Annotated in this window: 123 protein-coding genes, 12 tRNA genes, 3 rRNA genes and 2 other annotated features (1 of these 140 running past the window's edge); of the genes, 10 read left to right on the top strand and 128 right to left on the bottom strand. The window is 39.4% G+C overall.

Annotated features, from left to right (window positions below):
• From U9R83_RS01200 to U9R83_RS01185, 4 genes are all read right to left on the bottom strand, one after another.
• Positions 1–47 (bottom strand) — tRNA-Glu (locus U9R83_RS01200); it reaches 28 nt to the left of the window's first position.
• A gap of 9 nt (positions 48–56) precedes the next feature.
• Positions 57–147: transfer RNA gene (locus U9R83_RS01195), tRNA-Ser, on the bottom strand.
• A 3-nt stretch (positions 148–150) separates the two neighbouring features.
• Positions 151–225 (bottom strand) — tRNA-Asn (locus U9R83_RS01190).
• Positions 226–359: 134 nt separating this feature from the next.
• Complete coding sequence (locus U9R83_RS01185) at positions 360–809, bottom strand: SprT family protein (RefSeq protein WP_115652917.1); 450 nt, start codon at positions 807–809, stop codon at positions 360–362.
• Between the two features lie 109 nt (positions 810–918).
• On the opposite strand from U9R83_RS01185, the gene cmpA reads away from it, so the two are divergent.
• Positions 919–1,035 carry a cortex morphogenetic protein CmpA gene (gene cmpA / locus U9R83_RS01180; protein ID WP_013055014.1) on the top strand — a complete coding sequence of 39 codons (117 nt, stop codon included), beginning with the start codon at positions 919–921 and terminating at the stop codon, positions 1,033–1,035.
• Positions 1,036–1,092: 57 nt separating this feature from the next.
• Here cmpA and U9R83_RS01175 read toward each other — a convergent pair whose 3' ends face one another.
• The 14 genes from U9R83_RS01175 to acpS all read right to left on the bottom strand — a co-directional run bounded on the left by U9R83_RS01175 (position 1,093) and on the right by acpS (position 11,996).
• On the bottom strand, positions 1,093–3,267 hold the full coding sequence (locus U9R83_RS01175; protein WP_014461965.1) for a Tex family protein: 2,175 nt from the start codon (positions 3,265–3,267) through the stop codon (positions 1,093–1,095).
• Between the two features lie 84 nt (positions 3,268–3,351).
• Complete coding sequence (locus tag U9R83_RS01170) at positions 3,352–3,957, bottom strand: PP2C family serine/threonine-protein phosphatase (protein ID WP_328575449.1); 606 nt, start codon at positions 3,955–3,957, stop codon at positions 3,352–3,354.
• Positions 3,957–4,751 carry an RNA polymerase sigma factor SigB gene (gene sigB, locus U9R83_RS01165; protein ID WP_013055011.1) on the bottom strand — a complete coding sequence of 265 codons (795 nt, stop codon included), beginning with the start codon at positions 4,749–4,751 and terminating at the stop codon, positions 3,957–3,959. The genes U9R83_RS01170 and sigB overlap by 1 nt, the downstream gene beginning before the upstream one ends.
• Positions 4,717–5,202, bottom strand: coding sequence for an anti-sigma B factor RsbW (gene rsbW, locus U9R83_RS01160; protein ID WP_014461967.1), 486 nt, complete (start codon positions 5,200–5,202; stop codon positions 4,717–4,719). The genes sigB and rsbW overlap by 35 nt, the downstream gene beginning before the upstream one ends.
• Entirely contained in the window at positions 5,199–5,531 is a 333-nt protein-coding gene (locus U9R83_RS01155) for an anti-sigma factor antagonist (RefSeq protein ID WP_014461968.1), read from the bottom strand. The genes rsbW and U9R83_RS01155 overlap by 4 nt, the downstream gene beginning before the upstream one ends.
• Positions 5,532–5,590: 59 nt before the next feature.
• Complete coding sequence (locus U9R83_RS01150; protein ID WP_013055008.1) at positions 5,591–6,601, bottom strand: PP2C family protein-serine/threonine phosphatase; 1,011 nt, start codon at positions 6,599–6,601, stop codon at positions 5,591–5,593.
• 13 nt (positions 6,602–6,614) lie between these two features.
• Positions 6,615–7,016 (bottom strand): anti-sigma regulatory factor, encoded by a 402-nt coding sequence (locus U9R83_RS01145; protein ID WP_013055007.1) that lies wholly within the window; start codon positions 7,014–7,016, stop codon positions 6,615–6,617.
• A 3-nt stretch (positions 7,017–7,019) separates the two neighbouring features.
• A complete protein-coding gene (locus tag U9R83_RS01140) occupies positions 7,020–7,376 on the bottom strand; it encodes an STAS domain-containing protein (RefSeq protein WP_013055006.1) in 357 nt (118 codons plus the stop codon).
• Between the two features lie 2 nt (positions 7,377–7,378).
• A complete protein-coding gene (locus tag U9R83_RS01135) occupies positions 7,379–8,215 on the bottom strand; it encodes an RsbT co-antagonist protein RsbRA (protein WP_014461969.1) in 837 nt (278 codons plus the stop codon).
• Positions 8,216–8,372: 157 nt separating this feature from the next.
• A complete protein-coding gene (gene ndoA, locus U9R83_RS01130) occupies positions 8,373–8,723 on the bottom strand; it encodes a type II toxin-antitoxin system endoribonuclease NdoA (protein WP_013055004.1) in 351 nt (116 codons plus the stop codon).
• A 4-nt stretch (positions 8,724–8,727) separates the two neighbouring features.
• A complete protein-coding gene (locus U9R83_RS01125; RefSeq protein ID WP_013055003.1) occupies positions 8,728–9,009 on the bottom strand; it encodes a CopG family ribbon-helix-helix protein in 282 nt (93 codons plus the stop codon).
• Between the two features lie 200 nt (positions 9,010–9,209).
• Complete coding sequence (gene alr, locus U9R83_RS01120) at positions 9,210–10,370, bottom strand: alanine racemase (RefSeq protein WP_372460956.1); 1,161 nt, start codon at positions 10,368–10,370, stop codon at positions 9,210–9,212.
• Positions 10,371–10,513: 143 nt separating this feature from the next.
• The gene (locus tag U9R83_RS01115) at positions 10,514–11,572 is read right to left on the bottom strand and encodes a LolA family protein (RefSeq protein WP_116739693.1); all 1,059 of its coding nucleotides are present in this window, start codon (positions 11,570–11,572) and stop codon (positions 10,514–10,516) included.
• Positions 11,573–11,630: 58 nt separating this feature from the next.
• Entirely contained in the window at positions 11,631–11,996 is a 366-nt protein-coding gene (gene acpS, locus U9R83_RS01110; protein WP_115655114.1) for a holo-ACP synthase, read from the bottom strand.
• A 64-nt stretch (positions 11,997–12,060) separates the two neighbouring features.
• On the opposite strand from acpS, the gene U9R83_RS01105 reads away from it, so the two are divergent.
• Entirely contained in the window at positions 12,061–12,663 is a 603-nt protein-coding gene (locus tag U9R83_RS01105; protein ID WP_014461974.1) for a rhomboid family intramembrane serine protease, read from the top strand.
• Positions 12,664–12,671: 8 nt separating this feature from the next.
• On the opposite strand, the gene uvsE is transcribed toward U9R83_RS01105, so the two are convergent.
• From uvsE to U9R83_RS01085, 4 genes are all read right to left on the bottom strand, one after another.
• Positions 12,672–13,643 (bottom strand): UV DNA damage repair endonuclease UvsE, encoded by a 972-nt coding sequence (gene uvsE / locus U9R83_RS01100; RefSeq protein WP_115652913.1) that lies wholly within the window; start codon positions 13,641–13,643, stop codon positions 12,672–12,674.
• A 95-nt stretch (positions 13,644–13,738) separates the two neighbouring features.
• A complete protein-coding gene (locus tag U9R83_RS01095; protein WP_042992387.1) occupies positions 13,739–15,250 on the bottom strand; it encodes a DEAD/DEAH box helicase in 1,512 nt (503 codons plus the stop codon).
• A gap of 196 nt (positions 15,251–15,446) precedes the next feature.
• Positions 15,447–16,829 carry a UDP-N-acetylmuramoyl-tripeptide--D-alanyl-D-alanine ligase gene (locus tag U9R83_RS01090; protein WP_243550134.1) on the bottom strand — a complete coding sequence of 461 codons (1,383 nt, stop codon included), beginning with the start codon at positions 16,827–16,829 and terminating at the stop codon, positions 15,447–15,449.
• Between the two features lie 96 nt (positions 16,830–16,925).
• Complete coding sequence (locus tag U9R83_RS01085) at positions 16,926–18,008, bottom strand: D-alanine--D-alanine ligase (RefSeq protein ID WP_013054995.1); 1,083 nt, start codon at positions 18,006–18,008, stop codon at positions 16,926–16,928.
• A gap of 293 nt (positions 18,009–18,301) precedes the next feature.
• Here U9R83_RS01085 and U9R83_RS01080 point away from each other — a divergent pair, with 293 nt between their 5' ends.
• Genes U9R83_RS01080 through U9R83_RS01070 form a run of 3 tightly spaced genes read left to right on the top strand, consistent with a single transcriptional unit; the run spans position 18,302 to position 20,629 of the window.
• On the top strand, positions 18,302–18,814 hold the full coding sequence (locus tag U9R83_RS01080; RefSeq protein ID WP_208732796.1) for an FMN-binding protein: 513 nt from the start codon (positions 18,302–18,304) through the stop codon (positions 18,812–18,814).
• A gap of 11 nt (positions 18,815–18,825) precedes the next feature.
• Entirely contained in the window at positions 18,826–19,758 is a 933-nt protein-coding gene (locus U9R83_RS01075; protein ID WP_014461980.1) for an FAD:protein FMN transferase, read from the top strand.
• Positions 19,742–20,629, top strand: coding sequence for an RnfABCDGE type electron transport complex subunit D (locus U9R83_RS01070; protein WP_014461981.1), 888 nt, complete (start codon positions 19,742–19,744; stop codon positions 20,627–20,629). The genes U9R83_RS01075 and U9R83_RS01070 overlap by 17 nt, the downstream gene beginning before the upstream one ends.
• Before the next feature lie 16 nt (positions 20,630–20,645).
• Here U9R83_RS01070 and U9R83_RS01065 read toward each other — a convergent pair whose 3' ends face one another.
• The 10 genes from U9R83_RS01065 to mscL form a co-directional block, all read right to left on the bottom strand.
• Positions 20,646–21,881, bottom strand: a complete 1,236-nt coding sequence (locus U9R83_RS01065; RefSeq protein WP_208732797.1) for a sensor histidine kinase — start codon at positions 21,879–21,881, stop codon at positions 20,646–20,648.
• The gene (locus U9R83_RS01060) at positions 21,874–22,551 is read right to left on the bottom strand and encodes a response regulator transcription factor (protein WP_013054991.1); all 678 of its coding nucleotides are present in this window, start codon (positions 22,549–22,551) and stop codon (positions 21,874–21,876) included. The genes U9R83_RS01065 and U9R83_RS01060 overlap by 8 nt, the downstream gene beginning before the upstream one ends.
• A 145-nt stretch (positions 22,552–22,696) precedes the next feature.
• Complete coding sequence (locus U9R83_RS01055; protein WP_042992388.1) at positions 22,697–23,809, bottom strand: acyltransferase; 1,113 nt, start codon at positions 23,807–23,809, stop codon at positions 22,697–22,699.
• Between the two features lie 218 nt (positions 23,810–24,027).
• Positions 24,028–25,101, bottom strand: a complete 1,074-nt coding sequence (locus U9R83_RS01050) for an ABC transporter substrate-binding protein (protein ID WP_042992389.1) — start codon at positions 25,099–25,101, stop codon at positions 24,028–24,030.
• Positions 25,098–25,904, bottom strand: a complete 807-nt coding sequence (locus U9R83_RS01045) for an ABC transporter permease (protein WP_014461984.1) — start codon at positions 25,902–25,904, stop codon at positions 25,098–25,100. The genes U9R83_RS01050 and U9R83_RS01045 overlap by 4 nt, the downstream gene beginning before the upstream one ends.
• 1 nt (position 25,905) lies before the next feature.
• The gene (locus tag U9R83_RS01040; RefSeq protein ID WP_013054987.1) at positions 25,906–26,706 is read right to left on the bottom strand and encodes an ABC transporter permease; all 801 of its coding nucleotides are present in this window, start codon (positions 26,704–26,706) and stop codon (positions 25,906–25,908) included.
• A complete protein-coding gene (locus U9R83_RS01035; RefSeq protein ID WP_014461986.1) occupies positions 26,696–27,805 on the bottom strand; it encodes an ABC transporter ATP-binding protein in 1,110 nt (369 codons plus the stop codon). Before U9R83_RS01035 ends, U9R83_RS01040 begins: the two co-directional genes overlap by 11 nt.
• A gap of 20 nt (positions 27,806–27,825) precedes the next feature.
• A complete protein-coding gene (locus U9R83_RS01030; RefSeq protein WP_013054985.1) occupies positions 27,826–28,368 on the bottom strand; it encodes a helix-turn-helix domain-containing protein in 543 nt (180 codons plus the stop codon).
• A 195-nt stretch (positions 28,369–28,563) separates the two neighbouring features.
• Positions 28,564–30,633: an LTA synthase family protein gene (locus tag U9R83_RS01025; RefSeq protein WP_208732798.1), complete on the bottom strand. Its 2,070-nt coding sequence runs from the start codon at positions 30,631–30,633 to the stop codon at positions 28,564–28,566.
• 195 nt (positions 30,634–30,828) lie between these two features.
• Positions 30,829–31,224, bottom strand: coding sequence for a large conductance mechanosensitive channel protein MscL (gene mscL, locus U9R83_RS01020; protein ID WP_013081402.1), 396 nt, complete (start codon positions 31,222–31,224; stop codon positions 30,829–30,831).
• Positions 31,225–31,505: 281 nt separating this feature from the next.
• Between mscL and U9R83_RS01015 the strand changes: the two genes are divergently transcribed.
• Positions 31,506–32,042, top strand: a complete 537-nt coding sequence (locus tag U9R83_RS01015; RefSeq protein WP_182421757.1) for a L,D-transpeptidase — start codon at positions 31,506–31,508, stop codon at positions 32,040–32,042.
• 37 nt (positions 32,043–32,079) lie between these two features.
• Here the strand turns inward: U9R83_RS01015 and U9R83_RS01010 are convergent, their stop codons facing one another.
• From U9R83_RS01010 to sigW, 12 genes are all read right to left on the bottom strand, one after another.
• Positions 32,080–32,565 (bottom strand): VOC family protein, encoded by a 486-nt coding sequence (locus U9R83_RS01010; RefSeq protein WP_208732799.1) that lies wholly within the window; start codon positions 32,563–32,565, stop codon positions 32,080–32,082.
• An 89-nt stretch (positions 32,566–32,654) separates the two neighbouring features.
• Entirely contained in the window at positions 32,655–33,797 is a 1,143-nt protein-coding gene (locus U9R83_RS01005; protein WP_208732800.1) for a mannitol-1-phosphate 5-dehydrogenase, read from the bottom strand.
• 5 nt (positions 33,798–33,802) lie between these two features.
• The gene (locus U9R83_RS01000; protein WP_226556531.1) at positions 33,803–35,893 is read right to left on the bottom strand and encodes a BglG family transcription antiterminator; all 2,091 of its coding nucleotides are present in this window, start codon (positions 35,891–35,893) and stop codon (positions 33,803–33,805) included.
• Positions 35,894–35,953: 60 nt separating this feature from the next.
• On the bottom strand, positions 35,954–37,846 hold the full coding sequence (locus U9R83_RS00995; protein WP_014461992.1) for a PTS mannitol transporter subunit IICBA: 1,893 nt from the start codon (positions 37,844–37,846) through the stop codon (positions 35,954–35,956).
• Between the two features lie 160 nt (positions 37,847–38,006).
• The gene (locus U9R83_RS00990) at positions 38,007–39,344 is read right to left on the bottom strand and encodes an SH3 domain-containing protein (protein WP_208732802.1); all 1,338 of its coding nucleotides are present in this window, start codon (positions 39,342–39,344) and stop codon (positions 38,007–38,009) included.
• A gap of 143 nt (positions 39,345–39,487) precedes the next feature.
• On the bottom strand, positions 39,488–40,204 hold the full coding sequence (locus tag U9R83_RS00985; protein WP_013054976.1) for a YebC/PmpR family DNA-binding transcriptional regulator: 717 nt from the start codon (positions 40,202–40,204) through the stop codon (positions 39,488–39,490).
• 861 nt (positions 40,205–41,065) lie between these two features.
• Entirely contained in the window at positions 41,066–42,868 is a 1,803-nt protein-coding gene (glmS, locus tag U9R83_RS00980; RefSeq protein WP_014461996.1) for a glutamine--fructose-6-phosphate transaminase (isomerizing), read from the bottom strand.
• Between the two features lie 430 nt (positions 42,869–43,298).
• Positions 43,299–44,645 carry a phosphoglucosamine mutase gene (gene glmM, locus U9R83_RS00975; RefSeq protein ID WP_042992391.1) on the bottom strand — a complete coding sequence of 449 codons (1,347 nt, stop codon included), beginning with the start codon at positions 44,643–44,645 and terminating at the stop codon, positions 43,299–43,301.
• 28 nt (positions 44,646–44,673) lie between these two features.
• Complete coding sequence (locus tag U9R83_RS00970; RefSeq protein WP_328575053.1) at positions 44,674–46,224, bottom strand: CdaR family protein; 1,551 nt, start codon at positions 46,222–46,224, stop codon at positions 44,674–44,676.
• Positions 46,217–47,038 carry a diadenylate cyclase CdaA gene (gene cdaA, locus U9R83_RS00965; protein ID WP_013054971.1) on the bottom strand — a complete coding sequence of 274 codons (822 nt, stop codon included), beginning with the start codon at positions 47,036–47,038 and terminating at the stop codon, positions 46,217–46,219. The genes U9R83_RS00970 and cdaA overlap by 8 nt, the downstream gene beginning before the upstream one ends.
• Positions 47,039–47,230: 192 nt before the next feature.
• A complete protein-coding gene (locus U9R83_RS00960; protein ID WP_013081391.1) occupies positions 47,231–47,836 on the bottom strand; it encodes an anti-sigma factor family protein in 606 nt (201 codons plus the stop codon).
• A gap of 14 nt (positions 47,837–47,850) precedes the next feature.
• On the bottom strand, positions 47,851–48,414 hold the full coding sequence (sigW, locus tag U9R83_RS00955; protein ID WP_013054969.1) for an RNA polymerase sigma factor SigW: 564 nt from the start codon (positions 48,412–48,414) through the stop codon (positions 47,851–47,853).
• 164 nt (positions 48,415–48,578) lie between these two features.
• Between sigW and U9R83_RS00950 the strand changes: the two genes are divergently transcribed.
• Positions 48,579–48,740: an aspartyl-phosphate phosphatase Spo0E family protein gene (locus U9R83_RS00950; RefSeq protein ID WP_013054968.1), complete on the top strand. Its 162-nt coding sequence runs from the start codon at positions 48,579–48,581 to the stop codon at positions 48,738–48,740.
• Positions 48,741–48,823: 83 nt separating this feature from the next.
• Here U9R83_RS00950 and rocF read toward each other — a convergent pair whose 3' ends face one another.
• From rocF to U9R83_RS00885, 13 genes are all read right to left on the bottom strand, one after another.
• Positions 48,824–49,723 carry an arginase gene (rocF, locus tag U9R83_RS00945; protein WP_014461999.1) on the bottom strand — a complete coding sequence of 300 codons (900 nt, stop codon included), beginning with the start codon at positions 49,721–49,723 and terminating at the stop codon, positions 48,824–48,826.
• Between the two features lie 163 nt (positions 49,724–49,886).
• Positions 49,887–49,962 (bottom strand) — tRNA-Ala (locus U9R83_RS00940).
• A 22-nt stretch (positions 49,963–49,984) separates the two neighbouring features.
• Positions 49,985–50,059 (bottom strand) — tRNA-Gly (locus U9R83_RS00935).
• 9 nt (positions 50,060–50,068) lie between these two features.
• A tRNA-Lys gene (locus tag U9R83_RS00930) sits at positions 50,069–50,141 on the bottom strand.
• Positions 50,142–50,145: 4 nt separating this feature from the next.
• Positions 50,146–50,220 (bottom strand) — tRNA-Gln (locus U9R83_RS00925).
• Between the two features lie 7 nt (positions 50,221–50,227).
• Positions 50,228–50,311, bottom strand: a tRNA-Tyr gene (locus U9R83_RS00920).
• An 8-nt stretch (positions 50,312–50,319) separates the two neighbouring features.
• Positions 50,320–50,395 (bottom strand) — tRNA-Thr (locus U9R83_RS00915).
• 4 nt (positions 50,396–50,399) lie between these two features.
• Positions 50,400–50,475 (bottom strand) — tRNA-Val (locus U9R83_RS00910).
• A 23-nt stretch (positions 50,476–50,498) separates the two neighbouring features.
• A tRNA-Glu gene (locus U9R83_RS00905) sits at positions 50,499–50,573 on the bottom strand.
• 3 nt (positions 50,574–50,576) lie between these two features.
• A tRNA-Asn gene (locus tag U9R83_RS00900) sits at positions 50,577–50,651 on the bottom strand.
• Between the two features lie 9 nt (positions 50,652–50,660).
• A 5S ribosomal RNA gene (rrf, locus tag U9R83_RS00895) occupies positions 50,661–50,776 on the bottom strand.
• Positions 50,777–50,884: 108 nt separating this feature from the next.
• Positions 50,885–53,820: ribosomal RNA gene (locus U9R83_RS00890) — 23S ribosomal RNA — on the bottom strand.
• A gap of 225 nt (positions 53,821–54,045) precedes the next feature.
• Positions 54,046–55,597 (bottom strand): 16S ribosomal RNA (locus U9R83_RS00885).
• The 16S, 23S and 5S rRNA genes sit together here with 9 tRNA genes alongside, the layout of an rRNA operon.
• Positions 55,598–56,187: 590 nt before the next feature.
• Here U9R83_RS00885 and pdaB point away from each other — a divergent pair.
• A complete protein-coding gene (pdaB, locus tag U9R83_RS00880) occupies positions 56,188–56,952 on the top strand; it encodes a polysaccharide deacetylase family sporulation protein PdaB (protein ID WP_014462001.1) in 765 nt (254 codons plus the stop codon).
• A 44-nt stretch (positions 56,953–56,996) separates the two neighbouring features.
• Here the strand turns inward: pdaB and U9R83_RS00875 are convergent, their stop codons facing one another.
• Complete coding sequence (locus tag U9R83_RS00875) at positions 56,997–57,617, bottom strand: KinB-signaling pathway activation protein (RefSeq protein ID WP_328575052.1); 621 nt, start codon at positions 57,615–57,617, stop codon at positions 56,997–56,999.
• Between the two features lie 145 nt (positions 57,618–57,762).
• Here U9R83_RS00875 and gerD point away from each other — a divergent pair, with 145 nt between their 5' ends.
• Both gerD and U9R83_RS00865 read left to right on the top strand, forming a co-directional pair.
• The gene (gene gerD / locus U9R83_RS00870) at positions 57,763–58,392 is read left to right on the top strand and encodes a spore germination lipoprotein GerD (RefSeq protein ID WP_013054964.1); all 630 of its coding nucleotides are present in this window, start codon (positions 57,763–57,765) and stop codon (positions 58,390–58,392) included.
• Positions 58,393–58,579: 187 nt separating this feature from the next.
• Positions 58,580–59,488: a LysR family transcriptional regulator gene (locus tag U9R83_RS00865; RefSeq protein WP_328575051.1), complete on the top strand. Its 909-nt coding sequence runs from the start codon at positions 58,580–58,582 to the stop codon at positions 59,486–59,488.
• A 38-nt stretch (positions 59,489–59,526) separates the two neighbouring features.
• On the opposite strand, the gene U9R83_RS00860 is transcribed toward U9R83_RS00865, so the two are convergent.
• The 70 genes from U9R83_RS00860 to U9R83_RS00515 form a co-directional block, all read right to left on the bottom strand.
• Positions 59,527–60,600: an Mrp/NBP35 family ATP-binding protein gene (locus U9R83_RS00860; RefSeq protein WP_115652899.1), complete on the bottom strand. Its 1,074-nt coding sequence runs from the start codon at positions 60,598–60,600 to the stop codon at positions 59,527–59,529.
• An 89-nt stretch (positions 60,601–60,689) separates the two neighbouring features.
• The gene (gene cwlD, locus U9R83_RS00855) at positions 60,690–61,397 is read right to left on the bottom strand and encodes an N-acetylmuramoyl-L-alanine amidase CwlD (RefSeq protein ID WP_115652898.1); all 708 of its coding nucleotides are present in this window, start codon (positions 61,395–61,397) and stop codon (positions 60,690–60,692) included.
• A gap of 70 nt (positions 61,398–61,467) precedes the next feature.
• Positions 61,468–61,890, bottom strand: a complete 423-nt coding sequence (locus U9R83_RS00850) for a DUF2521 family protein (RefSeq protein ID WP_328575050.1) — start codon at positions 61,888–61,890, stop codon at positions 61,468–61,470.
• A gap of 111 nt (positions 61,891–62,001) precedes the next feature.
• Complete coding sequence (gene rpsI, locus U9R83_RS00845) at positions 62,002–62,394, bottom strand: 30S ribosomal protein S9 (RefSeq protein WP_013054959.1); 393 nt, start codon at positions 62,392–62,394, stop codon at positions 62,002–62,004.
• A gap of 22 nt (positions 62,395–62,416) precedes the next feature.
• On the bottom strand, positions 62,417–62,854 hold the full coding sequence (rplM, locus tag U9R83_RS00840) for a 50S ribosomal protein L13 (RefSeq protein WP_013054958.1): 438 nt from the start codon (positions 62,852–62,854) through the stop codon (positions 62,417–62,419).
• A gap of 156 nt (positions 62,855–63,010) precedes the next feature.
• Positions 63,011–63,751 carry a tRNA pseudouridine(38-40) synthase TruA gene (gene truA, locus U9R83_RS00835; RefSeq protein WP_013054957.1) on the bottom strand — a complete coding sequence of 247 codons (741 nt, stop codon included), beginning with the start codon at positions 63,749–63,751 and terminating at the stop codon, positions 63,011–63,013.
• Between the two features lie 18 nt (positions 63,752–63,769).
• The gene (locus tag U9R83_RS00830) at positions 63,770–64,567 is read right to left on the bottom strand and encodes an energy-coupling factor transporter transmembrane component T family protein (RefSeq protein WP_115652897.1); all 798 of its coding nucleotides are present in this window, start codon (positions 64,565–64,567) and stop codon (positions 63,770–63,772) included.
• Positions 64,564–65,433 carry an energy-coupling factor ABC transporter ATP-binding protein gene (locus U9R83_RS00825; protein ID WP_116741849.1) on the bottom strand — a complete coding sequence of 290 codons (870 nt, stop codon included), beginning with the start codon at positions 65,431–65,433 and terminating at the stop codon, positions 64,564–64,566. The genes U9R83_RS00830 and U9R83_RS00825 overlap by 4 nt, the downstream gene beginning before the upstream one ends.
• Positions 65,409–66,248, bottom strand: coding sequence for an energy-coupling factor ABC transporter ATP-binding protein (locus U9R83_RS00820; RefSeq protein WP_328575049.1), 840 nt, complete (start codon positions 66,246–66,248; stop codon positions 65,409–65,411). The genes U9R83_RS00825 and U9R83_RS00820 overlap by 25 nt, the downstream gene beginning before the upstream one ends.
• Before the next feature lie 138 nt (positions 66,249–66,386).
• A complete protein-coding gene (gene rplQ / locus U9R83_RS00815) occupies positions 66,387–66,749 on the bottom strand; it encodes a 50S ribosomal protein L17 (protein ID WP_013054953.1) in 363 nt (120 codons plus the stop codon).
• Between the two features lie 44 nt (positions 66,750–66,793).
• Positions 66,794–67,738, bottom strand: a complete 945-nt coding sequence (locus U9R83_RS00810; RefSeq protein ID WP_013054952.1) for a DNA-directed RNA polymerase subunit alpha — start codon at positions 67,736–67,738, stop codon at positions 66,794–66,796.
• Between the two features lie 180 nt (positions 67,739–67,918).
• Positions 67,919–68,308: a 30S ribosomal protein S11 gene (gene rpsK, locus U9R83_RS00805; RefSeq protein WP_013054951.1), complete on the bottom strand. Its 390-nt coding sequence runs from the start codon at positions 68,306–68,308 to the stop codon at positions 67,919–67,921.
• Positions 68,309–68,331: 23 nt separating this feature from the next.
• A complete protein-coding gene (rpsM, locus tag U9R83_RS00800) occupies positions 68,332–68,697 on the bottom strand; it encodes a 30S ribosomal protein S13 (protein ID WP_013054950.1) in 366 nt (121 codons plus the stop codon).
• Positions 68,698–68,721: 24 nt separating this feature from the next.
• Positions 68,722–68,835, bottom strand: a complete 114-nt coding sequence (gene rpmJ / locus U9R83_RS00795) for a 50S ribosomal protein L36 (protein WP_003156543.1) — start codon at positions 68,833–68,835, stop codon at positions 68,722–68,724.
• A gap of 37 nt (positions 68,836–68,872) precedes the next feature.
• On the bottom strand, positions 68,873–69,091 hold the full coding sequence (gene infA, locus U9R83_RS00790; RefSeq protein ID WP_010285101.1) for a translation initiation factor IF-1: 219 nt from the start codon (positions 69,089–69,091) through the stop codon (positions 68,873–68,875).
• 235 nt (positions 69,092–69,326) lie between these two features.
• Positions 69,327–70,073 carry a type I methionyl aminopeptidase gene (map, locus tag U9R83_RS00785; RefSeq protein ID WP_014462024.1) on the bottom strand — a complete coding sequence of 249 codons (747 nt, stop codon included), beginning with the start codon at positions 70,071–70,073 and terminating at the stop codon, positions 69,327–69,329.
• A complete protein-coding gene (locus U9R83_RS00780) occupies positions 70,070–70,723 on the bottom strand; it encodes an adenylate kinase (RefSeq protein ID WP_013054948.1) in 654 nt (217 codons plus the stop codon). The genes map and U9R83_RS00780 overlap by 4 nt, the downstream gene beginning before the upstream one ends.
• A gap of 66 nt (positions 70,724–70,789) precedes the next feature.
• Positions 70,790–72,082, bottom strand: a complete 1,293-nt coding sequence (secY, locus tag U9R83_RS00775; RefSeq protein WP_013054947.1) for a preprotein translocase subunit SecY — start codon at positions 72,080–72,082, stop codon at positions 70,790–70,792.
• Complete coding sequence (gene rplO, locus U9R83_RS00770; RefSeq protein ID WP_013054946.1) at positions 72,082–72,522, bottom strand: 50S ribosomal protein L15; 441 nt, start codon at positions 72,520–72,522, stop codon at positions 72,082–72,084. Before rplO ends, secY begins: the two co-directional genes overlap by 1 nt.
• 33 nt (positions 72,523–72,555) lie before the next feature.
• Positions 72,556–72,738, bottom strand: coding sequence for a 50S ribosomal protein L30 (gene rpmD, locus U9R83_RS00765; protein WP_013054945.1), 183 nt, complete (start codon positions 72,736–72,738; stop codon positions 72,556–72,558).
• Between the two features lie 14 nt (positions 72,739–72,752).
• Positions 72,753–73,253, bottom strand: coding sequence for a 30S ribosomal protein S5 (gene rpsE / locus U9R83_RS00760; RefSeq protein ID WP_013054944.1), 501 nt, complete (start codon positions 73,251–73,253; stop codon positions 72,753–72,755).
• A 20-nt stretch (positions 73,254–73,273) separates the two neighbouring features.
• Entirely contained in the window at positions 73,274–73,636 is a 363-nt protein-coding gene (gene rplR, locus U9R83_RS00755; protein WP_013054943.1) for a 50S ribosomal protein L18, read from the bottom strand.
• A gap of 32 nt (positions 73,637–73,668) precedes the next feature.
• The gene (gene rplF, locus U9R83_RS00750; RefSeq protein WP_013054942.1) at positions 73,669–74,208 is read right to left on the bottom strand and encodes a 50S ribosomal protein L6; all 540 of its coding nucleotides are present in this window, start codon (positions 74,206–74,208) and stop codon (positions 73,669–73,671) included.
• Positions 74,209–74,238: 30 nt separating this feature from the next.
• Positions 74,239–74,637 (bottom strand): 30S ribosomal protein S8, encoded by a 399-nt coding sequence (gene rpsH, locus U9R83_RS00745; RefSeq protein WP_013054941.1) that lies wholly within the window; start codon positions 74,635–74,637, stop codon positions 74,239–74,241.
• Positions 74,638–74,667: 30 nt separating this feature from the next.
• The gene (locus U9R83_RS00740; RefSeq protein WP_013054940.1) at positions 74,668–74,853 is read right to left on the bottom strand and encodes a type Z 30S ribosomal protein S14; all 186 of its coding nucleotides are present in this window, start codon (positions 74,851–74,853) and stop codon (positions 74,668–74,670) included.
• 33 nt (positions 74,854–74,886) lie between these two features.
• Positions 74,887–75,426 (bottom strand): 50S ribosomal protein L5, encoded by a 540-nt coding sequence (rplE, locus tag U9R83_RS00735; protein ID WP_013054939.1) that lies wholly within the window; start codon positions 75,424–75,426, stop codon positions 74,887–74,889.
• A gap of 31 nt (positions 75,427–75,457) precedes the next feature.
• Positions 75,458–75,769, bottom strand: a complete 312-nt coding sequence (gene rplX / locus U9R83_RS00730; RefSeq protein ID WP_013054938.1) for a 50S ribosomal protein L24 — start codon at positions 75,767–75,769, stop codon at positions 75,458–75,460.
• A gap of 49 nt (positions 75,770–75,818) precedes the next feature.
• Positions 75,819–76,187 (bottom strand): 50S ribosomal protein L14, encoded by a 369-nt coding sequence (gene rplN, locus U9R83_RS00725; RefSeq protein WP_013054937.1) that lies wholly within the window; start codon positions 76,185–76,187, stop codon positions 75,819–75,821.
• A 51-nt stretch (positions 76,188–76,238) separates the two neighbouring features.
• Positions 76,239–76,502, bottom strand: coding sequence for a 30S ribosomal protein S17 (gene rpsQ, locus U9R83_RS00720; protein WP_013054936.1), 264 nt, complete (start codon positions 76,500–76,502; stop codon positions 76,239–76,241).
• 25 nt (positions 76,503–76,527) lie between these two features.
• The gene (gene rpmC, locus U9R83_RS00715; RefSeq protein ID WP_013054935.1) at positions 76,528–76,728 is read right to left on the bottom strand and encodes a 50S ribosomal protein L29; all 201 of its coding nucleotides are present in this window, start codon (positions 76,726–76,728) and stop codon (positions 76,528–76,530) included.
• Complete coding sequence (gene rplP / locus U9R83_RS00710) at positions 76,718–77,152, bottom strand: 50S ribosomal protein L16 (protein ID WP_013054934.1); 435 nt, start codon at positions 77,150–77,152, stop codon at positions 76,718–76,720. Before rplP ends, rpmC begins: the two co-directional genes overlap by 11 nt.
• A 2-nt stretch (positions 77,153–77,154) precedes the next feature.
• Complete coding sequence (rpsC, locus tag U9R83_RS00705) at positions 77,155–77,811, bottom strand: 30S ribosomal protein S3 (protein WP_013054933.1); 657 nt, start codon at positions 77,809–77,811, stop codon at positions 77,155–77,157.
• A 3-nt stretch (positions 77,812–77,814) separates the two neighbouring features.
• Positions 77,815–78,156, bottom strand: coding sequence for a 50S ribosomal protein L22 (gene rplV, locus U9R83_RS00700; protein ID WP_013054932.1), 342 nt, complete (start codon positions 78,154–78,156; stop codon positions 77,815–77,817).
• A 19-nt stretch (positions 78,157–78,175) separates the two neighbouring features.
• Positions 78,176–78,454: a 30S ribosomal protein S19 gene (rpsS, locus tag U9R83_RS00695; RefSeq protein WP_013054931.1), complete on the bottom strand. Its 279-nt coding sequence runs from the start codon at positions 78,452–78,454 to the stop codon at positions 78,176–78,178.
• 57 nt (positions 78,455–78,511) lie between these two features.
• Positions 78,512–79,342, bottom strand: a complete 831-nt coding sequence (rplB, locus tag U9R83_RS00690; RefSeq protein ID WP_013081374.1) for a 50S ribosomal protein L2 — start codon at positions 79,340–79,342, stop codon at positions 78,512–78,514.
• Between the two features lie 27 nt (positions 79,343–79,369).
• Positions 79,370–79,657, bottom strand: a complete 288-nt coding sequence (rplW, locus tag U9R83_RS00685; RefSeq protein WP_013054929.1) for a 50S ribosomal protein L23 — start codon at positions 79,655–79,657, stop codon at positions 79,370–79,372.
• Complete coding sequence (gene rplD, locus U9R83_RS00680; RefSeq protein WP_013081372.1) at positions 79,657–80,280, bottom strand: 50S ribosomal protein L4; 624 nt, start codon at positions 80,278–80,280, stop codon at positions 79,657–79,659. Before rplD ends, rplW begins: the two co-directional genes overlap by 1 nt.
• Positions 80,281–80,308: 28 nt before the next feature.
• Positions 80,309–80,938: a 50S ribosomal protein L3 gene (gene rplC / locus U9R83_RS00675; RefSeq protein ID WP_013054927.1), complete on the bottom strand. Its 630-nt coding sequence runs from the start codon at positions 80,936–80,938 to the stop codon at positions 80,309–80,311.
• Positions 80,939–80,979: 41 nt separating this feature from the next.
• Positions 80,980–81,288 carry a 30S ribosomal protein S10 gene (gene rpsJ, locus U9R83_RS00670; protein ID WP_013054926.1) on the bottom strand — a complete coding sequence of 103 codons (309 nt, stop codon included), beginning with the start codon at positions 81,286–81,288 and terminating at the stop codon, positions 80,980–80,982.
• A gap of 315 nt (positions 81,289–81,603) precedes the next feature.
• On the bottom strand, positions 81,604–82,794 hold the full coding sequence (gene tuf, locus U9R83_RS00665; protein ID WP_013054925.1) for an elongation factor Tu: 1,191 nt from the start codon (positions 82,792–82,794) through the stop codon (positions 81,604–81,606).
• A gap of 116 nt (positions 82,795–82,910) precedes the next feature.
• The gene (gene fusA / locus U9R83_RS00660; protein WP_028412663.1) at positions 82,911–84,989 is read right to left on the bottom strand and encodes an elongation factor G; all 2,079 of its coding nucleotides are present in this window, start codon (positions 84,987–84,989) and stop codon (positions 82,911–82,913) included.
• Positions 84,990–85,046: 57 nt separating this feature from the next.
• Positions 85,047–85,517 (bottom strand): 30S ribosomal protein S7, encoded by a 471-nt coding sequence (rpsG, locus tag U9R83_RS00655; protein WP_013054923.1) that lies wholly within the window; start codon positions 85,515–85,517, stop codon positions 85,047–85,049.
• A 50-nt stretch (positions 85,518–85,567) separates the two neighbouring features.
• Positions 85,568–85,990 carry a 30S ribosomal protein S12 gene (gene rpsL, locus U9R83_RS00650; protein WP_013054922.1) on the bottom strand — a complete coding sequence of 141 codons (423 nt, stop codon included), beginning with the start codon at positions 85,988–85,990 and terminating at the stop codon, positions 85,568–85,570.
• A 99-nt stretch (positions 85,991–86,089) separates the two neighbouring features.
• The gene (locus tag U9R83_RS00645; RefSeq protein ID WP_013054921.1) at positions 86,090–86,338 is read right to left on the bottom strand and encodes a 50S ribosomal protein L7ae-like protein; all 249 of its coding nucleotides are present in this window, start codon (positions 86,336–86,338) and stop codon (positions 86,090–86,092) included.
• Between the two features lie 131 nt (positions 86,339–86,469).
• Positions 86,470–90,063: a DNA-directed RNA polymerase subunit beta' gene (gene rpoC / locus U9R83_RS00640; protein ID WP_013054920.1), complete on the bottom strand. Its 3,594-nt coding sequence runs from the start codon at positions 90,061–90,063 to the stop codon at positions 86,470–86,472.
• A gap of 62 nt (positions 90,064–90,125) precedes the next feature.
• Complete coding sequence (rpoB, locus tag U9R83_RS00635) at positions 90,126–93,689, bottom strand: DNA-directed RNA polymerase subunit beta (protein WP_028412662.1); 3,564 nt, start codon at positions 93,687–93,689, stop codon at positions 90,126–90,128.
• A 245-nt stretch (positions 93,690–93,934) separates the two neighbouring features.
• Positions 93,935–94,537 (bottom strand): class I SAM-dependent methyltransferase, encoded by a 603-nt coding sequence (locus U9R83_RS00630; RefSeq protein ID WP_013081367.1) that lies wholly within the window; start codon positions 94,535–94,537, stop codon positions 93,935–93,937.
• A 112-nt stretch (positions 94,538–94,649) separates the two neighbouring features.
• Positions 94,650–95,012 (bottom strand): 50S ribosomal protein L7/L12, encoded by a 363-nt coding sequence (gene rplL, locus U9R83_RS00625; protein WP_013054917.1) that lies wholly within the window; start codon positions 95,010–95,012, stop codon positions 94,650–94,652.
• Between the two features lie 44 nt (positions 95,013–95,056).
• Positions 95,057–95,557, bottom strand: a complete 501-nt coding sequence (gene rplJ / locus U9R83_RS00620) for a 50S ribosomal protein L10 (RefSeq protein ID WP_013054916.1) — start codon at positions 95,555–95,557, stop codon at positions 95,057–95,059.
• Between the two features lie 40 nt (positions 95,558–95,597).
• Positions 95,598–95,741, bottom strand: a sequence feature (ribosomal protein L10 leader region).
• A gap of 65 nt (positions 95,742–95,806) precedes the next feature.
• Positions 95,807–96,502 (bottom strand): 50S ribosomal protein L1, encoded by a 696-nt coding sequence (rplA, locus tag U9R83_RS00615; RefSeq protein ID WP_013054915.1) that lies wholly within the window; start codon positions 96,500–96,502, stop codon positions 95,807–95,809.
• Positions 96,503–96,612: 110 nt separating this feature from the next.
• Positions 96,613–97,038, bottom strand: coding sequence for a 50S ribosomal protein L11 (rplK, locus tag U9R83_RS00610; RefSeq protein ID WP_013054914.1), 426 nt, complete (start codon positions 97,036–97,038; stop codon positions 96,613–96,615).
• Positions 97,039–97,203: 165 nt separating this feature from the next.
• A complete protein-coding gene (gene nusG, locus U9R83_RS00605; protein WP_014462032.1) occupies positions 97,204–97,737 on the bottom strand; it encodes a transcription termination/antitermination protein NusG in 534 nt (177 codons plus the stop codon).
• A gap of 195 nt (positions 97,738–97,932) precedes the next feature.
• On the bottom strand, positions 97,933–98,112 hold the full coding sequence (gene secE, locus U9R83_RS00600) for a preprotein translocase subunit SecE (RefSeq protein WP_013054912.1): 180 nt from the start codon (positions 98,110–98,112) through the stop codon (positions 97,933–97,935).
• Positions 98,113–98,165: 53 nt separating this feature from the next.
• Positions 98,166–98,315, bottom strand: coding sequence for a 50S ribosomal protein L33 (gene rpmG, locus U9R83_RS00595; RefSeq protein ID WP_013081365.1), 150 nt, complete (start codon positions 98,313–98,315; stop codon positions 98,166–98,168).
• An 81-nt stretch (positions 98,316–98,396) separates the two neighbouring features.
• Positions 98,397–99,047 carry an RNA polymerase sporulation sigma factor SigH gene (gene sigH, locus U9R83_RS00590; protein WP_013054910.1) on the bottom strand — a complete coding sequence of 217 codons (651 nt, stop codon included), beginning with the start codon at positions 99,045–99,047 and terminating at the stop codon, positions 98,397–98,399.
• Positions 99,048–99,115: 68 nt separating this feature from the next.
• The gene (locus U9R83_RS00585) at positions 99,116–99,625 is read right to left on the bottom strand and encodes an NYN domain-containing protein (RefSeq protein WP_014462033.1); all 510 of its coding nucleotides are present in this window, start codon (positions 99,623–99,625) and stop codon (positions 99,116–99,118) included.
• Positions 99,626–99,627: 2 nt separating this feature from the next.
• Entirely contained in the window at positions 99,628–100,371 is a 744-nt protein-coding gene (gene rlmB / locus U9R83_RS00580) for a 23S rRNA (guanosine(2251)-2'-O)-methyltransferase RlmB (protein WP_014462034.1), read from the bottom strand.
• Entirely contained in the window at positions 100,361–100,786 is a 426-nt protein-coding gene (locus tag U9R83_RS00575; protein WP_014462035.1) for a Mini-ribonuclease 3, read from the bottom strand. Before U9R83_RS00575 ends, rlmB begins: the two co-directional genes overlap by 11 nt.
• Positions 100,787–100,793: 7 nt before the next feature.
• Positions 100,794–102,191 carry a cysteine--tRNA ligase gene (gene cysS, locus U9R83_RS00570; RefSeq protein ID WP_014462036.1) on the bottom strand — a complete coding sequence of 466 codons (1,398 nt, stop codon included), beginning with the start codon at positions 102,189–102,191 and terminating at the stop codon, positions 100,794–100,796.
• Positions 102,181–102,837, bottom strand: coding sequence for a serine O-acetyltransferase (gene cysE, locus U9R83_RS00565; RefSeq protein WP_013054905.1), 657 nt, complete (start codon positions 102,835–102,837; stop codon positions 102,181–102,183). The genes cysS and cysE overlap by 11 nt, the downstream gene beginning before the upstream one ends.
• Positions 102,838–102,909: 72 nt before the next feature.
• Positions 102,910–103,133 (bottom strand) — a binding site (T-box leader).
• A gap of 39 nt (positions 103,134–103,172) precedes the next feature.
• Positions 103,173–104,630 (bottom strand): glutamate--tRNA ligase, encoded by a 1,458-nt coding sequence (gene gltX, locus U9R83_RS00560; protein ID WP_042992398.1) that lies wholly within the window; start codon positions 104,628–104,630, stop codon positions 103,173–103,175.
• A gap of 105 nt (positions 104,631–104,735) precedes the next feature.
• Positions 104,736–105,215 carry a 2-C-methyl-D-erythritol 2,4-cyclodiphosphate synthase gene (gene ispF, locus U9R83_RS00555; protein WP_013054903.1) on the bottom strand — a complete coding sequence of 160 codons (480 nt, stop codon included), beginning with the start codon at positions 105,213–105,215 and terminating at the stop codon, positions 104,736–104,738.
• Positions 105,212–105,913, bottom strand: coding sequence for a 2-C-methyl-D-erythritol 4-phosphate cytidylyltransferase (ispD, locus tag U9R83_RS00550; RefSeq protein ID WP_014462039.1), 702 nt, complete (start codon positions 105,911–105,913; stop codon positions 105,212–105,214). The genes ispF and ispD overlap by 4 nt, the downstream gene beginning before the upstream one ends.
• Positions 105,914–105,938: 25 nt before the next feature.
• On the bottom strand, positions 105,939–107,036 hold the full coding sequence (locus U9R83_RS00545; protein WP_014462040.1) for a PIN/TRAM domain-containing protein: 1,098 nt from the start codon (positions 107,034–107,036) through the stop codon (positions 105,939–105,941).
• Between the two features lie 147 nt (positions 107,037–107,183).
• Complete coding sequence (disA, locus tag U9R83_RS00540; protein WP_013054900.1) at positions 107,184–108,263, bottom strand: DNA integrity scanning diadenylate cyclase DisA; 1,080 nt, start codon at positions 108,261–108,263, stop codon at positions 107,184–107,186.
• 3 nt (positions 108,264–108,266) lie between these two features.
• Positions 108,267–109,643 (bottom strand): DNA repair protein RadA, encoded by a 1,377-nt coding sequence (radA, locus tag U9R83_RS00535; RefSeq protein ID WP_013054899.1) that lies wholly within the window; start codon positions 109,641–109,643, stop codon positions 108,267–108,269.
• Between the two features lie 123 nt (positions 109,644–109,766).
• Positions 109,767–112,208 (bottom strand): ATP-dependent protease ATP-binding subunit ClpC, encoded by a 2,442-nt coding sequence (gene clpC, locus U9R83_RS00530; protein ID WP_014462041.1) that lies wholly within the window; start codon positions 112,206–112,208, stop codon positions 109,767–109,769.
• Between the two features lie 20 nt (positions 112,209–112,228).
• Positions 112,229–113,302 (bottom strand): protein arginine kinase, encoded by a 1,074-nt coding sequence (locus U9R83_RS00525; protein WP_013054897.1) that lies wholly within the window; start codon positions 113,300–113,302, stop codon positions 112,229–112,231.
• A 3-nt stretch (positions 113,303–113,305) separates the two neighbouring features.
• Complete coding sequence (locus tag U9R83_RS00520) at positions 113,306–113,848, bottom strand: UvrB/UvrC motif-containing protein (RefSeq protein ID WP_014462042.1); 543 nt, start codon at positions 113,846–113,848, stop codon at positions 113,306–113,308.
• A 41-nt stretch (positions 113,849–113,889) separates the two neighbouring features.
• A complete protein-coding gene (locus U9R83_RS00515; protein WP_013054895.1) occupies positions 113,890–114,351 on the bottom strand; it encodes a CtsR family transcriptional regulator in 462 nt (153 codons plus the stop codon).
• Between the last annotated feature and the right edge of the window lie 28 nt (positions 114,352–114,379).

Genomic DNA, 114,379 nt, shown 5'->3' with positions numbered 1-114,379 from the left:
GTTACCGCCGTGAAAGGGCGGTGTCTTAACCGCTTGACCAACGGGCCATTATAAAATGGCGGAGAAGGAGGGATTTGAACCCTCGCGCCGCTTACACGACCTACACCCTTAGCAGGGGCGCCTCTTCAGCCACTTGAGTACTTCTCCATATGGCTCCACAGGTAGGACTCGAACCTACGACCGATCGGTTAACAGCCGATAGCTCTACCACTGAGCTACTGTGGAATAATATTTATCAGACTTCTTACATTGTAATCGACATTATATGTAATGTCAATAAGTTTTTGTAATTTCTTTGCCGTTTATTTGAGACGGCTTTATTAATTTATCATAATCAATCTATTTTAGTCAAGCATCTTCTACATTTTTTTTAATTTACCTTTACACTTTCCACAAACATATTTAACCGTGTTCACTTTTCTTTTTCGAACATATTTTTGATCACACTGCATACATACATATATGTGCTCTTTTTTCTTTCCATCACTTTCTTTTTTCAATGCCTGACAAAATCGAGGGGCGCCTACTTCTTTCATTAGCCTTTTAAAGTCTTGATCTCCATGCTTATACCCTTTCCCCTCAATATGCAAATGATAATGACAGAGCTCATGTTTAATGATTGCTACTATTTCTTGCCTGCCATATTGTTCAAAGTATTTGTAGTTTACTTCTATATTAGATGTACTTAATAAATACCTTCCACCTGTCGTACGTAAACGAGAATTAAAAGTGGCTTCATGACGAAATGGTTTGTGAAACAGCTTCAATGAAATTTCTTCTACAAGTATTTGTAAATCTTTATCATTCATCTTATATACTCCTCTACTGTATGAAATCACCTGACTAGCTCTTTGGGCATACACTTCATTACATACTCACTATTCACCTTATCATAAATGAAAAGGAGTGATTGCCCTTATGCCAATGTGGCTACAAAAACAAATGAGGCGCGCTTATTCTGAGAAAGACCGCGCACAAATAAAATTGCTCAATCAATGTTGGTTTTTTTATCAAAAAAATAATTCCGCTTCTTAAATCACTTCTTTTTACAAATAAAATTGCCTTTTCAGAAAATCTGAAAAGGCAATTTTATTATTGATGGGGCGGAATCATCGTCAGTGCAACTCTTCCTTTTTTCATGTCTACGTCTTCTACCCACACATTCACCAAATCTCCTACTGAAACGACATCGAGGGGGTGCTTAACGTACCGATTCGTTAATTTAGAAATATGGACTAGACCGTCTTGCTTAACTCCTATATCGATGAACGCTCCGAAGTCTACGACGTTTCGCACTGTACCTTCAAGCTGAATACCTTTTGCTAGATCCTCTAGCTTCAAAATATCCTGACGTAGCAAAGGTTTTGGCAGTTCATCACGAGGATCTCTTTCCGGTCTTACGAGCGCTTCTATAATGTCTTTTAAAGTAAGCTCTCCTATACTTAGTTCTTCTGATATTTCGGGTAAAGAAATATGTTTTAATGCTTCTTTTACTTTCTCCGTTCCAAGCTCAGTCTCTTTCACTTCCGCTTTCTTTAAAAGCTTTTTAACGTCTCCATATGTTTCAGGATGGATACCCGTTCTGTCTAAAGGTTCTTCACCTTCTATAATACGTAAAAACCCAATACACTGCTCATAGGTTTTAGCACCTAGACGCGGAATTTTCTTCAACTGTTTTCGGTTAGAGAATTTTCCGTTTTCATCCCGATATTTTACAATGTTTTGAGCAACTGTCTTATTTAGACCAGCAACGTATTGTAGAAGCGAAGCAGAAGCCGTGTTTGCATTTACTCCTACTTGGTTTACTACTGTCTCTACAATAAAAGTCAGTGAATCATTTAATTGCTTTTGAGACACATCATGCTGATACTGCCCTACCCCTACCGACTTAGGATCAATTTTCACAAGTTCAGCCAGCGGATCTTGCAGCCTTCTGGCAATCGATACAGCGCTTCGCTCTTCTACTTGAAAATCAGGAAATTCCTCTCTAGCAACATCAGAAGCCGAATATACGCTTGCTCCCGCTTCATTCACAATCAAATAATAAACTGGGTTTTCAATTTCTTTAAGAACATCCGCTACAAATTGCTCCGTTTCGCGAGATGCCGTTCCGTTTCCAATTGCTACTACTTCAATAGGGTATTCAGCGAACATTTTCTTTAATTTATTTTGCGCTTCCGCTGCTTTTCTCACAGGAGGATGTGGATAAATAACATCAATTTTTAATACCTTGCCCGTTTCATCTACTACAGCTAATTTGCAGCCTGTTCGAAAAGCTGGATCTACCCCTAATACTACTTTCCCTTTCAATGGAGGTTGGAGAAGAAGTTTTCGTAAGTTTTCAGAAAAGATGTGAATGGCTCTTTCTTCCGCTTTTTCTGATAGCTCTTTACGGATTTCGCGTTCAATAGATGGTTCTATTAAGCGTTTATAAGCATCTTCTATAGCTGAGATGATATAACTTTCGGCTGAAGAATCCCTTTTTTTGATTACTTGTTTATGTAAATACGAAAGAATACGATCTGTAGGCGCATCAATATTCACTTTTAAAATACCGTCTTTTTCTCCTCTATTCATAGCTAAGATACGATGAGGAACGATTCGCTTTACCGCTTCTGTATATTCATAGTACATTTCATAGATGTTTTTTTCATCTTTTTCCGGATCTTTGACTGAAGTAACAATTATGCCATCTTTTACAGTGGTCGTACGAATCCATTGACGATAAGACGCTTCGTCAGAAATTTGTTCCGCTACAATGTCTAGAGCTCCCTGAATAGCTTCGTCAGAAGATTGAACTCCCACTTCTTCATTTATGTATGCTTGCGCTTCATTCTTCACGTCAGAACGTGGAAAGCTTAGTAGCCACTGTGCTAATGGTTCAAGACCTTTTTCTTTTGCTACAGTTGCTTTTGTACGTCGTTTTTGCTTAAAGGGGCGGTATAAATCTTCTACTTGCTGCAATTTCTTCGCTTGATGAATTTGAGCAGCCAGTTCCTCAGTTAATTTCCCTTGTTCTTCAATTAATCGAAGAACTTCCTCTTTACGCTCCTCTAAATTCATTAAGTAGTTCCAGGAATCTAAAATATTCCGGATTTGGACTTCATCCAAAGCACCAGTTTGTTCTTTTCTATATCGAGCAATAAAGGGAACTGTATTACCGTCTTCTACTAAAGCAATTACGTTTTGTACTTGCTTTTGTGAAATCTCCACCTCTTTACTTACACGTTGAACAATTTGATTATCTAATTTCGTTGCAACAGACACAGCTTATCCTCCTACCTAAATGAAACTTTGTCTCTATTGTAACAAAACTCACATGCAATAACACATGTGAGCTAAAAAGAAAGGCTATGCAGTTGGAAGATGGCCAGCGATATACGTAATATCGTCATTATGAGATCGAATTGCTGCCTGTAGCCGTGTCGACAATTGATCTACACTCATCGAGTTAGCAAAAACAGATTTAATCTCTTTTAATTCTAAGCCATCTGTATGAATCAAAAATTTAGAACCGGAGTCATATGGGAAGGTTTGTGTGCGGAACTTTTGAATTTTCCCTGATAAAAAACCTTGAATTGGCAGAGGGTACGTTAATTTCCCCTCCGGAGAATACAGATAAAAGCGGATATTACCTACATTTGTATAATGAAATTCGTTATGTTTTTTATCAATTTTCAAAATAGCTACTGCTGCGCCTCTTGTATGTCGAGTAGCTTTGTTGCACTTAGAAATGATCTCATCCACATCTAGATGATGATGATCTTTCGCTACATCCGTAACAGCTACAGAAGCGGCTCTGGCTTGTTCACCGCTTCCTAATCCATCTGCCACTGCACATAGAAAATAGTCATCCGTTTCTTTGACATAGTAACTGTCTCCACAACAAACGTTCCCTTGCTTCGGCTCTTGGTATATATGAGTTTGAATCGACTTTGTATTAGGGTCTACTGTCATCACGACATATACTCCGAATCGTTAGAATCTGAGCGAGCTGCAGTTCTTAGCTTATCAAGCGCTCTTCTTTGCAGTCGAGATACATGCATTTGAGAAATTCCTAACTTCTCACCGGCATCTTTTTGACTCAGATTTTCAATAAATGTATAGCGAATCACTTCTTTTTCTCTATCGCTTAAGACATGCAGAATCTTTTCTAACACTAAGCGCTGATCAGTTTTCTCATAACCCGACTCTTGTTCACCTACTAAATCAAGGATTGTAACAGTGCTTCCATCAGAGTCTGCTTCAATGGAATGATCAACAGACAACGCTTGATAACTTTGCCCCATCTCCATCGTTTCTAAAATTTCTTCCTCTGTCACTCCGATATGATCAGCAATTTCTTTAACTTGAGGAGATCGCTGTAAACGGGTTGTTAGCTCTTCGACAGCTGCTTTAATTTTAGGACCTAATTCTTTGATGCGGCGCGGCACGTGAACACTCCACGTTTTATCGCGCAAAAATCGCTTAATCTCTCCAATGATTGTAGGAACAGCAAACGATTCAAAGCTTCTTCCAAATGAAGCATCATACCTTCTAATAGCTCCTAACAGTCCTAGCATCCCTACCTGCACAATATCTTCATGTAAGCTTCTGCCTTTTGAATAACGACGTGCAATAGATTCAACAAGGTTCTTGTAATGTACTACTAGATCACTTTGTGCTTCTTCATCCTGCGTTTTTTGAAAGCGCTCAATTCGTTCCTGAACCTGTTCTTTAGTTAATTTCATAGGTTGAGACTGTGTTTTCATCACTCTCCACCTGCTCTCTTTGCACATACTTAGTCATCATTAGCGTTACACCTTTTGAATTGACCATTTTCACTTCGTCCATTAGTGTTTCAATTAAATATAAACCAAGTCCACCTTCAGGAAGAAATTCAACTTCTTTTGATGTTTCATAAGGTCCTATATGTTCCTTAAGCTCTTCAAAATTGAAGCTTTCACCTTTATCGACCACCATGATTTCTAAACGGTCATCAAATAAACCAAAACCTACTTTAACTTCACCATTTTCGTCGCTTTTATAAGCATGCTGCACGGCATTTGTACATGCCTCACTGACAGCAATTTTCATATCTTCAATTTCATCATAAGAAAAACCCATCCGGTTTGCTACACCAGATAGCGTCAGTCGAATAATCGCTACATAGTCCGGCTTAGCAGGAATCTTCATCTCAACAAAGTCATAAGGCTGTTTCATTTTACGCCACCTTCTACTTGTGAATTCACGTTTAAAATGTCTGTAAGGCCCGTAATATCAAATAAGCGCTTGATGCGCTCTGATACACCAACAAATTTCAAAGAGCCGTTATTTTTCTTATTGGCTTTTAACAATGCAATAAATACACCTAGTCCTGTACTATCCATGTATGATACATCGGTTAAATCGACTATAATTTCCGGTTCAGTATGTTCAGTAATTTCCATGAACTTTTCTTTTAGCTTAGGTGCTGTATATGCGTCAATCTCTCCAGCCAGCTTAATACGATATGCGTGACCGTCCTTTTGTATATCTATTTTTAAATTCATCGTATTAGTAGACCCCCTCTAATTTTGTGCTATCTTTTCTGTACCCTTATTTAGAATACTTAAACTAAACTCTTCAAAATAATCAATGTAAAATCATCCCTCAATTGAAAATGCTGTAGTTTTTCCAGCTCTTTATATACAGATTCTACAATTTCTTGAGGAGACAAATGCATATATTTTCGAATTAATTTTATGATGTCCAATCTTTCAATAAATCCTTCTTCAGTTCTGCATTCTGTTACGCCATCTGTTAACAGAACAATCATATCGCCTTTTGAAAGCTGCTGCTCGTACTGAAGATATTTCACATGGCGATCGACTCCTAGCACGAGTCCTTTTGCTTCCAAATCTTCAAATGAATCAGCTTTAGCGTCATAATAAAAGCCTGGCTCATGCCCTGCAGATGCATAATCAAATAAGTTTGTCTCGGGATTATAGCTTCCATAGAACATCGTAATAAACATACTTGGATCTACGTTTCGCTCTACAATATTATTCAAGTTCTCTAATACGTAACTTGGGTTTTTTCTTGAGTCCGGTAAGCTGTCCATTGCATACTTGATCATAGACATACACATTGCAGCTGGAATTCCTTTTCCGATCACATCGGCAATGGCAATACTTAACCCACCGTGTTCTTCTTCTACAAAGTGAAAATAATCTCCGTTCATCTGTTTAGCCGGTACGCTAATCGCGCCAATTTCTAAAGTTGAACTAGCCGGAACCTTTGTCCCTAACAGCGTCTGCTGGACGTTAGCGGCAACTTCAATTTCAGAACGAAGTTCCCGCTGCTTATTTTTTAATGTTTGATGCTCACGAAGAGCAAGACCGTAGCTAATCATTACCTCAAGTAAAAAGTCCAGAGAATGCAGCACTTTTTCTGGAATATCAGAATAAATTTCTTCAATCACTTCTTTATGAATGCTCACAATATCTTCTGGTGATATTTCATTCTCTAAAGATTTTCTACTTAGTTTTTGTCCTTGATACAAAATTTGTTCATTTTGTGTTTGGATATAGTTCCCCAAAATATCTTTGTATAAATCTCTCATCTCTTTATCAAAAGACATTATCTATTTCCTCCTACCGGAGCCACTTAACTGCTTTAATCTCAGTACCTTCTCCGACATTTGTTTCGATGTCAAACTCATCCATCAATCGTTTCACCCCAGGAAGCCCAGCTCCTAGTCCACCCGATGTTGAGTATCCATCTTCCATTACTTTGCGAACGTCGGGGATACCTGGCCCTTCATCTGTTGCTACGACAAGAAGACCGTTTTTTCCTCCACGATTTAATTTCTCAATATAGATTTGACCCTTACCCGCATATAGGTAAATATTACGAGCTAATTCAGAAATGGCGGTTGTAATACGAGCTTGGTCAACTGTTCCAAACCCTAGCTCTTTCGACACATTTCTACCTAATTGGCGTGCCGCTACGATGTCCCATTCTGTTACGATTTTTACGCTGGATTGGAATTCCATATACTAATCCCCCAATTCCGATTGGAGTTTCTCAAGACCTTTTTCTAAATCGAGTGCAGTAAGAACATCATTTAGGCCAATCCCTAACTCAACAAGTGTAATAGCTACTGCAGGCTGGATACCTGTTAATACTACTCTAGCCCCCATCAAATTAGACATGCTAACCACGTCACCTAACACTTTTGCGATGAATGAATCGATCATATCAATTGAAGTTAAGTCGATTACCACTCCTTTTGCTCCAGTTTGATGAATTTTACTTAGCAAATCTTCTTGGAATTGAATAGCCGTTTGATCATCCAGCTCCCATTGAATGGATACCAATAAATAGTCGTACAATTTCAAAATGGGTATTCTCACGTTTATTCCTCCGATTCTATATCAACTATTTTCCGCTCAGTCATTTCTAACGCAAACTCTACACCTTTTTTTAATGAGTTTTTCGTAATAATTTCGTTTAAGTTAATACCTAAGTTCACAATAGTCTGAGCAATTTCCGGACGAATTCCTACTAACAAACACTTGGCTCCAACCAAACGTACGGCTTCAGCAGCTTGAATGATATGATGCGCAACCATCGTATCCACTACTGGTACTCCGGTAATATCTATTAATACGACCTCTGATCGGTGCTTTACGACACCTTGCAGTAAGTTTTCCATAATTTTCTTTGCACGATCAGTGTCAATTGTTCCTACAAGCGGCATTACTGTAATTTTATCAAATACCGGTATTAATGGAGCAGACAATTCTTGAAGTGCAACTTTTTGCAACATAACTGTATTTTCCCACGAGTTGGAGTATTGTTCTACTATTTTGTTATAAATAGGACTTAACCACTTGTCAAACCGATAGAATAATTCAGAATGAGTTTGATCAGCCTTCGCATGTTCACTGTTTACATACCCTTCAACCACTACGTGACCCAAGTTACGTACACCCTGTGTCAAATAAGCAAGAGGCCATCCTAAACTCACAACTCGTCCTACTACTTCCTCTAGTTCCTCTGCAAAATTTTCCTGATCACGGAATGCTTTTGCCAAAAGTAAATTTACAAAATCAGAGCTTACATTTACGTACACTTGCTCAGATACAATGTTTTTAATCCGCTCTGTTTCCACATCATTCATTAACACTAGCCATCGATCAAAAATTTCTGATTTATGATTTTGTATATAATTGAATAAATCTTGATTCATGAGGTCCTCCTTGTGAGTCAATACACTCATTTATATCTATATATATATTATCATTTTTAAAACGTTTCTTATTACAATATACGTTTACTGATTATTCCTAGTCAAATTAAAAAAGTTGCTCATAAAGGAGCAACTTAGCATAAATGGAAGTATAATTCTAAAAGTCGATAAGTCCTACACTGATTTGCAAGGCTTCATCCACTCTGTCCATCATTTCATCATCTAAATGGGTAATCTTGTCTGTTAGCCTCTGTTTATCAATAGTACGAATTTGTTCTAGTAAAATAACTGAATCTCGCTCAAATCCATAGCGCTTTGCATCAATTTCAACATGCGTAGGTAACTTTGCCTTTTGAATTTGAGCAGTGATCGCAGCTACAATAACAGTTGGGCTAAAACGATTGCCTATATCATTTTGAATGACAAGTACAGGGCGAACGCCTCCTTGTTCTGAGCCAACAACAGGAGATAGGTCAGCAAAATAAACGTCGCCACGTTTGACTACCAAGTCATTACCCCCCGCTTACTAAACGATCCACAGTATGATCAGCTTCATACTCTGCTAGAAAAGCCTCGGAAGCAATATTTAAGTTTATCTTTGCCATCTCCATATATCCACGTCTCATTGATTCGCGAATATGGCGTTTTTTTCGCTCACGAAGGTACAATTTTGTTGCTTGGTGAATAAAATCACTTCGGTTGCCATTTTCTTGTTTAACCATAAGATCGAGCTCCGATACTAAATTTTTCGGTAATCTTACTAGGATTTCTGTAGTTGCGCTCGCTTCAGACACAAACATACACCTCCAACATCAATACACACACCAATAGTCTCATCTTTCCTTATCATAACATTGATTAGCTTTAATGGAAAGTTAATTCTGTCAATTTCTACACTATTATCGTCAATTGATACCCTCTTTTATGCATGGAAGTTATTATTTTATTGTCTTTTGTTCACAGGCTTTTTATGTTGACTCAGGAAGATGTATATTCAGCGCAAGATATAATTATTAACATCAATATGCTGCGAATCTCTTGTATAAACCCTCGGAACCCTTGCTGCAACCATGCAAGGGATTTCATAATTAATTGTTTCAAGATGCTTCGCTACTTCATCAATTGTAATTTCAGCACCTTTTTGTTTTCCAATAAATGTGACTTTCGTGCCCATTTTATACATTTTAGGCAATTTAATCATCAATTGATCCATGCATATTCTACCAACAATTGGCACTTTAACTCCATCTACTAACACTTCAAAATTACTTAATTTACGAATCCAGCCGTCTGCATATCCTACTGGAATAGTAGCAATCCATTCATCTTCTTTAGCTTCATAAGTAGCTCCGTAACTGATATGACTCCCTTTTTTGACTTTTTTAACATGCACAATACGGCTGTGCAGCGAAAAAGCTTGTTTTAACGGAATTGGCAAAACTTCTTTTAATTCCTCAGAAGGGCTCAAGCCATACATAGAGATACCTAAGCGTACGCCATTAAAGATATCGTTCGGACGACGAAGCAAGGCTGCGCTATTTGCACAGTGAATCATCGGAGGTGTAAAATTATGTTCTTTCACAATTCCAACCATTTCTTCAAAGAATGTGTATTGTTCTTCAAAATAAGACGAATTTAGCTCGTCTGCTGTTGCAAAGTGTGTAAACACTCCATCCAGCACAAATCCCGAATGAGAAGCGATGATCTTCATCGTTTTGTGTAATTCTTCTTTTGTTCTAATTCCTAAGCGACCCATTCCTGTATCTATTTTTAAGTGCATATGCAGCTGACTGTTTTCACCTAGAATGGACGCTGCTTCTTCAATCCAAGCTTTGCTATAAGCAGTGACCGTTACATCCCACTCCAATGCGGTTTGAATGTGTAGGGTAGGCACGGCTCCTAATACTAAAATGGATTCCTTTATTCCTTTTTTTCGAAGAGCAATAGCTTCATCCAGAAAAGCTACAGCTAGCATATCAGCGCCAGCTTGAAGCGCAATCTCTGCTACTTCTTTATCTCCATGCCCGTACGCATTCGCTTTTACTACGGCCATTAACATTTTATGCCCCGGTATCAGTTCTCTTACATGATTCACATTTTGAAAAATGGCTTCTACATCAATTTCTGCCCATGTTTCTCTATAAAATGCATCCATTACTACGACACTTCCTTTTTTCAGAACCATTCTAAACGTACTTTCCTCTGTTAGTATAATACATCTATAGCCAAACTTCATCTCGATCTTTATTCAAATCAAGCAAGAACAAGCCTACATATATGCAGGCTTGTAAGCTTCTCTTATTTTCCCATCTGACTTTGCACAGATCTAGCAACTGTACTCAATTCATCTGGTGTTAGCTGATCAGAAGCCAGCATAAAGTCTACTCCATTATATGTCCAAGATAGACTTTTATTCGTTAAAGCTCCCACAGTAAAACCTAAATCAAACGGCTCTCCGGCAGTAACTGTAGATGTTGCTGTTTTAGCTACTTGAGCTTTTTCTTGTACAAGCGTAAACGGCTTTTCTCCCTTGTACATTAAAACGACTCTCTCGCCATTTTCCGTCTCAATTTTCTTTTCCTTGGACAGCTTTGTACCTTTTGGAACATCCTTAGGATAAAGAACGCTAAATGATTTTTGCTGAGCTAATGTCGGAATGTCAATCTTTGCACTTGTCATGTTTCTTTTTGTATCAAAAGCCCCTTTATCAAACTTAGAATCGAATTTCACCTTAGAGAAATCAACTTTTATTAACACTTTATTATCCGTATCCATAATTTTAACCGACACAGGCGCTAAGTCACTTTTGTTCAGCGTAATTTCTTGTTTAGGAAGCATTGTGCTATTTTGATAGTTGGTTTTTGTTTCAAAAATATAATGCTTATCCGTTGATTTAAAACTTGCCTTTTCATCCTTCACAATATCTTGGACAAGGGATTCATACAAATAAGCTTGACTGCTATTTTGCGGCCAGTCACTTTGAAAACGAAAGCTTTTATTTAAGGCCGGCGTTAAAACAAAAACCCCTTCATCATTACGCAAAATCATTTGGCTTTGATCTTTCTTTGTATTTTTCAAATTCACTCGATAATACATAGGCTTACTATGCCAAATCTCTACATCGTATACTTGAGCATCTTTCCCTGTATTCAATGTCATCTTAGCATCTGATTTATACCCCGCCATTTCTTGTACCTTGGCATCCAATGCATCTGTTACATCCTGCTGACTTTTTTCACCGCATGCTGATAAGGCTAAGAGAAAAAAGGCGCAAACAAATAAGCCAATCCATTTTTTATGCATTTCCCCAACTCCTTTATTTCGTATATTCACAGCTAAACGGAGAAGCAAGAACATATCTTGTCTCCCCTATCCACACTATGAATATATGAACAAGAAATAGTGAATATGCAGACTAGCTTGACAAGCGTTCAATAATTACTTGAGCAATCGCATAGTGCGCACTGTGCGAAATAGATACGTGTACAGACGCTTCCAGTGGTTGTTTTGTAACAATGTGGGGTTTTCCTCTTTCATCATTCACAACTTCGATATCTTGGAAGCTGAAATCTTTTCCTATTCCTGTTCCAAGAGCTTTCGAATATGCTTCCTTCACAGCAAATCTCCCTGCTAAAAATTCGACCTTACGTCGGCTTGATAGCTTTTCATAGCGTTCTTTTTCATTTTTTGTTAAAATCCGAGTAATAAAAGCGCTTTGCCGTTGCACCATTTTTTCAATCCGCTCTAACTCTGTAATATCAATTCCAGTTCCTATAATCATTTTCATTTAATCCTCTCTTACAGAATAGTATATAAAAATGCCTTTATAAAAAGGAGTGACAAATATGTTCGTACGCACAGAAAATGCAGCTGAATTTAAACGTTTTTACCCTGTTACCTTCACGCTTATCTGCATCCACATTGCGCTATGGTTACTTGCCGCTCTTCCCTCACACCTTGCAGAATCTTTTATACATCAGCTTATTGGTGTGAATAGCTTAATTTCTCAAGGAGACTACTGGCGACTTTTCACACCTATCTTTTTGCATCTAAGCTTTTCACACCTTCTTTTTAACTCATTTTCCTTGTTCTTGTTAGGACCAGGTGCTGAGCGTATTCTTTCTTCTTATAAGTTTCTTCTATTCTACCTTACGTGTGGATTGCTTGGAAATATTGTTACATTTCTAATCCAATCTTCTTTTTACAGCCATGTGGGTGCATCCGGTGCTATTTTCGGGCTGCTTGGGTTTTACCTCTATCTTGTCATAAAACAAAAGCATATGCTTTCTAAAAGCAACCAGCAAATCATTGTCGTCTTTTTAATTATTGGATTACTTTCAGGTCTGCTAACACCAGGAACCAACAACACAGCTCATTTCGCTGGAGGTATTGCTGGATTTCTTCTCGCTTTTCTTGCGTTCAAACAGAAAAACAAGCCACAGATATGAGGCCTGCTTTAGGATTTAATATAAAAAGTGGATGAGTTAATAAATTCCACATCTTCATAAGACTTTAAATCTCTTACTAACTGAAAGAGCGCTTCATCTTTTTTCTTAGCTTCAATCATGCAATCAATTTGCGGTATCGTTCCATTTATTTCTTTTAAAAAGCTGTAAAACCCATTAACATCGATATAATCTGCATGGGCTCTAAATTCTTTATCACTTTTAGGACTAGATATATGCATTTTAAGAGGAAGCGTTTCATGTTCCCATGTTCTAATGATACGGTCCCAATGCTCTTGCCATGAAGTTTCATCGTTGTTTGCCTGATGATGATGAAGATCAAAAATGATTGGGACATTTAGTTTTTCACATAAATATAAGACGTCCTTTATATGAAAGGTTGTATCGTCGTTTTCTAACATAATCATTTGCTGAATGGATTGAGGTACAAGCCCCCAATTATGAATAAACTGCTCCAGTGCTTTTTCTTTATCATTATAAGCTCCTCCAACATGTAAAACACAGCGATTTTGAAGCGGAACATCCATTCCTTTCAGCAACTTTTGATGCATGCGAAGAGTTTGGATAGAATGCTTAAAAACCTCTTTATCCGTTGAGTTTAAAACAACAAAATGATCCGGATGAAAATCTACTCGCATTGGATGTTCCTTCAAAAATACAGAAATACGCTGAAGAGCATCCTTTAAAGGAGCTATGTAGTTCCACTCTTTTAGCGCGTCATGGTTAGCTAATGGAATTAGCTTAGAACTGAATCGAAAAAACTCAATTTCACTCCATGCATTATGTTTTAATAACCGTAAGCAGTTTTCTAAGTTGGATATTGCAATACGTTCGAGCTTGCGAATGGCCGCTTCATGATCTTTCACACGCTGAAATTGTGCAAAAGTCATTGTTTGAGAAGGAGAACTATTTTCCAAATGAACGCTCATCGCCACATAACCTAACCGAACAATGGTCGACATCAGTGAACACCCCATTTTATTTTACTCATAGTGTGCACCAATAAAATAGCAATTAACACATAAAAAAAACGAGCCTGTTAAGGCTCGTTTTTGTTTTACGCTTTGCTGCGAGAATCTTTACGATTACTGCTGCTATTGCGATTTCTATTATCACTGCCGTTGCTTCCACCGCGACGCTTGTCACCAAAACGCTTTGAGTTTCCACGACGATTTTGCTGTGAGTAGTTTTTAGAATTAGAACGTGAGCGACCTCCGCCATTTCCACGTTTGTTTTTATCACCTTTTGCAATTACCGGTGGTTCCGCAGTTAATTGAATTGGTGATTCGTTTGGCTCTTTTGTAAATAATTTAATTGCAGCTGCCACTAATGAAACTGAATCGTGCTCTTCAAGTAACTCTTCTGCCAACTGTTTGTAGTAAGATAAGTTGCCTTGTGTCACAGATTCTGTTAATTTGTCAGCCGCAATACGCTGTTGACCTTCCATTGCTTCATCAAGCGTTGGAGGAGTCATACGCTCCATTTTACGTTTTGTTGTACGCTCAATGTTGTGTAACTGTCCAGTTTCTCTTGGCGTTACAAATGTCATAGCAGCACCCATTTTACCAGCACGTCCTGTACGTCCGATACGGTGTACATAGCTCTCTGGATCTTGAGGGATATCAAAGTTGTATACATGAGTAACACCAGAGATATCAAGTCCGCGTGCAGCTACGTCAGTCGCAACTAATACATCAATAGAACCTTCTTTAAATTGACGTAGTACAGATAGACGTTTCGATTGCGTCAAGTCACCATGGATACCTTGAGCAGAATAACCACGCATATTTAATGCTTCTGATAACTCATCAACACGGCGTTTTGTACGACCAAAGATGATAGCTAATTCAGGTGATTGCATATCTAAAAGACGAGTAAGGATATCAAATTTACGCTTTTCTTGTACCTCTAAATAGTACTGCGTAATGTTTGGCATCGTTACTTCTTTTGCTTTTACTTTTACCACTTTTGGTTCGTTCATGAATTTTTCAGCAATGCGACGAATTGGAGTAGGCATTGTTGCTGAGAATAAAAGTGTTTGGTGGTTCTCAGGTACGTTTGATAAGATTTTTTCAATGTCTTCGATGAATCCCATGTTTAACATTTCATCTGCTTCATCTAATATAACTGTATGAACGTCTTGTAGACGAAGTGTACGACGATTAATATGATCTAACATACGTCCTGGTGTTCCTACGATAATATGAGGGTGCTTTTTCAATGCACGAATTTGACGACTGATATCTTGACCACCATAAATTGATAGTACGCGTACACGCTTTGTTTGACCAATTTTGTAAAGTTCTTCAGATACCTGTACAGCAAGTTCACGAGTAGGAGCAATAATTAATCCTTGAATTGCATCTACGTTTACATCAACTTTTTCGATAAGAGGAATACCAAATGCCGCTGTTTTCCCTGTTCCTGTTTGTGCTTGTCCGATCAAATCGTGACCTTCTAGTGCTAATGGGATAGTTTCTGATTGAATTGGTGTTGCTTCTTCAAAACCCATTTTACTCACAGCTTTATTAAGCTGTTGACTTAATCCTAAATCTTGAAATAATGCCAAGTTTTTCAAACTCCTTTTATATTTAGACTATCTATATTTTACAAAAAAAAGCATTCTCCGAGGAAACGGAAAATGCTCTAAACGACTACTTCAATAAATTCAACGTTTAGAGTATAAGCGCCTCAAGACACTCAGACTACATCATAACACTATGGCTTTCCGTTTGCAATAGAGCTTACTTATACTCTTTTTAATATCAAGGTAATTTATGCATCATTTTTGAGATAACTTCCTCAAGCTTCATCCCTCGAGATGCTTTCACTAAAACCACATCTTCTCTTGTTGTAATCGCTGTTAATTTTTTAACAAGCTCATCTTTCTCCTCAAAGTGCATTGCCTTATCTTCTGCAAAATTATTTTTTGCTCCTTGCTCAATTTCAACAGATAAGGGGCCGTATGTTAGAACATAATCAATTTTTTCTGCTTGAATAAACTCTCCCACTTCTTTATGGAACTCTTTTTCCTGATCGCCTAACTCCAGCATATCCCCGAGAACAAGAATTTTTTGCTTATAGCCTTCTAAATCATGCATCAACGTGATAGCAGCTTTAACGGACGTTGGGCTTGCGTTATATGCGTCATTAATGAAGGTCAGGCCATCTGTTCGTTTCACGAGCTCCATACGCATATTGGTTAGCTTTAATTCTTTTAATCCCTTAGCGATTGTTTTATTGTCTAGTCCAAAATAATGACCTACCGCAATCGCAGAAAGCGCATTGTGAACATTATGTTTACCTAATACCGGGATAAAGAATGAATATGTTGTTTCACGTGAAACAGTGAATGTTGTTCCTAACTCTTCAGCTGAAATAGCACTTGGATACAAATCGTTTTGTTCTGAGCTGCCAAATGTCACCGTTTCAAATACTGGATTAACTACGCGCGACGTTAAAAGCGGCTCATCACCATTATAGACAAGCTGACCTGTTGGTGCTAAGCCGCTTGTAATTTCTAATTTTGCCTCCGCGATTCCATCACGGCTTCCTAAGTCTTGAAGGTGCGATTCTCCGATATTTGTAATAATGGCCACATCAGGCTCCGCTAAATTAGAAAGAAACTCAATCTCACCTCGGCTGCTCATGCCCATTTCTAAAACTGCAATATCATGAGTTTCATCTAAACGCAAAATAGTAAGCGGCATGCCGATATGATTATTAAAGTTTCCATCTGTTTTCAGAACACGGTAAGTTGTATCAAGCACAGCTTTCACCATGTCTTTTGCCGTTGTTTTTCCGTTACTTCCTGTAATGCCCACTACTTTAATATCTAACTCGTGACGATAGGATTTCGCTAATTGCTGAAGAGCTTCTAGCGTATCATCGACTAAAATAACGCTAATGTCTGTCGGTGGGTTTTCTTCATCCTTGTTCCACAGAGTAGCGACCGCTCCGTTTTCAATTGCTTTATCGACAAATGCATGCCCGTTAAAACGTTCCCCTTTAATTGGGATATATAAATTGCCTTGCTGAATGGTTCTCGTATCAATTGAGACTCCCTCAATTACAGCTGCTTCGTTCCCGCTATGAAATACACTTCCTGGAATCATTGCAGCTAGCTGTTTAAGCGTACGTTTAATCATTGTTGGTTTGCTCCTCTCGATATAAAGTAAATTATGGATAACATTAATTGAAACGAAACACAGAAACACTATTCATAATGAATAGTGTTGTGTGAGTTACATTGTGTGTTTAATTTGCTGCTTTTCAGTATGACGTTCAATTGCTAGTGATACAAGTTTTTCAATTAAATCTGGATATTCAACCCCTGCGTGTTTCCACAATAACGGGAACATACTGAAAGGTGTAAAACCAGGCATCGTATTCACTTCATTAATAATGAATTTACCTTCTGATGTTAAGAAGAAATCTGCACGCACAAGACCAGATCCATCAATTGCTTTAAATGCTTTGATTGCTAGTGCTGACATTTCTTGATGCTGTTCTTCTGTAATTTCAGCTGGAATAATAAGACCTGTATCGCCGTCTTCATATTTGGCTTTGTAATCGTAAAACGCTTTTTTAGGTAAGATTTCTCCAACTACTGAACAAGCTGCTTCATCATTCCCTAACACACCAATTTCAACTTCACGACCAACTGCTGCTGCTTCTACAATGATTTTTCGATCGAATAAGAAGGCTTCAACAAATGCCGCTTCTAACTCTTCGCGGTTATCACATTTGCTAATCCCAACGCTTGAACCCAAGTTTGCTGGTTTAACAAAGCAAGGGTATCCAAGTGTTTCTACTTTTTCATAAGCAGCCGTTCGATCTGCTTCCCACTCGCGGCGGATAAATGATACGTACTCTACTTGAGGCAGACCTGCCTGTGCAAACAGCTGCTTCATTACAACTTTATCCATACCAGCCGCTGAAGCTAATACACCATTTCCAACATAAGGAATATTCAATAATTCTAATAATCCTTGTACCGTACCATCTTCTCCATTTGGACCATGAAGAAGTGGGAAAATAACATCTAGCTGATCATCTGTTTTTGAATCTGTTAATGCAAACATTTCCGTATTCAATGAAACTGGTGAAATAGCAGTTCCGTTATCTTGAATTTCTAATTGAGCAACTGTTTCAAGCGGACCAGTCAGCTGTGTGCCGCGAATCCACTTTCCTGTTTCTGTAATGTAAATTGGATGCACTTCATATTTATCGTGATTAATTGCTTTTGAAACTGCTAGAGCTGTTTGTAAAGATACTTTATGTTCAGCGGATTTTCCTCCGTATAAAAGGCCAAGCTTAATTTTCACTGATGTTCCTCCTAACACATATTCATCTTTTCTATTTTATCATGCACGTTTAGATAGTAAACAGAAATATTAACTATTATTACGTATGTCAAAATAGCTAGGCTTGTGAAAGAAATTCCAGCTTCTCCTTTCATTATTTAAAATGACCTTTTCACTTAGATCATTTATTTTTAAAAAAACTTTTTTGATTTTAAATCTTTTTTAAAAGTTTATTTGTAAAGTTTATCTATGCTAAAGATCACCATCAATAATCGAACTTATAGTTCTGGTATAAATCAGGAGGTTCAACAATCATGAGTAAAATGGGAAAAACGATGATTGCTGCCTGCAGCGTAGCCATTGGAAGTATTTATGCAACCGGTTATATAAACACTCTATCTGACGCGCAAGCTGTTCAAGTCACGCCGGCTCGTCATCAGAAAAACACGACCGATCAGACAGACAATCAAACGATTGTTAATGACAACTGGGGAGAAGATATAGCTTCTTCTAATAAGAACCCTTCATCAGCGAGTACCGAAAGTTCTGCTCCTAAAACAAAATACAAAGATGGAACGTATGCTGGACAAGGAAGCAACCGTATCGGAACTGTTTACGTATCGGTGACCATTAAAAACGATCGAATTGATATAGTTGAAATTACAGAAGCGGATACTCACTATTCTGAGAGTTACATTGAGAATCTTCCGTCTCAAGTGGTACAAAGACAAAGCTCAGATGTCGACGTCGTGAGCGGAGCAACGCTTAGTACAGAAGATTTTCAAAATGCCGTGGACGACGCACTTCAGCAAGCAATGAATGCATAAAGGAGAAACGAATGATGTCCATAAAAACGTATAGCCGCTCTGTCTTATGTATGGGAACAACCGTGTCCATTCAAGTAATTGCTCCGCAATCAGAGGAAGCAAATGTCCTTCACCACATCTCAAAGGCATTTACTATTTTTAAAACCGTTGAAACGATATGCAGTCGATTTGATACCAAAAGCGAAGTTATGAAACTAATGAGACATGTCAAAGAACCGGTTTCTGTTAGTCCTCTATTATTTGAAGCCCTTCATTTCGCTGTCTTAGTAGCAAATGAAACGAATGGCATCTTTGACCCAACGGTAGGAAAACAATTAGAAAACCGCGGTTTTAACGAACACTACTTATATGGAAAGCCCGTACAAGTGAACGAAGCAGTCAATTCTGGAAGTTATAAAGACATCGTATTGGATACACATAAAAAAACGGTTCTCTTACAAAAACCGATGATTATAGATCTTGGAGCGGTCGCCAAAGGATTGGCAATTGATTTAGCTGCCCGCTCCATTCCTTATCAGCATTTTATGATTAATGCGGGAGGAGACATCCTAGTTAAAGGCCTCAATCAACACGGAGAATTGTGGAAAGTCGGGATTCAGCACCCTGCGATTCAAACGCAGTCATTACTCACTTTGCGTGTAACAGATACGGCTGTCTGCACATCAGGAAATTATGCTAGAAAAAATAAGACGCATCCATCAACGCATCATTTGGTTAATCCCTTATCTCCATCCACTCGAAGCAGTCTACTGAGTTGTACAGCTATTGCTCCTTCTGCCATGCTGGCCGATGCGTTATCTACGTCAGCTTTTATTTTAGGAGCAGAAAAAGGAGTAAATTTATTGAATGATGCCGACATACGCGGCGTGCTCTTCGATTCTAGTTTCACTCCTTTTTTCACATCAGATATGGAGGAATTAATGAATTATGACCACACGTTCTGAACGAAGAAGCGGTGTTAAATATATTAGTACACCAAAAGGTTATATTATTGTAGATGAAAACAAACCAAAGGAAGTAAGTCGATGGGCGCAGCTAGTTAAAACACCTAAAAGATATGTAATCGCTATGCTGCTGCTTTTAACTTTATTAGGTGAATTCAACTCTTCTGCCTTTCAAGGGTTAGGACACCTACTGCTTGCCGTATCTTCGGCGGCCGCCTTAGATTTAGGATTTTCTTTTGCTTATAAAAAGAAAATTCAGCTTCCTGACGGCGGAATTATTACTGGATTAATTATTGCCTTAGTGCTCAGCACCTCTACACCTGCTTGGGTCACATTTTGCACTGTAGCTGTTGCGATTTTATCGAAGCACTTAGTAAAAGTTAAAAAGAAGCCGATTTTTAACCCTGCCGCTTTTGGTCTTCTCTTTTCACTTATTGTCTTTTCAAGCGGCCAAAGCTGGTGGGGAAGCTTATCTTTACTACCTGTATGGCTCATTGTGTTTGTGTTTGTGACGGGGTACCTTGTGACAAGCAAAGTAAATAAATTCCCTCAAGTATTTGCATTTTCAGGCGTGTATTTTGCTATTTTTACGATTATGTCATTAATAGGAATAGGAGATGTAGCGGATGCTTTACGAGCTCCTTTTGTCAATTCCGCTTTATTTTTAGCCTTCTTCATGGTGACGGATCCGCCAACTTCTCCTGCAAAGTATAAAGACCAAATAAAATTTGGACTGCTTGCGGGGGCGATTAGCGCTGTAGATTACTTAGTTTTTGGCGGCCTTGCCTATTTATTAATCGGCCTGTTACTTGCTAATGCATGGAAAGCGTGGAAGACTGCCAACAAAAAAGTGATGAAAAAAGCTGCCTGATGATAGGCAGCTTTTTTCATAGCGGAATTTTCACATGAAATTCCGTACCCACGTTTTTTTGGCTAAAAACCTTAATTTCTCCGTCATGAGCTTGTACAATCCATTTGGCAATCGCGAGACCTAAACCTGACCCTCCTTCAGCACGTGCTCGGCTCTTATCACTTCGATAAAAGCGATCAAACACATATGGAAGGTCTTTCGCTTCAATTCCAACGCCTGTGTCTCTAACGATTAACGTCATAGAGTGATGATGTTTCTTTAGACTGATGTGAATGCTTTCTCCAGAGGGCGTGTATTTAAAAGCGTTATCTAATAAAATCATACATAGCTGATGAAGTCTTTCTTGATCTCCTCCGCACATTAACGATTCAATCTCCCTTGTGAAATGAAGCTCCTTTAGTTCAAATATGGGCTCAAATTGATTAGCTACTTTATCAACCAGCTCGCCCATATTAAAGACCGTTTTGTTTAGCAGCTGTGCACTTGAATCAGATCTAGCCAGTGTTAGTAAGTTACCCACCAGCTTCGTCATCCGCTTCACTTCGTTTAAGCTTTGATAAATATTTTCGCTTTCTTGCTCAATCGTATGATTTGGTCGTCTAAACAATAGCTCGAGATGCGTTTGCATCACGGAAAGAGGCGTTCTTAACTCATGGGAAGCATCTGCAATAAATTCGACCTGTTTGTTCCACGACTTTTGTATAGGTACAAGCGCTCGATTAGCTAAAAACAAGCCGGCTACAAGCGAAAGAAGCAGTCCAATAAACGCTGAAATGATAAGAAGAAAAGCAAGATGCTCTAAGGTTTGAATTTCTGGATCTACGTTTAAGACAAGTTGAATCGTTGAAACGTCTTGGTCTTTTATATACCCTTCGTTTTTCACATTCATCACTCGATAAGCATGACCGTTTACCTCTTGCGACGTTTGGATTTTCCCTTCTGAGAGCGCGGGCTTAAAGTCGTCAATATCGTTTGTATATAACCCTTTTTTAGGTGTGATTTTAATTAACTTTTTATCACTGCTCCAAAGTAAAAACGCAACGCGCCTTTCTGTTTCTCTTTCATTATTTTCTTGAATTTCATGTAGGTTTCTTTTTTTTACTTGCTCCCTCATCTCACTTAACCGATTGTCTGGATTTAAAAAAATAACATGCTGCATATAAAAATATAAAACTAAACTAAAAATGCTCAAAATAACCATCAGCACCATTGTGTTAAATAACACAAGCCTGATTCTTGTCTTTTTAAACATGCTCTTCCCCTTTTAACATAAAGCCTACGCCTCTGACTGTACGTACATAACCGTCACAATTAAAAGGCTGAAGCTTCTTTCTTAAATGGTGAACATAGACGTCTACTACACCCACTCCTACATCAGATGTAAATCCCCATACCCGATTAAAAATTTGATCTCGAATCAGGATTTGTTCTTTATTTCGAATAAAGTATTCCAAAAGCTGAAATTCTTTAATCGTTAACGTTAGGGCACTCCCATTTATCATAACTTCATGATTGGCTTCTCGTATAGAAATGGGACCATATGAAATCATGCCTTCTTCTGCCTGCAAGTCTCTGAGCATCACCCTTAACCTCGCAAAAAGTTCAGCCATGGCAAAAGGCTTAACCAAATAATCATCAGCTCCATAATCGAGTCCTTTCACTCGATCTTCTACACTATCTTTTGCAGTGAGAAAAATAACTTTCGTCAGCACCTTTTGTTTTCTTAGCTTTTTTAGTATGTCAAGCCCTGTCATACCCGGTAGCATAATATCTAAAATCAAGGCATCATAAATATTCTGCTCTGCTAAAAACAAACCTTCATCTCCTTCAGACGCACAATCAACTTCATATCCTTCTTCTTTTAAGCCTTCTACGATACCGTGTAATAATGAAGCATCGTCTTCTACCACAAGTACACGCATATCAAATTCCCCCTTTTGTCATTACCTAAGTAAGCATTATCTTAGCATGTCACTTTTAAAAATATTTTAAAACTAGCGTGTTATCATCTCTTATACTTTATAAAAAAAGTTATGCCTGCAAGCAGACATAACTTTTAACTAAACGCTATTTATGATCCGGACGTCGGTAAATGAACACTGCTTCTTTTGGCAGTTTACCAAACAGAAAGCTAGCAAACGGTAAAAGACGATGACATCCCCAAATGATGAGGTAACAGCCCGCTAATGTTAAAACATAGCGTGCCACGATTTCAAAGTGAAACATGTAATTTCCTTGTATTGGTACTGCTTTTGCCACAAAGTTTAAAACCATTGGGTGAATCAAGTAAAATCCAAACGAGTACATGGCAATATTTTTAACGGTCGTCACGGACTTCACAGAAAGCTTTTCAGCTAATATCTCTGCAATTCGGAAGAAGAAATAACTTCCAGCGACCAAATAAAGCGTATTAACAGCCTCATACGTAAAGCCAGAAATTCGGATTGTCTTCATTGTGTACAAGTGATAATTTAACAGTGAAATAGCTATTCCCGATCCGAGCGTCACCAGAAATAATACAACATTCGATCGACTGTACTTTTTATCCACTTGCTCGCGATAATAAATGCCAATCCAACCGCCGAGTAAAAACGTAGCCATTGTATTTAAAAATAAATTAAATGAAGTGATATGATACGTATTGTTAAGCATTAAATAACCAAGCTGAATGATAATGCCAAACAGCCACATGTATTTTTTAAAAATGGTTATTTTTTGTGCTAGCCATACAAAAACCGGCAGCACGAGATAGACTTGTACAATTAAAAAGATAAAATGAAGCTGATAGTAGGACTCTCCGCGTAAAATACGTTTCACAATATCAGATGCATTTAATTCTGTTGCTCCTACATAGTACGAATAAAATTCATAAATAAGTGCCCAAATAATATAGGGAACCAAAATATATGTCACTCTTCGAGCATAATACGTTTTCCATAAAGTCTTTGTTAAAGGCTTATTAATATAACTATAAAAGAAAACCAAACCTGTGATCACAATAAAGATTCCTGCTTCAATTCGAACAATTCGGTTAAGAAAATGATATTTCTGATAAGCTTCGCTTGCAAATGGCAGTACCGTTGCATACGCTGCTGTTACATGTACGAGCACAACCATCATCATAGCGAATAATCGTAAAAAATAAATGGATTGAATATGCTGCTTTTGTTTTTGCTTCACTTTTTCTCTCCTATATAATGTGAAATATAAATTCTAGATGAATAATAGAACATTCAATTTTCTCTTATCTTTCCCGTTTTACAAATAAAAAAGCTAATAACATAAAATAAATGTTATTAGCTTTACTCGTTTGTATTTTATCTTTCCTCTTGTTATCATGCAACTGAATTTACAAAAACAATAAAGAACTTACGTATAAAGACCTAATTAAGTTCCTTTTATTTACGGTGCATTTTAAATTCTAAAAATAACTCATTGTAATAAGCAAGCATTCGTTTGCCTAAGTTATTATATACTTCAAGCTTTTTTGTTAGTTCTTCCTCTGGGTAAAAACGTTCATCTTCAGCTACTTCTTTCGGCAAATAATCTAACGCTTTTTTATTAGGCGTAGAATACCCTACATATTCCGCATTCTGAGCAGCGTGTTTAGGATCTAGCATAAAATTCATGAATTTATGTGCGCCTTCTACGTTTTTAGCCGTTTTTGGAATAACCATGTTATCAAACCATAAATTCGAACCTTCTTCTGGAACAACGTAATTCAGCTTATCGTTTTCACTCATAATTTCAGAAGCATCGCCTGACCAAACAACGCCAATTGCCGCTTCTTCATTTGCTAGGAGCATCTTAATCTCGTCTCCTACAATGGCTTTGACATTTGGTGTTAATGTATCAAGCTTTCTTTTTGCTTCTTGAAGATGGGCTTTATTCGTATCATTTAATGAATAATTTAAGCTATTTAGCCCCATTCCCATCACTTCTCTAGCGCCATCTGCAAGTAAAATTTGATTTTTCAGCTTAGGATCCCATAAATCATTCCAACTTTTTATCTTCTTACCATGAATCATATCGGAATTATAAACAATACCCACAGTTCCCCAAAAATAAGGAATAGAGTACTTATTGCCAGGATCAAAAGATAAGTCTAAAAAACGCGGATTAATGTATTTTAAATTAGGCAGCTTCGAATGATCAATTGGCAATAGTAAATTTTCTTCACGCATCTTGCTAATCGCGTACTCAGAAGGCACAGCAATATCAAATGTCGTACCGCCTTGTTCAATTTTGGTCATCATTGCTTCATTCGAATCAAAGGTCTGATAAATGACTTTAATTCCGGTTTCTTTTTCAAACTGATTCACTAAATCAGGATCAATATAATCTCCCCAATTATAGACGGTCAGCGTATCTCCTCCAGAGTATCCTTCGGCATTGTTCAAATGGTGAACCACGTACATAAGAACGAAAGAAAGGATGACGATGAAGATAAACGGCTTTGCTAATTGCTTCATTTTCCAGTCGCCACCCCTTTCACTTTATTGCTATATCGCTGACTGATAAAGTAATAACCGATTACAATCAGCACGGTAAACATGAAAATAAGAGTAGAAAGAGCATTGATTTTCAGCGAGACCCCTCTTCTTGCTAACGAGTAAATTTCTACTGAAAGCGTGGAAAAACCATTCCCGGTCACAAAGAACGTAACCGCAAAGTCATCCAAAGAGTAAGTTAAAGCCATAAAAAAGCCTGCAAAGATACCCGGACGAATAAATGGCAATACCACTTTCGAAAGTACTTCAAAGCGGCTTGCGCCCAAATCACGGGCTGCATCAAGCAGTGTCGGACTCATTTCCTGCAGCTTAGGCAGAACCATGATGACCACAATCGGTACACTGAATGCAATATGCGCTAATAATACCGATATAAATCCGAGCTTTACACCAATAATGGTAAATAGGATTAAAAACGATGCGCCAATAATAACATCTGGACTCACAATTAACACATTATTAAATGTTAACAGCGTATTTTGAACACGTCTGCGCTTCACGTATACGATAGCAAGTGCCCCTACCACGCCAATAATCGTTGAAATAACCGAAGACAATAGAGCAATAATTAAGGTATTCAAGACAATGATAAGCAAACGTGTGTCTTGAAACACTTCTTTGTACCAATCTAACGTAAACCCTTCAAATTCACGCATGTTTCCCCCGCTGTTAAAAGAGTAATACATTAAATAAAAAATGGGCGCGTATAAAATGAAAAATACAAAAAATAAATAAAGGTGGCTGAACTTCCACTTTCTCTTCATTTTACACACCTCTCTTTCCAGTGCCTGTTATGAGCATCATAACGGCCATCGCAATAATTAAAAAGACGGCTATTGTGGCGCCCATGCCCCAATCCTGCGTCACTAAAAAATGTTGTTCAATCGCTGTTCCAAGTGTAATGACGCGGTTTCCAGCAATTAAACGCGTAATCATAAAGAGTGATAGTGCGGGAATAAAAACAGCCTGACAACCTGATTTAACCCCTTCTAGCGTTAGCGGAAATACCACTCGCTTAAATGTCACCCATGAAGATGCCCCCAAGTCTCGCGAAGCGTAGATAAGCGAGGGATTAAGTTCTTCTAAAGAGTTAAAGATCGGCAAAATCATAAAGGGGATAAAAATATATACCGATACAAATACAAAACTAAAGTCAGTAAATAAAATTTGATGAGTACCAAGTCCCAGAAATTCAGTAAACTTATTAACCGTACCGTACGTGCCGAATATACCTAAAAAAGCATAGGCTTTTAATAATAGGTTAATCCACGTCGGTAAAATAATCAGTAGAAGCCAAAGCTGCTTATGCTTAAGCTTCGTTAGTAAATAAGCTGTGGGATAAGAAAAAACCAAGGAAAATAACGTAATTAAAAAGGCATACCAAAATGAGCTCAGCGTCATCTGTAAATAAACAGGGGTAAAAAATTTCTTATAGTTTTCAAGCGTCAGCTCATTATCAATGCTGAAAAAAGAATAATAGACAACTAATACAATGGGAGCAACTACAAAAAGCAAAATCCATAACACGTACGGGACTAAATAAATATTTCTTGATTTAGTTTGCATGGTAATCCTCTTCATAACCTTCGAGTCGCTTATCAAATTCTTCTTCCGTTTCATTAAATCGCATAACATGAATAGCTTCAGGTTCAAAATATAAACCAATTTCTTCGCCAACCGTTGCCTTTTTCGTAGAGTGAACGAGCCACTCATTCCCTGCATGGTCATAGCCTAAAATTTCATAATGGACTCCTCTAAACAGCTGTGAATCTACACGAACCTGCAGCTTTCCTTGATCTGAGCTTGTAATGGCTAAATCTTCAGGACGAATCACAATTTCAACTTGCTCATTGCGGTTTAATCCTTGATCGACACATTCAAATTGCTGGCCGCCAAACTCCACTAAAAAGTCAGCAATCATTTTACCTGGTACAATATTTGATTCACCAATAAAATCGGCAACAAAACGATTAATTGGCTCATCATAAATATCTGTAGGTTCCCCGCTCTGCTGGATTCTTCCTTTATTCAAAACAAAGATTTCATCGGACATCGCAAGCGCTTCTTCTTGATCGTGCGTAACAAAAATGAACGTAATACCTAGACGACGCTGTAATTCTCTTAACTCGTATTGCATTTCCGTACGCAATTTTAGATCAAGAGCTGAAAGCGGCTCGTCCAGCAAAATGACTTCGGGCTGATTTACAATTGCTCGTGCAATGGCTACGCGCTGTCTTTGGCCGCCCGACATTTCCTTTATTTCTCTGTTTTCATATCCTTCTAAGTTAACAAAACGAAGGGCTTCTTTAACTTTTATTGCAATATCAGCATTTTTTATCTTCTTGATTCGAAGACCAAATGCTACATTTTCAAATACATTCAAATGGGGGAAAAGTGCGTAGTCTTGAAAAACCGTATTAACCTGACGTTTGTTAGCCGGGACATCATTAATTCTTTTCCCATTAAAATAAATCGTTCCGCTTGAGGCTTCCGTAAAGCCTGCAATTAATCGTAAAATCGTTGTCTTTCCACATCCCGATGGACCTAAGAGGGTATAAAACTTCCCTTTTTCAATTTCAAAGCTTACATGATCCAATACAACTGAATCATTATCATATTGCTTGGTCACATTTTCAAATTGAATAATTGTATTCGTAGATGTCATTTCACTTCACCTCTTTTGTTCTATAAATAAGACTCTGTCGCCACGATAATTAACTCTGTTATTCCGTCATGAGCATTTAAAATCTGATGTTCTTCAGAAGCTTGAAAATAAATGGTTTCTCCTTGTTTGGCTTCATATATTCTGCCTCCAAGCTTCACCTTCACACACCCGCGCAAAATGTAGCCAAACGTTTCTGAAAGGGAAGGCTCAAATCTCTTAAATGCACCTTTTTCATGAAGAATAAGACGAATTGGCTCCATTTCTTTTTCATTTGATTCATGTACAAGCCACTGAATATGGTAACCTTTTTCATCTTCGCAATAACTCGTGTAGTCTTCCTCTCTGTATACAACCTTTTGAACATGCGTATCAATTTCGAAGAATTCTTTCGGCTCGCACCCTAGCACTTCCAAAATACTAAAAAACGTTTCTAAAGACGGCGAACTTAAATCGCGCTCTAGCTGCGAAATATAGCCTTTGCTTAAATCAGTACGTTCTCCTAACTCTTCTTGTGTTAAACCTTTTTTTAATCGTAAATTTTTAATTTTCTTTCCTATTTCCATACTCTCGATCCTCAACTGTATTTAAAATTAGCAAACAGCATGAATGATTGTTCATGCTGTTCCAAACTCAGGTTTTGTTTTACTTAACTTAAAGTTTACTTTTAACCTTAAAATATTATACATGAATTATTTTTTAGTACAACCTTAAACACTTAAAAAATAAAAACTCCTTTTATTTAAAAGGAGTTTTTATTTTTATTTATACAACTTATGCGTTTCATACTGTTTCCCGGATAATGTATCAAACTCAACTTCATGGTAATCTTGAAGGTCTTTTGCAGCCTTTTTAGAGAGCGCTGCCGGATCATCCACTAGCTTTCCTTTTGAATCTATATACATATTTGAACGAAAAGCCGGCACTTCTGTTTTCATTTGATTCAACTGATCGTAGAACAGATTACTTTTGTAACCAAGAGATTGAACAAGCGTCGGAGCAATATAAATAGGACTCATCGTACCGAGATTTTTATCTATTTTCGTATCGTAATTAGATAAAAATAAGAGTGGCGTCTCATAAAATTTTTGAGATGTTTGCTGCGTTTTCTCGTTTCCAAAGCCCGTTTCTTTGTAAGCTTGAAGATTTTGTCCAAGTGCTGGCAAATGATCTCCCCAAAATACTACAATTGTCGGCTCGTCCAGCTTTTGAATTTCATCGTTCAATCGTTTTAAAGCAGCATCTGAACGTTTAATTCCTTCAGCATAAATTTCAATTTCCTTTTGCATTTCCGGTGACAACCCTTTACCGGTTACTTTAATTGTTTCCTGACCATTATACTTATCGGGTGAGTAAGGAAGATGATTTGCAATCGTTACAGCATGCACAAATGCAGGCTTTTTCGACTGACGAAGCGTATCGAGCACTTCATCAACTACCGCTTCATCGGAAACAAATTCTTTGTTATCTTTTTGGGTATGCTTCATTTCATCGATAAACTTCACTTGATCAAACCCCAAATTTGGATACACATTTTGTCTCATATAGAGCATGCCGCTATTTGGATGCATAGCTGTTGTAACATAGCCTTGTTTTTCTAAATAAGAAACAAAAGACGGATACTCTTTTTTACTCAATACATGCTGATAAGGAAGGCCTCCAGGGTTAAAGAAAGACAAAGAGTAGCTCGTTAGCGCTTCAAACTCCACATTAGCTGTCTCTCCGCCAAACGAAGGGCTTAAAGACCATCCAGAAGGATATTTCTTTTGAAGTTCTCTTGTATTTTTCATTGGATCTTCAGAGAACGTCACGTTAAGCTTTGTTGGATCCCAAAACGTTTCGTTCATCACAAACACGACGTTTGGTTTGACTTCAGCCTTGCTTTCTTGTGTTTTCTCTTCCTGTGACTGAATGCGCTTTGCCACTTTGGCCATTACTTCCTGTGAGTAGTCATCCGGCTCTTGTAGCACATCTGTTTTAACATTTGAAATCATCCCAATAACAGGTCCATTATAGTAATAATTATTTTGCTGATTCCAAGGCATCAGCGCAGCATATTGATCATAATATTTTTGAGCAAACGAGTGTTCAAAGAATAAAAATGATTTCATTAAAAAGATAAGTGGCAAAATCATAATAATTCGAAGAAACCATCGAATTTTGATTTTCGGCAAGAAAAACCAAAGAGCGATCAGTACAACGATTGATCCAATAACTCCTATTACAATAGGAATTGAAATCGAATCTTTAATCATCGGAATAACTTCTTTTAACTGACTCGCTTGAATAAAATCGTTCGGAAACAACGGTTCATTTCGAAAGATTTTTTTGTAATAGTTTACGAGAGCCAAAATAAAATACAGAACGAAGGTAATTCCAGACCCTAAATAAACTTCCCCCACTAGCATAATGATCGCTAGTGTTAACAGCGAAAGTAAAAATACCGTAAAAAGATAGCGTTCGGGGTATGCTTGCATCCACTCTATTGTTTTGCCTGGATTATGTATATCAATATGATATATAACAAAAACCATAGCAGAAACGGCTGCTACCGCAATTGAAAACACAATTGCCGTAAAAATGGCGTACCACTGTGAACCTTGTATTCTCTCTATCTGATTAAATCGAAGTAGCAAATAGAAAGTGAGCGCCCATAAGACAAGTGAGCATCCCCCTATTAATACGACGAACCCAGCTGTATGGATTTGGGCCCAGTCAAACAATATCTTTGTGTCATTTGATATATTAAGCATCACAACACTGTATAAAAAAACGCTAAGCAGCCCATACGCCACCAGCATTGGCAAAGAACGATACAAATGTTTAAACATAACCTTAAGCCTCCTATTTACAATATCTTAACACTTTTAATATGATTTTAACATTCCTATCTCTCTCGCTTTCACGCCTAATTTTCCCATGATCATACCACTAACATTTCCCGAGAAATTTCACACGAAAAAAGCCCGCTTTTCTTATGAAAAGACGGGCCTCTTAGCCGTTTTATACGTATGTAAAAATTGCTGCTATGAACGCTCTTTCACTGCTTCTGCTTTTAGCAAATCACGAATTTCTGTTAAAATTTCTTCTTCTTTTGACAGAACAGCCACTTCTTCCTCTACTTTCTCTTCTTCTTTTCTCTTAAAACGATTAAAGAAACGAATAAATAAGAAAATCGAGAATGCGACAATTAAAAAATCAACAATTGTTTGAATAAAAGACCCATATAATACCGTAGCTTTCCCAACTGTAAAGGATAAATCTTTAAAGTCTATCCCTGCTAACAACAAACCAATCAGCGGCATAATAATATCATTTACAAGAGACGTGACAATTTTCCCAAATGCCGCTCCAATAATAACACCGACTGCTAAATCTAATACGTTCCCTCGCAAAGCAAACTCTTTAAATTCTTTAAGCATCTGTTTGTTCCACCTCCTGCCCTTCATTTCAAACTTTCATGATAATACATCCTAAATTAAACAGACAAGGTGCATTTTCATTTTTCTCTTTTTCATGAGATATGTACCAGACCTTTAGTTGTATTTCTGCCCAGATTTTTACTTTATATTCGCGCATAAATAAAAACGGACTTTCAGTTTTCATTCAGATAAGGTTCATGTTCAGTCCATTTTTCTTTTATACACTAATAGCATGTAATTCATCAAATATATAAAAGAACAATAGAGGAGATGGCTAGAACGTGAGAAAAATTCTACTGCGAGCAGCTGCTTTGTGTCTCGCAGCTATTATCAGTATTTCATATACAGCAAGCACGGCGGACGCAAGTGAAAACACAGCAAGTGAAGATTTAATTATTATTAATAAAAAAACAAATCAGCTTGCGTATTTTCATAACGGAGAGTTAGAAAAGACGTATTCAGTAGCTACGGGAAAAACATGGAGCGATACGCCAGTAGGTTTTTTTAAGATCGTTAACAAAATTAAAAATCGTCCTTACTATACAGGGCATATTGCAGGAGGCGCGCCTAATAACCCTCTTGGCTCTCGCTGGCTAGGGCTTAATGCAAACGGAACAACCGGCGACACATACGGTATTCATGGGAACAACTCAGAAGCTAGCATTGGCAAATATGTGAGCCACGGCTGCGTACGGATGCACAATGCGGATGTGGAAGAACTATTCGATAAAGTAGCAGTAGGAACATCCGTAACTATTACGTATTCATCAAAAACCTTCGAAGAGTTGGCAAAGGTATATGGCTACGGGCAGCTGTGAAAAAATAAAAGCTTATCCAAAAAATGTGGATAAGCTTTTATTCTTCTCTATTCCCATACATGAGCTCCGTACTATGTGAATATAGCTCAATAATATTCCCAAACGGATCTTCGCAATAAATTAAATAATAAGGTTTTCCAGGTCTTGCATTCCATACTTGGCTGCGCTTTTTACCGCCTGATTGTTCAATTTTATCCGCTAATTTTTCCACGTCATCGGCTATTAAACACATGTGAAAATAACTTTGATACTGCTCATCGCTTTCTTTTAATACAAGAGGCATTTGCGGCTTATTAAATTCAAACAGTTCAATGCCTACCTGGTTATCAGCTGTCATGTGAGCATTTTTCATTTTTTTAATATGAGACCCCAGTAAATCTTGAGTCATATTTTCAGCTTGTTCTTTCTCTGCATTAAACGTATAAGGACCGGCAATCAGCTTAAAACCTAAAACTTTCCTATACCACTGTACGGCTTCTTCTACATCAGGTACAGCTAATCCAACGTGAGTAATAGCTACCATTTTATCATCCTCCTATACACAAACATTCCCTTTCTACAAAAAGAAAAACAGTCCATTTAAAATGGACTGTTTACACGCACTAAATTCATTTACGATTTTAAAGCATTATATTGAGCAATGATTTCTTTTGTTAAATCATTACTTGCCTCTAAACCACTAACCTCTTTTAATACATACTCAATACCATACTCATGAATATTCGCTTGAAGCTTCATAGCCTCTTTATCTTCTTGCGGGTCAAATAGAAGCGCAGCAGCGATGGCCTTCGCTAAGTGGGTATACGAAAGGCCCGCTTTTTTTGCTTCTAGCGCTGGACGAATCAAACGATCCTGAGGTCCAAGCTTGCGAATTGGCGCTCTTCCTACCCGTTTAACTGAATCATTTAAATGAGGATTCTTAAAGCGCTCAATAATTTTTACGATGTAGGCTTCGTGTTCCTCTCTATTTAAAGCATATCTCTTAATTAGATAGTCTCCTGTTTCTCGTAGCGTTTGCTGTACTTGTTCGTAAATATCTGAATCTCTTAACGTTTGATCAATCGTTTCTTTTCCTTTTAAATAACCAAAATATGCGATCACCGCGTGTCCCGTATTCACTGTAAATAACTTTCTTTCAATAAAAGGAGCAAGGTCAGGCACAATCGTCATTCCTTCTACAAAAGGAATATCTTCAGGTGCCTCTACTACCCATTCATAATAGGATTCTACTAAAACATCAAGCGAACCTTGGTTGTGTTGAATAGGTACGATACGATCTACAGCTGAATTGAAGAAAAAGACCTTATTTACCATATGAGCTTTTGTCTCTTCATCCAGCGCATCAAAAATATAGCCTTTTAATAAATCTGTGGCAGAGATTTGATTTTCACATGCAATAATATATACATTTTCGTCGCTTGTTTTCACACGCTCAGCCAAGCCTTTAGCAATTAAAGGAGCAATTCGCGGCAGAACGTTCGGTCCGATGGCCGTCGTAATGTACGTTGCTTCTTTAATCGCTTTAATGACTGCTTGTTCTTGTGTCAGATTATTTAAACCAGATACGTTTTGAACAGCTAATGTCTCTGGGTGCTCTGCGGCTGTTATTACGTTATACCCTTCATCTGTGTTTAACTGATTAATAATCTTTTCAGCAATATCTACGAATGTAACGTAATAGTTGCTTTGAGAAAATAATGCCCCAATAAATCCTCGCCCAATATTGCCTGCTCCAAAATGAACTGCTTGTTTCACAAAAATCATTCCTTTATCAAATTATTTCGAAGGTACTCATGAAACGTATCCTCTAGCCTTTTGCGAATTATCTCTTCGTTCGAAGAAGAAAAAACCATCATTGCTTCATGATCTTCAATTAAACTTGTACTAATTAAACTTAAGATTTCTTGCTGTGCTTCACTTAACTCCTCAGGTGCAAGCATTAATAGAAGGTTACGCGCCTGCATGTTTGTTCCGTCCATACCTTTAACTGTGCAAGGCTGTTCTAAATGTGAAACTTGAAAGATCAGCTCTTTCACGTGATGTTCACGGCAATGGAACAGTGCCATACTCGTTTGCGGAATACCTAAACCGCCTTTGTTTTCTCGTTCCTTAAGCTGATCAATAACGCAGCTGGCATTGGTTATTAAACGTTCTTTTTCAGCGGCTTTTACTACGTGCGAAATCACTTGATCATGACTCACTGCATCCGAAAATCGATACATTCTAAGGTTTTGAAGAATTGACTCGATACTTCCATGCACATCTTTAATTTGCTTCATCGTTTCCTCAAAAGACGGTTTTTCTGTAGAAACGGTCTTATTTTTATATTGAAACGAGCGATAGTCCTTATCTTTGGTTAACTTTTGAATGTTTTTCTGTAAAAAATTCTGGACGGATTGAATATCCTCTTCGGTTAAGAGTGGATTAACTAAAATGTAATCTACATTTAAAAAAGGAAGTCTTACTGTTGAAATCACTACGTCATACCCTTCAAGCGCGGCTTCTTTGATTTCTTTTACCGATTTAATGACAACTGAATTAATCTCCGGAATCTCTTTACGAATACGGCTAGCTAACATTTTTGAGGTGCCGATTCCAGTTGGACAGACAATCAGCGCCTGAATTTCCATGACTTCTTCTTTTAGCACTAGCGTTGAACCAAAATGTAAAACAAGATATGCCACTTCATCATCTGGAAAAACTAAATCCGGCAGCTCTTGATCGATACTGTTTCTTACAGCCATAAATAAAACCGGGTACTTTTTCTTAATCTCTTCTGTTAACGGATTAAAAAGCTCCATTTTCTGCTTAAGACGAAAAATTGCCGGTTCCATATGAGCAAGCAGCCCTTGGTAAAGGGAAAAATCACCGGTTAAGTCGGTGTTAAGCTGAACAGAAACATGAGCAATCATATTCTTAATAATCTGCCCAACCACTACGCTGTCGTAATATACGTCTCTAGTAGTTTGGAACTTTGCTGCACGCAGCCGTACTGCTAAGAAATGAATATCTTTTTCCGTGAAAGAAAGGGAAAATACCCGTTCAATTTCGCGGCAAATATCCTTCATTAAGAACAGTTCACTCGCCAGCTCTTCCGTTTGGCCGCCGTCGCCTTCTAGATACATTTGCTTTTTCGTTCGCTGTATCATAATGCAAATATGAACAATGAGCCCTATATAATCGCTGTCAGCCAGCTTAGAATGATGCTGATTAATCGCTTGATGTACAATTCGGTCTACTTCTGCCAAATAATCCGGATAAAAATAATGCAAAATCTTTTCATTCGTATGCTGCTGATTTTCTACTAGAAACAAGCACTCAATTAACTCTTCATTAAAGTGAACAAGAAAATAATTAGCTAATGCCTTTCTTTTATTGGCTTCAGTAGCTTGAACCTCTACTCCCACCCCTCTTTTTCGGTGAAGAAAAACGTCAAATGTGGTTAACCACTCCGTGAGTTCATCTAAATAAGCAGTTAGTGTAGTAATACTTACTTCTAAGTCTTTAGCCAGCGTTTGTAATTTAAATGAATCTCCTTCTTCTAGAAGAAGAATTAAAAGAATTAATTTTCTTTCCTGTGGAGACTGATCCGTCGTTTTAATCTTCATCAGCTCTTGGATAAGACGAAAAATTTGTTCATTTTTACCTTCAATCATTAGTCCTTCATCTTGTGTACGAATCAGCTTCAAATCAAATTTCTCAAGTATTGATTCAACTGCCTTTAAATCTCGGTGAACGGTTCTTACACTTACATTCAAAAAAGTAGCAAGTGTAAGTGCTGTATGCTTTCCTGCCGTTTTAATAATTAACTCAATGATTGATTTTTCTCTTGAAGTAATAAACAAGAACATCAACTCTTTTCTTATTTATAAACAAAGGACAAAAAGGCATCTTCATGCCTTTCTATCCCGTTAGTTACTTTGAATAATAGCCATTAATTCTTTAGCCGATTTGGCATGAACCATCTTTTCAATATTGTCCATATCAGAACATGTAATCGCGATACCAGATAAAATTTCTAAATGGGTGCCGTCTTTTCCGGCAATTCCAAAAATTAAACGAACTTTCTCACCATCAAAATAAACGCCTTCTGGAACTTGAATCACTGTAAAACCTGATCTTAAAACGTTCTTTTTCGCTTCTTCCGTACCGTGCGGAATCGCTACGTCATTTCCCATATAAGTAGAAGTCATATTGTCGCGCTCAATCATCGCTTCAACATAGTTTTCTTCTACATATCCGCCTTTTACTAACACACTTCCTGCAAATCGAATTGCTTCTTCCTTAGAAGAAAAGTGCTGATTCAAGAAAACGTTTTCTTCTTTTAATAAACCATCATTACTATCTGTATTATTTTCTACAGATACGTTCTTTTCTTCTTCCGCCTTAGAAGTAGTATGATCATTTTTTAGTTGATCAATTAATTTGTCATATTCCGGGCTAGATAGAAAATTATCAACCGAGATATGATACGCATCTGGAACTTTGTTTTGAGCTCTTGGCGTTAGCTCTTCCTGTGTAATAACGATTTGAGCATCACTTGGAATATTACTGATAGCTGTATTTGTTACCGAAATATTTAAATCTGCTTGTTTAACTTTCTTGCGAAGAAGAGAGGCGCCCATTGCACTCGATCCCATACCTGCGTCACAGGCAAAAACAATTTTTTGAACGCTTGCTGGTACGTCGCCTTGCTGTTTTGTAAAGCTTCCTGCTACAGAGCTCTTCTTGCCCTTCATCTCTTGCATTTTGCGAGCTGCTTCGTCCAAATCTTCTGTTTGCTTGCCCGTTTTTAAAATTAACGAACCTACAATAAACGATACGACGGCTGCAACAAGAACACCTGAGATATTTGCAACATAGCTGCCTGCATTACCTGGTGTAGCAGCTAAAATAGCCAAAATACTTCCTGGTGAAGCAACCGCTTGTAAGCCTCCACCTAAAAGAACAAATGTAAATACGCCGCTCATTCCTCCTAAAATAGCCGCAATGATTAGAAGAGGACGCATTAAAACGTAAGGGAAGTAAATTTCGTGAATTCCGCCAATAAAATGAATGATGGCCGCTCCCGGCGCTGACTGTTTTGCTGTTCCTTTTCCAAAGAAGCAATACGCCAACAGAATTCCTAATCCCGGACCAGGATTTGTTTCTAATAACAATAGAATGGACTGTCCGTTTGTTCGAATTTGTTCTGCTCCGATCGGAGATAAGATACCGTGATTAATAGCATTGTTTAAGAATAAAATTTTAGCTGGTTCAATTAGAATACTTGTAAGTGGAAGAAGGCCATGTGCAACCATCCAATCTACACCCACTACAAGTGCACCTGTAAATCCATCAACAGCCGGGCTAACTCCTAAAAAGGCTAGAATCGCTAGAATTCCTCCAAGAATACCTGCTGAGAAATTATTAATTAACATCTCGAATCCTGTTTTGACTTTACCTTCAATAAACTGATCAAACTTCTTGATGATATAACCGCCAAGCGGTCCCATAATCATAGCGCCTAGAAACATCGGAATATCAGATCCAACGATGACGCCCATGGTCGCTATAGCACCTACAACGCCTCCGCGCTGATCGTGTACAAGCTTTCCTCCTGTGTAGCCGATTAGCAGCGGAAGCAAATACTTGACCATTGGATCCACTAGTTTGGCAAGGCTTTCATTTGGAAAAAAGCCTGTTGGAATAAATAAAGCAGTAATAAGTCCCCATGCAATAAATGCTCCGATATTTGGCATAACCATTGAACTTAGAAAGTTCCCAAACTTTTGTACAGCTACTTTTATATTAGATTGAGCCATTTGCTCTCTTCCTTTCTCTACGTGATGATACTTTAATCGTAAGAGATTAAACGCTTTCATTCAATGAATAGGAAAACTAACTTTGTCGTACCACAGACGGACAAAGCTTTTAATTACATAAAAAAGCAGCTGAATTACACGAATTCAGCTGCTTTCTAACTTAATATTTATCTAATTCACTTACAGGAGATTGAATAATCACCGGATTTTTCTCTGGATTTAACCATTTTAAAATAGAGACAACTTGTTCTTTAGAAGTGGCCGTACATCCTGCTGTATAATTTGTTCCTACATGAAAGAAGATTGCACTTCCCTTTCCTGGGGTTCTAGATTCATTATAATTAATGACAAACCCATAATCATAAGCCGGGATATCCATGTTCTCAGCGCTCGTCCAGCGGCCATTCGCCGGCTTTTGCTGCCACGTATTATATAGAGAGCTTTTTGAATCGTCTACCCACACATCATTTGCTGTAATCTTTCGATATGGAAGCTTAGTTCCAGGATTTGCATAGCGTCCAAATGCTGTGCCAATTGTATATTTCCCTGTCGGAGATTCCATATCTCCTTCTTTTTTAGATAAAGCGAATCCTTTTTGTCCAAGTACACCGTTCGCAGTTAAAACTTGCTTCCATTTTCCATCGACCTTTTCAAACGTTTGAATTTTAGCAGACTTCGTATCGTAGTTATCTGCTGTAACCAAGATGACTTGCTGAGCGTTACCTAACGTTTTAAAAGAATCGACTACGAGCTTTGGAGACGCTGTAGCTGAAGCCTGTACATAGTCACTGCTTACATATCCTGTACGGCCGTTGTAGTTAATTTTATACCAGCTTCCGCTTTTGCCCACCACAGACAGCTTCTGGCCTTTTGTCACACTTCCTATGGATGCATAGCTAGTGCCCGCTCCGCTTCTTACATTCAACGTGCTTGCCGTTACTGTGTACGTTGTGCTTTCTGCCGGCGGCGTTGCTCCTGTTCCCGATACCTGTACGTAGTCACTACTTACGTAGCCTGTACGGCCGTTGTAGTTAATTTTGTACCAGCTTCCGCTTTTGCTCACCACGGACAGCTTCTGGCCTTTTGTCACACTTCCTATGGATGCATAGTTGGTGCCTGCTCCGCTTCTTACATTTAGCGTGCTTGCCGTTACTATGTACGTTGTGCTTTCTGCTGGTGGCGTTGTTGTTCCTGATGCTTGTACATAATCGCTGCTTACGTAGCCCGTGCGGCCGTTGTAGTTAATTTTGTACCAGCTTCCGCTTTTGCTCACCACAGATAGCATTTGACCTTTCACTACGCTGCCAATAATCCCGTAAGTCGTTCCCGCTCCACTTCTCACATTTAGCTTGCTTGCCGTTACTTTATATGTAACTGTCGCTGCATATGCCTTTTCTTGATTTCCCACGATTGAGCCAAAGCCAGGCGTTACAGCCGTTGCAAGTGTAGCTGTTAACGCCATCCCCACCATTAATTTTTTCAACTGCTTTCCCTCCATTTATCTATTATAAAATTCTACTATTTTCTATTCTTAATTCATTATCTTACCATATTCCAAACGAAGGGAAAGGGTCAATAGATGCTTTTCACACGGCCTATAAAAAAAGACAGACCTCTTTGATAGGTCTGCCTCTTTTACTATTATCCTAAATCAACGTTGTGATATACTTGCTGCACATCTTCTAGGTCCTCTAATGCATCAATCATTTTTTCAAACTGAGCTTGTGCATCTTCAGGAAGAGTTACATCATTTTGAGCAAGCATCGTTTGCTCAGCTACTGTAAATTCCGTAATCCCAGCATCGTTGAACGCTTTTTGTACCGCATGGAATTGATCCGGATCAGCATAAACAATTACAGAATCTTCTTCTTCTAAAATGTCACGCACATCTACATCTGCTTCCATTAACAGTTCTAGCGTCTCTTCTTCATCCTTACCTTCTACACCAATAACAGCTGTTGGATCAAACATGTACGCTACTGATCCGCTTACTCCCATATTACCGCCGTTTTTACCAAAAGCAGCCCGCACGTCTGAAGCTGTTCTGTTTACGTTATTCGTAAGAGCATCTACGATAACCATTGAGCCATTTGGTCCAAAACCTTCGTAACGAAGATTATCGTAATTTTCTTCTGATCCGCCTTTTGCTTTTTCAATCGCACGGTCAATAATTGCTTTTGGCACATTGTATGTTTTCGCGCGTTCTAATACAACTTTTAACGCTTGGTTTGATTCTGGATCTGGCTCGCCTTGTTTCGCAGCCACATAAATCTCACGGCCAAACTTGGCATATATACGACTTGTATTAGCATCTTTTGACGCTTTCTTTTCTTTAATATTGTTCCACTTACGGCCCATATTGTTTCACTCTCTTTCAAAATTGAATCTAATAAAATAAATAGGCAATGATATATCCGTCTTTATTATACATCAATTCCCTCTTATCTTTCGAGTTTAATACTTAAAAAAGAAAAGCAATCTTTTGGTATATTTCATTAACTAAATAAATGAGAAAACCATTTGATAACCGGCTGAATGATTTTTGTATATACATTTTTAAGCGGTTTGTATATACATCTCATCCAAATCCACCGTAAAGGATAGTAGATCATATGAATTACAATCCACTTAACTCCTTTCCAGAAACAGAGGAATATACGCTGACAAAATGAAACCACAGGAATAACAATTTCATTGAAAAATGGCAGCACAACATATTTCCAGAAAAGATAACAAGGGTAACAAACTAGATACAACACAGGGTATAAAACGTACTTCCATATAAATCTAGTTATAGGCAAAAAACATCGTTTCCAAACGAAGAGAATAAAAGGATAGATGAGGACACTCCATAGCCAAGAAATAGGATAAACGAACAAGAAACGTATAATGTATCTCCAAATGAAATCAATGACAGGTTGAATAATTCTTGTTCCTATCCATATGAGGGGCTTAGCGATAAAATATACCCATAGCTTACACAAAATTTGAAATACAAAATAAAAGGGAAAATACAAGACAAAAAAGATGCCTCGCAACACGTACTTTATACTTTGAGCTACTCCACTAATACTTTTCACTTCCTTTTTTATAAGTGAGTTTCGTTCATTTACCTACTCTATTATATAAAATAAAGTGAGCAAGCAAATATATTTTTTAGCTCAATGAGAATTGTATACAAAAACACCCTTCTATAATAGAAGGGTGTCTAGAACCTTATTATTCTACAGTAACTGATTTTGCTAAGTTACGTGGTTTATCTACATCGCAATCGCGGTGCAATGCAGCGTAGTAAGAGATTAATTGTAAAGGAATAACCGCTGCTAGTGGTGAAAGTGTTTCATGAACTTTCGGAATCACGTAGCGATCTTCTTCTGTTTCTAATCCTTTCATTGAAATGATACAAGGATTAGCTCCACGTGCTACTACTTCTTTTACGTTACCACGGATGCTTAAGTTTACATGCTCTTGTGTTGCTAATGCAATAATTGGCGTATTGTTTTCAATTAAAGCAATTGTTCCGTGCTTAAGCTCTCCTCCAGCAAATCCTTCTGCTTGGATGTAAGAGATTTCTTTTAGTTTTAACGCACCTTCTAAACCTACATAATAATCAACAGAACGTCCAATAAAGAATGCGTTGCGAGTTGTTGCTAAGAATTGAAGAGCAATGCTTTCCATTTCTTCTTTGTCGTCACAAAGTACTTCCATTGTGTTTGCTACGATTGCTAACTCTTGAACTAAATCAAATTCTAATTCAATGCCGCGTGTTTTTGCTGTTACAGCCGCTAGAATTGATAGCACTGCTAATTGAGCTGTATAAGCTTTTGTTGATGCTACAGCAATTTCCGGACCTGCATGAAGTAATAACGTATAATCAGATTCACGAGATAATGTTGATCCCGGAACGTTTGTGATTGTTAACGCTTTGTAACCTAGTTCTTTAATTTGAACTAATACTGCACGGCTGTCAGCTGTTTCTCCACTTTGAGAGATAAAGATAAACAATGGCTTTTCAGATAAAAGCGGCATGTTATAAGAGAATTCACTTGCTACGTGCACTTCTACTGGAACCTTCGCCCACGTTTCAATGAATTGTTTACCTACTAGGCCTGCATGATAGCTTGTTCCACATGCTACGATATAGATGCGGTCTGCTTCATCCATTGCTCCTAAAATGTCTGCATCAATGTGCAGTTCATTGTTCTCATTTTGATACTCTTGAATGATTTTACGAACAACTAAAGGCTGCTCATCAATTTCTTTTAACATATAGTGAGGGTACGTACCTTTTTCAATATCACTTGCATCAAGCTCTGCTGTATAAGGTGCTCTTTCTACCACTTCACCATCAAGCGTTTTAATTGTTACGCCTTCTTTTGTAACAATTACTGTTTCTTTATCCATTAATTCTACGTACTGATCTGTTACTTGAAGCATTGCCATAGCATCGCTCGCTACAACGTTAAATCCTTCGCCAACACCTACAAGAAGCGGGCTTTTGTTTTTAGCTACGTAGATTGTATTTTTATCTTCGTTATCAACAAGAGCTAGTGCATAAGAACCGTGAAGCAAGCTTACTGTCTTACGGAACGCTTCTTCTACATCTAAGCCTTCTGCTGCGATTTTTTCAATTAACTGAACGATTACTTCTGTATCCGTTTCGCTTTTAAACGTTACATCTTGTAAATATTCACGTTTCAAAATAGCGTAGTTTTCAATTACACCGTTATGCACAAGTGTGAAGCGTCCAGATGTACTTTGATGCGGGTGAGCATTTTCTTGGCTTGGTACACCATGAGTTGCCCAACGCGTATGACCGATACCTGCTGGTGCTACAACACTGTTATCTACTGCCTGACGCAATTCTGCAATACGGCCTTTTTCTTTGAATACGTGTACGCCTTCATTGTTAACCACTGCAATACCTGCTGAGTCATAACCACGATATTCTAACTTTTCAAGACCACGTAATAAAATTTCTTTCGAATCTTCTGTTCCAATATATCCTACAATTCCGCACATAGATAAAATCCTCCTTCATGTATGAAAAGAGAGTCTCTTTTCATCATCAATGATTATCATCTCAATGCTTTTGTCCAATAAGTCACCTCATTGTTTTTCACATCAAGTTTTCGGCCGTGATAATCAACAACCGGGAGGCATCCGCCGATACTTCGATAAACCTCCTCCTCGTCAACTAAGTCGTTTCCGTCCCTTTACTTAGTTCAGGCGCTTTGTATTCACTTTTAAAATAGATTGTTCACTCCTTTACATAAATTAAGAGACGAACAGATTTAATATTACAATAAGAAGTGAGAAAACGTCAATTATCTTCTTTACTATCTGTAAAAACAGCCTTTAGCATCAGATAATTTCCAAGAATTTTTCTCAACAATATAAAAATATGCATAAGCAGCTTGAAACGTCACCGCTTATGCATATAATTAATGAATTACTCTAAGCCCATTTCTGCTTTTACTACTTCTACGATACGCGTTACATAAGTTTCACATTCTTCTTGTGTTTGTGCTTCAACCATAACACGTACTAACGGCTCTGTTCCTGAAGGGCGTACAAGTACTCGGCCATTACCGTTCATTTCTTTTTCCACTTCTTCAATAACCACTTTTACCTTCTCGTTATCTGTAACATGATGCTTATCCGTTACTTTTACATTTACAAGAAGCTGAGGATATTTCTTCATTTCAGCTGCTAATTCTGATAAAGGCTTTTTCGTTGCTTGCATAATGTTTACAAGCTGAATAGCTGAAAGCATACCGTCACCTGTTGTGTTGTAATCTAAGAAAATAATATGACCTGACTGTTCTCCACCTAGGTTATATTGATTAGCTTTCATTTCTTCCACTACATAACGGTCGCCTACACCAGTTTGTGCACTTTCAATTCCGCTAGCTTCTAGTGCTTTATAGAAGCCTAAGTTACTCATAACGGTAGAAACAAGCGTGTTTTTCTTTAAACGTCCTTGTTCATACAAGTATTTTGCACAAATGAACATGATTTGATCACCGTCTACAATCTCGCCTTTTTCATCGATTGCGATTAAACGATCTCCGTCTCCATCAAATGCTAACCCAACATCCGCTCCTTTTTCTTTTAAGAAGGCACTTAATGCTTCCGGATGTGTAGATCCTACACCATCATTGATGTTTAATCCGTTTGGAGATGCCCCCATTGTAGAGATATCTGCATCTAGATCTGCAAATAAATGTGCTGCTAAAGATGACGTTGCTCCGTGCGCACAGTCTAATGCCACATGAATACCTGAGAAGTCTTCATCAACCGTTTGTTTTAAGTATTGAAGATATTTTTGTCCACCTTCGAAGTAGTCATTTACCTGGCCTAAGTCTCCCCCAACAGGTCTTGGTAATTGATCTGTTTCACTATCCATTAACGCTTCAATTTCATTCTCTTGGGCATCTGAAAGTTTAAATCCATCTGGACCAAAGAATTTAATTCCGTTATCTTGAACTGGGTTATGCGAAGCAGAGATCATGACTCCTGCTTGTGCGCCAAGTGCTTTTGTTAAATACGCTACCCCTGGAGTTGAAATAACGCCTAGTCGCATAACTTCTGCTCCAATTGAAAGCAATCCTGCAACAAGCGCTCCTTCTAACATATGACCAGAAACACGTGTATCGCGTCCGATTAATACTTTCGGTCGCTCTGAATCTTTTGTTAGAACGTAACCACCTAAGCGTCCAATTTTAAAAGCAAGCTCAGGAGTTAATTCACTATTGGCAACTCCTCGTACTCCGTCTGTTCCAAAATACTTACCCATTAATTTTCTCTCCTTCATGTCAAAACATTTAGTTTCCTGATGTATTATCTGTCTGTCCATCTACGGGTGTAGAATTTTCATCACTTTGATTACTACTATCGTCACCAGTTTCTGTATTATCTGTTGGTGTATCTGTATTGCCTTCAGGTGTGTCAGTCTCTTCGCTTGGTTTATCAGTTGAATCACCTGAATTTCCCGTCCCAGGATTTGCTCCTGATCCAGTTCCCGTGTCTGGCTTTGTTTCTTTATCGCTCGTGCTTCCACTTGTTTCTTTATCCGTTTGCTCATCATTTGTCCCTGATTGTTTTTTCGCTGTTACACGAACTTTTGCCTGTTTAGTCGATAGTGTTGATGTAACAGAGTCGGGACTATTTATTATAATAGGAATCGTATGCTCCCCAACAGATAAATTCCCTACATTCGCTGACAAGCTAATGCCGCTTTTCGTCAACTTATCTAAATCAGATTTTGGTCCTTTTACATCCGCATCTACTGAAGTAGGAGAAAGCAGTTCATACGTGTACTTTGAGGATTGACCAGTTAAAGAAACCGGCAAATTCTTAAATGACTTAGTCTCAGCTGTACTTTCGTCCGTTTCTTCTGCGTCTTTCTCATCACCTTGTTTGTCTACTTCCACGTGAACGGTAATTTGTTTAGGACTTACACTATCTATTCCGTCTGGAACAGGGACATTCACCTTAATATCTTTAGATTTCGTAATACCAGTAACATCGACTGGAATATTATCAATTTTATCGATTTTTTCTAAAGAATCAGATGGACCAATAATTTTCACTGTATCTGTTTTAGGCTCTAGCTTCGTAATGTTGACACCGTCGCCTGGCGTGCCTTCTTGAATCACATCGATCGGCACTTTTTTACTAATATTTTTCACCGGGATTGTTACATTGACCGTTTCTGGTTGAACTGTTACATTCAATTTATTTAAATTCTTGTCTAGTGCGACAACAGTTGCTTGTTTTGTAACTGTTTTTGAAGCATTATCTAAATCAATAATAGCTTTCACATAAGCAACTTGATCCAATTGACTTGATGCGCCCGTTACCGTGACGGCTCTTGGACTAACGGTTGCTTCCCCTGCTTCATATCCATTCTTGACTTTGTTTTTATCATAGCTTGCCTCTACTGAAAACTGTTTTGAATCGCGTTCTTCAATTGTTACGTTTACAATATCAGGCTTAACCACTACGTTTAAATTATCAGAGATATTTCGATACTGAACCTTGACTCTATGCTGCCCTAAGCTTAAATTATCAAGGTCAATATAAGCTTGATAATCTTTTTGTAGCTTTGTTTGAGCCAAAATATTTTTAGGACCTTCCAGTGTCATAATAACCGTATCCGGAACACCTCTTACAATTCTGTTCTTCTCATTGTAGGATACTTGAACCGGAACATCTGTTAATGTTTCTACTCCAGTGTTGGCAGAACTGCTTCGGTTCAGAAACTTATTTGATGAACTCGCACCATCATCTAAATTAACAGATAAATATAACATGAAGGCTAACAGCAACGCGATAATTTTCATAACCCACGATCGATTCATCAATTTATCCATTCTTCTTCAACCTCCATTGCCAACGAGTGGAAGAAGTTGCTTTAGAAGTTGTGACTAATTCTTTTTCTAGCATTTCTCTCAATGTATCAATTGTCAATTCACGATACAATTCACCATTTTTGGTAACAGAAATGCCTCCAGTTTCTTCAGATACAATGACAGTCACACTATCTGTTACTTCACTTATTCCTACAGCAGCACGATGGCGAGTACCTAATTCTTTTGAAATAAAAGGACTTTCAGATAAAGGTAAGTAACATGCTGCAGCGGCTACTTGATCCCGCTGTAAAATAACTGCTCCATCATGAAGTGGTGTATTCGGTATAAATAAGTTGATTAATAATTCAGAAGAAATATTAGAGTTGAGCGGTATACCTGTTTCAATATAATCACCCATACCCGTCTCTCTTTCGATTGAGATCAATGCACCTATGCGTCTTTTAGCCATATAATGCGTTGCTTTTATAATCGCCTCAATCGTAACGGTACGTTCATCTTCTTCAGGCAAATTACTGCGTGAAAACAAACGTCCTCTCCCAAGCTGTTCAAGCGCTCGGCGCAGCTCTGGCTGGAAGATAATAATGATAGCTAAAAACCCATACGTTAACGCTTGGTCCATTAACCATTGTAGCGTATTTAGTCCAAGGAAGTTACTTATAAAGCGGACAACTAAAATCACCGTGATTCCTTTTAAAAGCTGTACTGCTTTTGTACCTCTTATGACCATAATTAATTTATATATGACGAACCATACCAGGAGAACATCAACAATTTTTCCTAAATATGAGAGGATTGGCAGGTCTCCAATAGGCATCTTCTCACTTCCTCTATATATGTAATAAAGATAACATAACCGTTTTATTATACCATAAAACAAAATTACACTGTAAATTACATCTTATTTTTAAATCCTTGTTCCTATATAATGTAGCCTTCTTTTTATATAAATAAAACCGTCCACTGTTCCTCTCTAACAAGATAAGCGGACGGTTTTATGTTTCAACTATTAAAAGTCAACAGCTTGTTTGGCATGAGTTTTGACATTATACCATACCCAGTCAAAAATCTTGTCTAACTCTTCAATATTGCCTGTCACTTCTCCTGCAGAAGCTAGGTACTTATCACCATGTATAACAGTAACGTTTCCATCTACTTTTCCTTCAATTTTAATATCGCCATTTCTCACAGTAATATCACCTTTAACGGTCTCACCTTTCGGTACAACGACTGTTTTATCGTGAATGACTAGGTTCGGCTGCTTTGAAACAGAAAAGTCTTCATCCGTTTCCCAAGCTGAAAACACCGTGCCGGACATTAACAGCACAAATACAGCAGCTGCACTAAGAATCGGGTGGTTTGTAAACCATCTATTCATTCGAATTCGATTCTTCTCACGTGGTAACCCAGCCATAACACCTGCTGTAAAGTTCATAGGTAATTCTATATGAGAAGTGCTTTGCACAAATGCAATGGTTCTTTTTAACTGATGCATATGCTGCTGACAACCTTTGCATTGATGCAAATGCTCTTTTAATAATAGTTCATTTTCTTTTGTAATATCTCCATCTAAATGTTCATGAATGAGATTTACATACATTTTTGGACATTTCATTCTTAGTTCACTCCTTACAAGTGGCGAAGTCGATTTCTTAAAGCTTCACGTCCTCTGTGAATTCTAGTCTTTACCGTACCAAGCGGCAGGTCTAAAATATCGCTGATTTCTTTTAACGACAGCTCATCTATATATTTTAGGACAATGACAGTTCGATATTTCTCAGGTAGCTTTAATATTTCCGACTGAATGAATTCTTGCAATTCTACTTGCTCTAGTTCTTCCTCTGGTAAGGCCTGATCGGCAGCTATTTGAGAGTACATATTTAACCCGTCGGTCCCGGCTACTTCTGCATCTAAATAATAGTCTGGCTTTTTTTTACGAATTCGATCAATACAAAGATTTGTAGCAATTCGATATAACCAGGTGGAAAACTTTTTACTTGTGTCATAGCTATGAATATTTACATAGGCTCGAATAAACGCTTCTTGTGCAGCGTCTTGCGCCTCTTCCCGGTTTCCTAACATTCGATAACATAGATGAAAAAGTTTATCCTTGTGATATTCTACTATGTCAGCAAACGCATCCTGGTCACCTTTTTTTACTTTTTTTATTTTCCTTTTTAATAATAAATCCATGTAACGGTTACCTCCGCCCATTGCGGGATAGTATATATACGTGTACTTTATCATAAAGTTTCACTTATGCTTAATTATTTTAACAAAAATTTGTCAAATACGTTTAAAAAGATCGTACGTAGGTTATGTAATTAGTATAGATGAAAAGAAGAGGAGTGGAAAGCTTGACTCATACAAAAGAGAACCTTTTGAATCAAATTGAAGAATGTAGAAATAACATGGTCACTCTTGCAGCAGAAAACCCTTTATCATCACTAACAGTGGTGAGAGTAAGTTCAGAGCTAGATGGTTTATTAAATGAATATGAAAAGTTTTTCTCTATATAAAGAAGCTCTCGAATCTGAACTAAGAGCTTCTTTTTTTTTATCTTCATATATATTTCATGTACCTTTTGGTAGGTATTAATGTTTTATACTAATTTTTCTCCTAAAAGTGAGCCCATTAATGCAACAGCTACGGTAGCTGTTTTATTCCGTTCATCTAAAATAGGATTCACTTCCACAAACTCAGCAGAAGTGATTAGCTGAGATTCTGCCAACATCTCCATAGCTAAATGACTTTCTCTATAGCTTATTCCACCGATAACTGGTGTTCCTACTCCAGGTGCATCATGTGGATCCAGTCCATCTAAATCGAGTGATAGATGAACGCCATCTGTTTTATCCTGCAAATATAAAATTGTTTCTTCCATTATTTTTGTCATGCCCATTCGATCTATCTCATGCATCGTATACACTTTAATGCCTTTTTCCTTTATTAGCTCTTTTTCTCCTTCATCTAAAGAACGTGCTCCGATAATCACAATATTTTCAGGCTTAACTTTAGGTGTATAACCACCAATTCGAGTCAATGCTTCGTCTCCTACACCTATACTTGCCGCCAATGGCATACCGTGAATATTTCCTGAAGGAGACGTATCTGCTGTATTCAAATCTCCGTGTGCATCATACCAAATCACGCCCAAGTTTTTATAATGACGACTTACTCCTGCTAGTGTTCCGATAGCGATACTGTGATCTCCCCCTAGCACTAAAGGAAACCTTTTATTTGTAATAACATCACTTACGGTCTGAGCAAGCCTCTCGCTAGCATCTGCTACAGCTTTTAAATTCTTTAAGTTTGTATTTTCATCACTATGTACTCGTTCAGCTAAGGCAATTTCAATATTCCCTTTATCTTCTACACTATAGCCAATATTCTCGATGCGTTCAATGACACCTGCATATCGTATCGCACTTGGCCCCATATCGACCCCACGGCGAGTTTGACCTAAATCCATCGGTACTCCAATAATTGAAAGCTTATTCATAATATGTCCCCCCATCACAAATGTTGCTACTCTCTTATTGTAACGGCTAAATGAGCGATGGCTCAACTCGACACTTTTTTGAATATATATACAATTCTAATTTGTAGAAACTGCACAAAAAAACCTTTAAGCAAATTGCTTAAAGGTTGTACGTTTATATGTATGGTGGAGCCTAGCGGGATCGAACCGCTGACCTCCTGCGTGCAAGGCAGGCGCTCTCCCAGCTGAGCTAAGGCCCCAATATCTTTTTTTATATAGAAATGGAGCGGAAGACGAGGTTCGAACTCGCGACCCCCACCTTGGCAAGGTGGTGTTCTACCACTGAACTACTTCCGCTTATTAAAATGAGCCATGAAGGACTCGAACCTTCGACCCTCTGATTAAAAGTCAGATGCTCTACCAACTGAGCTAATGGCTCTCTATGGCTGGGCTAGCTGGATTCGAACCAACGCATGACGGAATCAAAATCCGTTGCCTTACCGCTTGGCGATAGCCCAATAAAGATGGTGGAGGGGGGCAGATTCGAACTGCCGAACCCGAAGGAGCGGATTTACAGTCCGCCGCGTTTAGCCACTTCGCTACCCCTCCGATATAAATGGTGCCGGCAAGAGGACTTGAACCCCCAACCTACTGATTACAAGTCAGTTGCTCTACCAGTTGAGCTACACCGGCACGGTGGTGGAGGATGACGGGATCGAACCGCCGACCCCCTGCTTGTAAGGCAGGTGCTCTCCCAGCTGAGCTAATCCTCCACTATTATGTAGATAAAAATAAATGGTGACCCGTACGGGATTCGAACCCGTGTTACCGCCGTGAAAGGGCGGTGTCTTAACCGCTTGACCAACGGGCCAGTTGGCTCCACAGGTAGGACTCGAACCTACGACCGATCGGTTAACAGCCGATAGCTCTACCACTGAGCTACTGTGGAATAATAATAGCCTGGCAACGTCCTACTCTCACAGGGACAAAGTCCCAACTACCATTGGCGCTAAAGAGCTTAACTTCCGTGTTCGGTATGGGAACGGGTGTGACCTCTTCGCTATCGCCACCAGACATAATATATTATACATGATTTGATAAAGAAAGCAAGACTTTTTTAAAAAGTTTTGTTCTCTCAAAACTAGGTAACAGTTTGCTGAGTAAAGCTTACGCTTTTAAAGTTTGGTTAAGTCCTCGATCGATTAGTATCAGTCAGCTACACATGTCGCCACGCTTCCACCTCTGACCTATCAACCTGATCATCTTTCAGGGATCTTACTAGCTTGCGCTATGGGAAATCTCATCTTGAGGGGGGCTTCATGCTTAGATGCTTTCAGCACTTATCCCGTCCACACATAGCTACCCAGCGATGCCTTTGGCAAGACAACTGGTACACCAGCGGTGTGTCCATCCCGGTCCTCTCGTACTAAGGACAGCTCCTCTCAAATTTCCTACGCCCACGACGGATAGGGACCGAACTGTCTCACGACGTTCTGAACCCAGCTCGCGTACCGCTTTAATGGGCGAACAGCCCAACCCTTGGGACCGACTACAGCCCCAGGATGCGATGAGCCGACATCGAGGTGCCAAACCTCCCCGTCGATGTGGACTCTTGGGGGAGATAAGCCTGTTATCCCCGGGGTAGCTTTTATCCGTTGAGCGATGGCCCTTCCATGCGGAACCACCGGATCACTAAGCCCGACTTTCGTCCCTGCTCGACTTGTAGGTCTCGCAGTCAAGCTCCCTTGTGCCTTTACACTCTACGAATGATTTCCAACCATTCTGAGGGAACCTTTGGGCGCCTCCGTTACATTTTAGGAGGCGACCGCCCCAGTCAAACTGCCCACCTGACACTGTCTCCCGGCCCGATCAGGGCCGCGGGTTAGAATTTCAATACAGCCAGGGTAGTATCCCACCGACGCCTCCACCGAAGCTAGCGCTCCGGCTTCTCAGGCTCCTACCTATCCTGTACAAGCTGTACCAAAATTCAATATCAGGCTACAGTAAAGCTCCACGGGGTCTTTCCGTCCTGTCGCGGGTAACCTGCATCTTCACAGGTACTATAATTTCACCGAGTCTCTCGTTGAGACAGTGCCCAGATCGTTACGCCTTTCGTGCGGGTCGGAACTTACCCGACAAGGAATTTCGCTACCTTAGGACCGTTATAGTTACGGCCGCCGTTTACTGGGGCTTCGATTTAGAGCTTCTCCCAAAGGATAACCCCTCCTCTTAACCTTCCAGCACCGGGCAGGCGTCAGCCCCTATACTTCGCCTTGCGGCTTCGCAGAGACCTGTGTTTTTGCTAAACAGTCGCCTGGGCCTATTCACTGCGGCTCTCTCGGGCTATACACCCTACCAGAGCACCCCTTCTCCCGAAGTTACGGGGTCATTTTGCCGAGTTCCTTAACGAGAGTTCTCTCGATCACCTTAGGATTCTCTCCTCGCCTACCTGTGTCGGTTTGCGGTACGGGCACCTCCCGCCTCGCTAGAGGCTTTTCTTGGCAGTGTGGAATCAGGAACTTCGGTACTATAATTCCCTCGTCATCACAGCTCAGCCTTTATGATGAGCGGATTTGCCTACTCATCAGCCTAACTGCTTGAACGCGCATATCCAGCAGCGCGCTTACCCTATCCTACTGCGTCCCCCCATTACTCAAACGGCGGGGAGGTGGTACAGGAATATCAACCTGTTGGCCATCGCCTACGCTTTTCAGCCTCGGCTTAGGTCCCGACTAACCCTGAGCGGACGAGCCTTCCTCAGGAAACCTTAGGCATTCGGTGGACAAGATTCTCACTTGTCTTTCGCTACTCATACCGGCATTCTCACTTCTAAGCGCTCCACCAGTCCTTACGGTCTGACTTCACAGCACTTAGAACGCTCTCCTACCACTGACATCAAAGATGTCAATCCACAGCTTCGGTGATACGTTTAGCCCCGGTACATTTTCGGCGCAGAGTCACTCGACCAGTGAGCTATTACGCACTCTTTAAATGGTGGCTGCTTCTAAGCCAACATCCTGGTTGTCTAAGCAACTCCACATCCTTTTCCACTTAACGTATACTTGGGGACCTTAGCTGGTGGTCTGGGCTGTTTCCCTTTTGACTACGGATCTTATCACTCGCAGTCTGACTCCCATGGATAAGTCTTTGGCATTCGGAGTTTGACTGAATTCGGTAACCCGTTGGGGGCCCCTAGTCCAATCAGTGCTCTACCTCCAAGACTCTCACAACATGAGGCTAGCCCTAAAGCTATTTCGGAGAGAACCAGCTATCTCCAGGTTCGATTGGAATTTCTCCGCTACCCACACCTCATCCCCGCACTTTTCAACGTGCGTGGGTTCGGGCCTCCATTCAGTGTTACCTGAACTTCACCCTGGACATGGGTAGATCACCTGGTTTCGGGTCTACAACCACATACTAAACGCCCTATTCAGACTCGCTTTCGCTACGGCTCCGCCTTATCAGCTTAACCTTGCATGGGATCGTAACTCGCCGGTTCATTCTACAAAAGGCACGCCATCACCCGTTAACGGGCTCTGACTACTTGTAGGCACACGGTTTCAGGATCTCTTTCACTCCCCTTCCGGGGTGCTTTTCACCTTTCCCTCACGGTACTGGTTCACTATCGGTCACTAGGTAGTATTTAGCCTTGGGAGATGGTCCTCCCAGCTTCCGACGGAATTTCACGTGTTCCGCCGTACTCAGGATCCACTCAAGAGGGAACGAAGTTTCAACTACAGGGTTGTTACCTTCTTCGACGGACCTTTCCAGGTCGCTTCATTTACTTCGTTCCTTTGTAACTCCGTATAGAGTGTCCTACAACCCCAAGAGGCAAGCCTCTTGGTTTGGGCTAATTCCGTTTCGCTCGCCGCTACTCAGGAAATCGCATTTGCTTTCTCTTCCTCCGGGTACTTAGATGTTTCAGTTCCCCGGGTCTGCCTTCAATATCCTATGTATTCAGATAAAGATACTGTTCCATTACGAACAGTGGGTTTCCCCATTCGGAAATCTCCGGATCAAAGCTCACTTACAGCTCCCCGAAGCATATCGGTGTTAGTCCCGTCCTTCATCGGCTCCTAGTGCCAAGGCATTCACCGTGCGCCCTTTCTAACTTAACCATTAGCGAATAAATGGTACAACATATTGTTGTGTTATTTATTGGTTTGATTAAAGAAAAGTTTCACTTTTCCTCAGCAATTACTGTTATCTAGTTTTCAAAGAACAATCGCAACCAAAATTCTTCTTATCTAATAAGAAGAAAGTAGTGTGCTTTCTATAATTGAGAGATTGAACTCTCAAAACTGAACAAAGTGTCAAAACGTACGTCATGTAAAAATCCTTAGAAAGGAGGTGATCCAGCCGCACCTTCCGATACGGCTACCTTGTTACGACTTCACCCCAATCATCTGTCCCACCTTAGGCGGCTAGCTCCTTACGGTTACTCCACCGACTTCGGGTGTTACAAACTCTCGTGGTGTGACGGGCGGTGTGTACAAGGCCCGGGAACGTATTCACCGCGGCATGCTGATCCGCGATTACTAGCGATTCCAGCTTCATGTAGGCGAGTTGCAGCCTACAATCCGAACTGAGAATGGTTTTATGGGATTGGCTTGACCTCGCGGTCTTGCAGCCCTTTGTACCATCCATTGTAGCACGTGTGTAGCCCAGGTCATAAGGGGCATGATGATTTGACGTCATCCCCACCTTCCTCCGGTTTGTCACCGGCAGTCACCTTAGAGTGCCCAACTAAATGCTGGCAACTAAGATCAAGGGTTGCGCTCGTTGCGGGACTTAACCCAACATCTCACGACACGAGCTGACGACAACCATGCACCACCTGTCACTCTGTCCCCCGAAGGGGAACGCTCTATCTCTAGAGTTGTCAGAGGATGTCAAGACCTGGTAAGGTTCTTCGCGTTGCTTCGAATTAAACCACATGCTCCACCGCTTGTGCGGGCCCCCGTCAATTCCTTTGAGTTTCAGTCTTGCGACCGTACTCCCCAGGCGGAGTGCTTAATGCGTTAGCTGCAGCACTAAAGGGCGGAAACCCTCTAACACTTAGCACTCATCGTTTACGGCGTGGACTACCAGGGTATCTAATCCTGTTTGCTCCCCACGCTTTCGCGCCTCAGCGTCAGTTACAGACCAAAAAGCCGCCTTCGCCACTGGTGTTCCTCCACATCTCTACGCATTTCACCGCTACACGTGGAATTCCGCTTTTCTCTTCTGCACTCAAGTTCCCCAGTTTCCAATGACCCTCCACGGTTGAGCCGTGGGCTTTCACATCAGACTTAAAAAACCGCCTGCGCGCGCTTTACGCCCAATAATTCCGGATAACGCTTGCCACCTACGTATTACCGCGGCTGCTGGCACGTAGTTAGCCGTGGCTTTCTGGTTAGGTACCGTCAAGGTACGAGCAGTTACTCTCGCACTTGTTCTTCCCTAACAACAGAGTTTTACGACCCGAAAGCCTTCATCACTCACGCGGCGTTGCTCCGTCAGACTTTCGTCCATTGCGGAAGATTCCCTACTGCTGCCTCCCGTAGGAGTCTGGGCCGTGTCTCAGTCCCAGTGTGGCCGATCACCCTCTCAGGTCGGCTATGCATCGTTGCCTTGGTGAGCCGTTACCTCACCAACTAGCTAATGCACCGCGGGCCCATCTGTAAGTGATAGCCGAAACCATCTTTCAATCATCTCCCATGAAGGAGAAGATCCTATCCGGTATTAGCTTCGGTTTCCCGAAGTTATCCCAGTCTTACAGGCAGGTTGCCCACGTGTTACTCACCCGTCCGCCGCTAACGTCATAGAAGCAAGCTTCTAATCAGTTCGCTCGACTTGCATGTATTAGGCACGCCGCCAGCGTTCATCCTGAGCCAGGATCAAACTCTCCGAAGAAATGTTTGACTTGCTCATTTAAAAAATAAAAATTAACGTTGACGTTTGTCGCTTTGTTCAGTTTTCAAAGTTCAACCGCCGCTCTTGAGCGACTTTATTATATTAACAAGTTGTCTTTCATTTGTCAACAACTTTTTTAATATTTTATTTCTGATGAATTGCGATTGTTTTCCAATCACTCATCAGCGACATTTAATAATTTAACATCTGTACTATATAAAGTCAACACTTTTTGAAAAGTTTTTTTCATTTCATCAAAAAACCTTATTTACTTCCCTGCTTTCACCGAACCTTAGCAAGATCTTTGAGAGGATTTGATACTTCTCTTGAATGTTTCGTTCAAGAACTACATGATTCAAACTTTGTTGAAAAGCCACGTTTGTTCTCTTCATTTCTTCTCTAAGTAGTGCTTCTAACTCTAAACACTCCACCTGATTAAATAAACAAATTTTCATTGATTCACCTTCTTTTTGCGACATTGATTCTCAAACATCAAAATAAAATCAATTGTTCTTTTCCTTACCTGTTATTAATTGTAGACAAAACGCATACAAATTAGACAAGTACTACTTATTAAATGAGGTGACAAAATGAATATGTTTTATACTATTCGAGCCAAAAGAATCAAACAAACAATGCTTATCGTAGTTGCTGCGTTTTTTACAAGCTTTTTTCTCTATGCTCAGCAGACGTTTCACTTTCCCGTGTTTTCAACCGATAACGGTCCAAGAGCTGTTTATAAGGCGGATGACAAAAATCCGGAAGTTGCTCTTACGTTTAACATCAGCTGGGGAGATGAAAGAGCTATTCCCATTCTGAATGAACTAAAAAGACAGCATATTGAACATGCTACTTTCTTTTTATCTGCTTCATGGGCTGAGCGTCACCCAGATATTGTAGAGCGCATTAAGAAAGAAGGTCACGAAATTGGCACAATGGGCTATGACTATACTTCCTATACAAGCCTAGAACCTAATGAGATTAGACAGGATCTTGCAAAATCAAAGAAAGTCTTTGATTCCCTAGGCCTTAAAGATGTTCACCTCCTTCGTCCTCCTAACGGGCAATTTAATAAAGACATCTTAAAATTAACAGCAGATATAGGATATACTACTGTTCACTGGAGCATTGATTCTAAAGACTGGACAAATCCAGGGGTTGAAAAAATTGTCTCCAATGTTACAAAGCCTTTAGACGGGGGAGATATTATATTGCTGCACGCGTCTGACTCCGCTCAACAAACAGCAAAGGCTATTCCATATATCAAGAATTCATTACAAAATAAAAAAGTCTCAAACGTAAGTGTTTCAACATTAATTTCAAATTCAAAAACCCAAGTAAAAGATATCCGATAAGATCTATTTCCACTGTATATGGAAAGCAAAAGCAGACAAATATGCTATTTGTCTGCTTTTGCTATTCTTGCGTGCGTAAGAAGTTTGGGCAAAATAAGAAGTTGATACATATTACAAATTAGAAGTGGAAACAACATAAGGTAAAGCCAGCTTTCTTCGTTCGTTCGCAGCGCTGGGAACCATTCAATTGTCGTTACAACAATCATAAAAAACAGCGCTGGTACAAAAGCCTCTTTACTCGTCTGCTTTTTCTTTGCATACGCCACTAATAACCCCACCGCTAACAAGAAAACGCTTAACAAAATATACTTACCTAAGCCTTCTCCCGGTTGTTGAAAGAACTTATATCGAAAATAAGCAACGTCAAATAATACAAATAAAACAAATACAATTTGAACCGATTTCCAAAGTGATGCAGATTTAAAAATTCCCAACCCAAAACGGTGAATAGTTAAATATGCAAAAAACCCCATTTGGCTAATTAAACTAAAAATAAACCCTACGCCTACGAGCCATGTTAAAACAGCAACAATTTCTCCTATCTTTCCTTGTTGAAATAAGTGACCGTATTCCCCCCAGCGCACCGCAAACCCAACAAAAGCTGTACTTATACCCCCGACAGCTAACGTGGTTAGAAATAGACGAACCCAATTTCGACTATTCACTTCCATCTCCCCCATAAGTTACAAAATTGTACCTTTTCATAAATTGTACCAATCACGTTTTGAAAAATCTAGAGCTCTTTTATGAATAAAAAACGTTGATTATCTCATATTAAGCGTAAGCATATTAGGAAAGGAGCTCATTACTATGAAAAAGCGACTCATGCTCCTCATTTATATAGGAATGTGTATGCTTTTAGCTACAGCCTGTGCACCGCAAGATGAAGAGAACAATGGTATGGATTATGATCAAACAAAGAAAATGGTTGTTGATATTTTAAAAACAGATGAAGGAAAAAAAGCAGTCGAGGCAATTATGAAAGACCCTTCTGTTAGACAAGATATTTTAATGGATCAAAACGCGATAAAAGATACAATTTCTCAAACCCTAGTATCAGATAAAGGCGTGGAATTTTGGAAAAAAGCCATGGATGATCCGAAGTTTGCTGAAAGCTTTGCTAAAAGTTTGGAAAAAGAAAATAAGACGGTCATCAAACAACTGATGAAAGATCCTGAATATCAAGGAATGCTTCAAGATGTTTTAAAGGATCCGGCTATGGAAAAAGAAGTACTGACTGTTTTAAAGAGTAAAGAATATCGCACTTATTTACAAAAAATTATGACCGAAACGTTTGATAGCCCTCTTTATCAATCTAAAATTCAAGACATTCTTTTGAAAGCCGCTGAAGAAACACAAGGTGGACAAAAACAAAGCAGCGACGACGGTGGTTCTTCTTCCTCTGGATCTGATTCAGGCGGAGAGCAGCAACAGCAGTGATTAAATACGCATCTCATATGAGGTGCGTATTTAATTATGTCATTTATTTTTATTAAAAAACCTAAACGACTTCTTTATATTTTTTAATACTTAGTATTTTTATTGGAATTGTAAACTTTAATTCTCAGCTTTATGGTAAAATATTAGAAATTAACACAATCGTTTTATAGCAAAAGGAGGGAATTTGATGGAATTTCGCGTTATTAAAACGTTTCAAACCATTGTTCGTTTAGGAAGCTTTCAATTAGCCGCTGAATATTTAAAGTACTCTCAGCCTACCATTACACTGCACATTCAAAAGTTAGAATCCGAACTAGGATTTAAGCTTTTAGAACGAGGAAAAAGCATTAAACTTACTGAAGCAGGTAAAATCTTTTACGAGCGAGCAAATATTTTACTAAAGGAATATGAGTATCTAAATAACACCTTAAAGGATTATTCAACAGGCGAAGCTGGCACGATCCGTATAGGTGCTGCAGAACCTACAGCAAGCAGTCGACTGCCTTCCATTCTCTCATTATTTAAAAAAAGATATCCCAACACAGAAATTAGCTTACTCGTTACAGACGAAAAGCACCTTCATCAACATATACGCAATCAAGAAATTGATTTCGCGATTGGCACTGTCTCAGAATCGTTCAGAGATATAGAATTTGAGGCATTACTAACGGAAAAACTTGTGCTGCTATTACCATTCAATCATGCTCTAACAAAAAGAAAAACAATCTTTGCAAAAGATTTAATACACGAAACGCTGATTACAGCTGGGCAATCTTCTGTTCAAAAGAAAATTGAGCAGCTAATCTTTGAGCGAACAGGCCAGCTGCCTGCTAAAGTCCAGTTAGGCACTATTAGCACACTTCAGCATTTTGTAAAAGAAAACTTAGGAATAGCCGTTGTTCCACAAATAAGCGCAACTCTTCCGCCAGATCAAGTGGTGGTTAAAACAATTCATGACTTGCATGAGGGCCCTGCAATCGGCATTTTAAAGCACCAATCTCACACCGTAAGTACAGCTGGAAAAACATTTTTAGCTCTCTTAAAACAAAACCTTGCATTTGATTTAAAAAAGGCGCAGATTGAACTCTCTGTATAATAACAAAAAGCACGCGCTCGAACAGCGCGTGCTTTTTGTTATTTTCCCGTTGCTGCTTTTTCATTTTCGCAAATAAATGCAATCTTGCTTGCAATCTCTCCGTATATTTGACCTAAACGATGCGATTCATCGTAAATGGAAGGCGCAAAATCTTCTTCATTCCAGTCGGGCTGACTTAACGGAAGCTGTCCTAACAGTTCTGTCTGAAGTTCCTCAGCCAGTTTTGGACCTCCGCCTTTACCAAATACATACTCTTTTTCCCCTGTTAGCTGGCTTTCAAAGTAAGCCATATTTTCTACGACTCCAATTACCTCATGATCGGTTTTCAAAGCCATAGCACCCGCTCTAGCTGCAACAAATGCCGCTGTAGGATGTGGTGTTGTAATAATCACTTCTTTACAAGCAGGAAGCATGGAGTGAACGTCTAATGCGACATCACCTGTTCCGGGAGGTAAGTCTAGTAAAAGATAATCTAATTCTCCCCATTCAACTTCTGTAAAAAAGCTCGTCAACATTTTTCCAAGCATAGGTCCTCGCCAGATAACGGGTGAATTATCTTCTACAAAGAAGCCCATTGAAATAACTTGTACTCCGAAGCGCTCAACTGGAATAATCTTTTCTCCTTCTACCACAGGACGTTGTGTAATTCCCATCATATCTGGAACACTGAATCCATAAATATCAGCATCAATTAAACCAACTTTCTTACCTAAACGAGCTAAAGAAACGGCGAGGTTCACAGAGACTGTTGATTTACCAACGCCTCCTTTACCGCTTGCAATAGCAATAAATTCAGGTGCATTCGGACTAGTTAGTAAGTTGCCAGTATTCGGTTGCTCAGCGCGGTACTGCTGAAGTTCTTCAGGCGTAAACTCAACAAATCTCAGTCCAACCGACTGTACACCTGCTTTTTTTAACCCTTCTACAATCGTACCTTGAAGGCTTAACTGTTCACTAGTACCTGTTTTCGCAACAGCAATCTTAAGGCTTACATGCTGTTTTTCAGCTTTAATTGTTATTTCTTTAATCGCATCTGTTTCTGATAGTTTTTTATTTAAAAATGGATCTGTAATTTCCCCTACTACTTCTTTTACTTGCTTTTCCGTTAGCATACTCCCACCACCATGTTAAAATCTATTATTTATACTATCAAGTATATCACACATATTAGATTTTTCTGAATAGAAGCATGCTATGCTTTTTATTTAGGCTTTTCTCCAGTAAAATACCGGCTGACTCCTTCATAAATGGATTCAGCTAACTTTTTTTGATAGCGTTTCGATTGAAGCATTTTACGTTCTGTAGGATTTGATAAGAATCCTACTTCAACCAAAGCACCGGGTGGCTTAGAATGCTTAAGAAGGTAAAGAGTTTGAATTGCTTTTGCTTCACGACTCGTATTATCCAGATTATTTCTTAGCTCTTGTTGAATGAGTTTGGCCACTTGCTCATTTTCTTTTAGAGACCCGTAATAGAAAGTTTGAGCTCCTCTCCACGCAGAGGATGGAATAGCATTTAAGTGAATACTTAAGTACAAATCGGCATTGGATTTATTAATCATCGTTAAGCGATTTTTTAAGTCCTCTACTTTTCTGCGACTGTACCCTCGTGTGTCTTTAGCCGCTAGGTCTTCGTCTTTTTCTCTCGTCATAATAACAAGCGCTCCTTGCTCTTGCAGATAGTCTCGAAGCAGTAACGAAATCTTAAGAGTTATTTCTTTTTCAAGCACTTCATCCTCTCCTACGGCTCCGCCATCAACGCCGCCGTGTCCAGGATCTAGAACAATGACTTTGCCGCTAAGAGGAAGTGAAAGCGAACCGGATGATGTTTTATGATCTATCTGATATTGTACAATGACAAAAAGAACGAGAAGCGCTATAATTGTGCTCATTATTTTTACTTTAGACATTTTATCCCTTCCCTTCTTGCCTCACCTATTTATTTCTATATGGGACAAGAACGGGAATTATGAGTACTTTTTAATGCAAACGTAACCGACGTCTTTTTTCTGCGGTTCGATAACCTTCTTTCCACCAGTCTTGCACATATCCTTGACACAAATAATACAGACCATCTTGACAAAGATCTGTTACAGACATGCTGACGGCTCCGTACAATGTATCAATTAAAAGAGACTCTTCTTGCTTACTGTGCTTCTGAACATCTTCGTAGCCTTTACCACGTTTACTCAACCGGGCACCTAATAAAAATGATTCGATAGCAATGTCAAGACAGTACTCCTCCACATGTTCGTCTCCTAGCATATTCCACTGAAACATTGGATGAAAATAACGGCGCAGCCTCTCTTGAAGCAAATCAAACGATAGTTCCCTTAGGACTTTGCGTTCATATTTCATTTCTTTTTCATAACGTTTTTCTTTTAAATATGTAACCTCGTTCACGATAACGCCTCCCTTTTTTACATATTGTCTGCACAAGCCTTCGTCTCATACGCAAACAACAAATAAAAAAAGCCTTGGTCCAAAGACCAAGGCTTGAAACGTAATATAAAATTAACGTTTTGAGAATTGTGGTGCACGACGAGCGCCTTTAAGACCGTATTTTTTACGTTCTTTCGCACGAGCGTCACGAGTTAATAGACCAGCACGTTTTAATGTTCCACGGTATTCAGGGTCTGCTTCTAATAAAGCACGAGAGATTCCGTGACGGATAGCGCCAGCTTGACCTGCATAACCTCCACCATTAACGTTTACAAATACGTCATAGTTACCTACAGTTTCAGTTAAAGCAAGTGGTTGTTTTACTACTTCACGTAGTGCAGCAAATGGAATGTATTCTTCGATTTCACGACCGTTGATTGTTACGCGACCGTTACCTGGTACTAAACGTACACGAGCAACAGAGCTTTTACGACGACCAGTTCCGTAATATTGTACCTGTGCCAAGATAATAACCTCCTCTTATTAATTATCCGCGAAGTTCGTAAACTTCTGGTTTTTGTGCTTCATGTGGATGTGTTTCACCAGCATACACATGTAATTTTTTGAACATTTGACGGCCTAGGCTACCTTTTGGAAGCATGCCTTTGATTCCTAATTCAAGCATTTTCTCAGAGTAGTTAGTACGCATTTCTAATGCTGTACGTTGTTTCAAACCACCTGGGTGCATGCTGTGACGGTAATAAATTTTATCAGTTAATTTTTTACCTGTTAGTTCGATTTTTGACGCATTGATAAGGATCACGTGATCACCAGTATCAACATGTGGTGTAAAAGTTGGTTTATGTTTACCGCGTAAGATTGATGCTACTTCACTTGCTAAACGACCTAAAGTTTTACCTTCAGCATCGACAACATACCATTTACGCTCTACTTCGTTTGCTTTCGCCATGAAAGTTGTACGCATGAGTTTCCCTCCTAATTTTCATCATCAATTATAAAATTATTTCAACCTTCTATTTCAACACGATTAATTTCCGGGGCTAACCGTGGGGTTAAAATACATACCATATGATATATTATATCTTTAAGCTACTAATGTCAAGAAAATGTTACACCAGGTTTAGTTGTCATAGAAAACGCGCCATAAATATAGTCCTTGCGAAGGCGCAGTTTTCCCTGCACGAGGACGTGATTTGCTTTCTAGAATATCTTTTATAGCATCTGGTTCAATACGCCCTTGTCCTACTTCTAAAAGCGTTCCAACAAGAATACGAACCATATTATACAGAAAGCCACTTCCAACGAATCTAAACACAAGCTGACTATTCTCTTCATACATATCAATCTTGTAAATCGTACGAATCTTATCTTCCACTTCTGTTCTCGCTGAACAGAAGCTTGTAAAGTCGTGTGTACCGAGTAAATATGTGATGGCTTTTTTCATTTTTGAGTAGTCTAATGGATAAGGGTAATGGTATGCATAAGAACGAGTGAAAGGATTTCGATCTTCGCCGCGCAAAATATGATAGCGATACTCTTTTGAAGTAACGTCATACCGGGCGTGAAAATGTGCATCAACTTCACATACATTCTTCATTACAATATCATCTGGTAGCATTGAATTCAATGCTTTTTTCCACTTATCACATGGAATATTTAGGTTTGTATCAAAATGAATGACTTGCCCCTGTGCATGAACATTTGTGTCCGTTCGTCCAGAGGCGTAAATCGGCACTTTTTTGTTATGCATTTTCTCTAAAACGGCTTCAATCTCCAGTTGAACAGTTCGCTTATTGGGCTGAACTTGATAACCTGAAAAGTGTGTGCCGTCGTATGCAACTATACATTTTAAACGTTTCATCTTTTCACCAAACAATCTTTACGTTCTAATCAGCACTAAAACAACTGCTACTGCCAGCAGAAGTAAAAGCATAATTGTATCTATGCTTCTCCATTTCAATTGACGATACTTTGTACGCCCTTCTCCGCCTTTATAACCCCTTGCCTCCATGGCAATAGCTAGCTCTTCAGCACGCTTAAATGAACCTATAAATAGAGGAACAAGTAAAGGAACGACAGCTTTCAAACGATCCGTAACGGGACCGCTGCTAAAGTCCACTCCTCGTGCTGTCTGCGCTTTAATAATTTTATCTGTCTCTTCCATCAATGTAGGAATAAAGCGAAGAGAAATGGACATCATTAAAGCTAATTCATGAACAGGAAGCTTGAGCTTTTTAAATGGATTCAGCAAGCTTTCCATTCCATCTGTTACTTCAATGGGCGTAGTCGTTAAAGTGAGCATCGTCGTAATTAAAATTAAGAACAAGAAGCGCAAGGAAATTAAAACACCTTGAATAAGGCCGCCTTTATAGACAGAAAACCATCCCCATTCAAACAAAAGAGGACCTTCCTTTGTCATAAAAATGTGCAAAAGAAACGTGATAATAATAATAAACAGAACGGGCTTTAACCCTCTTAAAATAAATGAAACAGGCACTTTACTCATGGCCACTATCATAAGGGTATACACACCTAAAAAAGCATAGCCGATAGGGTTATTTGCTAAAAACACAATTAATACATACGCAAATACAAGAAGCAGCTTGGCCCGAGGATCCATTCGATGGACAACAGAATGCCCCGGCACATACTTACCAATAATGATTGAGTTCATCATAATCGTTCACCTTGCTGCATAAGGCGCTGCACTTTCTCTACCACTTCAGAAAAGGTAATAACCGTATCCGATGCTTCAAGCTGAAATTTCTCTTGCAGCTTCAGCATAAAGCGAAGCGATTCTGGAACATCCAATCCATATTCTTTTAACTGCTTATACTGACCAAACACTTCTCTAGGTGACCCTTTCATCGCAATCGTTCCCTTATTCATCACAATTAGCTCATCAGCGTACATAGCTGCATCTTCCATGCTGTGAGTCACGAGAATCGTCGTCAAGCCTTTTTCTTTATGAAGACGATAAATCATATTCATAATTTCTTGACGCCCTCTAGGGTCCAATCCAGCAGTTGGTTCATCTAAAATTAGCACATTAGGATTCATCGCTAGAATACCTGCTATCGCTACACGACGCATTTGTCCACCACTCAAATCAAAAGGAGATCTGGTGAGAATGTCTTCTGGCAACCCTACTAACTTGATGAGCTCCCTTGCTTTTTGCTTTGCTTCTTCTTCCGAAACGCCATAATTCATTGGTCCAAAAGCTATATCTTTTTCCACCGTTTCTTCAAAAAGCTGATGTTCTGGAAATTGAAAGACCACGCCTACTTGCTGACGAATAGCTTTTAAATTCTTTTCTTTTCGATTGGCTTTAATGGTGCGCTCACCGATTTGAATTTCACCAGCAGTTGGCTTCAATAAGGCATTCAGATGCTGTATGATTGTTGATTTCCCAGAACCAGTATGGCCAATAACAGCCAAAAATGTACCTGATTGAATGTTTAAATTTAAGTCATGTAGAGCAATTCGTTCAAATGGTGTATTAACTTGATAACGATGCTCTACTTCTTTGAATATAATGTCCATAGTTCGTCCACCAAGTCCTCATCTGTTAAATGAATTTTTGATAAAGGAATTCCTACGGAAGCAAAACGGTGGCTTAGTTTAACGGAAAACGGCAAGTCTAGTCCAATATCCGTTAACTTGGAACCTAATGCAAATACTTCGCGTGGAGTACCTGTTGCATAGATCTTCCCTTTGTTCATCACAATGACTCTGTCAGCCATTGCTACTTCATCTAAATCGTGAGTAATTGAAATAACCGTCAGTTGTTTTTCTTCTTTCAATTTTCTAACAGTTTCAAGTACTTCAGTTCGCCCAATAGGATCTAACATAGATGTTGCTTCATCTAGAATGATGACAGATGGCTGTACGGCAATTATACCCGCAATGGCCACACGCTGTTTTTGTCCACCTGATAGCTGATGAGGCTCTTGATCCAGAAAAGCACTCATGTTGACCATTTCGATTGCTTCAGGTATACGTTTTTCCATAATCTCAAATGGAATCCCGTTGTTTTCAAGCCCAAACGCAATATCGTCTTGAACGGTTGAGCCAACAAATTGATTATCTGGATTTTGAAACACCATTCCAATCTGCTTGCGCACATCCCATATTGTTTCTTCAGATAAAAGCGTATCGCCCACTCGAACCGTTCCTTTTTCAGGTAGCAAAAGGCCGTTTAGAATTCGTGCCAGCGTCGACTTACCAGATCCATTGTGTCCAGCTATCGCTAACCATTCACCTTTATAAGCAGAGAGAGAAAGGTGATCTAATGTTAGGTCTGCTTCAGGATCGTATCGAAAGCATAAATCTTTTACCTCTAAAGACATTTCTTTCAACGCTATCTTCCTCTCAGCTTTTTCTATTGCAGCATTGCCTACATTGATTTTTTACGCTATTTACCCAGTTTTAGGTATAAAAAAAGGGCAACGACTAGTTACACACTGTCTCGCCCTTTTCTATCTGTATTAAAAATATTAAACTAATTCAATGATAACCATTGGAGCACCGTCACCACGGCGAGGTCCAACTTTTAAGATACGAGTGTAACCGCCTTGGCGATCTTCGTAGCGAGTAGCGATATCGCTGAATAGTTTTTGTAAAGCGCTTTGACCAGCTTCTTCGTTAGCTACTTCATTACGGATGTAAGATGCAGCTTGACGACGAGCGTGTAGATCTCCACGTTTACCTAAAGTAATCATTTTTTCAACAGTTGAACGTAATTCTTTTGCACGAGCTTCAGTTGTCTCAATGCGTTCACTGATGATTAAATCAGTTGTTAAATCACGAAGAAGCGCCTTGCGTTGTGCGCTTGTACGACCTAATTTACGGTAAGACATGTGAGGTCCCCTCCTTTGTTAAGTAGTTAAACAGGTAGATATAATCAGTCGTCCTTACGTAGACCCAAACCTAATTCTTCAAGTTTAGCTTTAACTTCTTCTAAAGATTTACGGCCTAAGTTACGAACTTTCATCATATCTTCTTCTGTTTTATTAGCAAGCTCTTGTACAGTATTGATGCCTGCTCGTTTTAAGCAGTTGTAAGAACGAACAGATAAATCCAGTTCCTCGATCGTCATCTCTAGAACTTTTTCTTTCTGGTCTTCTTCTTTTTCTACCATGATCTCTGCTTTTTGAGCTTCATCTGTTAAGTTAACGAAGATATTTAAGTGTTCAGTTAGAATCTTTGCACCTAAAGCAACAGCTTTTTCTGGCTCGATGCTACCGTCAGTCCAAACATCCAACGTTAACTTATCGTAATTTGTCATTTGACCAACACGAGTATTCTCTACATAATACGATACGCGAGTAACAGGCGTATAGATTGAATCAATTGGAAGTACACCAATTGGTTGGTCTTCACGCTTGTTAGCATCGGCAGGATTATAACCTCGACCTGTGCGAGCAGTAAGTCTCATACGGAAATGAGCATCTGACTCAAGTGTTGCAATATGAAGATCTGGATTTAGAACTTCGATATCGCTGTCTGCTTGAATGTCAGCAGCCGTTACTGTACCAGGACCTTTAACATCGATCTCAAGTGTTTTCTCTTCATCAGAGTAAATCTTTAACGCTAACTTTTTAACGTTTAAAATGATGTTTGTTACATCTTCAACAACTCCAGGAACTGTTGAAAATTCATGTAATACACCTTCAATTTGAATAGATGTTACAGCTGCACCAGGGAGTGAGGATAATAGGATACGACGTAAGGAGTTACCCAAAGTAGTACCATATCCACGCTCAAGTGGTTCGACGACGAATTTACCGTACTTTCTATCATCGCTGATTTCTACCGTTTCGATTTTTGGCTTTTCAATCTCTATCAATATAAACCCTCCTTCAAAACGTCGAAACCTCGGCTAGACGGCTGATTTCTCAAATGCCTAACCGAAATTCCCTATTAGACAGTTCCCGAATGTGCACAACAAATGGAAAACATTTCGTTGCATGAATAAATTCTACACCATCATCATTATAGACAACGAAATAGAATCTATACATATTAATTATACACGACGACGTTTTGGTGGGCGGCATCCGTTGTGAGGTACAGGAGTAACATCTTTAATAGCTGTTACTTCTAAACCTGCAGCTTGAAGAGCACGGATAGCTGCTTCACGACCAGCACCAGGGCCTTTAACTGTAACTTCAAGAGTTTTCATTCCGTTATCCATAGAAACTTTAGCAGCAGTTTCAGCAGCCATTTGCGCAGCAAATGGAGTAGATTTACGAGAACCTCTGAAGCCAAGTGCGCCTGCACTAGACCAAGCAATCGCATTACCGTGAACATCTGTAATTGTTACAATAGTGTTGTTAAACGTTGAGCGAATATGAGCTACACCAGCTTCAATATTCTTTTTCACGCGACGTTTACGTGTATTAGTTTTACGTGCCATCTGTTAATGACCTCCCTTACTAATTATTTCTTCTTGTTCGCTACAGTACGGCGTGGGCCTTTACGTGTACGAGCATTGTTTTTACTGTTTTGACCACGAACTGGTAAACTACGACGGTGGCGGATACCACGGTATGAACCAATCTCAATTAAACGTTTGATGTTTAAAGAAACTTCACGACGAAGATCGCCTTCTACTTTATAGCTATCTAAAATATCACGAATTTTACCTAATTCTTCTTCTGTTAAGTCACGAACGCGAGTATCTTCAGAAACTCCAGCTTCAGCTAGAACTTTTTCAGCAGTTGGACGACCAATACCGAAAATGTATGTTAATGAAATTACTACACGCTTGTCACGAGGAATATCAACACCAGCAATACGTGCCATATGAATAGTGCACCTCCTTATTGATTAACCTTGTTTTTGTTTATGCTTAGGGTTTTCACAAATTACCATTACTTTACCTTTTCTACGGATAACTTTACATTTTTCGCAGATTGGTTTAACTGATGGTCTGACTTTCATGTTTCATACCTCCTTGATAGTACGGAGTGCATAGGTTTTATTTGAAACGGTACGTAATTCTACCGCGAGTTAAATCGTATGGTGACAATTCTACAGTTACTTTATCACCAGGTAAGATTCGAATGAAATGCATGCGAATTTTTCCTGATACGTGAGCAAGTACTGTATGACCATTTTCTAATTCTACCTTGAACATAGCGTTAGGTAAAGTCTCAGCAACTGTACCTTCAACTTCAATTACATCGTCTTTTGCCATTAAAGTGCTCTCCTTTCTTTGAAACAGTAACAAGCTATCATTAAACGACTTAAAAAGAACCTGTTCTGAACATCCGGAGATCGTAATCATTAAATTCAAGATGATTGACGCTAATATACATCTTTACCATTTTAACAGCAATTCAGACGAAAAACGATCATCGTGAATTTAGATAATTACTGTTTACTGTCCAGTGCATCTAGCGAGGAATGGATAGAGATAACATCCTTTAACATTACAATGCTGTCAGAATTTCATATCCCGTCTCAGTAATTGCAATAGTATGTTCGAAGTGCGCACACATTTTACCATCTACTGTGACAACTGTCCAGTTATCAGGTAATGTTTTTACATATCGCATACCAGCATTCACCATTGGCTCAACTGCCAATACCATGCCTGGACGTAGACGCGGTCCTTTATTCGGTGGACCATAATGAGGTACTTGCGGATCTTCATGTAAGTCTTTGCCGACCCCATGGCCAACATATTCTCTTACAATCGAAAAGTTACGTGATTCTGCGTACTGTTGAATAGCATGTGAAATATTCGACAAACGCTCACCTGGCTTAGCTTCTGCTAATCCTTTGTAGAGAGATTGCTCAGTCACATCAAGCAGCTCTTGATTTTCTAATGAAATCTTTCCTACTCCATATGTCCAAGCTGAATCACCGTGATAGCCACCGAATTTAGCTCCGATGTCTAAACTGATGATATCCCCTTCATTAAGCTTGCGTTCACCCGGAATACCATGAACTAATTCTTCATTCACAGAAGCACATACACTGCCGCGAAAACCATTATACCCTTTAAAAGACGGAATTGCATCATGTTGACGAATAAAATTTTCAGCAATTGCATCCAATTCTATAGTCGTAATACCTGGAGCGATATGCTTTTTTAACTCTTGATGAGTTAAAGCCACGATTCGTCCAGCTTCACGCATGACCTCAATTTCCTCTGGTGTCTTGCAAATGATCATTGCTTAACCCCAGCAAGTAATTGACGAACATCCTCAAACACAATGTTAATATCTTGATTACCATTAATATTGCGTAGATAACCTTTTTCTTGATAGAAATCAAGTAGAGGTTGAGATTGTTTAACATTAACTGAAAGTCTAGTTGAAACCGTCTCAGCATTGTCATCTGCACGTTGGTAAAGCTCTCCGCCACATTTGTCACAAACTCCTTCTTTCGCAGGAGGATTGAATACTAAGTGGTAAGTAGCTCCGCAATCTTTACAAATGCGGCGTCCAGTAAGACGCTCCATTAAAATGCTTTGATCTACATCAATATTAATCACATAATCAATTTGCTTGTTTAGTTCTTTTGTAATTGTTTCAAGAGCTTCTGCTTGGGCTACTGTTCTTGGGAAGCCATCAAGTAAAAAGCCATTTTCACAATCTTGTTTGTTTAAACGCTCGCGCACAATTCCAATTGTTACTTCATCAGGAACAAGGTTACCTTGGTCCATAAATGATTTAGCTTTTAAACCTAGTTGCGTTCCTTCTTTAATTGCAGCTCGGAACATATCTCCTGTTGAGATATGAGGGATATCGTAATGCTCAACGATTTTTTCTGCTTGAGTACCTTTCCCAGCACCAGGAAGGCCCATTAACACTAAATTCATTTCTTGCTTCCCCCTCAGTATCTTATCCGTTTAATGGGAAAGCAGCTTGCTTCCCACTAAACAGCTTTACTTAATAAATCCCTTATAATGGCGTTTCACTAATTGACTCTCGAGCTGTTTCATTGTCTCAAGAGCTACACCGACAACAATTAACAAACTAGTACCGCCGATCTGAGCAGATGATGGTAGGTTTGCAATTTTGATGAACAGAACCGGCAACACAGCAATTAACGCAAGGAATATCGAACCGATTAATGTCAGACGATATAACACTTTCGTTAAATAAGCTTGTGTGCTTTTACCAGGACGGATGCCTGGGATGTAGCCACCTTGCTTTTTCAAGTTCTCTGCTACTTGTTCAGGGTTAACTTGAACAAATGTATAGAAGTAACAAAAAGCAATGATTAACGCTACATACACTATCATACCAATTGGCTTAGTATAGTCAAATGTATTCTGAATCCACGTCGTTACATCATTTGGACCGAAAAATGATGCAATTGTTGGTGGTGTGATAATAAATGAAACTGCAAAGATAACAGGAATAACCCCAGCAGCATTTACTTTTAACGGTAAATGAGTGGATTGACCTCCAACAGGATTACGACCAGCTGAACCCTTTGCATATTGAATAGGAATTTTTCGTAGCGCTTGTTGGAAGTAAATAACACCAACAATAATAGCTAAAACTGCGATGGCAATTAAAACTACCGTTACGATACGAATGAATAATTGATCCCCAACGTCTTCAAATTGCTGTGCATAAATTTGATTTAATGTTGTCGGAATACCAGCTGCAATACCAGCAAAGATAATGATAGAAATACCATTACCTACGCCTTTTGCAGTAATCTGCTCTCCTAACCACATTAAGAAGGCAGTACCTGCCGTTAACACTGTAGCAATTAGAAGATACGTAGAAATTCCTGGATTAGCGATCAATTGTCCGCCCGAAATATTGTTGAATCCTATAGACATACCTAAAGCCTGGATAAATCCAAGCACAATTGTTCCATAACGAGTTACTTGAGCTAATTTACGGCGCCCAACATCTCCCTGCTTTGACCATTCTGTAAACTTAGGTACAACATCCATCTGCAATAATTGGACGATGATGGATGCTGTAATATAAGGCATAATGCCCATAGCAAGAATGGAGAAGTTTTTTAACGCGCCGCCGCCAAATGTATTCAGAACCCCGAATACATTTAACCCATCTTGCAATTTTAGTACATCCGTATTAACACTTGGTACAGGAATAAATGTACCAATTCGGAAGACAATTAACATTAACAAAGTGAAAAAGATTTTTTGTCTTATTTCACGCACGCGCATTAAATTGGAGATTGTTTGAAACATTAGATCACCTCAACTGTACCGCCAGCAGCTTCGATAGCTTCTTTAGCAGTTGAAGAGAATTTAGCAGCTTTAACAGTTAGCTTAGAGTTTAATGTACCGTTTCCTAGTACTTTAACGCCAGCTTTTGCTTTGCTTACTAAACCAGTTTCGATTAATAATTCTGGTGTTACTTCAGTTCCATCTTCAAAACGGTTAAGAGCTTCTAAATTAACGATCGCGTATTCTTTACGATTGATATTAGTGAACCCACGTTTTGGAAGACGACGGAATAAAGGAGTTTGACCACCTTCGAAGCCAGGTCTTACGCCACCGCCAGAGCGAGCGTTTTGCCCTTTGTGACCTTTACCTGAAGTCTTTCCGTTACCTGAACCAGTACCACGACCTACACGGTTACGTACTTTACGTGAACCTTCAGCTGGTTTCAATTCATGAAGTTTCATTCCGGAGCACCTCCTTAGAGTGACAATTTATACTTATTGCTCTTTTACTGTAACAAGGTGAGCTACTTTGTTAATCATTCCGCGAATTGCAGGATTATCGTCTTGAACGACAGTTTGATTTAACTTACGTAGGCCAAGTGTACGAACAGTTACACGTTGATCTTCTGGACGACCAATTACGCTACGAGTAAGGGTAATTGCTAGTTTGTTTGCCATTCTATATCCCTCCCTTATCCTAACAGTTCTTCTACAGTCTTGCCACGTAGTTTTGCAACATCTTCAGCACGTTTTAGGTTAGCTAAACCGTTAAGAGTTGCACGTACCATGTTGATTGGAGTGTTTGAACCTAAAGATTTAGATAGAATATCACTTACTCCACCCAATTCTAGTACCGCACGAACTGGGCCACCAGCGATAACTCCTGTACCTTCAGAAGCAGGTTTTAAGAAAATTTGACCTGCACCAAATTGTCCAAGGATTTCGTGTGGAATAGTTGTACCAACCATAGGTACAGTAATTAAGTTTTTCTTCGCATCTTCAATAGCTTTACGGATTGCATCTGGTACCTCTTGTGCTTTACCAGTACCAAATCCAACGTGACCGTTTTTGTCACCAACTACAACTAATGCAGCGAAGCGGAAACGACGTCCACCTTTCACAACTTTAGCTACGCGGTTAACGGTAACAACACGTTCTTCAAGCTCTAATTTATTTGGATCAATACGACGCATGATTTTCCCTCCTTTTACAATTAGAATTGTAATCCAGCTTCACGAGCAGCGTCAGCTAATGCTTTAACACGGCCATGATATAAATAACCGCCACGGTCGAATACTACTTCGTTTACACCTTTTTCTACTGCGCGTTTAGCGACTAATTCGCCAACTTTGATAGCAGCTTCAGTGTTACCAGTGCTTTCTAAAGTCAGGTCTTTATCTAACGTTGAAGCACTTGCGATTGTTACTGAATTTAAATCGTCGATAACTTGTGCGTAAATATGTTGATTAGAACGGAACACGTTTAAACGCGGACGAGTTGCAGTTCCAGATAACTTCGCACGAACACGAGCATGTCTTTTTTTACGAACTTTGTTTTTATCAAGCTTCGTGATCATTTCGGGCACTCCTTTCTTTTACCTAACCGGCATTACTTCTTAGCAGTTTTACCTTCTTTACGACGTACATATTCGCCTTCGTAACGAATACCTTTACCTTTGTAAGGCTCTGGTGGACGAACGTCACGAATATTTGCAGCTAATGCACCTACGCGTTCTTTATCAATACCTTTAATAACGATCTTAGTTTGAGAAGGAACTTCGATTTCGATTCCTGTTTCAGGAGTAATCTCAACTGGGTGAGAGTATCCAACGCTCAATACTAATTTGCTACCAGATTTTTGTGCACGGTAACCTACACCGACTAATTCTAAACCACGTTCGAATCCTTTAGTAACACCTTCAACCATGTTACCTAAAAGGCTACGAGTAGTTCCGTGAAGAGCGCGGTGCTCTTTATTGTCGCTAGGACGATTAACAACTAGTACGTTGTCTTCAACTTTAATTTCGATTTCAGGGTGGAATGTACGAGTTAATTCACCCTTTGGTCCTTTTACAGTTACAGTGTTGCTCTCGTTCGTAACTGTAACACCTGCTGGAAGTTCTAAAGGCTTTTTACCAACACGTGACATAGTTACACCTCCATTCACATTTAAAACTTATTACCAAACGTACGCTAATACTTCTCCACCAGTTTGCTTTTGACGAGCTTCTTTGTCAGTTAAAACACCTTGAGAAGTAGAAACGATTGCGATACCTAAACCGTTAAGTACACGTGGTACTTCGTTAGTTTTTGCATAAACACGTAGACCAGGTTTACTGATACGTTTTAAGCCTGTAATTACACGTTCGTTATTTGAACCGTATTTTAAGAAGATACGGATAATACCTTGTTTGTTGTCTTCGATGTATTCTACATCACGTACGAAACCCTCACGCTTAAGGATTTCTGCAATTTGCTTCTTAATGTTAGAAGCAGGAACTTCAATTTTCTCATGACGAACCATGTTCGCATTGCGGATACGAGTTAGTAAATCTGCAATAGGATCAGTCATTACCATATTAATTTACCTCCTTCCCAAACTTGGGTTTTACCAACTAGCTTTTTTAACACCAGGAATTTGACCTTTATAAGCAAGCTCACGGAAACAAATACGGCAAAGCTTGAATTTACGTAGTACTGAGTGTGGACGTCCACAACGTTCGCAACGTGTATACTCTTGTACTTGGAATTTTTGCTGGCGTTTTTGCTTCGCAATCATTGATTTTTTAGCCACATTTTCGCCTCCTCTGCTTAACGTTGGCAGTTATTACTTCTGGAATGGCATACCGAACTGAGTTAAAAGCTCACGAGCTTCTTCATCAGTGTTTGCTGTTGTAACAATAACGATATCCATACCACGAACTTTAGTTACTTTATCATAATCGATCTCTGGGAAGATCAATTGTTCTTTAACACCTAACGTGTAGTTTCCACGACCATCAAATGCTTTTTTAGATACACCACGGAAATCACGCACACGTGGAAGTGATACTGATACTAGTTTATCGAAGAATTCGTACATACGCTCGCCGCGTAAAGTAACTTTCGCACCGATTGGCATACCTTCACGAAGACGGAAACCAGCGATAGATTTTTTCGCACGAGTTACAACAGGTTTTTGACCAGTGATTTCAGCTAGTTCTTCAACAGCGTTATCTAAAGCTTTTGAGTTAGAAACAGCATCACCGATACCCATGTTGATTACGATCTTGTCGATTTTTGGCACTTGCATTACAGATTCATAATTAAACTTGCTAACTAGAGCAGGAGTAATCTCTTTTGTAAATTTCTCTTTAAGACGGTTCATGTGAACTAAACCTCCCTTCACATTTCATTAATTATTTATCTAAAGTTTCACCAGATTTTTTTGCTACACGTACCTTTTTGCCATCGATAACTTGGTACCCAACACGAGTTGGCTCACCAGATTTAGGATCCAACGGCATTACGTTTGATACGTGGATAGGTGCCTCTTGGCTAACGATTCCACCTTGTGGATTTACTTGAGAAGGTTTAGAGTGTTTTTTAACAACGTTCACGCCTTCAACAAGTACACGGTCTTTCTTTGGGAAAGCTGCAAGTACTTCACCTTGCTTACCTTTGTCTTTACCAGAGATAACCACTACTTTGTCGCCCTTTTTAACATGCATCCTATTCGCACCTCCTTAAAAGGCATTTTGTATTTGTTCTATATATCAATTAGATAACTTCTGGAGCTAATGATACGATCTTCATGAAGTTGTTATCACGTAATTCACGAGCAACTGGTCCGAAGATACGAGTACCACGTGGTCCTTTGTCGTCACGGATGATTACGCAAGCATTTTCGTCGAAACGGATGTAAGAACCGTCAGTACGGCGAACACCACTTTTTGTACGTACAACAACAGCTTTAACAACGTCACCTTTTTTAACAACGCCTCCTGGTGTTGCTTGTTTCACCGTACAAACGATAACATCACCAATGTTTGCTGTCTTGCGACCTGAACCACCAAGTACTTTAATAGTAAGTACCTCACGTGCACCAGAGTTGTCTGCAACTTTTAAACGAGATTCTTGTTGAATCATGTACGAAACCTCCCTTCGGATGAATCATTCTTATCCGATCTATCTTAACTATTAGATGATAACAGCTTTTTCTACAACTTCTACTAGACGGAAACGTTTAGTAGCTGATAACGGACGAGTTTCCATGATCTTCACGATATCGCCTAGTTGAGCTGTATTGTTTTCATCGTGAGCTTTGAATTTCTTTGAGTATTTTACACGCTTGCCATAAAGCGAATGCTTTTTGTAAGTTTCAACAAGAACAGTAACAGTCTTATCCATTTTGTCAGAAACTACGCGGCCAGTGTAAACTTTACGTTGGTTGCGTTCACTCATTCTGAAAGCCTCCTCTCAGACTTAATTATTTATTAGCAGCAATCTCTCTTTCACGAACTACAGTTTTCATACGAGCGATCGATTTGCGCACTTCGCGAATACGAGTAGTATTCTCTAATTGTCCAGTCGCTAATTGGAAACGAAGGTTAAACAACTCTTCTTTTAAAGCCTTAACTTTTTGTTCAATTTCAGCAGTGGTAAGGTCACGAATTTCATTAGCTTTCATTAGAATCACCACCAATTTCTTCACGTTTTACAAACTTACATTTTACAGGTAGCTTGTGTGCAGCTAAACGTAAAGCTTCACGTGCAACCTCTTCAGATACACCTGAAATTTCAAACATTACTTTTCCAGGTTTAACAACTGCTACCCAACCTTCAGGAGCACCTTTACCAGAACCCATTCGGACTTCTAGAGGCTTAGCAGTATAAGGTTTAGAAGGGAAAATTTTAATCCATACTTTACCGCCACGTTTCATGTAACGAGTCATTGCGATACGAGCAGCTTCGATTTGACGGTTTGTAATCCAAGAAGCTTCAGTAGCTTGTAAACCGAATTCACCGAAATGTACTTCCGTACCACCTTTAGCGCGTCCACGCATTTTTCCGCGATGTTCGCGACGATATTTAACGCGTTTTGGTAATAACATAATTATTTTCCTCCTTCCTCAGTTTTCTTTTTAGTAGGAAGAACCTCTCCACGATAGATCCATACTTTCACACCAAGTTTACCATAAGTAGTATCTGCTTCAGCGTGAGCATAGTCAATATCAGCGCGAAGTGTATGAAGTGGAACTGTACCTTCACTGTAATATTCAGAACGAGCAATATCAGCTCCGCCTAAACGACCAGATACCATTGTTTTGATACCTTGTGCGCCAGCACGCATACTACGTTGGATAGCTTGCTTTTGAGCACGACGGAATGATACACGGTTCTCAAGTTGGCGAGCGATGTTTTCAGCTACTAGTTTAGCATCTAAATCTGCTCGTTTAATTTCAAGGATGTTAATGTGTACACGCTTGCCTGTTAATTGGTTAAGAGCTTTACGAAGTGATTCTACTTCAGTACCACCTTTACCAATTACCATACCAGGTTTTGCAGTGTGGATCGTTACGTTTAAGCGGTTAGCAGCGCGTTCGATTTCAACTTTAGAAACAGCTGCATCGTTTAAACGTTTAGCGATATATTCACGTACTTTTAAGTCTTCATGTAATAAGTCAGCGTAGTCTTTGCCAGCGAACCATCTTGATTCCCAATCACGGATGACACCGACGCGAAGACCGACCGGATTTACCTTTTGACCCATGAATTATCCCTCCTTCTTTTCTGATACCACGATTGTGATGTGGCTTGTGCGCTTGTTAATTTGGCTTGCACGTCCCATAGCGCGTGGACGGAAACGTTTTAAAGTTGGACCTTCGTTAACAAAAGCGTCAGTAATAACTAAATTGTTAGCGTCCATTTCATAATTGTGTTCTGCATTGGCAATAGCAGATTTTAATACTTTCTCAACGACTGGAGAAGCAGCCTTTGGCGTGTGAAGTAGCACTGCTAGCGCTTCACCCACTTGCTTACCTCGAATTAAATCTACAACTAAACGAACTTTACGAGGAGCAATACGTACTGTTCTCGCGACAGCTTTAGCTTGCATTTAAAAGCCTCCTCTCATATTAGCGTCTTGTTTTCTTATCATCACTTGCGTGACCTTTGTAAGTACGAGATGGTGCGAATTCACCAAGTTTGTGACCTACCATGTCTTCAGTAACATAAACTGGTACATGTTTACGACCGTCATATACAGCAATTGTATGACCAATGAACTGAGGGAAGATAGTTGAACGACGAGACCAAGTTTTTACTACTTGCTTGCTGTCAGTTTCGTTTAACTTCTCAATTTTGTTGATTAAATGGTCATCTACAAAAGGTCCTTTCTTTAAGCTGCGACCCATAAATGAACCTCCCTTCGTGATTGTCCTACGGTTCGTTTGAACCGTAGCTCAATCCCGTTATTTTTTACGACGACGAACGATAAATTTATCGGATTTGTTTTTCTTCTTACGAGTTTTGTAACCAAGTGTTGGTTTACCCCATGGACTCATTGGAGACTTACGTCCGATTGGAGAACGTCCTTCACCACCACCGTGTGGGTGATCGTTAGGGTTCATTACAGAACCACGTACAGTTGGACGGATACCTAACCAACGAGAACGACCGGCTTTACCGATGTTGATTAACTCGTGTTGTTCGTTACCAACTTGACCTACAGTTGCACGACAAGTTGCAAGGATCATGCGTACTTCACCAGAAGTTAAACGTACTAATACGTATTTACCTTCTTTACCAAGTACTTGAGCAGATGTACCTGCAGAACGAACTAATTGTCCACCTTTACCAGGTTTCAATTCGATGTTGTGTACTACTGTACCAACAGGAATGTTAGCTAAAGGAAGCGCGTTACCTACTTTAATGTCAGCTTCAGGACCTGACATAACTTCTAAACCTACTTTTAGGTTTTTAGGAGCAAGGATGTAACGTTTTTCACCATCAGCATAATGAATTAATGCGATGTTAGCTGAACGGTTTGGATCATATTCGATTGTAGCAACGCGTCCAGGTATTCCATCTTTATCGCGTTTAAAATCGATGATACGGTATTGACGCTTGTGCCCACCACCTTGGTGACGAACAGTCAATTTACCTTGGTTGTTACGACCACCTTTTCTCTTGACAGGTGCAAGTAACGATTTTTCTGGTTTGTCAGTAGTAATTTCAGCGAAATCAGAAACTGACATGCCACGACGACCATTTGAGGTTGGTTTATACTTTTTAATCGCCATCTCAATTTCCCTCCTTCTCTAGTAATCTTAAGCTTCGAAGAATTCGATTTCGTTGCTCTCTTGAGTTAGTGTTACTACCGCTTTACGACGACGGTTAGTAAGACCACTGTAGCGACCTACACGCTTGAATTTACCTTTGTAGTTCATGATGTTTACTTTTTCAACTTTTACGTCAAAGATTTTTTCGATAGCATCTTTAACCTCAGTTTTATTAGCTCTTACATCAACATCAAACGTATATTTTTTCTCAGCCATTAAGTCTGTTGAACGTTCTGTAATTACGGGGCGCTTAATAATATCACGAGGATCTTTCATTATGCAAGCACCTCCTCTACTTTTTCAACTGCGTCTTTAGTGATTACAAGCTTATCATGGTTCATAACGTCTAATACGCTTAAACCATTAGCTGCAACAACTGTTACACCAGGAATATTACGTGCTGAAAGTGCAACATTTTCGTTAAGATCCGCAGTTACTACTAATGCTTTGCGTTCTACTGTTAGGTTTTTAAGAACTGCTACCATTTCTTTTGTTTTTGGAGCGTCAAAAGAAAGAGCTTCAAGAACAACGATGCTGTTATCTTGAGCTTTAGTTGATAATGCAGACTTAATTGCTAAACGACGAACTTTTTTAGGTAATTTGTAGCTATAGCTTCTTGGAACTGGACCAAATACTACGCCACCACCACGCCATTGTGGAGAACGGATAGATCCTTGACGAGCACGACCAGTACCTTTTTGACGCCATGGCTTACGGCCACCGCCTCTTACTTCAGAACGATTTTTAACTTTAGAAGTACCTTGACGTTGAGATGCGCGTTGCATTACGATCGCGTCGAAAAGTACTTTGTTGTTTGGTTCGATACCGAAAACGGCATCTTGAAGTTCGATTTCTCCAACGTTTTCACCGTTTTGGTTAAACAATGCTACTTTTGGCATTGGTTATTCCTCCTTTCTCGAAGAATTATTATTTAGATTTAACTGCAGATTTAACAGTAACTAGAGATTTTCTAGCTCCTGGCACGTTACCTTTTACTAATAAAAGATTGCGTTCTGCGTCAACTTTAACGATTGATAAGTTTTGCACAGTGATGCGCTCTCCACCCATGCGTCCTGGTAATAGTTTACCTTTGAATACGCGGTTTGGAGCTACAGGACCCATTGAACCTGGGCGACGGTGGTAGCGAGAACCATGAGACATAGGTCCGCGAGATTGTCCGTGGCGTTTAATAGCACCTTGGAAACCTTTACCTTTTGAGATTCCTGTTACATCAATTACATCGCCTTCTGCGAAAATATCAACCTTGACTTCTTGACCAACTTCATATGCTGAAGCGTCCACACCGCGTAACTCACGGATGAAGCGCTTAGGAGCAGTATTAGCTTTAGTAGCATGTCCTTTTGCAGGTTTGTTAGATAGTTTTTCACGGATATCTTCGAAACCTAATTGGATTGCTTCGTAACCGTCTGTCTCAGCGTTTTTAACTTGAAGAACTACGTTAGCAGAAGCTTCAATTACTGTTACTGGGATCAAGTCACCATTTTCAGCAAATACTTGAGTCATACCGATCTTTCTTCCTAAGATTCCTTTGGCCATTAGTCACACCTCCTAAGTATCTTTTCATTCTTTATTTTAAATTAAAGTTTAATTTCGATATCTACACCAGATGGTAAGTCTAAACGCATTAATGAATCAACAGTTTGTGGTGTTGGATTCACGATATCAATTAAGCGTTTATGCGTGCGCATTTCGAACTGCTCACGAGAATCTTTATATTTGTGTACTGCACGTAGAATTGTATAAATTGATTTTTCAGTCGGTAATGGAATCGGACCAGATACAGCCGCACCAGAACGTTTTGCAGTTTCTACGATTTTCTCAGCAGATTGATCAAGAATTCTGTGATCATATGCTTTTAAACGAATGCGAATTTTTTCTTTTGCCATTATTTTCCCTCCTTTTTCGCCTATTTTACAATAGACATTCTCCGCGGAAATTTCCCCACACTCGCCATGGCAAAGCGGCCGGGTGTGTCGGCAACCTTCCGCATCATCGCAGTCAAAGACCAACATTTTTATTATACTAAAAATGGGTTCATATTGCAACAATAAAGTTAAAAAACTTTTTCATGTGTCGCACACTTTTTTCATTATATATAAAAGGAGATCATTTTGCAAGTGTAATAGTAAAAACTATCTTTACCTTTTATCACCAAATAAAAAAGGAGTAGGTTACCCTACTCCCTTTACTGAAACGAGAAATTACTCGCTGATTTTAGCTACAACGCCAGCGCCTACTGTACGTCCACCTTCACGGATTGAGAATTTAGTACCTTCTTCAATCGCGATTGGAGCGATAAGTTCAACAGTCATTTCGATGTTGTCGCCAGGCATTACCATTTCTACGCCTTCAGGTAAGTTACAAATACCAGTTACATCAGTTGTACGGAAGTAGAACTGTGGACGGTAGTTTGTGAAGAATGGAGTGTGACGTCCACCTTCGTCTTTAGAAAGAACGTATACTTCAGCAGTAAATTTAGTGTGTGGAGTGATTGAGCCTGGTTTAGCTAATACTTGTCCACGTTGGATTTCTTCACGTGCTACACCACGAAGTAAAGCACCGATGTTGTCGCCAGCTTCAGCATAGTCAAGAAGCTTACGGAACATTTCTACACCTGTTACAGTAGTAGATTTTGGCTCTTCAGTTAAACCGATGATGTCGATAACGTCACCAACTTTAACTTGTCCACGCTCTACACGACCTGTAGCAACTGTACCACGACCAGTGATTGAGAATACGTCCTCAACTGGCATCATGAATGGTTTTTCAGTGTCACGTTCTGGAGTTGGGATGTACTCATCAACAGCGTCCATAAGCTCGATGATTTTAGCTTCCCAATCAGCGTCGCCTTCAAGAGCTTTAAGAGCAGAACCTTTGATTACTGGTACATCGTCACCAGGGAAGTCGTATTCAGAAAGAAGGTCACGTACTTCCATTTCTACTAATTCAAGTAACTCTTCGTCGTCTACCATGTCACATTTGTTTAAGAATACAACTAGGTAAGGTACACCTACTTGACGAGAAAGAAGGATGTGCTCACGAGTTTGTGGCATTGGACCATCAGCAGCAGATACTACTAAGATACCGCCATCCATTTGAGCAGCACCAGTGATCATGTTTTTAACATAGTCAGCATGTCCTGGGCAGTCAACGTGTGCATAGTGACGAGTGTCAGTTTCATACTCAACGTGTGCAGTTGAGATTGTGATTCCACGCTCGCGCTCTTCTGGAGCAGCGTCGATCATGTCGTAAGCCATTGCTGCACCTTTACCACTTTTCTTAGCAAGAACAGTAGTGATAGCAGCTGTTAAAGTTGTTTTACCATGGTCAACGTGACCAATTGTACCGATATTGGCATGTGTTTTTGAACGGTCGAATTTTTCCTTAGCCATTCGAAAATCCTCCTTAAAATTCATGTAGTTTATGGTTTATGAGGCCGTGAAAGGGAATGAGCTCCACTTTCACAGCGTACATAAGTAGTTATACTTCAATAAAGAGTGAAAATCAATTATTCACCTTTATTTTTTTTAATAATTTCTTCTGAAATTGATTTAGGAACTTCTTCGTAGTGATCGAAGTGCATAGAATATGTTCCGCGACCTTGAGTGTTTGAACGTAATGCAGTTGCATAACCAAACATTTCAGAAAGTGGAACGAATGCACGTACAACTTGAGCGTTACCGCGTGCTTCCATACCTTCTACACGTCCACGACGAGACGTAACGTCACCCATGATATCTCCTAAGTATTCGTCAGGGATAACAACTTCAACCTTCATCATTGGTTCAAGGATAGCTGGGTTACATTTTGATACTGCGTTTTTAAGAGCCATAGAAGCGGCAATTTTAAACGCCATCTCACTTGAGTCAACGTCATGGTAAGATCCATCAACTAAAGCAGCTTTGATATCGATTAATGGATATCCAGCAAGAACACCGTTTTGTAATGCATCTTCAAGACCAGCTTGAACTGCAGGGATGTATTCACGTGGAACTACACCACCAACGATTTTGTTCTCAAATTCAAAGCCTTTTCCTTCTTCGTTAGGTTCGAACTCAATCCAAACGTGACCGAATTGTCCACGACCACCAGATTGACGAGCGAATTTACCTTCAACTTTCGCACCAGCGCGGAAAGTTTCACGGTAAGCTACTTGAGGAGCACCAACGTTTGCTTCTACTTTGAATTCGCGACGCATACGGTCAACGATGATATCAAGGTGAAGCTCACCCATACCAGAGATGATGATTTGACCAGTCTCTGTATTAGTTTCCGCACGGAAAGTTGGATCTTCTTCTTGTAACTTTTGAAGAGCTGTAGTCATTTTATCTTGGTCAGCTTTTGATTTTGGCTCAACAGATAAAGAGATAACTGGCTCTGGGAATTCCATAGACTCAAGAATTACAAGACTCTTTTCGTCACATAGAGTATCACCAGTAGAAGTATCTTTTAATCCTACAGCTGCCGCGATATCTCCAGCGTATACTTCAGAAATCTCTTCACGAGAGTTAGCATGCATTTGTAGGATACGACCTACACGCTCACGCTTACCTTTTGTAGAGTTTTTGATGTATGAACCAGAGCTTAGTACACCAGAGTACACACGGAAGAATGTTAATTTACCAACATAAGGGTCCGTCATAACTTTGAACGCTAATGCTGAGAAAGGAGCGTTGTCGCTAGACTCACGCGTAACTTCTTCTTCTGTGTCAGGTACGATACCTTGGATTGCTGGTACATCAACTGGAGATGGTAGGTAATCAATTACCGCATCTAGCATTAATTGTACACCTTTGTTTTTGAATGCTGAACCACAGATAACTGGGTAGAATTCAACGTCACAAGTACCTTTACGGATACCAGCTTTTAGTTCTTCAACTGTAAGCTCGCCTTCGTCTAAGTACTTCATCATTAATTCTTCGTCAAGTTCTGCAACAGCTTCTACTAGGCTTGCACGGTATTCTTCAGCTTGCTCTTTGTATTCCTCAGGAATTTCACGAGATTCTGAACGAGTACCTAAGTCGTCTTCGTAGAAGTATGCTTTCATTTCCACAAGGTCAATGATTGCTTCGAAGTCATCTTCAGCACCGATTGGCAACTGAATTGGGTGAGCATTTGCACCTAAACGATCGTGGATCGTTTTTACAGAGTACAAGAAGTCAGCACCAATTTTGTCCATTTTGTTAACGAATACGACACGGGGAACACCGTACGTAGTCGCTTGACGCCATACTGTTTCTGTTTGAGGCTCAACACCAGATTGAGCATCAAGAACTGCCACAGCGCCATCAAGTACACGTAATGAACGCTCAACTTCAACAGTGAAGTCTACGTGTCCAGGAGTATCGATGATGTTAACGCGGTGACCTTTCCAAGAAGCAGTTGTCGCAGCAGACGTGATAGTAATACCACGTTCTTGCTCTTGCTCCATCCAGTCCATTTGTGAAGCTCCTTCATGAGTTTCACCAATTTTATGGATACGGCCAGTATAATAAAGAACACGCTCAGTTGTTGTTGTTTTACCAGCATCAATGTGAGCCATGATCCCAATATTACGAGTGTTTTCTAAGGAGAACTCTCTTGCCATCTTAGGTATTTCTCCTTCCATATTATAATTTGTTTTTTAAAAAGTTTCGTTAAAAGATTACCAACGGTAATGAGCAAATGCTTTATTAGCTTCTGCCATTTTGTGAGTATCTTCACGTTTCTTAACTGCAGCACCAGTGTTGTTAGCTGCATCAAGGATTTCGTTAGCTAAACGCTCTTCCATCGTTTTTTCTCCACGAAGACGAGCATAGTTTACTAACCAACGAAGACCTAAAGTAGTACGACGCTCTGGGCGTACTTCTACAGGAACTTGGTAGTTAGAACCCCCTACACGGCGTGCTCTAACTTCTAGTACAGGCATGATGTTTTTAAGAGCTTGGTCGAATACTTCCATAGCTTCTTTACCACTGCGCTCTTGTACTAAATCGAATGCTCTATAAAGAATAGCTTGTGACTTACCGCGCTTTCCATCAAGCATCATTTTGTTGATTAAGCGAGATACAAGCTTAGAATTGTAAATCGGATCTGGTAATACGTCTCTTTTTGCAACAGGTCCCTTACGTGGCATTCTACTTCCTCCTTTCACTTTTAAAAGTTTATCTATTAATTGTTAAGCTATTATTTTTTAGCTGCTTTTGGTCGCTTAGTACCATATTTAGAACGACCTTGCATACGGCCATCCACACCAGCAGTATCAAGTGCACCACGTACGATATGGTAACGTACCCCTGGTAAATCTTTTACACGTCCACCGCGGATAAGTACCACGCTGTGTTCTTGTAAGTTGTGACCAATACCTGGGATATAAGCTGTTACCTCGATACCGTTTGTTAAACGTACACGAGCATATTTACGAAGAGCCGAGTTCGGTTTCTTCGGTGTCATAGTACCCACACGTGTACATACACCACGTTTTTGTGGAGAAGATTGGTTAGTTTGAGCTTTTTTGAAGCTGTTGTAACCTCTGTTTAAAGCAGGTGAGTCAGATTTTTTACCTTTACTCACACGACCATTACGGATTAATTGGTTAATAGTAGGCATTTAAATTTTCCTCCTTTCGCCTTTTGTAAGACCACACATCCAGGTGGTTCATTTTTTAGCAAAAAACAAAGTCTTTGAAACTAAAAGTTCAAAAACGTGTTAACTAATAATTGCAACAGTTGCAGCGTTAACTTCTATCCTACAAGCTTGACCAAGCTTTCGCATAGAAGGGACATACGTATACGGAACGTTTTCTTGCTGTGCCGTTTTTGCCACAATGGATGTGACATAAAAATCAGCGTCTTCAGCAATGATGACTTCCTTTACTGTACCTTTTTTTAATGCTTTCACCGTCTGCTTTGTTCCTACAATAATATGATCAGCCTGTAATACTTTTTCATAAGACATTATCATATCCTCCAAAGTAACAGGTAGTTTATAGGAGCACCTTTGATATAGTATCATTCCCTAGAATGGATGTCAACTAACGTTTCGTAGTTTTTTTAAAAAACATCCATTCTAGAGTAATGATTTTATAATTAGTCGATTGTTACCGTTTCTTCGGCTTGGTTTTTGATTGGTTCAGCATTACGATATCTCGTCATACCTGTACCAGCCGGAACTAGCTTACCAATGATAACATTCTCTTTAAGTCCAAGCAACTCATCACGTTTTCCTTTGATTGCAGCATCCGTAAGAACACGCGTTGTTTCTTGGAATGATGCAGCAGATAAGAAGGAATCAGTTTCAAGAGATGCTTTTGTAATACCAAGTAATACAGGACGACCTGTCGCTGGACGATTGCCTTCAAGTAATACTTTTTCATTTGCATCAGTGAATTGGTGAATATCAAGTAACGAACCTGGTAATACATCTGTATCTCCTGAATCCATTACGCGCACTTTACGAAGCATTTGGCGAACCATTACCTCTACGTGCTTATCTCCAATTTCTACCCCTTGCATACGGTATACTTTTTGCACCTCACGAAGCAAGTACTCTTGTACAGCCGTGATGTCTTTTACTTTTAGTAATTCTTTAGGATCAATTGAACCTTCCGTTAATTCTTGACCACGTGCAATGCGCTGTCCTTCAATAACTTTCAGACGTGCACTGTACGGAGCTGTGTAAGAACGAGTTTCAATCTCTCCTTGAACAGTAATTTCGTGTTGACGATCGCGTCCTTCAGAAATCCCGGCAATTGTACCTTCAATTTCAGAAATAACGGCTTGACCTTTAGGGTTACGCGCTTCGAAGATCTCTTGGATACGCGGTAAACCTTGAGTGATATCGTCTCCAGCAACCCCACCTGTATGGAATGTACGCATCGTTAACTGTGTACCTGGCTCACCGATAGATTGAGCAGCGATGATACCAACTGCTTCACCCACTTCAACTTCTGAACCAGTTGCAAGGTTACGACCGTAACATTTTTTACATACACCGTGGCGAGTGTTACATGTGAATGCAGAACGAATCCATACTTCTTCAACACCAGCATCCACAATTGTTTCAGCTAAGTCTTCTGTAATTAGTTCGTTTTCTTTCACTAACACTTCGTTTGTTCCTGGGTGAAGTACTGTTTTTCTTGCATAACGTCCAATTAGACGCTCATCAAGTTTTTCAATTTCTTCTGTTCCTTCTTTGATTGCAACAGCCAGAATACCGCGATCTGTACCACAGTCGTCATCACGTACGATAACGTCTTGTGCCACGTCAACCAGACGACGAGTAAGGTAACCAGAGTCAGCTGTTTTAAGAGCCGTATCGGCAAGACCTTTACGTGCACCATGGGTAGAGATAAAGTACTCTAATACTGTTAAACCTTCACGGAAACTAGATTTGATTGGTAACTCAATGATACGACCAGACGGGTTGGCCATTAGTCCACGCATACCTGCAAGCTGAGTGAAGTTAGATGCGTTACCACGGGCACCAGAGTCACTCATCATGAAGATTGGGTTGCGTTTGTCTAATGACGCCATTAATTTACCTTGGATAACGTCTTTCGCGCTGCTCCATACAGAGATAACACGGTCATAACGCTCATCTTCAGTAATTAAACCGCGACGGAATTGTTTTAGTACGTTATCTACTTTAGCTTGCGCTTCTGTTAAGATAACTTCTTTTTCTCCTAAAACCACGATATCAGCTACACCAACTGTAATACCAGCTTTAGTAGAATATTTGAAACCTAGGTCTTTCATGCGGTCAAGCATTTTAGAAGTCTCAGTAATTTTGAAACGTTTAAATACTTCAGCGATGATATTTCCTAAGATTTTTTTCTTGAACGGTGCGATAGCCGGTTGATTCTTGATGAATTCCTTCACGTCTGCACCTTTTTCAACAAAATACTTCTCAGGAGTTTTCACTTCTAAGTTTTCTCTTGTTGGTTCGTTAATGTATGGGAACGATTTTGGTAAAATTTCGTTGAAAACTAATTTACCAACCGTTGTAACAAGCAATTGTTGATTTTGTGCTTCTGTAAACGTTTCGTTGTTTAAAGAACCTGCATACACAGCTACACGTGTATGAAGATGCACATAACCGTTTTGGTACGCTAATAGTGCTTCGTTCGTATCTTTGAACACCATACCTTCTCCAACTGCCTCTTCACGCTCAAGTGTTAAGTAGTAGTTACCTAATACCATATCCTGTGAAGGTGTAACAACTGGTTTACCATCTTTAGGGTTCAAGATATTTTGAGCAGCAAGCATTAAGATACGTGCTTCTGCTTGTGCTTCTGCAGATAATGGAACGTGAACCGCCATTTGGTCACCGTCAAAGTCAGCGTTATATGCTGTACATACAAGCGGGTGAAGACGGATAGCGCGACCTTCTACAAGCGTAGGTTCAAATGCTTGAATACCTAGTCTGTGTAGAGTTGGTGCACGGTTTAAAAGAACTGGATGCTCTTTAATAACCGATTCTAATACGTCCCATACTTCAGGTTGCACACGTTCAATTTTACGTTTTGCACTCTTGATGTTATGAGCTAAACCGCGTTCAACAAGCTCTTTCATTACGAAAGGTTTGAAAAGCTCTAACGCCATTTCTTTTGGAAGACCACATTGATACATCTTTAAGTTCGGACCTACAACGATTACCGAACGGCCAGAGTAGTCAACACGTTTACCTAACAAGTTTTGACGGAAGCGACCTTGCTTACCTTTTAACATGTGAGAAAGAGATTTTAATGGACGGTTACCTGGTCCTGTTACCGGACGGCCGCGACGACCATTATCGATTAATGCATCTACAGCTTCTTGAAGCATACGCTTTTCGTTTTGAACGATGATGCTAGGAGCTCCAAGGTCTAATAAACGCTTTAAGCGGTTGTTACGGTTAATTACACGGCGATATAAATCATTTAGATCAGACGTAGCAAAGCGTCCACCATCTAATTGAACCATTGGACGAAGTTCTGGCGGAATAACCGGTAGAACGTCTAAAATCATCCAAGAAGGTTCGTTACCAGAATGACGGAAAGCCTCTAGTACTTCTAAACGTTTAATAGCACGTGTACGACGTTGACCTTGAGCAGTTTTCAATTCTTCTTTTAAAGCATCTACTTCTTTATCAAGATCAATGTCATGTAATAATTTCTTAACAGCTTCAGCACCCATTGCTGCATGGAAAGTTTGTCCGTACTTCTCACGATACGCACGGTACTCTTTCTCTGATAAAAGCTGTTTCTTTTCAAGTGGTGTATCACCAGCATCCGTTACTACATAAGAAGCAAAATAAATGATTTCCTCTAGCGCACGAGGGGACATGTCTAAGACAAGTCCCATGCGGCTAGGAATACCTTTGAAGTACCAAATATGTGAAACAGGTGCAGCTAGTTCGATGTGACCCATACGTTCACGACGAACTTTTGCGCGCGTAACTTCTACGCCACAACGATCACATACAACACCTTTATAACGAACGCGCTTATATTTTCCGCAGTGACATTCCCAGTCTTTTTGTGGACCAAAAATACGCTCACAGAATAAGCCGTCTTTTTCAGGTTTTAACGTACGATAGTTGATCGTTTCAGGTTTTTTTACCTCACCGTACGACCAAGAACGAATTTTATCTGGCGAAGCTAGACCGATTTTCATATACTCAAAGTTATTTACATCTAGCAAGGAGCCTACCTCCCTTTTAATCTACAGGTTTTTTCCCTTAACGTTTATATGAAAGTAATTCCTTACTCTTTTGTGACAGGATCTTTTTGTCCTTCAGAAAGGCTTTCTTCGTTATCTGCAATAATTGATTCTGTTGGTTGCTCATGGTCCTCTTCTGAGTCCATGATATCAATTTCTTGCTCGTCAGCAGAAAGCATCTTCACATCCATACCTAAACTTTGTAGTTCTTTAATCAATACTTTGAACGATTCAGGTATGCCAGGTTCTGGAATGTTTTCACCTTTAACAATTGCTTCGTATGTTTTCACACGACCTACTACGTCGTCTGATTTCACTGTTAAGATCTCTTGTAATGTGTAAGCAGCACCGTATGCTTCAAGTGCCCATACTTCCATCTCACCAAAACGCTGTCCACCGAACTGCGCTTTACCACCAAGTGGTTGCTGTGTAACAAGTGAGTATGGTCCAGTAGAACGAGCGTGAAGTTTATCGTCTACCATGTGAGCAAGTTTGATCATGTACATGATTCCTACTGATACACGGTTATCGAATGGTTCACCTGTTCGACCATCATATAGAACTGTTTTAGCATCACGAGACATGCCAGCTTCTTCGATTGTTGCCCAAACATCTTCCTCACGCGCACCATCAAATACTGGAGACGCAACGTGAATGCCAAGCTTACGAGCAGCCATACCTAAATGAAGCTCTAGCACCTGACCGATGTTCATACGAGATGGTACCCCTAATGGGTTTAACATGATGTCAATTGGCGTACCGTCTGGTAGGTAAGGCATATCTTCTTCAGGTAAAATACGTGAAATTACACCTTTGTTACCGTGACGACCGGCCATTTTGTCACCTTCAGAAATTTTACGCTTCTGAACAATGTATACACGGACTAATTGGTTTACACCTGGTGGTAATTCGTCGCCATCTTCACGGTTGAAGACTTTAACATCAAGAATGATTCCACCGCCGCCGTGCGGTACACGAAGAGAAGTATCACGAACTTCACGCGCTTTTTCACCGAAAATAGCGTGTAGAAGACGTTCTTCAGCTGTTAGTTCTGTTACACCTTTTGGCGTTACTTTACCAACTAAAAGATCTCCATCTTTTACTTCTGCACCAATGCGGATGATTCCACGCTCATCTAAGTTGCGAAGCGCATCTTCACCTACGTTTGGAATGTCACGCGTAATTTCTTCAGGTCCAAGTTTCGTATCACGAGACTCAGATTCATATTCTTCAATATGAACAGACGTATATACATCGTCTTTCACAAGGCGTTCACTCATGATGATGGCATCCTCATAGTTGTAACCATCCCATGTCATGAAACCAACCATTACGTTTCGTCCTAAAGCAAGCTCACCTTTTTCCATTGAAGGACCATCGGCTAAGATCTCACCTTTTACTACTTCGTCGCCAACTGAAACAATTGGACGCTGGTTGTAACAAGTACCTTGGTTAGAACGAACAAATTTTAATAGTTTGTATTGATCTAAGTTACCTTTAACTTTTTGTCCGTCTACTTCTTCATAGCGGCGAACAAAAATTTGTTTTGCTTCTACGCGCTCTACAACGCCAGGATATTTACAAATCACGGCTGCACCAGAGTCTTTACCAGATACGTATTCCATACCTGTACCTACGATTGGTGCTTCAGGATTTAATAAAGGTACTGCTTGACGTTGCATGTTCGCACCCATTAATGCACGGTTAGAGTCATCGTTCTCTAAGAATGGGATACATGCTGTAGCGGCAGATACAACTTGTTTTGGTGATACATCCATATAGTCTAAACGATCGCGACGGATAACCGTGTTTTCTCCACGGAAACGTGCAACGACATTTTCATCTAAGAATGAACCATCATCACCTAGACGAGCGTTCGCTTGGGCTACAACATAGTTATCTTCTTCATCAGCTGTTAAGTAGTCAATTCGCTCTGTCACTTTACCTGTTTCAGGATCGATACGACGGTAAGGTGTTTCGATGAAACCGAATTTGTTTACTTTTGCATAAGAAGAAAGTGAGTTGATTAACCCGATATTCGGACCCTCTGGCGTTTCAATCGGACACATACGGCCATAGTGGGAGTAGTGAACGTCACGCACTTCGAAACCAGCGCGCTCACGCGTTAAACCACCAGGTCCTAAAGCTGAAAGACGACGTTTGTGCGTCAATTCGCCTAATGGATTCGTTTGATCCATGAACTGTGATAATTGAGAACTTCCAAAGAACTCTTTAATCGCCGCAATAACTGGGCGAATATTAATTAACTGTTGAGGTGTGATTGTATTCGTGTCTTGAATTGACATTCTTTCACGAACAACACGTTCCATACGAGATAAACCGATACGGAATTGGTTTTGTAACAATTCACCTACAGAACGCAGACGACGGTTACCTAAGTGGTCGATATCATCTGTGTCTCCTACTTGATGAAGCAAGTTAAAGAAGTAACTGATTGATGCTAAAATATCAGCAGGTGTGATATTTTTAACTTCTTCTGTTACATATGCGTTACCTGATACAGTGATGACTTTTTCACCTTCTGGATCATTTGGCGCATAAATCTTAATAGATTGTAATGTAACATCGTCTTCTACTACTCCACCAACCGGACTATAAGTTTTGAAGTTTACTCCACCTTCAAGCATCGGAATCAAGCGATCTAGCAGACGGCGATCAATCATTGCGCCTTTTTCTGCAATAATTTCACCTGTTTCAGGATCAACTAATGTTTCAGCTAGCTTTTGATTAAATAAGCGATGTTTGATATGAAGCTTTTTATTAATTTTATAGCGACCTACGTTCGCTAAGTCATATCGTTTTGGATCAAAGAAGCGAGATACTAATAGAGACTTCGCATTCTCAACTGTCGGTGGTTCACCCGGACGTAAACGCTCATAGATTTCTAATAGCGCTTTTTCCGTTGTTTCCGTATTATCTTTTTCAAGCGTATTACGGATGTATTCATTATCACCGATTAAATCGATAATCTCTTGGTCAGAACCGAAACCTAGCGCGCGTAACAGCACTGTTACTGGCAGTTTACGAGTACGATCAATACGCACGTATACTACATCTTTTGCATCAGTTTCATATTCTAGCCATGCACCACGGTTAGGGATAACAGTTGCTGTATATCCTTTTTTACCGTTTTTATCAAGCTTTCCACTATAGTAAACACTTGGTGAACGAACCAACTGTGATACGATAACACGCTCAGCACCATTAATTACAAAGGTACCTGTTTCGGTCATCAATGGGAAATCTCCCATGAACACATCTTGGTCTTTTACTTCACCTGTTTCTTTATTAATTAACCGCACCTTAACACGAAGAGGTGCTGCATAAGTTACATCACGTTCTTTAGACTCTCCTACTGAATACTTTGGCTCACCTAAGCTGTAATCAATAAATTCTAGTGATAAGTTACCTGTAAAATCATCAATTGGAGAAATATCTTGGAACATTTCTCGTAAACCTTCATCTAAAAACCATTGGTATGAAGCCGTTTGAATCTCGATTAAGTTCGGTAACTCTAAAACTTCACTAATACGAGCATAACTTCTGCGTTGGCGGTGGCGTCCATACTGAACTAGTTGACCTGTCAACTGATTCACCCCTCAAATCAAGCGTTATTATTCAAAATATATAATAAACCATATGTTTATTATTGAACAAAAGAAAAATGGTCTCTTTAAATAGAAAACCACAATTTCATAAAAACGTACTATTGATTTTATTAGTTTTTCCCATATAATTCAAAATTATACCTTTTATTTTATGTATAACCCGAGCTTATATGGAATATTTATATATTGGCATTTTATAATGCTAACATACTAAAAAATATTAGTCAACATTTTTTAGCACATATGATATAATACCCTTTTTTCTTTTCTACTACTTCTACTTCATTAAATAGAGATTCTAATTTCGCAAGAGCAGATGGTGCTCCTTGCTTTTTCTGAATCACAATCCAAAGTTCTCCTTGGTCAGCAAGGTGATCTAATGACTTTTCTAGAATTTCATGAACAACTTTTTTACCCGCACGGATCGGCGGATTACTAAGAATAGCTGCAAAATTCGTTTCCTTCACATTTTCATAGCAAGAGCTTTGATAGATTGAAACATTTGATACTGAATTAACTTCAGCATTTTTTTGAGCTAGTGCTAATGCACGTTCATTAACATCAACCATATGAACGTTTCTTTGGCTGTCCTCTTTTGCAAGTGCCAACCCAATTGGGCCATATCCGCACCCAACATCCAGAAGCGGGCCGGGACTCTCGGGCATTTGAAACGTTTCAATTAACAGGCGCGATCCAAAATCGATCTCTTTTTTTGAAAAAACACCGCGGTCACTCGTAAATGAAAAAGAGGTTCCTCTCAATTCAAATGAAAAGCGCTCTTCATTACTTGCAGACGATGGTGTATTAGAAAAATAATGTTCTGTCAAAATAGAACCTCCTAATCAATATGTTCTTCTTTACTATAAATGAAAAGGATGACAGAAGCAAAAAAGCTCGCTTGTACAAGCGAGCTTTTTTATATCAGTTGTTAAGCAGTAATTACTTAACTTCTACAGAAGCGCCAACTTCTTCAAGTTTAGCTTTTGCTTCTTCAGCTTCTTCTTTAGAAATACCTTCTTTAAGAGCTTTTGGAGCGTTATCAACGATTTCTTTAGCTTCTTTTAAGCCAAGACCAGTGATTTCACGTACTACTTTGATAACTTTGATTTTTTGTCCGCCAGCACTTTCAAGTACTAGGTCAAATTCAGTTTTCTCAGCAGCAGCTTCACCAGCAGCACCGCCAGCTACAGCTACAGGAGCAGCAGCAGTTACGCCAAATTCTTCTTCGATTGCTTTTACTAAATCGTTAAGTTCTAAAACAGTCATATTTTTAACTGCTTCAATGATTTGTTCTTGAGTCATTGTTAATTTCCTCCTTGTGATTGTGTTATATATAACAGACTAGATTATGCACCTTGTTCTTCTTTTTGATCTGCCACAGCTTTTGTAGCAAGAGCAAGGTTGCGAATTGGAGCTTGAAGCACGCTAAGCAACATAGAAAGTAAGCCTTCGCGAGATGGTAGTTCTGCAAGTGCTTTAATTTCTTCAACAGATGCAACATTACCTTCAATTACACCAGCTTTGATTTCTAACGCTTCGTGTTCTTTAGCGAAGTTGTTTAAAATTTTAGCTGGAGCAACAACATCTTCTCCACCAAATGCGATTGCATTTGGACCTACTAACGCATCATTAAGATCTGTTAGTTCAAGTTTTTCTACAGCACGGCGAGTTAAAGTGTTTTTGTAAACTTTGAACTCAATGCCTGCTTCACGTAATTGCTTACGAAGTTCAGTAACTTCAGCAACATTCAAACCACGGTAGTCAACGACAACTATTGAGTTACTCGCTTGAAGTTTTTCAGCAATTTCGTCTACGACTTGTTTCTTTTGTTCAATTACGTTGCTCATCTTTACACCTCCTGTAGATTTCCTTCCGTACACTCAGACAAGGTGCAATAAAAAACCTCCATGACAATAAAGACATGGAGGTGTAGTAAGCGAACCATAACGTTTCACTAATTTATCTCACACACCTCGGTAGGAAATTAAGCTTTGCAGCACCTACTGTCTACGGTACAAATGTTATTCTTTTTAACAACATTATCTATTATAATCAGGGACTTTCAAAAAGTCAACACCGATTTATTTCCAAATTTATTAAGCAGAGAATGAAGCAGTATCAACTTTGATACCAGGGCCCATTGTTGAAGTAACAGCTACGTTCTTCATGTATGTGCCTTTTGCTGCTGCCGGCTTAGCTTTTACCATAGTTTCGAAGATTGTAGTGAAGTTTTCAACTAACTTGCTCTCTTCGAAAGATACTTTACCGATTGGTACGTGGATGTTACCAGCTTTATCAACACGGTATTCTACTTTACCAGCTTTGATTTCGTTAACTGCTTTTTGAACATCAAATGTTACTGTACCAGTTTTAGGGTTTGGCATTAAACCTTTAGGTCCTAATACACGACCAAGTTTACCAACTTCACCCATCATGTCTGGAGTAGCTACGATTACATCGAACTCGAACCAACCTTGTTGGATTTTGTTGATGTAGTCAGCATCGCCAACGTAGTCAGCGCCTGCAGCTTCAGCTTCTTTAGCTTTTTCGCCTTTAGCGAATACTAATACACGTTGAGTTTTACCTGTACCGTTTGGTAGTACTACTGCACCACGAATTTGTTGGTCAGCTTTCTTAGGGTCAACTCCTAAACGGAATGCTACTTCTACAGTTGCATCAAATTTAGTTGTGTTTGTTTTCTTTACTAATTCAATCGCTTCTTGTACTGAATAAGTTTGTGTACGATCTACAAGCTTAGCAGCTTCAACGTACTTTTTACCTTTTTTAGCCATTTTTGTTTCCTCCTTATGTGGTTTTAACGGAATAACCTCCCACTAATAAAGGTTGCGAGCATAGGAAAACTTCCATTTCTCGCAACCTTCTAACACCCAATCAAATGGAATTAGTCTTCAACTACGATTCCCATACTGCGCGCTGTACCTTCTACCATGCGCATTGCAGATTCAACGCTAGCAGCGTTTAAGTCAGGCATTTTAGTTTCAGCAATCTCACGCACTTTGTCACGCTTGACTGTTGCAACTTTATTACGGTTTGGTTCACCAGAACCAGACTCAATACCAGCCGCTTTCTTAAGTAGTACAGCAGCAGGTGGAGTTTTCGTAATAAATGTAAATGAACGGTCTTCAAATACCGTGATTTCAACAGGAATGATAAGACCAGCTTGATCAGCTGTGCGAGCGTTAAACTCCTTACAGAAACCCATGATGTTAACACCGGCTTGACCTAATGCAGGACCAACTGGTGGCGCTGGATTTGCTTTACCTGCAGGAATTTGTAACTTAACAAGTTTAATTACTTTTTTAGCCACGAGACACACCTCCTTAAGTCCGTGATGTGGTAATAGGGCGATGCCCTCCCACTCAATGTTCTTTATATATAAAATAAAGAAATAGTTGTTTTAGTCTCTAGTTTTGAGACATACTGACTTATGAAATATTAACATTAAACTTCATGAATTGCAAGGTCTTACAGATTATATTTTTTCAATTTGTGTAAAGTCTAGCTCTACGGGCGTTTGTCTTCCGAACATATCTACATGAACCTTAACTTTACGTTTATCTGTATCAATTTCTTCAATGGTACCTTCGAAGTTTGCAAACGGACCTTCTTGAACCAATACTGTTTCTTTTAGTTCAAAGTCAAAGTCAGCATGCTGCTCGTCCATGCCCATTTGTTTTAAGATCATTTCTACTTCTTCTGGTAGAAGAGCAGTTGGCTTTGATCCAGAACCTGCTGAACCTACAAAGCCCGTAACACCAGGGGTATTACGAACTACATACCATGAATCATCCGTCATGATGATTTCAACTAACACGTACCCTGGAAATACTTTTTTCTTTGTAATCTTTTCTTTGTTGTTCTTAATTTCTCTTTCTTCTTCTTCAGGAACAACAACGCGGAAAATTTTATCTTGCATACCCATTGTTTCTACGCGCTTTTCTAAATTTGTTTTTACTTTATTTTCATATCCAGAATAAGTATGGACTACATACCAATTTTTCTCCATTTCTGAGGACTATACGTCCTTCCCTCCCAGCTCACTATAAAATAAGATGTCCTAATCTATTGCACAGACAACGCACTAGGAAAATAGTTGACTCCTAGCACAATCATTCTTAAAGCAAATTAAAAAACCCGTCTCCGGGCTTTTCTGAAAAAAACATAATTTAGCTTTATTATACCATGATTTAAGTCAATTTATTCAAGGGATTAAACGAATAAGTGACGAAATTCCGTAATCAACTACTACAAAAAAGAGTGTCATAAATACAACTGTAGAAATAACAGTAATTGTATAACGAGTTAGCTCATTTTTTTTAGGCCAACTTACCTTCTTCATCTCACGCCCAACATCACGCAAGAAATTTCCTACACGGTTCATGTTTGTAACCTCCAATAAATTAAAAGGGGTATTAGTCTGTGCAGATTATTGATCTACTTTGTTTCACGATGAATCGTATGTGCGTTACACGTTTTGCAAAACTTCTTCATTTCTAAACGCTCTTCGTTTTGCTGTGTGTTTTTCATAGTCGTATAGTTACGACTAGCGCATTGCACACACGCAAGTACAACTTTTTTACGCATAATGTCAACCACCTATAGAGTGATAATGTCTATAAAAAAGTATCACAGACTTTCTTAGCATGTCAATATGAGGATAGAAGGCTACATTGTGATTTCACGAATCTCGAGGTAGCGCTCTAATTTCCTCTTCACACGCTGAAGTGCATTATCGATGGATTTGACGTGGCGGTTTAACTCTTCTGAAATCTCTTGATAAGATTGACCATCTAAATAAAGAACAAGAACTTTTCGCTCAAGATCACTTAACAGTTCAGCCATCTTTAATTCAATATCATCAAACTTCTCTCGATTAATGAGCAATTCTTCTGGATTTGCTACTTTTGTCCCCGAAATAACATCCATTAAGGTTCGGTCGGACTCTTCATCATATATTGGCTTGTCCAATGATACATAAGAGTTTAATGGAATATGTTTTTGCCTTGTTGCGGTTTTAATAGCGGTAATAATTTGCCGGGTAATGCAAAGTTCAGCAAAAGCTTTAAAAGAAGTTAGCTTATCTTCTCTAAAATCTCTAATTGCCTTATATAACCCTATCATACCTTCTTGTACAATATCTTCACGGTCTGCCCCAATTAAAAAATATGACCGCGCCTTTGCTCGCACAAAGTTTTTGTATTTATGAATCAAATACTCTAATGCGTCAATATCGCCTTTATGCACAAGATCGACAACTGTTTCATCCTCTTGTTGTTCGAAATGAGCATGCAGTTTTCTCCCATAATTATCGCCCATATCGATCCCCCCGACCGCACAGTAGATAGAAATATTATACAGTAGCTAATTCCGTACCGTCAATAACCTCACCGCTGTCCCCGACGCCATTTTTCGAAAATTTCGGCTACTTGATTGGAAAGTTGAATGCGTGCCGCTGGCTTTTGATTTTGAATAGACTTCACATCAAGATTAATATGTTTCTCAATTTGCTCAATTTCGTTGTACAATTCTCGAGCAGAAATTCTAAGCGCACCTTGTCCAAAGATTGCCCACTGCTCCGTAAAATCAGATGTAGCAACATGGATCTGTGTCTTTACATTGTTTAGCTCTTGAGCCAGCTTTTCAATGTACTCATCCGCTGTTTCATTTTCTCTTGTAAATACAACGTCAACCTTATGATTTTTTGCCTTCTTTTCAATTCCTTCGACCATATGAGCATCGAAGACAATAATGACACGATAGCCCATATATGCTTGATACTCTGCCATCTTTTCGATTAACAGGTCTCGGGCACTGGCTAAATCATTATCTCTAAGCTTTCTTAGGTCGGGCCACGCACCTATCATGTTATAACCATCCACCAGTAGAATATCCATTCTTATTCACCTAGAGGATGGCGTTTTCGGTAAACCTCATACATGAGAAGACTAGCTGCTACAGATGCATTTAACGATGTAACATGCCCAACCATTGGAAGCTGTACAAGGAAGTCGCATTTTTCACGAATCAAACGACTCATGCCTTTTCCTTCGCTTCCAATCACTAATGTAAGCGGCATACCTCCATCTAAGTTGCGGTAATCGTCGCTTTCTTTCGCATCTGTTCCAACAATCCATACGCCTCGATCTTTTAATTCATCAATCGTCCTTGATAGGTTTGTTACCCTTGCTACAGGAATATGTTCAATCGCTCCTGTAGACGCCTTAGCTACAGTGGCCGTCAATCCAACTGAACGACGCTTTGGAATAATAATACCGTGTGCGCCAACGGCATCGGCTGTTCGCATAATAGAACCTAAATTATGGGGATCTTCAAGCTCATCTAACAGAAGAAAAAACGGACTTTCATTACGTTTTTCCGCTAAGTTAAATAAATCATCTAACTCTGCATACTGATAAGCAGCAACTTGTGCAGCTACTCCTTGATGAATACCGTCTACCATTTGCTCAATTTTCTTTTTCGGTACAAACTGCACCAATACACCATTACGTTTTGCTAACTGCGTGATTTGCCCCATAGAACCGCCTTGCGATCCTTCGGCAATCCATAGTTTGTTAATGTCGCGCCCAGACTTTAGGGCTTCTAGGACCGGATTACGTCCAATGATAAATTCATGTTCCATGATTCATTCCTCCCTCTCCTTCATCGACGAAAGAGATAGCTTTAGTAATAAGTTCCATCAATCTTTCTTCTTCACCTAAGAGATACAAATAGCCTACGACCGCTTCAAATGCCGTACTGTAGCGATACGTTTGCACATCTGTGTTTTTAGGGACTGTACCGGACTTTGCATTGCGTCCTCGGCGCAGTACACCTTCTTCTTCTTCAGTAAAAAAGTTTTCATTTTTAAAATAATATACGATTTGCGCTTGTGCTTTTGCTGATACGTATTTTTTAGCTTTATTATGAAGCTGGTTAGGGCGCACTGTCCCTAACACCAGCAGGTGGCGGCGAACATGCAAATCAAACACCGCATCACCCATATAAGCAAGAGCTAAGCTATTTAGCTGTTTTACATCTAATTTACTGCTGCTCATAAAACTATTATCCTCTTTTCCATCTTGTTCCTTGCGCCGTATCTTCTAAAATAATATTTTTAGCCTTTAATTCATCTCGAATTTGATCTGCTAATTGGAAATTACGATCTTTACGAGCCTGAATACGATCTTGGATCAATTGATCAATTTCTTCGTCTAGAAGTCCAGCTTCTCCAAACGTAATGCCTATTGCAGCACCTAACTCTTCAAACTCTTTAACAAAGGCTTCAATTACATCTGTAGACGTTGTTTGTTCTAATAAATACAAGTTAGCTTGCTTTGCTAGCTCAAACAGAACAGAAATAGCATTTGCCGTATTAAAATCATCATCCATCTCTTCAATGAACGTTTCGCGAAGCTCTTTTAGCTTCTCAAACCATTCTGAAGCATCTTCTTGAAGATTTGTTGCTGCTTCTAGGCGGTGAGTTAAGTTGCCGTAAGCTGTTTGCAGACGCTCAAACCCTTTGCGTGTATTCTCTAAAATCTCTTCGTTATAGTTAATTGGGTGACGATAATGAACAGATAAAATAAAGAATCGAAGTAGAGAAGGATCATGCTTTTTAATAATGTCATGAACTAACACGAAGTTCCCTAGTGATTTAGACATCTTTTCATTGTCAATATTGATATATCCGTTATGAAGCCAATATTTCGCGAACGATTTCCCAGTTAGGGCTTCTGATTGGGCAATTTCATTTTCGTGATGAGGAAAAGCTAAATCCTGACCGCCTGCATGGATATCAATTGTATCACCTAAATACTTGCGTGCCATTGCTGAGCACTCAATATGCCAGCCTGGTCTACCTTGACCCCAAGGGCTATCCCAAGCAATCTCTCCATCTTTGGTTGCTTTCCAAAGCGTAAAGTCTAATGGGTCTTCTTTCTTTTCTCCAACTTCGATACGAGCACCGGATTGCAATTCATCAATAGATTGATGTGATAATTTTCCGTATCCCTCAAACTTACGTGTACGATAGTATACATCACCCTCTGACTCATATGCATAGCCTTTTTTCACCAATTCGTCGATGAACTCAATAATGATATCCATATTTTCAGTTACGCGTGGATGCACATCGGCATGCTTGCACCCAAGGGCTGATGTATCTTCAAAGTAGGCATCGATAAAGCGGTTTGCGATCGTTGGAACATCTTCTCCTAACTCTTTTGCTGCCTTAATTAATTTATCATCCACATCTGTGAAGTTTGAAACATACTCTACGTCGTAGCCTCTAAATTCTAAATAGCGGCGCACCGTATCAAATACGATCGCAGGACGTGCATTTCCAATATGAATATAGTTATATACAGTTGGCCCGCACACATACATTTTAACTTTGTTTTCTTCTAGCGGTACAAACGTCTCTTTTTGACGTGTTAACGTGTTATATAGCTTAATTGCCATGATGGATCTTCCCTTCTTTTAATTCCTTTAATTGATTTTGCAGATGTAAAATTTCTTTCTCTAGCTGCTTGAAACGCTCTGCATCTGGATCTGGCAAATCTTGATGATTCAAATCTTTTGGAATCCGGACGCCATTTTGAATGACGACTCGGCCAGGGATACCAACAACCGTTGAGTTTTCTGGGACGTCATTTAACACAACTGAGCCTGCTCCAATTTTAGAGTGCGCATGAATCGTAATCGACCCTAGCACTTTAGCACCTGTTGCAATTAAGACATTGTCTTCAATCGTCGGGTGACGCTTTCCTTTTTCTTTCCCTGTTCCTCCGAGTGTTACTCCTTGATATACGGTTACATTATCTCCAATTTCGCACGTTTCCCCAATAACAATTCCCATTCCGTGATCAATAAAAAATCGGCGGCCAATTTTCGCACCCGGATGAATTTCAATCCCTGTGAAGAATCGGCTAATTTGTGAGATTACACGTGCCAGAAAAAACCACTTTCTTTTAAAAAGCCCGTGAGCTAATCTATGTGCCCAAATAGCATGCAACCCCGAATAGGTTAATATCACTTCAATATAACTTCTTGCTGCAGGATCTTGTTCAAATATGGCCTCAATGTCTTCCTTTAACAACTTTAGCATCATCTCACCCCAATTCCGCTATTCCTCTATCTACTCATTGATTGTATAAAAAAACGTCCCTATGTCAAATGACACAGAGACGTATATACGCGGTTCCACTCTGTTTGGATCAACAAACAATCCCAACTCTTCTCTCATAACGTGAAAGTACCCGCTTTTGCCTACTTACTTAGTAGCATTCAACAAAAGACTCAAAGGCGCACTTCAACAAGTTTTGTCATAGGTTACTTTCAGCCGGTGATAACCCTCTCTGATATGCAATGAACTTGCCTACTCTTCCTTCTCAACGATATCCATATTTGATTACTGTATCATATGGGCAAAATAGAAATTTGTTAACTATAAATGCTTTCTAAACGAGCTAGAACTGTTTCTTTCCCTAAAAGGGAAATAGCTTTTGGAAGCTCTGGACCGTGTGTTTCGCCTGTTGTTGCTACACGAATTGGCATAAATAGTTTTTTACCTTTTTGACCTGTTGCTTTTTGTACAGCTTTTGTTGCTGCCTTAATCTCATCAGCGCTGAATTCTTCTAAAGAAGAAATCTCTTCAGCAAATGCTTTTAGCACTTCTGGTACTTGCTCTTCACCAAGCACTGCTTTTGCTTCTTCACTGTAATCAATTTCTTTCTTAAAGAACATTTCAGTAAGTTCAACAATCTCAGCGCCAAAGCTCATTTGTTCTTGGTATAGAGCGACTAAGTCACGTACCCATTGTTCTGTTTCTGCATCGCGCGTTTCTTCAACTTTTCCAGCTTTCACTAAGTGAGGAACTGATAAAGCTACTACCTCGTCTAAATCCAGTTGTTTCATGTATTGGTTGTTCATCCAACGTAATTTGCTTGTATCGAATAGTGCTGGAGATTTTGATAAACGAGCTGGGTCAAAAATTTCAATAAACTGTTCTTTAGAGAAGATTTCTTCTTCTCCCACAGGTGACCAGCCAAGCATTGTAATAAAATTAAACAGTGCTTCCGGCAAGTAGCCTAATTCTTTATATTGCTCAATAAACTGAATGATTGACTCATCACGTTTACTTAGCTTGCGACGATTTTCATTTACGATTAATGTCATATGACCAAATACAGGAGGCGTCCAGCCTAAAGCTTCATACACAAGAATTTGCTTCGGTGTATTAGAAATATGGTCATCTCCGCGTAGAACATGCGTCATCTTCATTAGATAATCATCAATGGCTACAGCGTAGTTATATGTTGGTGTACCGTCTTTTTTCACAATAACGAAATCACCAATGCCTTCAGACTCAAATGATACTTCATCTTTGACAATATCATTCCACTTAATTTCTGTGTTACTAGGAACACGGAAGCGAATGCTTGGCTCACGGCCTTCTGCTTCTAGTTCAGCACGCTGTTCAGCTGTTAAGTTACGGCACTTACCTGAATAGCGCGGCATTTGACTGTTCGCCTGCTGTTCTTCACGCTCTTTTTCAAGCTCTTCCGACGTACAGTAACAGTGATAAGCTAATCCTTTTTCAAGAAGTTCTTCCGTATATTTTTGATAGATTTCCGTACGTTCAGACTGGCGGTAAGGACCGTACTCGCCGCCTACGTCGATACTCTCATCCCATTCAATACCTAACCATTTTAAATAGCGCAGCTGACTTTCTTCTCCGCCTTCGATATTACGCTTTTGATCTGTATCTTCAATACGGATAATAAATTTACCGTTTTGATTTCGTGCAAATAAATAATTAAATAGTGCTGTTCTTGCATTCCCTATATGAAGATGTCCAGTTGGACTCGGGGCATAACGAACTCTTACTTCGCTTGACATAACTAAGATGACCTCCAATTTAATATTACTTATAGTATGTATTTATATGTTTTAGACATGTTCTAATTTTATCACCAATTAGGTATCTGTCAAAGTCAACTGTTTTTATTTTTGATAAACTAAAACGGCTGCTTGGGCGGCAATTCCTTCTTCACGTCCCGTAAAACCTAACTTTTCTGTTGTTGTTGCCTTGACGTTAATTTGAGAAATGCTTGCTTCTAACAGCTGCGCAATGCGCTCTCTCATTGGTTCAATATAAGGAGCCATTTTAGGTTTTTGCGCGATAATCGTGCAATCTACATTGCTTAATTCATAGCCTTCATCTTTTAGCAGTTTCCATACATGTTGAAGAAGCTTTGCTGAATCAGCATCTTTAAATTCAGGGTCTGTATCTGGAAAATGCTTTCCGATATCTCCTTTAGCCGCCGCTCCTAATAAGGCATCTGCGATTGTGTGCAACAGCACATCTGCATCTGAATGGCCTAATAATCCTTTTTCATACGGAATTTCTAAACCGCCGATGATTAAAGGTCTTCCTTCTGCAAATTCATGTACGTCGAAACCTTGTCCTACTCGAATGTTCATTTTTCCACTCCTTTAGCTGTGTTTAGCTTTGTTAATATAGCTTCTGCATATAACAAATCTTCTGGTGTTGTTAGTTTTATATTATCGTAATTTCCCTCTACAATCGATACTTTTTGCCCCGCTTTTTCTACTAAGCTTGCATCATCGGTGCCTAAGTATTCATTTGTTTTTGCTTTTTCGTGTGCATCCATTACTACATCAAAAAGAAAAGCCTGCGGCGTTTGAATAGCCCACAAGCTAGAGCGCTCAACTGTTTCAATGACAGTCCCCTGTTCCACACGCTTAATTGTGTCTTTTACTGGAACAGCCAGTACAGCAGCCTTATCACTAGCAGCTTTTTCTACTAACTCATGGATTGTGTTTTGTTGAACAAATGGTCGAGCGCCATCATGAATTAATACCATCTGAGCCTGCTTTAGATTTTTAAGGCCGTTATAAACGCTATGTTGACGTTCATCGCCTCCAACTGTCAATGATTGAACCTTTTGAATTGGATATTCGGTTAATAACTCTTCAAAAATCGCCACTTCTTTTTTGTTTACAACTAGTACAATTCCACTGCACCAAGGATCTTGTTCGAATTTTTGCAGCGTATGAATGATAAGCGGAACGTTTTGAATAGTTAAAAATTGTTTGTTCCGCCCCGCTTTCATTCGCTTCCCCTGCCCTGCAGCTAAAACGATAATTTCATACTTCATAGGTATACTCCCTTTACCTGTTACGTCACAGTGCTTTTTCTAATAACTTGGGTTTCGCAAAAATCATACGGCCTGCTGAGGTTTGGAGTACGCTCGTCACCAGTACATCAATTTGCTTTCCAATGTAATTTCTTCCTTCTTCTACCACAATCATTGTACCGTCATCAAGATAGGCAATACCTTGATTATGCTCTTTACCGTCTTTTATAACCAACACATTCATTTCTTCTCCCGGAAGCACAATTGGCTTAACGGCATTTGCTAAGTCATTAATATTTAAGACGCCGACATTTTGAAGTTCACATACTTTATTTAAATTAAAGTCGTTTGTAACGACCAACCCGGAAGTCAGCTTTGCCAATTTGACCAGCTTACTGTCCACTTCTTGAATGTCTTCGAAATCGCCTTCATAAATTTCTACCTTCATTGCCAGTTCCTTTTGAATACGGTTTAGAATATCTAGACCTCGTCTACCTCTGTTTCGTTTTAGAACATCCGACGAATCAGCGATATGCTGAAGTTCCTCAAGCACAAAGCGCGGAATAACAATCGTTCCGTCTAAAAATCCTGTTTGACAAATATCTGCGATACGACCGTCAATAATAACGCTTGTATCTAAAATTTTAAGAGACTTTAGTGATTCTTCATTATCTGCTTCTTCTTCTTGCCCTTTTTTCTTCCCAATTCGAGATGGCATCGAAAACACGTTCACAAGCTCATCACGTTTTTTAAAGCCGACTTGAAACCCTAAGTAACCTAAAAGAATACTTAGAAAGATTGGTAAAATGGTACTTACTACTTGAAGTTGAATTCTGCCTAAAAAAGCTCCGACCAAGTAGGCTACAATAAGCCCTAAAATCAATCCTAAGCTACCAAAAAGTACATCCGTTACAGGCGCCTTCAGTAACGCCTCTTCCACTCGGCGAATTAATTCAACTATATAATCAACAATCCAAAACGTGACAAGGAAAAACAAAATAGCTCCCAGTATTGCATCGACGTAAGGTTTTTCTAGAAATGCTACATCTTGCAGATTTAATAATTGAATAAGTTCAGGTATAAAAAAGACGCCCAATGTACCACCTGTAATAATAAAAAATAACTGTACAAAACGTTTTAACACGCCTTCACCTCCCTTTATCATTATAAACAGTTTACAATGATTGAAACCTGTTATTTAACCAAAAAACAGAATTTGTAAACAAACTGTCACTTTTTTTGTATTTTCACAATATCTTAATGAATCAAACATTTAATGTCAATTAATATCCTATAGCTGACGGTTTGTAAGATGCTGCTCTTTTAGTCTTTTTAGGCCTTCTCTAATTTTCCGTGCTCGAATTTCACCGATGCCTTCTACCTCATCCAATTCTTCTACCGACGCATCTGCTATCGTTTTTAAATCCCCTAATTCATCAATGAGATTTTCAATAATAATCGATGGAAGTCTTGGAATTTTATGAAGCATTCGATACCCTCTAGGAATAACGCTGTCTTCAAAGCTTGTATACATAGGATATCCCATTAAGCGAAGGAGCGTTTGGTCATCGAGAAGAACATTATTTGACGGCTGCTGCATGCGTTCAATTACTCGGTAAGGGTCAAAGCTGAGGTCATACATATAATCTTTGATTAATAAAGTTGCTTCTTCCTCTAAGTGAGAAAGCAGTTCATTCATTTGGAGACGGATTAGCCTTCCTTCTGTTCCTAACTCGCTAATATAGCTCAAAATCTCATTTTTAATACGCAAAACCATTTCTGTACGATGAAGCGACTGCAGCACATCTGTATGAGTTACTTGCTCTTCAAACTCTAATGCACTGAGACTTGTAATCGATTCATCTAATACCGCCTTGTACTTTTCAAGGGTTCCAAGCGCTTGATTCGCTTTTGCTAAAATAACGCTAATGTCTTTCAATACATACTGCAGAGACCCTTTGTAAAGCGTAATCACATTCCGTCTTTGTGAAATGGCTATCACCAATACACCTGACTGCTTAGCTACGCGCTCCGCTGTACGGTGACGCATTCCTGTCTGTGAAGAAGGGGTAGAGGGATCTGGCATGAGCTGAGCATTAGCAAACAATATCTTGCTTCCGCTGTCGTTTAAAATAAGCGCTCCATCCATTTTGGCTAACTCGTATAAATGCGCAGGTGTAAATGCACAATTAATGGAAAATCCTCCATCTACCATCTTTTTGACTTGTTCATTGTAGCCCATAACAATTAAGCCGCCCGTCTTTGCCCGCAAGACGTTATCGATACCGTCACGAATAGGGGTTCCTGGTGCTACAAACTGCAGAATTTCTGATATTTGTTTTTGACTAACTGTTGTTTTTTCTCCTTCCACTGCTTATCCTCCTAATGTATATTGCAGAGCCTCCGCTACTGTTGATACCCCAATCACATCAATACCATCTGGGACTTTCCATCCTCCTAAATTTTTCTCCGGAATAATAATTCGTTGGAACCCTAATTTTACCGCTTCTTGAACGCGCTGTTCAATTCTAGACACTCGGCGTACTTCGCCTGTTAATCCTACCTCTCCTACAATAACATCTGTAGCGCTAGAAGCAGCATCTCTGAAGCTTGAAGCAATGCTAACGGCTACAGCTAAATCGATTGCTGGTTCATCTAATTTCACTCCACCTGCTACTTTTAAATAAGCATCTTGATTCTGCAGCAGCATTCCTACACGCTTTTCTAAGACAGCCATGATAAGCGAAACGCGATTATGATCTACTCCTGTCGCCATTCTTCTAGGGTTTCCAAAGCTCGTTGGACTGATTAGCGCCTGCAGCTCTACTAATACGGGTCTTGTTCCCTCCATTGAAGCGACAACAACCGACCCTGCTGCTCCCTGAGACCGTTCTTCTAGAAAGATTTCAGATGGATTCAATACTTCTTCTAGCCCACTTTCTTTCATTTCAAAAATGCCCATTTCATTTGTAGATCCAAATCGGTTCTTAACCGCTCTTAATATACGATACGTATGATGACGCTCTCCTTCAAAATAAAGAACCGTATCCACCATATGTTCAAGAAGTCTTGGACCCGCAATGGCCCCTTCTTTCGTTACATGACCCACAATAAAGATGGCAATGCCATTTGTTTTAGCAACACGCATTAGTTCAGCCGTACACTCTCGCACCTGTGAGACGCTTCCTGGCGCTGATGTCACATCAGCATGGTAAATGGTTTGAATTGAATCAATCACCACAAAATCAGGCTGCATGCTTGAGATGGCTTCTAGTATTAATTCCAAGTTTGTTTCTGCGTGAACATAAAGCTCTTCAGCTTTTACACCTAGCCTGTCCGCTCTTAACTTCGTTTGTTTGGTTGATTCCTCTCCCGAAATATATAGTACTTTATTTTGTTTCATTGCTAACTGCGCGGAGGTTTGCAAAAGTAAAGTAGACTTTCCGATACCCGGATCTCCCCCTATTAAAACGAGTGACCCTCTGACAATACCGCCTCCTAATACACGGTTTAACTCTGCAGAAGGTGTAAAAATCCGTGGTTCTGTTGTAGATTCAATCGCTGTAATTGACTGAGGTTTTTGAACTTTAGAAGCAGTAGCTCCGGAAAAAGCTCCTCGGCGTGATGACTTCGTTTCTTCCATTTCTTCCACCATCGAATTCCAGCTTCCGCATCCGGGACATTTCCCCATCCATTTTGCGGATTCATATCCGCAATGCTGACATGCAAATTTTGTTTTTCGTTTCGCCATTATGTTATCAATCTCTCCGTTCATTCAATCGATTTCTATCTCTATTGTACACTATTTCCTAAGCTAAAATAAAAAGGGAGGCATACGTGTTTTTTCGTATGCCTCGTCTTGGTTTGAGTAAATTTAGCTGATGCTGCTTGGAGCGGAGGATTTAACAACAAATTCTCCTTTGTCTACATCTAGCGTCACTTTCTGACCTTTTTGAACAACCCCTTTTAGCAGCTCTTCAGATAAACGGTCTTCAATATGTTTTTGAATTGCTCTACGAAGTGGACGAGCACCGTATTCTGGGTCAAAACCTTCCTCTGCAATCTTATCAATTGCTTCTTTTGTTAATTCAAGATCAATTTCTTGCTCTTTTAAGCGTTTTGTTAACTGATCAGCCATTAATTTAACGATTTCAGCTAAGTGAGGTTTCTCTAATGAATGGAAGACGATAATTTCATCGATACGGTTTAGGAACTCCGGACGGAACGCGCGCTTCATTTCCGCCATTACTTTTCCTTTCATATCTTTGTAGTCTTGCCCTTCCGCTTCTACTGTGAACCCTAAGTGCTTGCTTCGTTTTAATGTATCCGCACCTACGTTTGATGTCATAATTAAAATCGTATTACGGAAATCAACTGTACGACCTTTTGAATCCGTTAAGCGTCCATCTTCTAACACTTGTAATAAAATGTTAAATACATCCGGATGCGCTTTTTCAATTTCGTCTAAAAGAACAACTGAGTAAGGTTTTCTTCTCACTTTTTCCGTTAACTGGCCGCCTTCTTCGTATCCAACATATCCTGGAGGTGAACCTACTAAGCGTGAAGTAGAATGTTTCTCCATGTACTCAGACATATCGATACGAATCATTGCATCTTCATCGCCAAAGATTGACTCCGCTAATGCACGTGCAAGCTCTGTTTTACCAACCCCTGTTGGTCCTAAGAAAATGAATGAACCAATTGGACGTTTTGGATCTTTCAAGCCTGCTCTAGCACGGCGCACAGCTTTTGCAACTGCTTTTACCGCTTCTTCTTGCCCAATTACACGAGAGTGAAGAATCTCTTCCATGTTCAGCAGTCTTTCTGTCTCTTCCTGTGCCAGTTTAGAGACCGGTACACCCGTCCAGCTAGATACCACCATCGCAATATCTTCTACGGTTACAGCTGAGTTTTCCTTACCTTGCTGCTCTTTCCAAATTTTCTTTGTGTCTTCTAATTCTTCGCGTAGGCGTTGTTCTGTATCGCGTAAAGATGCTGCTTTTTCAAATTCTTGACTTTGAACAGACGCATCTTTTTCATTGCGTACTGATTCTAATTTTTGCTCTAATTCCTTTAAATTTGGCGGCGTTGTAAATGAACGTAAACGCACTTTTGAACCAGCTTCATCAATTAAATCGATTGCTTTATCCGGTAAGAAACGATCTGAAATGTAGCGATCTGATAGTTTCACCGCTTGCTCGATTGCCTCATCAGAAATAGATACTCGGTGATGCGCTTCATAACGGTCACGAAGCCCTTTTAAGATTTGAATAGACTCTTCCAACGTTGGTTCATCCACTTGAATTGGCTGGAAGCGACGCTCTAGCGCTGCATCTTTTTCAATGTATTTTCTGTATTCATCTAAAGTCGTAGCACCGATACACTGAAGTTCTCCACGAGCAAGAGACGGTTTTAAAATATTAGAAGCATCGATAGCGCCCTCTGCGCCACCAGCACCAATTAATGTGTGTAACTCATCGATAAAGAGAATGATATTACCTGCTTGACGAATTTCATCCATTACTTTCTTCAGGCGATCTTCAAATTCTCCGCGATATTTTGTACCAGCCACGACCGTTCCCATATCCAAAGTCATAACGCGTTTGTCACGTAAAATTTCTGGAACTTCATTGTTGACGATTTGCTGAGCCAAACCTTCAGCGATTGCCGTTTTACCGACACCTGGCTCCCCAATTAATACAGGATTGTTTTTTGTACGTCGGCTTAACACTTCGATAACACGCTGAATTTCTTTCCCACGTCCGATAACAGGGTCTAAGCTTCCTTCGCGCGCTACAACTGTTAAATCGCGTGCTAAGCTGTCTAGCGTAGGTGTATTGGCATTTGAAGAGCCTCCGCCTTGATGACTTGAAGCAGCTTCATTGCTACCTAATAAATGAAGTACTTGCTGACGAGCTTTATTTAGGCTAACACCTAGATTATTTAAAACGCGTGCTGCAACGCCTTCACCTTCACGAATTAAGCCTAGTAAGATATGTTCTGTTCCTACATAAGAATGACCAAGCTTTCGGGCTTCATCCATTGAAAGTTCAATGACTTTTTTCGCTCGAGGTGTATAATGAATGGTCTGCGTTAATTCTTGGCCTCTGCCAATTAATGCTTCCACTTCTTTTTGAATTTTTTCAGTGCTTAGGCCTAGAGCGGAAAGAGCTTTTGCTGCAATTCCTTCACCTTCACGAACGATGCCTAATAAAATGTGCTCCGTTCCAATGTTGTTGTGACCTAGGCGTAGTGCTTCTTCCTGTGCTAAAGCTAATACTTTTTGTGCGCGCTCTGTAAATCTACCAAACATCATATAATCGTCACCCTCCACGTTTAATTTGTGTTTTTATTTATAGTGAGACGTTCTCGAATTAAGGTGGCTCTTTTAATGTCACGTTCTTGAGGCTTTAGGGGCCCTCCCGAATACTTTTGTAAAAAGCCTGGCTGCGTCATAATGATAAGTTCATTCAATATATTTTGACTCAGTCCTTTTATATACCCTAAATCGATTCCTAATCGAACATCTGATAAACATTGTGAAGCTTCTTTGGACTCAATAATACGGCTATTGGCCAATACTCCATATGAACGATACACTCGATCTTCTAACTCTACATGAGATGTTTTAAACAGCGCGTCTCGTGCAGAGTGCTCTTGTGTAATTAACTGCTGTACGACACTATTTAAATCTGCCACAATATCTTCTTCAGATTTCCCTAAGGTTATCTGATTAGAAATTTGAAAGATATTCCCTAAAGCTTCGCTACCTTCTCCATAAATTCCTCTCACCACTAAGCCGAGCTGGTTAATAGCGGGAATAATACGATGAATTTGACGGGTCATCACTAAAGCCGGCAGATGCATCATCACAGATGCACGTAGCCCAGTACCCACATTTGTGGGACAGCTGGTTAAATACCCTCTATTTTCATCAAACGCATAATCTACGTATTTCTCAATCCAATTATCTACTTTATTCGCTGTGCTTAAAGCTTCAGATAATTGAAGGCCTGGAAATAAACATTGTATGCGTAAATGATCTTCTTCATTAACCATAATACTCAAATCTTCTTTTTCTGATAAAAAACAAGCTCCGTTGTTATCTCCTTCAGCCAAGTTAGGACTGATAAGATGCTTTTCAACCAACACTTGCTTTTGAAGAGGCTGTAATTCGTTCATCTTTAGTAAATGCAAATTCCACTGATTGGTGTTCTCGCTTTTTTGAAAAACTTGCTCGAATACTCGAACCACTTCAACTGCTTGTTCTTTAGAAAAGAGAGTTGGAAAAAGATAATGAGTTAAATTTCGAGCCAGCCTGATTCGACTACTTAGAACAATATCTGAATTTGAAGCTTCTTGACGCATCCAAGAGCTAACAGGCTGGGAAAAGAACAAATCCTGGGACATGAATTACGCTTCCTCCTCTCTCGATTCGTTCATCTTCTTTTCTAGTAATCGAATGTGATCTCGGAGTTCCGCTGCTTTCTCAAACTCCTCTTTTTCGATATACTCTTTTAAGTTCAATCTTAATGCCTGTAATTCCTTTTTTAAATGAAGATTACTTGCAATTCTTGCTGGTATTTTTCCATGATGTAGATAATTACCTCCATGCAGCCTCTTCAAGAAAGGAATAAGAGGTCGCTCAAATGTTTTGTAGCAATCTGCACATCCAAACCTGCCGATTTTAGCAAATTTTTGATATGTCATGCCACAAGTAGGACAAGAAAGAATCTCCTGACTTTGTTTCTTATAATTTTCAGTTACTGCTGGATCTAGGTTAAGTAGGCCAGCTAGTAAGTTATTGATCGAAAAACCTTGCTGATTTGAAAAAGAAAATGTATCTCCATTTTCTGAAGCGCACTGTTCACATACATGCATCTCCGTCTTTTCACCATTAATAATTTTTGTGAAGTGAAGAGTTGCAGGTCTCGTTTCACATTGCTGACAAATCATCCTGTCATCACTCCCTGTTCTAAATAAAATAGATCATGAGCTTATCGGTAGCGTAATGAATTAAGCATTGCTTTTAAAAGATTAGCCCTTAGCTCATCACGATAAGGAAGTTCAATATTAATAACTGAACGATTGATAACACTCAACATGATTTTTGCTTCTCGTTCTGTGATGACTTTTTCTTCAACTAACCTAATAATGACGTTTTCAGCACTTACTTGTGAAATTTCATTTTGAATCATCTCAATTACTTGCTGAAACAAATCCGCTGCATCATGCATTTTTACTTTGGCAATACGAATAAAGCCGCCGCCGCCTCGCTTACTTTCCACAAGATAACCTCTCTCAACTGTAAAACGGGTATTGATAACGTAATTAATTTGCGACGGAACGCATTGAAATTTATCAGCAATCTCACTGCGCCTTATTTCAACAATTTCTCTTTCACTTAATTCAAGTACTTGTTTTAAATACTGTTCGATAATGTCAGAGATATTTGGCACGCTGCCCCCTCCTTCTGACTTTGACTAT

The organism is Priestia sp. LL-8, from assembly GCF_036227845.1.
Lineage (GTDB): Bacteria > Bacillota > Bacilli > Bacillales > Bacillaceae_H > Priestia > Priestia zanthoxyli.
This window is presented reverse-complemented; position numbering and strand designations above follow the sequence as displayed.

Excerpts from the sequence above, each read along its gene's own strand:
- U9R83_RS00995 (WP_014461992.1), bottom strand. The coding sequence starts at position 37,846 with ATGGCTCAATCTAATATAAAAGTAGCTGTACAAAAGTTTGGGAACTTT.
- rplF (WP_013054942.1), bottom strand. The coding sequence starts at position 74,208 with ATGTCACGTGTTGGTAAAAAGCCTTTAGAACTTCCAGCAGGTGTTACA.
- rpsQ (WP_013054936.1), bottom strand. The coding sequence starts at position 76,502 with ATGAGTGAACGCAACCAACGTAAAGTTTACACTGGCCGCGTAGTTTCT.
- cysS (WP_014462036.1), bottom strand. The coding sequence starts at position 102,191 with ATGGCAATTAAGCTATATAACACGTTAACACGTCAAAAAGAGACGTTT.
- rpsS (WP_013054931.1), bottom strand. The coding sequence starts at position 78,454 with ATGGGTCGCAGCTTAAAGAAAGGACCTTTTGTAGATGACCATTTAATC.
- fusA (WP_028412663.1), bottom strand. The coding sequence starts at position 84,989 with ATGGCAAGAGAGTTCTCCTTAGAAAACACTCGTAATATTGGGATCATG.
- U9R83_RS01075 (WP_014461980.1), top strand. The coding sequence starts at position 18,826 with ATGATGTCCATAAAAACGTATAGCCGCTCTGTCTTATGTATGGGAACA.
- rplD (WP_013081372.1), bottom strand. The coding sequence starts at position 80,280 with ATGCCAAAAGTAGCATTGTTTAACCAAAACGGTGAAAACGTTGGAGAA.
- U9R83_RS00985 (WP_013054976.1), bottom strand. The coding sequence starts at position 40,204 with ATGGGCCGTAAGTGGAACAATATTAAAGAAAAGAAAGCGTCAAAAGAT.
- U9R83_RS01090 (WP_243550134.1), bottom strand. The coding sequence starts at position 16,829 with ATGATTAAACGTACGCTTAAACAGCTAGCTGCAATGATTCCAGGAAGT.
- acpS (WP_115655114.1), bottom strand. The coding sequence starts at position 11,996 with ATGATTATAGGAACTGGAATTGATATTACAGAGTTAGAGCGGATTGAA.
- U9R83_RS01030 (WP_013054985.1), bottom strand. The coding sequence starts at position 28,368 with ATGGAAATAGGAAAGAAAATTAAAAATTTACGATTAAAAAAAGGTTTA.
- rplO (WP_013054946.1), bottom strand. The coding sequence starts at position 72,522 with ATGAAACTTCATGAATTGAAACCAGCTGAAGGTTCACGTAAAGTACGT.
- U9R83_RS00825 (WP_116741849.1), bottom strand. The coding sequence starts at position 65,433 with ATGGACATTATATTCAAAGAAGTAGAGCATCGTTATCAAGTTAATACA.
- rpsL (WP_013054922.1), bottom strand. The coding sequence starts at position 85,990 with ATGCCTACTATTAACCAATTAATCCGTAATGGTCGTGTGAGTAAAGGT.
- gerD (WP_013054964.1), top strand. The coding sequence starts at position 57,763 with ATGAAAAAGCGACTCATGCTCCTCATTTATATAGGAATGTGTATGCTT.
- rplC (WP_013054927.1), bottom strand. The coding sequence starts at position 80,938 with ATGGCCAAAGGAATCTTAGGAAGAAAGATCGGTATGACTCAAGTATTT.
- rlmB (WP_014462034.1), bottom strand. The coding sequence starts at position 100,371 with ATGGAACATGAATTTATCATTGGACGTAATCCGGTCCTAGAAGCCCTA.
- glmM (WP_042992391.1), bottom strand. The coding sequence starts at position 44,645 with ATGGGTAAGTATTTTGGAACAGACGGAGTACGAGGAGTTGCCAATAGT.
- U9R83_RS01135 (WP_014461969.1), bottom strand. The coding sequence starts at position 8,215 with ATGAATCAAGATTTATTCAATTATATACAAAATCATAAATCAGAAATT.
- rsbW (WP_014461967.1), bottom strand. The coding sequence starts at position 5,202 with ATGAAACAGCCTTATGACTTTGTTGAGATGAAGATTCCTGCTAAGCCG.
- U9R83_RS01010 (WP_208732799.1), bottom strand. The coding sequence starts at position 32,565 with ATGGTAGCTATTACTCACGTTGGATTAGCTGTACCTGATGTAGAAGAA.
- rpmJ (WP_003156543.1), bottom strand. The coding sequence starts at position 68,835 with ATGAAAGTCAGACCATCAGTTAAACCAATCTGCGAAAAATGTAAAGTT.
- pdaB (WP_014462001.1), top strand. The coding sequence starts at position 56,188 with ATGAATATGTTTTATACTATTCGAGCCAAAAGAATCAAACAAACAATG.
- U9R83_RS01000 (WP_226556531.1), bottom strand. The coding sequence starts at position 35,893 with ATGTTCTTGTTTATTACTTCAAGAGAAAAATCAATCATTGAGTTAATT.
- clpC (WP_014462041.1), bottom strand. The coding sequence starts at position 112,208 with ATGATGTTTGGTAGATTTACAGAGCGCGCACAAAAAGTATTAGCTTTA.
- U9R83_RS01045 (WP_014461984.1), bottom strand. The coding sequence starts at position 25,904 with ATGAAGAGAAAGTGGAAGTTCAGCCACCTTTATTTATTTTTTGTATTT.
- rpsJ (WP_013054926.1), bottom strand. The coding sequence starts at position 81,288 with ATGGCAAAAGAAAAAATTCGCATTCGTTTAAAAGCATATGATCACAGA.
- rplR (WP_013054943.1), bottom strand. The coding sequence starts at position 73,636 with ATGATCACGAAGCTTGATAAAAACAAAGTTCGTAAAAAAAGACATGCT.
- nusG (WP_014462032.1), bottom strand. The coding sequence starts at position 97,737 with ATGGAGAAAAATTGGTATGTAGTCCATACTTATTCTGGATATGAAAAT.
- gltX (WP_042992398.1), bottom strand. The coding sequence starts at position 104,630 with ATGTCAAGCGAAGTAAGAGTTCGTTATGCCCCGAGTCCAACTGGACAT.
- rplM (WP_013054958.1), bottom strand. The coding sequence starts at position 62,854 with ATGCGTACAACTTTCATGGCGAAAGCAAACGAAGTAGAGCGTAAATGG.
- rplX (WP_013054938.1), bottom strand. The coding sequence starts at position 75,769 with ATGCATGTTAAAAAGGGCGACAAAGTAGTGGTTATCTCTGGTAAAGAC.
- rpsM (WP_013054950.1), bottom strand. The coding sequence starts at position 68,697 with ATGGCACGTATTGCTGGTGTTGATATTCCTCGTGACAAGCGTGTAGTA.
- U9R83_RS01150 (WP_013055008.1), bottom strand. The coding sequence starts at position 6,601 with ATGTCTTTTGATAAAGAGATGAGAGATTTATACAAAGATATTTTGGGG.
- alr (WP_372460956.1), bottom strand. The coding sequence starts at position 10,370 with ATGGATGCATTTTATAGAGAAACATGGGCAGAAATTGATGTAGAAGCC.
- U9R83_RS01155 (WP_014461968.1), bottom strand. The coding sequence starts at position 5,531 with ATGAATTTAAAAATAGATATACAAAAGGACGGTCACGCATATCGTATT.
- tuf (WP_013054925.1), bottom strand. The coding sequence starts at position 82,794 with ATGGCTAAGGAAAAATTCGACCGTTCAAAAACACATGCCAATATCGGT.
- rplA (WP_013054915.1), bottom strand. The coding sequence starts at position 96,502 with ATGGCTAAAAAAGGTAAAAAGTACGTTGAAGCTGCTAAGCTTGTAGAT.
- cysE (WP_013054905.1), bottom strand. The coding sequence starts at position 102,837 with ATGCTAAAGTTGTTAAAGGAAGACATTGAGGCCATATTTGAACAAGAT.
- U9R83_RS01060 (WP_013054991.1), bottom strand. The coding sequence starts at position 22,551 with ATGCGTGTACTTGTGGTAGAAGACGATGCTTCATTATTACACGGTATC.
- infA (WP_010285101.1), bottom strand. The coding sequence starts at position 69,091 with ATGGCAAAAGACGATGTAATTGAAGTTGAAGGTACAGTTGCTGAGACT.
- secY (WP_013054947.1), bottom strand. The coding sequence starts at position 72,082 with ATGTTTCAAACAATCTCCAATTTAATGCGCGTGCGTGAAATAAGACAA.
- rpmC (WP_013054935.1), bottom strand. The coding sequence starts at position 76,728 with ATGAAAGCTAATGAAATTCGTGACCTTACCACTGCTGAAATTGAACAA.
- radA (WP_013054899.1), bottom strand. The coding sequence starts at position 109,643 with ATGGCGAAACGAAAAACAAAATTTGCATGTCAGCATTGCGGATATGAA.
- ispF (WP_013054903.1), bottom strand. The coding sequence starts at position 105,215 with ATGAACATTCGAGTAGGACAAGGTTTCGACGTACATGAATTTGCAGAA.
- rplN (WP_013054937.1), bottom strand. The coding sequence starts at position 76,187 with ATGATTCAACAAGAATCTCGTTTAAAAGTTGCAGACAACTCTGGTGCA.
- U9R83_RS01185 (WP_115652917.1), bottom strand. The coding sequence starts at position 809 with ATGAATGATAAAGATTTACAAATACTTGTAGAAGAAATTTCATTGAAG.
- ispD (WP_014462039.1), bottom strand. The coding sequence starts at position 105,913 with ATGAAGTATGAAATTATCGTTTTAGCTGCAGGGCAGGGGAAGCGAATG.
- cdaA (WP_013054971.1), bottom strand. The coding sequence starts at position 47,038 with ATGCCTATTGGAGACCTGCCAATCCTCTCATATTTAGGAAAAATTGTT.
- sigW (WP_013054969.1), bottom strand. The coding sequence starts at position 48,414 with ATGGATTTATTATTAAAAAGGAAAATAAAAAAAGTAAAAAAAGGTGAC.
- U9R83_RS01070 (WP_014461981.1), top strand. The coding sequence starts at position 19,742 with ATGACCACACGTTCTGAACGAAGAAGCGGTGTTAAATATATTAGTACA.
- uvsE (WP_115652913.1), bottom strand. The coding sequence starts at position 13,643 with ATGTCGACCATTGTTCGGTTAGGTTATGTGGCGATGAGCGTTCATTTG.
- rplJ (WP_013054916.1), bottom strand. The coding sequence starts at position 95,557 with ATGAGCAACGTAATTGAACAAAAGAAACAAGTCGTAGACGAAATTGCT.
- rpmD (WP_013054945.1), bottom strand. The coding sequence starts at position 72,738 with ATGGCAAACAAACTAGCAATTACCCTTACTCGTAGCGTAATTGGTCGT.
- mscL (WP_013081402.1), bottom strand. The coding sequence starts at position 31,224 with ATGCTTAAAGAATTTAAAGAGTTTGCTTTGCGAGGGAACGTATTAGAT.
- U9R83_RS01170 (WP_328575449.1), bottom strand. The coding sequence starts at position 3,957 with ATGACAGTAGACCCTAATACAAAGTCGATTCAAACTCATATATACCAA.
- U9R83_RS00780 (WP_013054948.1), bottom strand. The coding sequence starts at position 70,723 with ATGAATTTAGTGTTAATGGGCCTTCCTGGTGCTGGGAAAGGTACTCAA.
- U9R83_RS00970 (WP_328575053.1), bottom strand. The coding sequence starts at position 46,224 with ATGGATAAATTGATGAATCGATCGTGGGTTATGAAAATTATCGCGTTG.
- cmpA (WP_013055014.1), top strand. The coding sequence starts at position 919 with ATGCCAATGTGGCTACAAAAACAAATGAGGCGCGCTTATTCTGAGAAA.
- rpsK (WP_013054951.1), bottom strand. The coding sequence starts at position 68,308 with ATGGCACGTAAAACTAATACACGTAAACGTCGCGTGAAAAAGAATATT.
- glmS (WP_014461996.1), bottom strand. The coding sequence starts at position 42,868 with ATGTGCGGAATTGTAGGATATATTGGAACAGAAGATTCGAAAGAAATT.
- U9R83_RS01145 (WP_013055007.1), bottom strand. The coding sequence starts at position 7,016 with ATGGAATTCCAATCCAGCGTAAAAATCGTAACAGAATGGGACATCGTA.
- rplB (WP_013081374.1), bottom strand. The coding sequence starts at position 79,342 with ATGGCGATTAAAAAGTATAAACCAACCTCAAATGGTCGTCGTGGCATG.
- rplV (WP_013054932.1), bottom strand. The coding sequence starts at position 78,156 with ATGCAAGCTAAAGCTGTCGCGAGAACAGTACGTATTGCTCCTCGTAAA.
- U9R83_RS00525 (WP_013054897.1), bottom strand. The coding sequence starts at position 113,302 with ATGTCCCAGGATTTGTTCTTTTCCCAGCCTGTTAGCTCTTGGATGCGT.
- U9R83_RS01080 (WP_208732796.1), top strand. The coding sequence starts at position 18,302 with ATGAGTAAAATGGGAAAAACGATGATTGCTGCCTGCAGCGTAGCCATT.
- U9R83_RS00575 (WP_014462035.1), bottom strand. The coding sequence starts at position 100,786 with ATGAGCAGCAGTAAATTAGATGTAAAACAGCTAAATAGCTTAGCTCTT.
- rpsE (WP_013054944.1), bottom strand. The coding sequence starts at position 73,253 with ATGCGTCGTATTGATCCAAATAAATTAGAGCTTGAAGAACGTGTTGTT.
- rocF (WP_014461999.1), bottom strand. The coding sequence starts at position 49,723 with ATGAATAAGCTTTCAATTATTGGAGTACCGATGGATTTAGGTCAAACT.
- secE (WP_013054912.1), bottom strand. The coding sequence starts at position 98,112 with ATGAACCGTGTAGGAAATTTCTTGCGTGATGTTGGGCGTGAGATGAAG.
- rplW (WP_013054929.1), bottom strand. The coding sequence starts at position 79,657 with ATGAAAGATCCTCGTGATATTATTAAGCGCCCCGTAATTACAGAACGT.
- U9R83_RS01035 (WP_014461986.1), bottom strand. The coding sequence starts at position 27,805 with ATGACATCTACGAATACAATTATTCAATTTGAAAATGTGACCAAGCAA.
- rplQ (WP_013054953.1), bottom strand. The coding sequence starts at position 66,749 with ATGTCTTACCGTAAATTAGGTCGTACAAGCGCACAACGCAAGGCGCTT.
- sigH (WP_013054910.1), bottom strand. The coding sequence starts at position 99,047 with ATGGGCGATAATTATGGGAGAAAACTGCATGCTCATTTCGAACAACAA.
- U9R83_RS00865 (WP_328575051.1), top strand. The coding sequence starts at position 58,580 with ATGGAATTTCGCGTTATTAAAACGTTTCAAACCATTGTTCGTTTAGGA.
- U9R83_RS00960 (WP_013081391.1), bottom strand. The coding sequence starts at position 47,836 with ATGAAATGTCCAAAAATGTATGTAAATCTCATTCATGAACATTTAGAT.
- U9R83_RS00520 (WP_014462042.1), bottom strand. The coding sequence starts at position 113,848 with ATGATTTGTCAGCAATGTGAAACGAGACCTGCAACTCTTCACTTCACA.
- U9R83_RS01050 (WP_042992389.1), bottom strand. The coding sequence starts at position 25,101 with ATGAAGCAATTAGCAAAGCCGTTTATCTTCATCGTCATCCTTTCTTTC.
- U9R83_RS00830 (WP_115652897.1), bottom strand. The coding sequence starts at position 64,567 with ATGATGAACTCAATCATTATTGGTAAGTATGTGCCGGGGCATTCTGTT.
- U9R83_RS01105 (WP_014461974.1), top strand. The coding sequence starts at position 12,061 with ATGTTCGTACGCACAGAAAATGCAGCTGAATTTAAACGTTTTTACCCT.
- U9R83_RS00990 (WP_208732802.1), bottom strand. The coding sequence starts at position 39,344 with ATGGAGGGAAAGCAGTTGAAAAAATTAATGGTGGGGATGGCGTTAACA.
- rpsG (WP_013054923.1), bottom strand. The coding sequence starts at position 85,517 with ATGCCACGTAAGGGACCTGTTGCAAAAAGAGACGTATTACCAGATCCG.
- rplE (WP_013054939.1), bottom strand. The coding sequence starts at position 75,426 with ATGAACCGTCTTAAAGAGAAATTTACAAAAGAGATTACTCCTGCTCTA.
- U9R83_RS00585 (WP_014462033.1), bottom strand. The coding sequence starts at position 99,625 with ATGGATATTCTACTGGTGGATGGTTATAACATGATAGGTGCGTGGCCC.
- U9R83_RS00860 (WP_115652899.1), bottom strand. The coding sequence starts at position 60,600 with ATGCTAACGGAAAAGCAAGTAAAAGAAGTAGTAGGGGAAATTACAGAT.
- U9R83_RS01115 (WP_116739693.1), bottom strand. The coding sequence starts at position 11,572 with ATGTTCTTGCTTCTCCGTTTAGCTGTGAATATACGAAATAAAGGAGTT.
- map (WP_014462024.1), bottom strand. The coding sequence starts at position 70,073 with ATGATCATTTGCAAGACACCAGAGGAAATTGAGGTCATGCGTGAAGCT.
- rplP (WP_013054934.1), bottom strand. The coding sequence starts at position 77,152 with ATGTTATTACCAAAACGCGTTAAATATCGTCGCGAACATCGCGGAAAA.
- rplL (WP_013054917.1), bottom strand. The coding sequence starts at position 95,012 with ATGACTCAAGAACAAATCATTGAAGCAGTTAAAAATATGACTGTTTTA.
- truA (WP_013054957.1), bottom strand. The coding sequence starts at position 63,751 with ATGAAACGTTTAAAATGTATAGTTGCATACGACGGCACACACTTTTCA.
- rpmG (WP_013081365.1), bottom strand. The coding sequence starts at position 98,315 with ATGCGTAAAAAAGTTGTACTTGCGTGTGTGCAATGCGCTAGTCGTAAC.
- rpsC (WP_013054933.1), bottom strand. The coding sequence starts at position 77,811 with ATGGGTCAAAAGGTAAATCCGGTCGGTCTTCGCGTCGGTGTCATCCGT.
- U9R83_RS01065 (WP_208732797.1), bottom strand. The coding sequence starts at position 21,881 with ATGTTTAAAAAGACAAGAATCAGGCTTGTGTTATTTAACACAATGGTG.
- rpsH (WP_013054941.1), bottom strand. The coding sequence starts at position 74,637 with ATGGTAATGACTGATCCTATTGCAGATTTACTAACTCGTATCCGCAAT.
- U9R83_RS01025 (WP_208732798.1), bottom strand. The coding sequence starts at position 30,633 with ATGTTTAAACATTTGTATCGTTCTTTGCCAATGCTGGTGGCGTATGGG.
- cwlD (WP_115652898.1), bottom strand. The coding sequence starts at position 61,397 with ATGTCTAAAGTAAAAATAATGAGCACAATTATAGCGCTTCTCGTTCTT.
- sigB (WP_013055011.1), bottom strand. The coding sequence starts at position 4,751 with ATGAAAACACAGTCTCAACCTATGAAATTAACTAAAGAACAGGTTCAG.
- U9R83_RS01040 (WP_013054987.1), bottom strand. The coding sequence starts at position 26,706 with ATGCAAACTAAATCAAGAAATATTTATTTAGTCCCGTACGTGTTATGG.
- U9R83_RS00645 (WP_013054921.1), bottom strand. The coding sequence starts at position 86,338 with ATGTCTTATGAAAAAGTATTACAGGCTGATCATATTATTGTAGGAACA.